The 115,343-nt window shown below is 56.4% G+C and carries 103 protein-coding genes, 5 tRNA genes and 1 riboswitch (2 of these 109 only partly in view); of the genes, 62 read left to right on the plus strand and 46 right to left on the minus strand.

What is annotated here, in order from left to right:
* From mngB to pnuC, 19 genes are all read left to right on the plus strand, one after another.
* Positions 1-464 carry the 3' end of a mannosylglycerate hydrolase gene (gene mngB / locus SK50_RS08885; protein ID WP_048229325.1) on the plus strand. It extends 2,173 nt beyond the left edge of the window, so the window shows 464 of its 2,637 coding nt (coding positions 2,174-2,637); the start codon falls outside the window, past its left edge; its stop codon occupies positions 462-464.
* A gap of 679 nt (positions 465-1,143) precedes the next feature.
* Positions 1,144-2,712 carry a cytochrome ubiquinol oxidase subunit I gene (gene cydA / locus SK50_RS08890; RefSeq protein ID WP_003858601.1) on the plus strand — a complete coding sequence of 523 codons (1,569 nt, stop codon included), beginning with the start codon at positions 1,144-1,146 and terminating at the stop codon, positions 2,710-2,712.
* Positions 2,713-2,727: 15 nt separating this feature from the next.
* Positions 2,728-3,867, plus strand: coding sequence for a cytochrome d ubiquinol oxidase subunit II (gene cydB / locus SK50_RS08895; protein ID WP_023303309.1), 1,140 nt, complete (start codon positions 2,728-2,730; stop codon positions 3,865-3,867).
* Between the two features lie 14 nt (positions 3,868-3,881).
* Positions 3,882-3,995 (plus strand): cytochrome bd-I oxidase subunit CydX, encoded by a 114-nt coding sequence (gene cydX / locus SK50_RS08900; RefSeq protein WP_003858598.1) that lies wholly within the window; start codon positions 3,882-3,884, stop codon positions 3,993-3,995.
* Positions 3,995-4,285 (plus strand): cyd operon protein YbgE, encoded by a 291-nt coding sequence (gene ybgE / locus SK50_RS08905; protein WP_003858596.1) that lies wholly within the window; start codon positions 3,995-3,997, stop codon positions 4,283-4,285. The genes cydX and ybgE overlap by 1 nt, the downstream gene beginning before the upstream one ends.
* 148 nt (positions 4,286-4,433) lie before the next feature.
* Positions 4,434-4,838 carry a tol-pal system-associated acyl-CoA thioesterase gene (ybgC, locus tag SK50_RS08910; protein ID WP_003858593.1) on the plus strand — a complete coding sequence of 135 codons (405 nt, stop codon included), beginning with the start codon at positions 4,434-4,436 and terminating at the stop codon, positions 4,836-4,838.
* The gene (gene tolQ, locus SK50_RS08915) at positions 4,835-5,527 is read left to right on the plus strand and encodes a Tol-Pal system protein TolQ (protein ID WP_003858590.1); all 693 of its coding nucleotides are present in this window, start codon (positions 4,835-4,837) and stop codon (positions 5,525-5,527) included. Before ybgC ends, tolQ begins: the two co-directional genes overlap by 4 nt.
* 3 nt (positions 5,528-5,530) lie before the next feature.
* A complete protein-coding gene (gene tolR, locus SK50_RS08920) occupies positions 5,531-5,959 on the plus strand; it encodes a colicin uptake protein TolR (protein ID WP_003858589.1) in 429 nt (142 codons plus the stop codon).
* Between the two features lie 28 nt (positions 5,960-5,987).
* Positions 5,988-7,190 (plus strand): cell envelope integrity protein TolA, encoded by a 1,203-nt coding sequence (tolA, locus tag SK50_RS08925; protein ID WP_032636430.1) that lies wholly within the window; start codon positions 5,988-5,990, stop codon positions 7,188-7,190.
* 100 nt (positions 7,191-7,290) lie between these two features.
* A complete protein-coding gene (gene tolB / locus SK50_RS08930; RefSeq protein ID WP_017384962.1) occupies positions 7,291-8,583 on the plus strand; it encodes a Tol-Pal system beta propeller repeat protein TolB in 1,293 nt (430 codons plus the stop codon).
* Positions 8,584-8,617: 34 nt separating this feature from the next.
* A complete protein-coding gene (gene pal, locus SK50_RS08935) occupies positions 8,618-9,139 on the plus strand; it encodes a peptidoglycan-associated lipoprotein Pal (RefSeq protein ID WP_003858578.1) in 522 nt (173 codons plus the stop codon).
* A 9-nt stretch (positions 9,140-9,148) separates the two neighbouring features.
* Entirely contained in the window at positions 9,149-9,937 is a 789-nt protein-coding gene (gene cpoB / locus SK50_RS08940) for a cell division protein CpoB (protein WP_017384961.1), read from the plus strand.
* Between the two features lie 161 nt (positions 9,938-10,098).
* Positions 10,099-10,174: transfer RNA gene (locus SK50_RS08945), tRNA-Lys, on the plus strand.
* Positions 10,175-10,201: 27 nt separating this feature from the next.
* Positions 10,202-10,277: transfer RNA gene (locus tag SK50_RS08950), tRNA-Val, on the plus strand.
* 3 nt (positions 10,278-10,280) lie between these two features.
* A tRNA-Lys gene (locus SK50_RS08955) sits at positions 10,281-10,356 on the plus strand.
* Positions 10,357-10,397: 41 nt separating this feature from the next.
* Positions 10,398-10,473 (plus strand) — tRNA-Lys (locus SK50_RS08960).
* Positions 10,474-10,504: 31 nt separating this feature from the next.
* Positions 10,505-10,580: transfer RNA gene (locus SK50_RS08965), tRNA-Lys, on the plus strand.
* 230 nt (positions 10,581-10,810) lie between these two features.
* Positions 10,811-11,854: a quinolinate synthase NadA gene (nadA, locus tag SK50_RS08970; RefSeq protein ID WP_017384960.1), complete on the plus strand. Its 1,044-nt coding sequence runs from the start codon at positions 10,811-10,813 to the stop codon at positions 11,852-11,854.
* A 22-nt stretch (positions 11,855-11,876) separates the two neighbouring features.
* A complete protein-coding gene (pnuC, locus tag SK50_RS08975; RefSeq protein ID WP_017694131.1) occupies positions 11,877-12,596 on the plus strand; it encodes a nicotinamide riboside transporter PnuC in 720 nt (239 codons plus the stop codon).
* Here the strand turns inward: pnuC and zitB are convergent.
* Together zitB and SK50_RS08985 are read right to left on the minus strand one after the other, a co-directional pair.
* The gene (gene zitB, locus SK50_RS08980) at positions 12,593-13,531 is read right to left on the minus strand and encodes a CDF family zinc transporter ZitB (RefSeq protein WP_045343758.1); all 939 of its coding nucleotides are present in this window, start codon (positions 13,529-13,531) and stop codon (positions 12,593-12,595) included. The two genes, pnuC and zitB, sit on opposite strands and share 4 nt — an antisense overlap.
* Positions 13,532-13,630: 99 nt before the next feature.
* Positions 13,631-13,990, minus strand: coding sequence for a protein YbgS (locus SK50_RS08985; protein ID WP_045343756.1), 360 nt, complete (start codon positions 13,988-13,990; stop codon positions 13,631-13,633).
* Between the two features lie 304 nt (positions 13,991-14,294).
* On the opposite strand from SK50_RS08985, the gene aroG reads away from it, so the two are divergent.
* Positions 14,295-15,347 carry a 3-deoxy-7-phosphoheptulonate synthase AroG gene (aroG, locus tag SK50_RS08990; protein ID WP_003858564.1) on the plus strand — a complete coding sequence of 351 codons (1,053 nt, stop codon included), beginning with the start codon at positions 14,295-14,297 and terminating at the stop codon, positions 15,345-15,347.
* A 61-nt stretch (positions 15,348-15,408) separates the two neighbouring features.
* Here aroG and gpmA read toward each other — a convergent pair whose 3' ends face one another.
* The 7 genes from gpmA to modE all read right to left on the minus strand — a co-directional run bounded on the left by gpmA (position 15,409) and on the right by modE (position 23,217).
* A complete protein-coding gene (gene gpmA / locus SK50_RS08995) occupies positions 15,409-16,161 on the minus strand; it encodes a 2,3-diphosphoglycerate-dependent phosphoglycerate mutase (RefSeq protein WP_006809557.1) in 753 nt (250 codons plus the stop codon).
* A 265-nt stretch (positions 16,162-16,426) separates the two neighbouring features.
* Entirely contained in the window at positions 16,427-17,470 is a 1,044-nt protein-coding gene (gene galM / locus SK50_RS09000) for a galactose-1-epimerase (RefSeq protein WP_045343754.1), read from the minus strand.
* Positions 17,464-18,612: a galactokinase gene (gene galK / locus SK50_RS09005; protein WP_017384955.1), complete on the minus strand. Its 1,149-nt coding sequence runs from the start codon at positions 18,610-18,612 to the stop codon at positions 17,464-17,466. The genes galM and galK overlap by 7 nt, the downstream gene beginning before the upstream one ends.
* Positions 18,613-18,614: 2 nt before the next feature.
* The gene (gene galT / locus SK50_RS09010; protein WP_045343752.1) at positions 18,615-19,661 is read right to left on the minus strand and encodes a galactose-1-phosphate uridylyltransferase; all 1,047 of its coding nucleotides are present in this window, start codon (positions 19,659-19,661) and stop codon (positions 18,615-18,617) included.
* A 9-nt stretch (positions 19,662-19,670) separates the two neighbouring features.
* Positions 19,671-20,687, minus strand: coding sequence for a UDP-glucose 4-epimerase GalE (gene galE, locus SK50_RS09015; RefSeq protein WP_003858554.1), 1,017 nt, complete (start codon positions 20,685-20,687; stop codon positions 19,671-19,673).
* Between the two features lie 201 nt (positions 20,688-20,888).
* The gene (gene modF, locus SK50_RS09020; RefSeq protein WP_045343750.1) at positions 20,889-22,361 is read right to left on the minus strand and encodes a molybdate ABC transporter ATP-binding protein ModF; all 1,473 of its coding nucleotides are present in this window, start codon (positions 22,359-22,361) and stop codon (positions 20,889-20,891) included.
* A 67-nt stretch (positions 22,362-22,428) separates the two neighbouring features.
* Complete coding sequence (gene modE / locus SK50_RS09025; RefSeq protein ID WP_045343748.1) at positions 22,429-23,217, minus strand: molybdenum-dependent transcriptional regulator; 789 nt, start codon at positions 23,215-23,217, stop codon at positions 22,429-22,431.
* Between the two features lie 127 nt (positions 23,218-23,344).
* On the opposite strand from modE, the gene SK50_RS09030 reads away from it, so the two are divergent.
* From SK50_RS09030 to modC, 4 genes are all read left to right on the plus strand, one after another.
* On the plus strand, positions 23,345-23,497 hold the full coding sequence (locus SK50_RS09030; protein ID WP_003858549.1) for an AcrZ family multidrug efflux pump-associated protein: 153 nt from the start codon (positions 23,345-23,347) through the stop codon (positions 23,495-23,497).
* Between the two features lie 178 nt (positions 23,498-23,675).
* Entirely contained in the window at positions 23,676-24,452 is a 777-nt protein-coding gene (modA, locus tag SK50_RS09035; RefSeq protein WP_017384951.1) for a molybdate ABC transporter substrate-binding protein, read from the plus strand.
* On the plus strand, positions 24,449-25,141 hold the full coding sequence (modB, locus tag SK50_RS09040) for a molybdate ABC transporter permease subunit (RefSeq protein ID WP_048229328.1): 693 nt from the start codon (positions 24,449-24,451) through the stop codon (positions 25,139-25,141). The genes modA and modB overlap by 4 nt, the downstream gene beginning before the upstream one ends.
* Positions 25,141-26,199 carry a molybdenum ABC transporter ATP-binding protein ModC gene (modC, locus tag SK50_RS09045; protein WP_017694124.1) on the plus strand — a complete coding sequence of 353 codons (1,059 nt, stop codon included), beginning with the start codon at positions 25,141-25,143 and terminating at the stop codon, positions 26,197-26,199. The genes modB and modC overlap by 1 nt, the downstream gene beginning before the upstream one ends.
* Here the strand turns inward: modC and SK50_RS09050 are convergent, their stop codons facing one another.
* Complete coding sequence (locus tag SK50_RS09050; protein WP_017384949.1) at positions 26,200-27,018, minus strand: pyridoxal phosphatase; 819 nt, start codon at positions 27,016-27,018, stop codon at positions 26,200-26,202. It abuts the gene before it with no gap.
* 119 nt (positions 27,019-27,137) lie between these two features.
* On the opposite strand from SK50_RS09050, the gene pgl reads away from it, so the two are divergent.
* Positions 27,138-28,133 (plus strand): 6-phosphogluconolactonase, encoded by a 996-nt coding sequence (gene pgl, locus SK50_RS09055; protein WP_017694123.1) that lies wholly within the window; start codon positions 27,138-27,140, stop codon positions 28,131-28,133.
* A 103-nt stretch (positions 28,134-28,236) separates the two neighbouring features.
* Here the strand turns inward: pgl and SK50_RS09060 are convergent, their stop codons facing one another.
* Complete coding sequence (locus SK50_RS09060; protein ID WP_045343747.1) at positions 28,237-29,520, minus strand: putative acyl-CoA thioester hydrolase; 1,284 nt, start codon at positions 29,518-29,520, stop codon at positions 28,237-28,239.
* A gap of 223 nt (positions 29,521-29,743) precedes the next feature.
* Here SK50_RS09060 and hutI point away from each other — a divergent pair, with 223 nt between their 5' ends.
* The 5 genes from hutI (at position 29,744) to hutH (ending at position 35,989) form a co-directional block, all read left to right on the plus strand.
* Complete coding sequence (gene hutI, locus SK50_RS09065; RefSeq protein ID WP_045343745.1) at positions 29,744-30,967, plus strand: imidazolonepropionase; 1,224 nt, start codon at positions 29,744-29,746, stop codon at positions 30,965-30,967.
* Positions 30,964-31,902, plus strand: a complete 939-nt coding sequence (gene hutG, locus SK50_RS09070) for a formimidoylglutamase (RefSeq protein WP_017384946.1) — start codon at positions 30,964-30,966, stop codon at positions 31,900-31,902. Before hutI ends, hutG begins: the two co-directional genes overlap by 4 nt.
* 19 nt (positions 31,903-31,921) lie before the next feature.
* Positions 31,922-32,656, plus strand: a complete 735-nt coding sequence (locus SK50_RS09075) for a histidine utilization repressor (RefSeq protein WP_017384945.1) — start codon at positions 31,922-31,924, stop codon at positions 32,654-32,656.
* Between the two features lie 127 nt (positions 32,657-32,783).
* A complete protein-coding gene (gene hutU / locus SK50_RS09080; protein WP_032653019.1) occupies positions 32,784-34,472 on the plus strand; it encodes a urocanate hydratase in 1,689 nt (562 codons plus the stop codon).
* Positions 34,469-35,989 (plus strand): histidine ammonia-lyase, encoded by a 1,521-nt coding sequence (hutH, locus tag SK50_RS09085; RefSeq protein WP_048229330.1) that lies wholly within the window; start codon positions 34,469-34,471, stop codon positions 35,987-35,989. The genes hutU and hutH overlap by 4 nt, the downstream gene beginning before the upstream one ends.
* A gap of 84 nt (positions 35,990-36,073) precedes the next feature.
* Here hutH and SK50_RS09090 read toward each other — a convergent pair whose 3' ends face one another.
* A complete protein-coding gene (locus tag SK50_RS09090; protein ID WP_048229331.1) occupies positions 36,074-36,550 on the minus strand; it encodes a kinase inhibitor in 477 nt (158 codons plus the stop codon).
* 47 nt (positions 36,551-36,597) lie between these two features.
* A complete protein-coding gene (gene bioA / locus SK50_RS09095; RefSeq protein ID WP_047057931.1) occupies positions 36,598-37,905 on the minus strand; it encodes an adenosylmethionine--8-amino-7-oxononanoate transaminase in 1,308 nt (435 codons plus the stop codon).
* Between the two features lie 68 nt (positions 37,906-37,973).
* Here bioA and bioB point away from each other — a divergent pair, with 68 nt between their 5' ends.
* The 4 genes from bioB to bioD are packed head-to-tail and all read left to right on the plus strand — an operon-like array spanning position 37,974 to position 41,601.
* Entirely contained in the window at positions 37,974-39,014 is a 1,041-nt protein-coding gene (bioB, locus tag SK50_RS09100; protein WP_017694116.1) for a biotin synthase BioB, read from the plus strand.
* The gene (gene bioF, locus SK50_RS09105; RefSeq protein WP_032653023.1) at positions 39,011-40,168 is read left to right on the plus strand and encodes an 8-amino-7-oxononanoate synthase; all 1,158 of its coding nucleotides are present in this window, start codon (positions 39,011-39,013) and stop codon (positions 40,166-40,168) included. The genes bioB and bioF overlap by 4 nt, the downstream gene beginning before the upstream one ends.
* On the plus strand, positions 40,152-40,907 hold the full coding sequence (gene bioC / locus SK50_RS09110; RefSeq protein ID WP_045343742.1) for a malonyl-ACP O-methyltransferase BioC: 756 nt from the start codon (positions 40,152-40,154) through the stop codon (positions 40,905-40,907). Before bioF ends, bioC begins: the two co-directional genes overlap by 17 nt.
* Positions 40,900-41,601, plus strand: a complete 702-nt coding sequence (bioD, locus tag SK50_RS09115; protein WP_074162668.1) for a dethiobiotin synthase — start codon at positions 40,900-40,902, stop codon at positions 41,599-41,601. Before bioC ends, bioD begins: the two co-directional genes overlap by 8 nt.
* On the opposite strand, the gene SK50_RS09120 is transcribed toward bioD, so the two are convergent.
* Positions 41,564-42,286 (minus strand): ABC transporter ATP-binding protein, encoded by a 723-nt coding sequence (locus tag SK50_RS09120; protein WP_045343737.1) that lies wholly within the window; start codon positions 42,284-42,286, stop codon positions 41,564-41,566. The two genes, bioD and SK50_RS09120, sit on opposite strands and share 38 nt — an antisense overlap.
* A gap of 748 nt (positions 42,287-43,034) precedes the next feature.
* On the opposite strand from SK50_RS09120, the gene uvrB reads away from it, so the two are divergent.
* Positions 43,035-45,050: an excinuclease ABC subunit UvrB gene (uvrB, locus tag SK50_RS09125; RefSeq protein WP_015571085.1), complete on the plus strand. Its 2,016-nt coding sequence runs from the start codon at positions 43,035-43,037 to the stop codon at positions 45,048-45,050.
* Positions 45,051-45,128: 78 nt separating this feature from the next.
* Here the strand turns inward: uvrB and yvcK are convergent, their stop codons facing one another.
* Positions 45,129-46,037 (minus strand): uridine diphosphate-N-acetylglucosamine-binding protein YvcK, encoded by a 909-nt coding sequence (yvcK, locus tag SK50_RS09130; protein ID WP_017384936.1) that lies wholly within the window; start codon positions 46,035-46,037, stop codon positions 45,129-45,131.
* 226 nt (positions 46,038-46,263) lie between these two features.
* A riboswitch (molybdenum cofactor riboswitch) is annotated at positions 46,264-46,397 on the plus strand.
* Between yvcK and moaA the strand changes: the two genes are divergently transcribed.
* The 6 genes from moaA (at position 46,385) to SK50_RS09160 (ending at position 49,858) form a co-directional block, all read left to right on the plus strand.
* Positions 46,385-47,374 (plus strand): GTP 3',8-cyclase MoaA, encoded by a 990-nt coding sequence (gene moaA, locus SK50_RS09135; RefSeq protein ID WP_017384935.1) that lies wholly within the window; start codon positions 46,385-46,387, stop codon positions 47,372-47,374. (Overlaps the previous riboswitch by 13 nt.)
* Before the next feature lie 24 nt (positions 47,375-47,398).
* Positions 47,399-47,911: a molybdenum cofactor biosynthesis protein B gene (gene moaB / locus SK50_RS09140; RefSeq protein WP_015571084.1), complete on the plus strand. Its 513-nt coding sequence runs from the start codon at positions 47,399-47,401 to the stop codon at positions 47,909-47,911.
* A 3-nt stretch (positions 47,912-47,914) separates the two neighbouring features.
* Complete coding sequence (gene moaC, locus SK50_RS09145) at positions 47,915-48,400, plus strand: cyclic pyranopterin monophosphate synthase MoaC (RefSeq protein ID WP_017384934.1); 486 nt, start codon at positions 47,915-47,917, stop codon at positions 48,398-48,400.
* Positions 48,393-48,638 (plus strand): molybdopterin synthase sulfur carrier subunit, encoded by a 246-nt coding sequence (gene moaD / locus SK50_RS09150; protein WP_003858510.1) that lies wholly within the window; start codon positions 48,393-48,395, stop codon positions 48,636-48,638. Before moaC ends, moaD begins: the two co-directional genes overlap by 8 nt.
* A 1-nt stretch (position 48,639) precedes the next feature.
* Positions 48,640-49,092, plus strand: a complete 453-nt coding sequence (gene moaE, locus SK50_RS09155) for a molybdopterin synthase catalytic subunit MoaE (protein ID WP_015571082.1) — start codon at positions 48,640-48,642, stop codon at positions 49,090-49,092.
* A gap of 58 nt (positions 49,093-49,150) precedes the next feature.
* Positions 49,151-49,858 (plus strand): Bax inhibitor-1/YccA family protein, encoded by a 708-nt coding sequence (locus tag SK50_RS09160; protein WP_015571081.1) that lies wholly within the window; start codon positions 49,151-49,153, stop codon positions 49,856-49,858.
* Between the two features lie 126 nt (positions 49,859-49,984).
* Here the strand turns inward: SK50_RS09160 and SK50_RS09165 are convergent, their stop codons facing one another.
* The 3 genes from SK50_RS09165 to SK50_RS09175 are packed head-to-tail and all read right to left on the minus strand — an operon-like array spanning position 49,985 to position 52,943.
* Positions 49,985-50,947 carry a lysylphosphatidylglycerol synthase domain-containing protein gene (locus SK50_RS09165; RefSeq protein WP_048229332.1) on the minus strand — a complete coding sequence of 321 codons (963 nt, stop codon included), beginning with the start codon at positions 50,945-50,947 and terminating at the stop codon, positions 49,985-49,987.
* On the minus strand, positions 50,947-52,185 hold the full coding sequence (gene clsB, locus SK50_RS09170) for a cardiolipin synthase ClsB (protein ID WP_015571079.1): 1,239 nt from the start codon (positions 52,183-52,185) through the stop codon (positions 50,947-50,949). Before clsB ends, SK50_RS09165 begins: the two co-directional genes overlap by 1 nt.
* Positions 52,182-52,943 (minus strand): endonuclease/exonuclease/phosphatase family protein, encoded by a 762-nt coding sequence (locus SK50_RS09175; RefSeq protein ID WP_017384933.1) that lies wholly within the window; start codon positions 52,941-52,943, stop codon positions 52,182-52,184. The genes clsB and SK50_RS09175 overlap by 4 nt, the downstream gene beginning before the upstream one ends.
* A 133-nt stretch (positions 52,944-53,076) precedes the next feature.
* Here SK50_RS09175 and SK50_RS09180 point away from each other — a divergent pair, with 133 nt between their 5' ends.
* Positions 53,077-53,487 carry a YbhQ family protein gene (locus tag SK50_RS09180; RefSeq protein WP_003858499.1) on the plus strand — a complete coding sequence of 137 codons (411 nt, stop codon included), beginning with the start codon at positions 53,077-53,079 and terminating at the stop codon, positions 53,485-53,487.
* On the opposite strand, the gene SK50_RS09185 is transcribed toward SK50_RS09180, so the two are convergent.
* From SK50_RS09185 to cecR, 5 genes are read right to left on the minus strand one after another with little or no spacing between them, the layout of a single operon-like run.
* Positions 53,449-54,555, minus strand: coding sequence for an ABC transporter permease (locus SK50_RS09185; protein WP_017384932.1), 1,107 nt, complete (start codon positions 54,553-54,555; stop codon positions 53,449-53,451). The two genes, SK50_RS09180 and SK50_RS09185, sit on opposite strands and share 39 nt — an antisense overlap.
* Before the next feature lie 57 nt (positions 54,556-54,612).
* On the minus strand, positions 54,613-55,746 hold the full coding sequence (locus SK50_RS09190; protein ID WP_045343735.1) for an ABC transporter permease: 1,134 nt from the start codon (positions 55,744-55,746) through the stop codon (positions 54,613-54,615).
* Positions 55,736-57,475, minus strand: a complete 1,740-nt coding sequence (locus SK50_RS09195; protein ID WP_032102648.1) for an ATP-binding cassette domain-containing protein — start codon at positions 57,473-57,475, stop codon at positions 55,736-55,738. The genes SK50_RS09190 and SK50_RS09195 overlap by 11 nt, the downstream gene beginning before the upstream one ends.
* A complete protein-coding gene (hlyD, locus tag SK50_RS09200; RefSeq protein ID WP_023296152.1) occupies positions 57,468-58,463 on the minus strand; it encodes a secretion protein HlyD in 996 nt (331 codons plus the stop codon). The genes SK50_RS09195 and hlyD overlap by 8 nt, the downstream gene beginning before the upstream one ends.
* The gene (gene cecR, locus SK50_RS09205) at positions 58,460-59,137 is read right to left on the minus strand and encodes a transcriptional regulator CecR (protein WP_048229333.1); all 678 of its coding nucleotides are present in this window, start codon (positions 59,135-59,137) and stop codon (positions 58,460-58,462) included. The genes hlyD and cecR overlap by 4 nt, the downstream gene beginning before the upstream one ends.
* A gap of 204 nt (positions 59,138-59,341) precedes the next feature.
* Here cecR and rhlE point away from each other — a divergent pair, with 204 nt between their 5' ends.
* Both rhlE and dinG read left to right on the plus strand, forming a co-directional pair.
* Positions 59,342-60,724: an ATP-dependent RNA helicase RhlE gene (rhlE, locus tag SK50_RS09210; protein WP_017693771.1), complete on the plus strand. Its 1,383-nt coding sequence runs from the start codon at positions 59,342-59,344 to the stop codon at positions 60,722-60,724.
* A 97-nt stretch (positions 60,725-60,821) separates the two neighbouring features.
* Positions 60,822-62,999: an ATP-dependent DNA helicase DinG gene (gene dinG, locus SK50_RS09215; protein ID WP_045343732.1), complete on the plus strand. Its 2,178-nt coding sequence runs from the start codon at positions 60,822-60,824 to the stop codon at positions 62,997-62,999.
* On the opposite strand, the gene SK50_RS09220 is transcribed toward dinG, so the two are convergent.
* From SK50_RS09220 to SK50_RS09240, 5 genes are all read right to left on the minus strand, one after another.
* On the minus strand, positions 62,986-63,489 hold the full coding sequence (locus tag SK50_RS09220; protein WP_045343731.1) for a fimbrial protein: 504 nt from the start codon (positions 63,487-63,489) through the stop codon (positions 62,986-62,988). The two genes, dinG and SK50_RS09220, sit on opposite strands and share 14 nt — an antisense overlap.
* Before the next feature lie 5 nt (positions 63,490-63,494).
* Positions 63,495-64,484 (minus strand): fimbrial protein, encoded by a 990-nt coding sequence (locus SK50_RS09225; RefSeq protein WP_047733003.1) that lies wholly within the window; start codon positions 64,482-64,484, stop codon positions 63,495-63,497.
* Positions 64,485-64,505: 21 nt separating this feature from the next.
* Positions 64,506-67,049, minus strand: coding sequence for a fimbria/pilus outer membrane usher protein (locus tag SK50_RS09230; protein WP_156171089.1), 2,544 nt, complete (start codon positions 67,047-67,049; stop codon positions 64,506-64,508).
* A 26-nt stretch (positions 67,050-67,075) separates the two neighbouring features.
* Positions 67,076-67,750: a fimbrial biogenesis chaperone gene (locus SK50_RS09235; protein ID WP_032647779.1), complete on the minus strand. Its 675-nt coding sequence runs from the start codon at positions 67,748-67,750 to the stop codon at positions 67,076-67,078.
* Between the two features lie 69 nt (positions 67,751-67,819).
* Positions 67,820-68,356, minus strand: a complete 537-nt coding sequence (locus tag SK50_RS09240; protein WP_015571068.1) for a fimbrial protein — start codon at positions 68,354-68,356, stop codon at positions 67,820-67,822.
* A gap of 255 nt (positions 68,357-68,611) precedes the next feature.
* On the opposite strand from SK50_RS09240, the gene ybiB reads away from it, so the two are divergent.
* Positions 68,612-69,574 carry a DNA-binding protein YbiB gene (ybiB, locus tag SK50_RS09245; RefSeq protein WP_017384921.1) on the plus strand — a complete coding sequence of 321 codons (963 nt, stop codon included), beginning with the start codon at positions 68,612-68,614 and terminating at the stop codon, positions 69,572-69,574.
* Positions 69,575-69,690: 116 nt separating this feature from the next.
* On the opposite strand, the gene ybiJ is transcribed toward ybiB, so the two are convergent.
* The 3 genes from ybiJ to mcbA form a co-directional block, all read right to left on the minus strand.
* The gene (gene ybiJ / locus SK50_RS09250) at positions 69,691-69,951 is read right to left on the minus strand and encodes a DUF1471 family protein YbiJ (protein WP_003858474.1); all 261 of its coding nucleotides are present in this window, start codon (positions 69,949-69,951) and stop codon (positions 69,691-69,693) included.
* Positions 69,952-70,236: 285 nt separating this feature from the next.
* Positions 70,237-70,503 (minus strand): DksA/TraR family C4-type zinc finger protein, encoded by a 267-nt coding sequence (locus SK50_RS09255; RefSeq protein ID WP_017693765.1) that lies wholly within the window; start codon positions 70,501-70,503, stop codon positions 70,237-70,239.
* Between the two features lie 123 nt (positions 70,504-70,626).
* Complete coding sequence (mcbA, locus tag SK50_RS09260; RefSeq protein WP_003858470.1) at positions 70,627-70,890, minus strand: DUF1471 family periplasmic protein McbA; 264 nt, start codon at positions 70,888-70,890, stop codon at positions 70,627-70,629.
* A 242-nt stretch (positions 70,891-71,132) separates the two neighbouring features.
* Here mcbA and rlmF point away from each other — a divergent pair, with 242 nt between their 5' ends.
* Positions 71,133-72,044, plus strand: a complete 912-nt coding sequence (rlmF, locus tag SK50_RS09270; protein ID WP_045343727.1) for a 23S rRNA (adenine(1618)-N(6))-methyltransferase RlmF — start codon at positions 71,133-71,135, stop codon at positions 72,042-72,044.
* 45 nt (positions 72,045-72,089) lie between these two features.
* Here rlmF and ybiO read toward each other — a convergent pair whose 3' ends face one another.
* From ybiO to rhtA, 6 genes are all read right to left on the minus strand, one after another.
* Positions 72,090-74,300 carry a mechanosensitive channel protein gene (gene ybiO, locus SK50_RS09275; RefSeq protein ID WP_032647784.1) on the minus strand — a complete coding sequence of 737 codons (2,211 nt, stop codon included), beginning with the start codon at positions 74,298-74,300 and terminating at the stop codon, positions 72,090-72,092.
* 120 nt (positions 74,301-74,420) lie between these two features.
* Positions 74,421-75,143, minus strand: a complete 723-nt coding sequence (gene glnQ, locus SK50_RS09280; RefSeq protein WP_006809503.1) for a glutamine ABC transporter ATP-binding protein GlnQ — start codon at positions 75,141-75,143, stop codon at positions 74,421-74,423.
* Positions 75,140-75,799 carry a glutamine ABC transporter permease GlnP gene (glnP, locus tag SK50_RS09285; RefSeq protein ID WP_003858462.1) on the minus strand — a complete coding sequence of 220 codons (660 nt, stop codon included), beginning with the start codon at positions 75,797-75,799 and terminating at the stop codon, positions 75,140-75,142. Before glnP ends, glnQ begins: the two co-directional genes overlap by 4 nt.
* 93 nt (positions 75,800-75,892) lie before the next feature.
* Positions 75,893-76,636, minus strand: coding sequence for a glutamine ABC transporter substrate-binding protein GlnH (gene glnH / locus SK50_RS09290; protein ID WP_003858455.1), 744 nt, complete (start codon positions 76,634-76,636; stop codon positions 75,893-75,895).
* Positions 76,637-76,997: 361 nt separating this feature from the next.
* Positions 76,998-77,501, minus strand: coding sequence for a DNA starvation/stationary phase protection protein Dps (dps, locus tag SK50_RS09295; protein ID WP_000100801.1), 504 nt, complete (start codon positions 77,499-77,501; stop codon positions 76,998-77,000).
* Between the two features lie 298 nt (positions 77,502-77,799).
* Positions 77,800-78,687: a threonine/homoserine exporter RhtA gene (gene rhtA / locus SK50_RS09300; RefSeq protein WP_017384917.1), complete on the minus strand. Its 888-nt coding sequence runs from the start codon at positions 78,685-78,687 to the stop codon at positions 77,800-77,802.
* Positions 78,688-79,041: 354 nt separating this feature from the next.
* Between rhtA and ompX the strand changes: the two genes are divergently transcribed.
* Complete coding sequence (gene ompX, locus SK50_RS09305) at positions 79,042-79,560, plus strand: outer membrane protein OmpX (RefSeq protein WP_003858450.1); 519 nt, start codon at positions 79,042-79,044, stop codon at positions 79,558-79,560.
* 114 nt (positions 79,561-79,674) lie between these two features.
* On the opposite strand, the gene SK50_RS09310 is transcribed toward ompX, so the two are convergent.
* Together SK50_RS09310 and mntS are read right to left on the minus strand one after the other, a co-directional pair.
* Positions 79,675-81,258: a phosphoethanolamine transferase gene (locus SK50_RS09310; protein ID WP_017384916.1), complete on the minus strand. Its 1,584-nt coding sequence runs from the start codon at positions 81,256-81,258 to the stop codon at positions 79,675-79,677.
* A gap of 269 nt (positions 81,259-81,527) precedes the next feature.
* Positions 81,528-81,656 (minus strand): manganase accumulation protein MntS, encoded by a 129-nt coding sequence (gene mntS, locus SK50_RS09315; RefSeq protein WP_017384915.1) that lies wholly within the window; start codon positions 81,654-81,656, stop codon positions 81,528-81,530.
* A gap of 183 nt (positions 81,657-81,839) precedes the next feature.
* On the opposite strand from mntS, the gene mntR reads away from it, so the two are divergent.
* The 7 genes from mntR (at position 81,840) to iroN (ending at position 91,370) form a co-directional block, all read left to right on the plus strand.
* Positions 81,840-82,313 (plus strand): manganese-binding transcriptional regulator MntR, encoded by a 474-nt coding sequence (gene mntR, locus SK50_RS09320; RefSeq protein WP_015571059.1) that lies wholly within the window; start codon positions 81,840-81,842, stop codon positions 82,311-82,313.
* Positions 82,310-83,419: an anion transporter gene (locus tag SK50_RS09325; protein WP_015571058.1), complete on the plus strand. Its 1,110-nt coding sequence runs from the start codon at positions 82,310-82,312 to the stop codon at positions 83,417-83,419. Before mntR ends, SK50_RS09325 begins: the two co-directional genes overlap by 4 nt.
* Positions 83,420-83,520: 101 nt before the next feature.
* Positions 83,521-84,615 (plus strand): HlyD family secretion protein, encoded by a 1,095-nt coding sequence (locus SK50_RS09330; RefSeq protein ID WP_015571057.1) that lies wholly within the window; start codon positions 83,521-83,523, stop codon positions 84,613-84,615.
* Positions 84,612-86,183: a DHA2 family efflux MFS transporter permease subunit gene (locus SK50_RS09335; RefSeq protein WP_015571056.1), complete on the plus strand. Its 1,572-nt coding sequence runs from the start codon at positions 84,612-84,614 to the stop codon at positions 86,181-86,183. Before SK50_RS09330 ends, SK50_RS09335 begins: the two co-directional genes overlap by 4 nt.
* A complete protein-coding gene (locus SK50_RS09340; RefSeq protein ID WP_017384913.1) occupies positions 86,183-87,706 on the plus strand; it encodes an efflux transporter outer membrane subunit in 1,524 nt (507 codons plus the stop codon). Before SK50_RS09335 ends, SK50_RS09340 begins: the two co-directional genes overlap by 1 nt.
* A 102-nt stretch (positions 87,707-87,808) precedes the next feature.
* Entirely contained in the window at positions 87,809-88,849 is a 1,041-nt protein-coding gene (locus tag SK50_RS09345; RefSeq protein ID WP_015571054.1) for an aldo/keto reductase, read from the plus strand.
* 346 nt (positions 88,850-89,195) lie between these two features.
* Positions 89,196-91,370, plus strand: coding sequence for a siderophore salmochelin receptor IroN (gene iroN, locus SK50_RS09350; RefSeq protein ID WP_109937666.1), 2,175 nt, complete (start codon positions 89,196-89,198; stop codon positions 91,368-91,370).
* Positions 91,371-91,414: 44 nt separating this feature from the next.
* Here the strand turns inward: iroN and SK50_RS09355 are convergent, their stop codons facing one another.
* The 4 genes from SK50_RS09355 to iroB form a co-directional block, all read right to left on the minus strand.
* Complete coding sequence (locus SK50_RS09355; RefSeq protein ID WP_015571052.1) at positions 91,415-92,359, minus strand: alpha/beta hydrolase; 945 nt, start codon at positions 92,357-92,359, stop codon at positions 91,415-91,417.
* An 83-nt stretch (positions 92,360-92,442) separates the two neighbouring features.
* Positions 92,443-93,672, minus strand: a complete 1,230-nt coding sequence (locus SK50_RS09360; RefSeq protein ID WP_017384910.1) for an esterase family protein — start codon at positions 93,670-93,672, stop codon at positions 92,443-92,445.
* Between the two features lie 101 nt (positions 93,673-93,773).
* Entirely contained in the window at positions 93,774-97,433 is a 3,660-nt protein-coding gene (iroC, locus tag SK50_RS09365) for a salmochelin/enterobactin export ABC transporter IroC (RefSeq protein ID WP_045343723.1), read from the minus strand.
* Between the two features lie 141 nt (positions 97,434-97,574).
* The gene (iroB, locus tag SK50_RS09370; RefSeq protein ID WP_017384908.1) at positions 97,575-98,690 is read right to left on the minus strand and encodes a salmochelin biosynthesis C-glycosyltransferase IroB; all 1,116 of its coding nucleotides are present in this window, start codon (positions 98,688-98,690) and stop codon (positions 97,575-97,577) included.
* A 667-nt stretch (positions 98,691-99,357) separates the two neighbouring features.
* On the opposite strand from iroB, the gene SK50_RS09375 reads away from it, so the two are divergent.
* From SK50_RS09375 to SK50_RS09400, 6 genes are all read left to right on the plus strand, one after another.
* Complete coding sequence (locus tag SK50_RS09375) at positions 99,358-100,545, plus strand: macrolide efflux RND transporter periplasmic adaptor subunit EtsA (protein ID WP_023303343.1); 1,188 nt, start codon at positions 99,358-99,360, stop codon at positions 100,543-100,545.
* Entirely contained in the window at positions 100,542-102,482 is a 1,941-nt protein-coding gene (locus SK50_RS09380; RefSeq protein WP_047642370.1) for a MacB family efflux pump subunit, read from the plus strand. The genes SK50_RS09375 and SK50_RS09380 overlap by 4 nt, the downstream gene beginning before the upstream one ends.
* 3 nt (positions 102,483-102,485) lie before the next feature.
* The gene (locus SK50_RS09385; RefSeq protein WP_032667745.1) at positions 102,486-103,856 is read left to right on the plus strand and encodes a macrolide efflux RND transporter outer membrane subunit EtsC; all 1,371 of its coding nucleotides are present in this window, start codon (positions 102,486-102,488) and stop codon (positions 103,854-103,856) included.
* 184 nt (positions 103,857-104,040) lie between these two features.
* Complete coding sequence (locus tag SK50_RS09390) at positions 104,041-105,417, plus strand: glycoside hydrolase family 1 protein (RefSeq protein WP_045343717.1); 1,377 nt, start codon at positions 104,041-104,043, stop codon at positions 105,415-105,417.
* Positions 105,418-105,468: 51 nt separating this feature from the next.
* On the plus strand, positions 105,469-106,791 hold the full coding sequence (locus SK50_RS09395) for a PTS sugar transporter subunit IIC (protein WP_023296170.1): 1,323 nt from the start codon (positions 105,469-105,471) through the stop codon (positions 106,789-106,791).
* A 14-nt stretch (positions 106,792-106,805) separates the two neighbouring features.
* Entirely contained in the window at positions 106,806-107,522 is a 717-nt protein-coding gene (locus SK50_RS09400; RefSeq protein WP_015571043.1) for a GntR family transcriptional regulator, read from the plus strand.
* A 41-nt stretch (positions 107,523-107,563) separates the two neighbouring features.
* On the opposite strand, the gene ldtB is transcribed toward SK50_RS09400, so the two are convergent.
* On the minus strand, positions 107,564-108,484 hold the full coding sequence (gene ldtB, locus SK50_RS09405; RefSeq protein ID WP_015571042.1) for a L,D-transpeptidase: 921 nt from the start codon (positions 108,482-108,484) through the stop codon (positions 107,564-107,566).
* Between the two features lie 222 nt (positions 108,485-108,706).
* On the opposite strand from ldtB, the gene SK50_RS09410 reads away from it, so the two are divergent.
* Complete coding sequence (locus SK50_RS09410) at positions 108,707-110,302, plus strand: ABC-F family ATPase (protein ID WP_003858434.1); 1,596 nt, start codon at positions 108,707-108,709, stop codon at positions 110,300-110,302.
* A 92-nt stretch (positions 110,303-110,394) separates the two neighbouring features.
* Here SK50_RS09410 and SK50_RS09415 read toward each other — a convergent pair whose 3' ends face one another.
* Together SK50_RS09415 and SK50_RS09420 are read right to left on the minus strand one after the other, a co-directional pair.
* Positions 110,395-112,758, minus strand: coding sequence for a glycoside hydrolase family 31 protein (locus SK50_RS09415; RefSeq protein WP_017693753.1), 2,364 nt, complete (start codon positions 112,756-112,758; stop codon positions 110,395-110,397).
* 17 nt (positions 112,759-112,775) lie between these two features.
* A complete protein-coding gene (locus SK50_RS09420) occupies positions 112,776-114,077 on the minus strand; it encodes an MFS transporter (RefSeq protein WP_017384901.1) in 1,302 nt (433 codons plus the stop codon).
* Positions 114,078-114,363: 286 nt separating this feature from the next.
* Here SK50_RS09420 and SK50_RS09425 point away from each other — a divergent pair, with 286 nt between their 5' ends.
* Positions 114,364-115,343 carry the 5' portion of a LacI family DNA-binding transcriptional regulator gene (locus SK50_RS09425; protein WP_017693751.1) on the plus strand. It continues 94 nt past the right edge of the window, so 980 of the gene's 1,074 nt are visible here — the first part of the coding sequence; its start codon is at positions 114,364-114,366; its stop codon lies beyond the right edge, outside the window.

The raw sequence follows: 115,343 nt of genomic DNA on the forward strand, positions 1-115,343 counted from the left end.
TCAAAATGCCGGTGCCTGATTCGCAGATGCGGGGCCAGTTAACCTGTCGCTTTAGCCTGTTCAGTTTTAATGGTACGCCCGTCAGTGCTGGCGTTGCGCAGCAGGCGAAGTCGTGGTTAACGCCAGTGCACTGTTATAACAAAATCCCGTGGGATGCGATGAAGCTTAACCGCGCCTCTTTCACCACCCTTTGTAGCTATAGCCTGTTAACGCTGGCGCCTAACGGATGCGTACTCAGTGCGCTGAAAAAAGCGGAGGATCGTGACGAGATGATTCTTCGTCTGTACAACCCTTCGGAGACCCGCTCCTGTGACGTGGCTTTGTCTGTGAACCGTGAGGTCCAGGCCTGTTGCGAAACGGACATGAATGAGGTGCGCAAGGCGCAAGGGGAGGAGGGTTCAGCCATTACGGGGTCGTTCCGGCCATGCCAGTCACGCACCTTTAGCATAAAAATTGAAAGGTAATCTTCAGAACAATATAAAGGCCGCATTCCTGCGGCCTTTATTTCATCAAATAGTCACGATAGGGTGTTAATTTTAAGATTATCAAAGGTGAATGAAATGTAATCGTTTCGGCGGGTAGCAAAGCGAAAGAAAAATACTGTGAAGCAGATAACATTATATGTTTATCTTCCGGCAAAATGCGTTTTTTCTTGCGCGTTAATAAAAATCACCACTGTTTATATTATCTTCTGGCTTTTATAACCAATAACGCCTTTAAATATACATATTGTTAACAAGGTTTTTACTATCCGCACTACAAAGAAACATCATTAACAGCTCTGACTGTTTTTGATTTAAATCAATGTTTAATCCTTGGAAAAAGCCTCCGAAAGGCGTTAAATTGTTCCCGATCAAAATGGCCGAAAAGTGGTAATTTTGCTATAAATTGATCGCCGTCGAAAAACGTAAATCTGTTCGAATAAAAACCTGTTTATTGTAAGGGTTTTGCAGCGTATTATATTTACGGGATCAATTTGGTTTTTTCTTAACGTATTTGTAACCTTTCATCATTGCTTTTTCCTCCTGAAGAGAATAAGCAACGAAGAAGGGAAGCAGATAACTTTGTATTGGGGCATGCGTGTGGATCCTTATCTAACGGGGTTCACTCTCGGAGTCTTCATGCGATGAGCAAGGAGTCATAATGTTAGACGTAGTCGAACTGTCGCGCTTACAGTTTGCCTTGACCGCGATGTACCACTTCCTGTTTGTGCCGCTGACGCTCGGTATGGCGTTCCTGCTGGCCATCATGGAAACGGTTTACGTCCTCTCCGGCAAACAGATTTATAAAGATATGACCAAGTTCTGGGGCAAGTTGTTTGGTATCAACTTTGCGCTGGGCGTGGCAACCGGTCTGACCATGGAGTTCCAGTTCGGGACAAACTGGTCTTACTATTCCCACTATGTAGGGGATATTTTCGGTGCGCCGCTGGCCATTGAAGGTCTGATGGCCTTCTTCCTCGAATCCACCTTTGTAGGTCTGTTCTTCTTCGGTTGGGACCGTCTGGGTAAAGTCCAGCATATGGCGGTAACCTGGCTGGTGGCATTAGGCTCCAACTTGTCCGCACTGTGGATCCTGGTGGCGAACGGCTGGATGCAAAACCCAATCGCATCTGATTTCAACTTCGAAACCATGCGTATGGAGATGGTCAGCTTCGCTGAGCTGGTCCTGAACCCGGTTGCTCAGGTTAAATTCGTTCACACCGTGGCGTCTGGCTATGTGTGCGGCGCGATGTTCGTGCTGGGCATCAGCTCCTACTATATGCTGCGCGGCCGCGACTTCGCGTTCGCCAAGCGTTCTTTTGCTATCGCAGCAAGCTTCGGTATGGCCGCGATTCTGTCCGTGATTGTTCTGGGTGATGAATCCGGTTACGAAATGGGCGACGTGCAGAAAACCAAACTCGCCGCAATTGAAGCTGAATGGGAAACCCAGCCGGCACCGGCAGCGTTTACCCTGTTCGGTGTGCCTGACCAGGAAGCGCAGGAAAACCGCTTCGCCATTCAAATTCCTTACGCTCTGGGTATTATCGCCACGCGCTCCGTCGACAAACAGGTGACTGGCCTGAAAGATCTGATGGTGCAGCATGAAGAGCGTATCCGTAACGGGATGAAAGCCTACTCGCTGCTGGAACAGCTGCGCGCCGGCTCTACCGACCAGGCCGTTCGCGATCAATTTAACGACGTGAAGAAAGACCTCGGTTACGGTCTGCTGCTGAAACGCTATACCCCGAACGTCTCCGACGCGACGGAAGCGCAGATTCAGATGGCAACCAAAGACTCTATTCCACGCGTTGCGCCGCTGTACTTCGCGTTCCGCATCATGGTGGGTTGCGGCATTATCATGCTGCTGATCATCGCGGCCTCGTTCTGGTCAGTCATTCGTAACCGTATCGGTGAGAAAAAATGGCTGCTGCGCACCGCGCTGTACGGTATCCCACTGCCATGGATTGCTATCGAGTCCGGCTGGTTTGTTGCGGAATATGGCCGTCAGCCGTGGGCGATCGGTGAGGTGCTGCCAACAGCGGTAGCGAACTCCTCCCTGACCGCAGGCGACCTGATCTTCTCCATGCTGCTCATTTGCGGTCTGTACACCCTGTTCCTGGTGGCTGAACTGTTCCTGATGTTCAAGTTCGCGCGCCTTGGCCCAAGCAGCCTGAAAACCGGTCGCTACCACTACGAGCAGTCTGTTGCGACTACTCAGCCGGCACGCTAAGACAGGAGTCATCAAATGATCGATTATGAAGTATTGCGTTTTATCTGGTGGCTGCTGATCGGTGTTCTGCTGATTGGTTTCGCGGTCACCGATGGTTTCGACATGGGCGTGGGCATGCTCACCCGTTTCCTCGGTCGTAATGACACCGAGCGTCGAATCATGATCAACTCCATCGCCCCGCACTGGGACGGTAACCAGGTGTGGCTGATCACCGCAGGCGGCGCGCTGTTCGCTGCCTGGCCGATGGTCTACGCGGCTGCGTTCTCCGGCTTCTATGTGGCGATGATTCTGGTGCTGGCTTCTTTATTCTTCCGTCCGGTGGGTTTCGACTACCGTTCCAAGATTGAAGACACCCGCTGGCGTAACATGTGGGACTGGGGCATCTTCATCGGTAGCTTCGTTCCACCGCTGGTCATTGGTGTGGCGTTCGGTAACCTGTTGCAGGGCGTACCGTTCCACGTCGACGAATATATGCGTCTGTTCTACACCGGTAACTTCTTCCAGCTGCTGAATCCGTTTGGTCTGCTGGCAGGCGTGGTGAGCGTGGCGATGATCATCACCCAGGGGGCAACCTATCTCCAGATGCGTACCGTAGGTGAACTGCATCTGCGTTCCCGCGCTACCGCTCAGGTGGCAGCGCTGGTGACGCTGGTCTGCTTCGCGCTGGCAGGCGTGTGGGTGGTGTATGGTATTGATGGATACGTGGTGACGTCCGCTATCAACCATGCTGCACCGTCTAACCCGCTGACCAAAGAGGTGGCGCGTCAGGCCGGTGCATGGCTGGTGAACTTCAACAATACCCCTGTGCTGTGGGCTATCCCGGCTCTGGGTGTGTTGCTGCCACTGCTGACCGTGCTGACGTCTCGTCTGGAGAAAGGCGCTCTGGCGTTCGTATTCTCTTCCCTTACGCTGGCGTGCATCATCCTGACGGCCGGTATTGCGATGTTCCCGTTCGTGATGCCATCCAGCACCATGATGAATGCCAGCCTGACCATGTGGGATGCAACGTCCAGCCATATGACGCTGAACTTAATGACCTATGTGGCTTGCGTGTTCGTTCCGATTGTTCTGGCTTACACCATCTGGTGTTACTGGAAAATGTTCGGTCGTATCACTAAAGAACATATCGAAAGCAACACCCACTCTATGTACTAAGTAAGGAGCTGAATATGTGGTATTTCGCATGGATTTTAGGGACGCTTCTTGCCTGTGCGTTTGGTGTCATCACTGCCCTGGCGCTTGAGCATGTAGAAGCGACCAAAGCAGGTGAAGAAAAGCACTAATGAATATTATCGCAACGTTATATGCGGTAATGGATAAGCGCCCCTTGAGGGCGCTTTCCCTCATTATGGCATTACTGCTGGCAGGCTGTATCTTCTGGGACCCGTCGCGCTTCGCGGCGAAAACCAGCGAGCTTGAAATCTGGCACGGCTTCCTGATTATGTGGGCGGTGTGCGCAGGCGTGATTCACGGTGTCGGCTTTCGTCCGAAAGCGCTTCACTGGCAGGGCATCTTCTGCCCACTGATTGCCGATCTGGTTCTCCTCGCCGGTTTGATTTTCTTCTTCTTCTGAATAAGAAATGTCCGTTAACGTTATGGGCTTACCCTGGCCCATAAAAATTTACTCTCCGTTTACTTTCTCCCATTCCAAACCATCATTCCCGCGCGTATAGTAGCGAAGTTTGAAAGCTCCAACTTTTCTTGTATTACTGGGATGTAAAGTGAATACAACGCTGTTTCGATGGCCGGTACGTGTCTATTACGAAGATACCGATGCCGGTGGTGTGGTCTACCACGCCAGCTACGTTGCTTTTTATGAACGGGCACGCACAGAGATGCTGCGCCATCATCACTTTAGTCAACAGGTGCTGTTGGCTGAGCGAGTTGCCTTCGTGGTACGCAAGATGACGCTTGAGTATTTTGCGCCTGCCAGACTCGACGATATGCTCGAAGTCCAAACAGAAATTACATCAATGCGCGGAACTTCACTGGTTTTCACGCAGCGGATAGTCAATGCAGAGAACACGGTACTGAACTCAGCTGAAGTCCTGATTGTCTGTGTTGATCCAACCATAATGAAGCCTCGTGCGCTTCCTAAGTCTATTGTCGCGGAGTTTAAGCAGTGACTGACATGAATATCCTTGATTTGTTCCTGAAGGCAAGCCTTCTGGTTAAACTTATCATGTTGATTTTGATTGGTTTTTCAATCGCATCCTGGGCCATCATCATCCAGAGAACGCGTATCCTCAATGCCGCTGGCCGCGAAGCCGAAGCGTTTGAAGATAAGTTCTGGTCGGGTATTGAGCTTTCTCGTCTGTACCAGGAAAGCCAGGGACGCCGTGATAACCTTTCAGGCTCCGAACAAATTTTCTATAGCGGTTTCAAAGAGTTCGCTCGCTTACATCGCGCTAACAGCCATGCGCCGGAAGCCGTGGTAGAAGGGGCGTCGCGTGCGATGCGCATCTCCATGAACCGCGAACTGGAAAATCTTGAAACGCATATTCCTTTCCTCGGAACCGTTGGCTCCATCAGCCCGTATATCGGCCTGTTTGGTACGGTGTGGGGGATCATGCACGCCTTTATCGCCCTTGGGGCGGTGAAGCAGGCAACGTTGCAGATGGTTGCGCCGGGTATCGCAGAAGCACTGATCGCGACCGCAATCGGTCTGTTCGCCGCAATTCCGGCGGTAATGGCGTACAACCGTCTGAACCAGCGCGTGAACAAACTGGAACTGAACTACGACAACTTTATGGAAGAGTTCACCGCGATTCTGCATCGTCAGGCGTTTACCAGCACCGAGAGCAACAAGGGGTAAACCATGGCCAGATCGCGTGGACGAGGTCGTCGCGAGCTCAAGTCCGAAATCAATATCGTTCCGTTACTGGACGTGCTGCTGGTGCTGCTGCTGATCTTTATGGCGACGGCGCCCATCATCACCCAGAGCGTGGAAGTTGATCTGCCGGATGCGACAGAATCACAGGCGGTAAGCACCAATGACGATCCTCCGGTCATCATTGAGGTTTCCGGCGTAGGGCAGTACAGCGTGGTGGTAGAGAAAGATCGTATGGATCAGCTTCCGCCAGAGCAGGTTATTGCTGAAGCGCAACGACGCCTGGAGTCAAATCCGAAGACGGTCTTCTTAATCGGTGGTGCGAAAGACGTACCATATGATGAAATTATCAAAGCGCTGAACTTGCTACATAGCGCGGGCGTTAAGTCAGTTGGCTTAATGACTCAGCCTATTTGATCATCTGCGTAGTTTTTGGGAACCGATAGTGTCAAAGGCAACCGAACAGAACGACAAGCTTAAGCGAGCGATAATCGTCTCCGCAGTGCTGCACGTAATTCTTTTTGCAGCGCTGATCTGGAGTTCGTTCGATGAGCACCTTGATGCATCAGGCGGCGGTGGGGGGTCCTCCATCGACGCCGTTATGGTGGATCCCGGTGCGATCGTTCAGAACTATAATCGTCAGCAACAGCAGCAGGCGAGCTCTAAACGTGCTGAAGAGCAGCGAGAAAAACAGGCGCAACAGCAGGCGGAAGAGCTGCGTGAAAAGCAGGCCGCTGAGCAGGAACGTCTGAAGCAGCTAGAGAAAGAGCGTTTGCAGGCGCAGGAAGCGGCGAAAGAGCAGGCAGAGCAGCAGAAGCAGGCTGAAGCCGCTGCGAAGAAGGCGCAGGAACAGCAGAAGCAGGCGGAAGAGGCGGCAGCCAAAGCCGCGGCTGATGCAAAAGCGCAGGCTGACGCACAGGCGAAATTAGCGGCTGACGCGGCGAAGAAAGCCGCTGCTGATGCTCAGAAAAAAGCGGAAGCAGAAGCTGCGAAGAAAGCCGCTGCTGATGCCCAGAAGAAAGCGGAAGCAGAAGCCGCGAAGAAAGCCGCTCAGGAAGCAGAGAAGAAAGCTGCTGCCGATGCTGCGAAGAAAGCGGCTGCTGCCGAGAAGGCTGCGGCTGAAAAAGCGGCTGCCGCTGAAAAAGCTGCGGCTGATAAAAAAGCTGCTGCCGAAAAAGCCGCAGCCGACAAGAAAGCTGCCGCTGAAAAAGCCGCTGCCAGGAAGGCCGCTGCTGAAAAAGCTGCCGCTGAAGCAGCCACCGCTGACGATATCATTGGCGACCTGAGTTCTGGTAAGAATGCGCCGAAAACTGGCGGTGGGGCAAAAGGGAGTAATGCAGCCCCGGCGGGAAGCGGTAACACTAAGAACAACGGTGCTTCTGGCGCTGAGATTAACGACTACAAGAACCAGATTGCTGCGGCTATATCCAGCAGGCTTAACGATAAATCATTGTATACAGGGAAAACATGCAGACTGCATATTAAACTGCATACTGATGGTACCGTGCTGAGCGTTGAGTCTGAAGGAGGCGATGACGCATTATGCCAGGCTGCACTTGTGGCAGTGAATCAGGCAAAACTGCCAAAACCTCCGTCACAGGCTGTCTATGAAGTGTTCAAAGACGCTTCGCTGAACTTTAAGCCATAAGCAGAGCTGCGGTTATCGGGTTCTGATAGTTTTGTGTATTTGAGTTTGTTAACCTTCTGCTAAATTATCCAGGACTTATTGTTCGGATAAGGGAGATATGATGAAGCAGGCATTACGATTAGCTTTTGGTTTTTTAGTACTGTTGACGTCAGCAGTGCATGCCACAGTAAGCATCGACATTACCGACTGGAACGACTCAGCGCGTCCAATCGGTGTCGTTCCGTTCCAGTGGGCAGGCCCGGGCGCTGCGCCTGAAGACATTGGCGGCATTGTTGCAGCTGACCTGCGTAACAGCGGTAAATTTAACCCCTTAGATCGTTCTCGTCTGCCGCAGCAGCCGGGTACCGCTCAGGAAGTTCAACCTGCTGCATGGTCTGCACTGGGTATTGATGCCGTGGTTGTCGGACAGGTTACTCCTGCGCCAGACGGCGGCTATAACGTCGCTTATCAGCTGGTGGATACCGGCGGTGCGCCGGGTACCGTTCTGGCTCAAAACACGTATAAGGTGAACAAGCAGTGGCTGCGTTACGCAGGCCATACGGCGAGTGACGAAGTGTTTGAGAAGCTGACCGGTATTAAAGGTGCGTTCCGTACTCGTATCGCGTACGTAGTACAGACCAACGGCGGCCAGTTCCCTTATGAGCTGCGCGTCTCTGATTACGATGGCTACAACCAGTTCACCGTACACCGTTCACCACAGCCGCTGATGTCTCCGGCATGGTCTCCGGACGGCTCTAAGCTGGCGTACGTGACCTTCGAAAGCGGCCGTTCCGCGCTGGTTATCCAGACGCTCTCTAACGGTGCTGTGCGTCAGGTTGCGTCATTCCCGCGTCACAACGGTGCGCCTGCGTTCTCTCCGGACGGTACCAAACTGGCGTTTGCCCTGTCTAAAACCGGTAGCCTGAACCTGTACGTGATGGATATTGGTTCTGGTCAGATCCGTCAGGTCACGGATGGTCGTAGCAACAACACTGAGCCAACCTGGTTCCCGGACAGCCAGAATCTGGCCTTTACGTCTGACCAGGCAGGTCGTCCACAAGTTTATAAAGTGAATATCAACGGCGGAGCAGCGCAGCGTATTACCTGGGAAGGTTCTCAGAACCAGGATGCTGACGTCAGTGCCGATGGTAAAACGATGGTAATGGTCAGTACTGCGGGTGGTCAGCAGCACATTGCCAAACAAGATCTGGTAACGGGGGGCGTACAAGTACTGTCGTCAACGTTCCTGGATGAAACGCCAAGTCTGGCACCTAACGGCACCATGGTAATCTACAGCTCTTCTCAGGGGATGGGATCCGTGCTGAATCTGGTTTCTACAGATGGGCGTTTCAAAGCGCGTCTTCCGGCAACTGATGGACAGGTAAAATCACCTGCCTGGTCGCCGTATCTGTAATAATAATTAATTGATTACTAAAGGAATCTTAGAAATGCAACTGAACAAAGTGCTGAAGGGGCTGATGATCGCTCTGCCTGTTATGGCAATCGCAGCGTGTTCTTCTAACAAGAACGCAAGCAATGACCAGAGCGGCGAAGGCATGATGGGTGCCGGCACCGGTATGGACGCTAACGGCAATGGCAATATGTCTTCTGAAGAGCAAGCGCGTCTTCAGATGCAGCAGTTACAGCAGAACAACATCGTTTACTTCGATCTGGATAAATACGACATCCGTTCTGACTTCGCTGCAATGCTGGATGCGCACGCAAACTTCCTGCGTAGCAACCCGTCTTACAAAGTCACCGTAGAAGGTCATGCGGACGAACGTGGTACTCCGGAGTACAACATCTCCCTGGGTGAACGTCGTGCAAACGCTGTTAAAATGTACCTCCAGGGTAAAGGCGTTTCTGCTGACCAGATCTCCATCGTTTCTTACGGTAAAGAAAAACCAGCAGTACTGGGTCACGACGAAGCGGCTTACTCCAAAAACCGTCGTGCCGTACTCGTTTACTAAGAGAATTGCATGAGCAGTAACTTCAGACATCATCTGATGAGTCTGTCGTTACTGGTTGGAATAGCGGCCCCCTGGGCCGCTTTTGCTCAGGCACCAATCAGTAGTGTCGGCTCAGGCTCGGTAGAAGACCGGGTCACTCAACTCGAGCGTATTTCTAACGCTCACAGCCAGCTTTTAACTCAACTCCAGCAGCAGCTTTCCGATAACCAGAATGATATTGATTCCCTTCGTGGTCAGATCCAGGAGAGTCAGTATCAGCTTAATCAGGTTGTGGAGCGCCAGAAGCAAATTTTGTTGCAGATGGATAGCCTGAACAGCGGCGGAGCAGCAGCACAGCCAGCAGCAGGCGATCAAAGCGGTGCGGCAACGCCTGCACCTGCGGCTGATGCCTCCGCGTCGTCTGGTGCGCCTGTACAGAGCGGTGACGCGAATACGGACTACAACGCGGCCATTGCCCTGGTGCAGGACAAATCGCGGCAGGACGATGCTATCGTTGCGTTTCAGAACTTCATTAAGAAGTACCCTGATTCCACTTACCAGCCAAATGCGAACTACTGGCTGGGTCAGTTGAATTACAACAAGGGTAAAAAGGATGATGCGGCGTTTTATTTTGCCTCTGTGGTGAAAAATTACCCGAAATCACCGAAAGCGCCTGATGCGATGTATAAAGTCGGCGTGATCATGCAGGACAAAGGCGACACTGCAAAAGCCAAAGCGGTTTATCAGCAGGTGGTTGCGAAATTCCCGGGTACAGACGGCGCCAAACAAGCGCAAAAACGTTTGAGTTCGATGGGTTGATTATCGCATGACCAGAAATCGCGTCATTTCTGGTCGTGCAGCATGATTCCTAAGCAGTTAAGTGATCTTCATCGAAATTTTTGTTGCGCAGAATTCTTAAATCAGTAATATATGCCGCCGTTGCCACGGGATATCAAACAACGTGAAAGCAGCGCAAAAGTGGGTCGTTAGCTCAGTTGGTAGAGCAGTTGACTTTTAATCAATTGGTCGCAGGTTCGAATCCTGCACGACCCACCACTTAAAGCAGTTCCGGCAGTACAGAGTGGGTGATTAGCTCAGTTGGTAGAGCATCTCCTTTACACGGAGGGGGTCGGCGGTTCGAGCCCGTCATCACCCACCACTCGGGTCGTTAGCTCAGTTGGTAGAGCAGTTGACTTTTAATCAATTGGTCGCAGGTTCGAATCCTGCACGACCCACCAATTTTATTGGTGCCGAGTGATAATTCAGGCAACACCCGAATGGGTCGTTAGCTCAGTTGGTAGAGCAGTTGACTTTTAATCAATTGGTCGCAGGTTCGAATCCTGCACGACCCACCAGCCTGAATAGATCTGAAGTACATCCCGCAAGGGGTCGTTAGCTCAGTTGGTAGAGCAGTTGACTTTTAATCAATTGGTCGCAGGTTCGAATCCTGCACGACCCACCAATGTAAAAAGGCGCCCTAAAGGCGCCTTTTTGCTGTCTGTCGTTCGCCAGGGCCTTGTAGGTCGGATAAGGCGAAGCTGCCACCCAACAAATGCTACCGGCATCAAATCCCGATGACATTCCCCCTCAAATTCGCTATCTTGTTTAGTATATAAAACACCATTGCCTCATTTTTGTTATCTCATGCAAAACAAAGGCAATATTGTTAAGCCAGTAAAACGAGAAGCCATAATGAGTGTGATGTTTGATCCCGAAACCGCAATCTATCCCTTCCCGCCGAAGCCCGCTCCGCTAAGCCGGGATGAAAAACAGTTCTATCGTGAGAAAATCAAGCGCCTGCTTAAAGAGCGTGATGCGGTGATGGTGGCGCATTACTACACCGACCCGGAAATTCAGCAGCTGGCAGAAGAGACGGGCGGCTGTATCTCAGATTCCCTGGAAATGGCGCGTTTCGGTGCAAAACATCCTGCCTCCACGCTGCTGGTTGCAGGTGTGCGCTTCATGGGCGAAACGGCAAAAATTCTCAGCCCGGAAAAAACCATACTGATGCCGACGCTGAATGCCGAATGCTCCCTTGACCTCGGTTGCCCGATTGATGAGTTCACCGCCTTCTGTGATGCCCACCCTGATCGTACCGTGGTGGTCTATGCCAACACGTCTGCGGCGGTGAAAGCCCGGGCAGACTGGGTAGTGACCTCTAGTATCGCCGTTGAGCTGATTGAGCATCTGGACAGCCTGGGGGAGAAAATCATCTGGGCGCCCGATCGTCACCTGGGAAACTATGTACAAAAACAAACCGGTGCGGATGTGCTGTGCTGGCAGGGCGCCTGTATCGTTCACGACGAGTTTAAGACCCAGGCCCTGACGCGCATGAGAGGATTATACCCGGACGCCGCGATTCTGGTGCACCCGGAATCCCCGCAGTCCATCGTCGACATGGCGGATGCCGTCGGGTCAACCAGCCAGCTCATTCATGCTGCGAAAACCCTGTCACACAAGCAGCTCATTGTGGCGACCGATCGCGGTATCTTCTACAAGATGCAGCAGGCCGTGCCGGAAAAAACGTTGCTCGAAGCGCCGACCGCCGGAGAAGGGGCGACCTGCCGAAGCTGCGCGCATTGCCCGTGGATGGCGATGAATGGGCTCAAAGCGATTGCGGAGGGGCTGGAAAACGGTGGCGCAGCGCATGAGATCCACGTGGATGCCGCTCTGCGTGAAGGCGCGTTAATTCCACTTAACCGTATGCTGGATTTTGCGGCTACACTACGTACTTAACTTATTACGCCCCGGAGAATAAATGGATTTTTTTAGCACACAGAACATCCTGGTTCATATCCCGATTGGTGCGGGCGGCTATGACCTGTCGTGGATTGAAGCGGTGGGTACGCTGGCCGGTTTACTCTGTATCTGGCTGGCCAGCCTTGAGAAGATCAGCAACTATGCGTTCGGGCTGATAAACGTCACGCTGTTTGCGATCATCTTTTTCCAGATCCAGCTCTACGCCAGCCTGCTTCTACAGCTGTTCTTCTTCGCAGCCAATATCTATGGCTGGTACGCCTGGTCTCGGCAAAACAGTCAGCAGGAGGCGGAACTGCAAATCCGCTGGCTGCCGTTGCCAAAAGCCATCACCTGGTTCGCGGCCTGCGTGGTAGCTATCGGCTTTATGACCGTCTTTATTGATCCGGTATTTGCCTTCCTGACGCGCGTGGCGGTCTCGGTCATGTCGGGTCTGGGATTAAACGTGACGATGCCTGAGCTTCAGCCGGATGCCTTCCCGTTCTGGGATTCCTGCATGATGGTGTTGTCGATTGCCGCAATGATCCTGATGACCCGTAAATACGTTGAGAACTGGCTGCTGTGGGTGGTCATCAACGTCATTAGCGTGGTGATTTTTGCCCGCCAGGGTGTTTATGCCATGTCGCTGGAGTACATGCTGCTGACGGTCATTGCCCTGAACGGCAGTCGCATGTGGATTAACAGCGCGCGTGAGCGTGGCTCGCGCGCGCTTTCCCGTTAATGGTGATGGGCGTGTGAGTGGCCGGACTGCGCCTCGTTCAGGTGACAGTCTGGCCCGTTACATGGCTGATACTCCATCTGGATGGTGGCGTGCGCAATTTCGTAGTGATGCTCAAGGAATTGCCGAATACGTTCAAGCAACGCATCGTGATCGTGGGGCGGAATAACCTGAACGTGCAGCGTCATAAGCGGTTTCTCACCCACCAGCCAGACGTGAACGTGGTGAACGTTACGGACTTCAGGAATGGAACGACACAGATTGCGTTTTAGCTCGCCAATATCCAGCGACGTGGGAGCGCCTTCCAGCAGCTCATTGACGCTCTCTTTCAACAGCCGCCAGGCACTGCGTAATACAAGGCACGATACCAGCACGGAAAGAATCGGGTCGATGGGAGTCCAGCCCGTGCCCATAATGATCAGCGCGGCTACGATGGCCCCTACGGAACCCAGCAGATCGCCCAGCACATGAAGCGCCGCGGCCCGTACGTTCAGATTTTTTTCACTGCTGCCGCGGTGCAATATCCAGAACGCCAGAATATTGGCGACCAACCCGGCAATGGCGATAACCATCATTGTCGTCCCGGCTATCGGTTGTGGATGCCGAAAGCGCTGAAAAGCCTCCCAGACGATAAGAAGAGTAATGACCACCAGTGCAATCGCATTCACAAAGGCGGCAAGCGTGGTCAGTCTGAGCCAGCCAAAGGTGTGGCGGGTATTGGGAGGGCGACGGGCAAACTGCACGGCCAGCAGAGCAAACAGGAGCGCGGCAGCGTCGGTCAGCATATGCCCGGCATCGGCCAGCAGCGCCAGCGATCCGGATATCAGCCCGCCTGTGACCTCAATTATCATAAAGGTGGCAGTGACGCCAAAAGCCAGCAGAAGCCGTTTGGCATTTTCATCGCCAGTGGAGTGGGAATGGGAGTGGGAGTGCGCCATGGTATCGTTCCTGATTTATTATTATTTTTAGTGTAGCGTTTTTAAGAGCTTAAATAAAAAAGGAGAGCATTCGCTCTCCCTGTTTTACCTTACGGAAGGTTACTGGGTAGTACCGTCCGTTTTGGTATTGGCATCGCTGCCTACTTTGTCATTCGGGTCCGGGCATTTCCCGTCTTTACACACTGAGTTTTTATGAACCTCGTCGGTAGTCATACCCTCATGGTTCATCGTGCCTGTGTTCGTCCCGCCGGTGTTGGTATTGCCCGTGTTGATATTACTGTTATCAACATTGTTTGGCGCAATATTCTGTTTTGCATCCGGCGCAACCTGGCCTGCTTCGGCAGCGGCATTCGCGTCGCCGTTGCTGCCGGATGAGCCTGCGTCAGCAGCCAGTACGCTACCGCTTGCCAGAGTAAGGGTTGCCGTCAGTAAAAGCGTAGTCAGTTTCGTCATTTTCATCATGGTGCTCCTGTTCTTATCGTTACGCTGGATAACATTCTCCAACAGTGCATCTTGTTCAGTGGCGAAAGATCCCAGTTTCCTGATTTATGTCAGGATGGAATCGCGTATAAATATTTAAAAACAGTCGTTACAAGTAAAAAGCTTAGGCCAGATCTCATTTTTCGCTATTTTGTTGTGTATTTTAGGCGAATTCCAGGAATTATCTGCGCGAAGTGTAAAAGCCCGTTTACACTTCGTGGCCGACAAGTTAGATTGAAAGGATTGCTTTCATTACTAAAGATATGGCAGAGCCGGAAAGAAGATGAATTATCAGAACGACGATTTACGCATTAAAGAGATCAATGAGTTATTACCTCCCGTAGCGCTCCTTGAAAAATTCCCCGCCACCGAAAATGCCGCCAACACGGTGTCTCATGCCCGCAAGGCGATCCACAAGATCCTGAAAGGTAGCGACGATCGTCTTCTGGTGGTCATTGGGCCGTGCTCCATTCACGATCCTGCTGCGGCCAAAGAGTATGCGTCCCGTCTGCTCGCCCTGCGTGAAGAGCTGAAAGGCGAACTGGAAATCGTGATGCGCGTTTATTTCGAAAAACCGCGTACCACCGTGGGCTGGAAAGGGTTGATCAACGATCCGCATATGGACAACAGTTTCCAGATCAACGACGGCCTGCGCATTGCGCGTAAGCTGCTGCTGGAGATCAACGACAGCGGGCTGCCTGCTGCCGGAGAATTCCTCGATATGATCACCCCGCAGTATCTGGCTGACCTGATGAGCTGGGGCGCTATTGGCGCGCGTACGACGGAATCTCAGGTTCACCGTGAGCTGGCGTCTGGCCTGTCATGCCCGGTGGGGTTCAAAAATGGCACTGATGGCACCATTAAAGTCGCTATTGACGCCATTAATGCGGCTGGCGCGCCGCACTGCTTCCTGTCGGTGACCAAGTGGGGCCACTCCGCTATCGTGAATACCAGCGGTAATGGCGATTGCCATATCATACTGCGCGGCGGTAAAGAGCCTAACTACAGTGCTAAACACGTAGCGGAGGTAAAAGCAGGGCTGGAGAAAGCGGGTCTGGCACCGCAGGTGATGATCGATTTCAGCCATGCCAACTCCAGCAAACAGTTTAAAAAGCAGATGGAAGTCGGCGCAGATGTGTGTCAGCAAATCGCCAGCGGTGAACGCGCAGTGATTGGGGTGATGATTGAGAGCCATCTGGTGGAAGGCAACCAGAACCTGGAGGGCAGCGAGCCGCTGGTCTACGGTAAGAGCGTGACGGATGCCTGCATTGGCTGGGACGATACCGATGCGATCCTGCGTCAGTTGGCGGATGCGGTTAAAGCGCGTCGCGGCTAAGTTTGTCCCGGGCAATAAAAAAGCGTGGATTGCTCCACGCTTTTTTTATGTCCGGCGAATATTACTTCGCTTTACCCTGGTTCGCCACGGCCGCCGCTTTTGCAGCGATTTCGTCGGCGTTACCCAGGTAGTAATGTTTAACTGGCTTGAAGTTTTCGTCGAACTCGTACACCAGCGGCACGCCGGTAGGGATATTCAGCTCGAGGATTTCATCTTCACCCATGTTGTCCAGGTATTTCACCAGCGCACGCAGGGAGTTACCGTGAGCAGCGATAATGACGCGCTCGCCGCTTTTCAGGCGTGGCAGAATGGTTTCGTTCCAGTAAGGCACAACGCGGTCGATGGTCAGCGCCAGGCTTTCGGTCTGCGGCAGTTCAGCCTCAGTCAGCTTCGCGTAACGCGGATCGTGGCCCGGGTAGCGCTCGTCATCTTTGCTCAGCTCTGGAGGCGTGACCGCAAAACCACGACGCCACTGCTTAACCTGCTCGTCACCGTATTTTTCTGCGGTTTCCGCTTTGTTCAGACCTTGCAGCGCACCGTAGTGACGCTCGTTCAGTTTCCAGGATTTCTCAACCGGCAGCCAGGCCTGATCCAGCTCGTCCAGAACGTTCCACAGGGTATGGATGGCACGTTTCAGCACAGAGGTGTAAGCAAAGTCAAAGGTGAAGCCTTCTTCTTTCAGCAGTTTACCTGCCGCTTTTGCTTCGCTCACGCCTTTCTCGGACAGATCAACGTCATACCAACCGGTGAAGCGGTTTTCGTTGTTCCACTGGCTTTCGCCGTGGCGCACCAGGACAAGCTTAGTATTAGCCATTTCTTACTCCTCAAGCATTTTGAATGATAACAATTCTCATTATATTGCCGTGACTGTGCCAGCAGCAACGCTTAACCCTAACCATAGCGAAAATAGTTCGAGAGTGTAAGATGCATGTGAATCCAGGGTTAGGATTTTGTCTGCGATCGCCGCTATTTTCAGCAAGGCGGAGATAAAAAAGCCCTCGCGATGAGGGCCAGTCTTTTTTGCCTGATGGCGCTTCGCTTATCCGGCCTACATTCGCAGGCCCGTGCGCCGCCGGACATTAAGCGCGCGGAATGAAATGATACTCGGTGACGCTTACGTACTCTTCACCCGGACGTAGCACGCAGTCCGGCTGCGGCCATTCAGGATGGTTAGGCGTGTCCGGCAGGAACTCGCTCTCCAGCGCCAGTCCTTGCCAGGCGCCGTAGGCGCCATGTTCACGCGCCGTGGTACCCTCCAGATAGTTACCGGAGTAAAACTGTAGGGCGGGGGCGGTGGTGTAGACCGTCATCTGTAACTTCTCATCAGCAGACCAGACCTGTGCGGCAGGTTGAGAAAGATCGCCTTTCGCCTGCAACAGGAACGCGTGGTCGTAGCCTTTCACCTTGCGCTGATCGTCATCACTCAGGAAATCCTGGACGATGGTTTTCGGCTGACGGAAATCAAAGCTATTACCGCTTACCGGTTTCAGCCCCTGATAAGGGATACCCATCTCATCGACCGGCAGATACTCATCCGCCAGGATCTGGAGTTTGTGGCTGCGGACATCGGTCTGATTACCGTCAAGGTTGAAATAGGCGTGGTTAGTCAGATTGACCGGGCACGGCTTATCGACGGTCGCGCGGTACTCAATGGCGATGCGATTATCTTCGGTCAGGGTGAAGCGCGCGGTTGCGGTGAGATTGCCCGGGAAGCCCTGGTCTCCATCGAGGGAGTCCAGAGAGAACCAGACCTCACCGTCATTTTGCTGCACAATCTTCCAGCGACGTTTATCAAACCCTTCCGGGCCGCCGTGCAGCTGATTTTCGCCCTGGCTGGCAAGCAGGGAATACGTTACGCCGTCCAGCGTAAACCGGCTTCTGGCGATGCGGTTAGCGTAGCGGCCTATGGATGCGCCCAGAAAAGCAGTCTGCTCGATATACTGCTCCGGCGATGCGCAGCCAAGCAGGGTTTCGCGCACGCTGCCGTCAGGCATCGGTACGCGGGCAGAAAGTAACGTTGCGCCCCAGTCCATCAGCGTAACCACCATCCCGGCGCTGTTGCGCAGGGTTAACAGGCGATACGGCAGACCATCCGGTGCGAGTGTCGGTGTTTCGTTTAGCACTGTCCGGCTCCTTGTGATGCTTTACAGACATAGAAAGTTTCTTTGATGCCCGTTTTGGCTTCGTACTGTTTAGCCACCGCGTCCTGAATGGCAGGGACCAGCTCTTCCGGCACCAGGGCGACGACGCACCCGCCGAATCCGCCGCCGGTCATACGCACGCCGCCTTTGTCGCCAATCGTGGCTTTCACGATTTCAACCAGGGTGTCGATTTGCGGCACGGTGATTTCGAAATCGTCACGCATGGAGGCATGCGATTCGGCCATCAGCTCGCCCATCCGCTTCAGGTCACCTTTTGCCAGCGCGGAGGCGGCTTCTACGGTACGGGCATTTTCCGTCAGTATATGACGCACGCGCTTCGTGACAACCGGGTCCAGCTCGTGGGCAACCTTGTTAAATTCATCAAGTGAGACATCACGCAGGGCTGGCTGCTGGAAGAAGCGCGCGCCGGTTTCGCACTGTTCGCGACGGGTGTTGTACTCGCTGCCCACCAGGGTGCGTTTGAAGTTGCTGTTGATGATCACCACAGCCGCCCCTTTAGGCAGCGGAACCGCTTTGGTCCCGAGGGAGCGGCAGTCAATCAGCAAAGCATGTTCTTTCTTGCCCAGCGCGGAAATCAGCTGATCCATAATGCCGCAGTTGCAGCCTACGAACTGGTTTTCCGCTTCCTGACCGTTGAGGGCGATTTGCGCCCCGTCCAGCGGCAGATGATAAAGCTGCTGGAACACGGTGCCGACCGCCACTTCCAGCGATGCGGAAGAGCTTAATCCCGCCCCCTGCGGCACGTTGCCGCTGATCACCAGATCGGCCCCGCCGAAATTCTTGTTACGCTTTTGCAGGTGCTTCACCACGCCGCGAACATAGTTCGACCACTGCTGGCTGTCGTGGGTCACGATCGGCGCATCGAGGGAAAATTCGTCAATTTCGTTGCCGTAATCCGCGGCCATCACTCGCACCTGACGATCGTCGCGTTTCGCGCAGCTGATCACCGTCTGGTAGTCGATGGCACACGGCAGGACAAAACCGTCGTTATAGTCGGTGTGCTCGCCGATCAGATTAACGCGGCCAGGCGCCTGGATAACATGGGTGGCAGGGTAGCCAAATTTTTCAGCAAACAGGGATTGTGTTTTATCTTTCAGACTCATTTTTAGACTCCTGATTCGCGGTAATGGACGTCGCTAACGGCACGCAGACGTTCTGCCGCCTGTTCCGCCGTCAGGTCGCGCTGGGTTTCCGCCAGCATTTCATAGCCCACCATGAATTTACGTACCGTCGCAGAACGCAGCAGCGGCGGGTAGAAGTGTGCATGTAACTGCCAGTGTTGATTCTCTTCGCCGTTAAACGGCGCGCCGTGCCAGCCCATGGAGTAGGGGAAGGAGCACTGGAAGAGGTTGTCGTAGCGGCTGGTCAGTTTTTTCAGCGTCAGCGCTAGGTCGTCACGCTGGGCGTCGCTGAGTTCGGTAATGCGCTGTACATGGGCTTTCGGCAGCAGTAGCGTCTCAAACGGCCACGCCGCCCAGTAAGGGACCACCGCAAGCCAGTGCTCGGTTTCCACCACGGTACGGCTGCCATCCGCCAGCTCACGCTGGGTGTAATCCACCAGCATCGGCGAACCGTTCTGGGCGAAATACGCTTTTTGCAGTCGGTCCTCACGCTCGGCTTCATTCGGCAGGAAGCTGTTCGCCCAGATCTGACCGTGCGGATGCGGGTTGGAGCAGCCCATCGCCGCGCCTTTGTTTTCGAACACCTGCACCCAGGGATAGCTCTGCCCCAGCTCCGCGGTTTGCGCCTGCCAGGTGCTGACCACCTCTTTCAGGGCCTCCACGCTCAGCTCCGGCAGCGTTTTGCTGTGATCGGGCGAGAAGCAGATCACGCGGCTGGTGCCGCGGGCGCTTTCGCAGCGCATCAGCGGGTCATGGCTTTCCGGCGCGTCTGGCGTATCGGTCATCAGCGCGGCAAAGTCGTTAGTAAACACGAAGGTGCCTTGGTAGTCCGGGTTTTTATCGCCCGTCACGCGCGTATTGCCCGGGCAGAGGAAACAGTCCGGATCATGCTGCGGCAGCGTCTGTTTGGCAGGCGTCTCTTGCGCCCCCTGCCAGGGGCGCTTGGCGCGATGCGGTGAAACTAAAATCCATTGCCCGCTGAGCGGGTTAAAACGACGATGCGGGTGATCGACGGGATTGAATTGCGTCATGACAAATCCTTAATCCGGATAACCCTGCGGATGGCGTGACTGCCAGTGCCAGGTATCCTGTGCCATTTCATCAAGCGTGCGGGTGACACGCCAGTTAAGCTCTTTATCCGCTTTGGTGGCATCGGCCCAGTAAGCCGGGAGGTCGCCATCACGGCGGGGAGCGAAGTGATACTTCACCGGCTTGCCGCAGGCTTTACTGAAGGCATTCACCACGTCCAGCACGCTGCTGCCGATCCCGGCGCCGAGGTTGTAAATATGCACGCCCGGTTTATCCGCCAGCTGCTGCATCGCCGCCACGTGGCCGTCGGCCAGATCCATGACGTGAATGTAATCGCGCACGCCGGTGCCATCTTCGGTGGGATAATCGTTACCAAAAATCGCCAGGGAATCGCGGCGCCCTACGGCAACCTGCGCGATATACGGCATCAGGTTATTAGGAATGCCCTGCGGATCTTCGCCCATATCCCCTGACGGATGCGCGCCAACCGGGTTGAAGTAGCGCAGCAATGCGATGCTCCACTCAGGCTGGGCTTTTTGCAGGTCGGTCAGGATCTGCTCTACCATCAGCTTGCTTTTGCCATACGGGCTTTGCGGCGTACCGGTCGGGAAGCTTTCAACGTAAGGAATTTTTGGCTGATCGCCGTAGACGGTCGCGGAGGAGCTGAAGATAAAATTTTTAACGTTGGCCGCTCGCATGGCGGAGATCAGACGCAGGGTACCGTTAACGTTGTTGTCATAGTACTCAAGCGGTTTTGCCACCGATTCGCCAACCGCTTTCAGGCCCGCGAAGTGGATAACGGTTTCAATCGCGTGATCGTGAAGGATTTCAGTCATCAACGCTTCATTGCGGATGTCGCCTTCCACGAAAGTCGGCTGTTTACCCGAAAGGCGTTCAATGACCGGCAGCACGCTGCGCTTACTGTTGCACAGGTTATCAAGAATGACGACATCGTGGCCGCTTTGCAGCAGTTGCACACAGGTATGACTTCCTATGTAACCGCTACCACCTGTTACCAGAACTCGCATATTTCGCTCCATTAGGCTTATGGTATGAATTAACCATAGCATATCAGAGACGCGAAAAGTGTGACATGGGATAAAATAGTGGTATCGTTTACACTGGTTTTCACACGCGCTTTTTCACAGACTGAGTGCATTGTAGATCAAAGAGATAGAGATGTATTGTTGCAGGTTGTCTGAAAAGCGGAGGGCAGCGCCCTCCACGCGTTAATCGATTTTGCTCAGCAGGTAGCGGTATTGCTCGCCGTCAGGGACAAATTCCAGCCGATGGGTGATGCAGGACGGGGCATCTTCAGCATGGTGGGACACAAACAGCAGCTGGGTTTCACCTTCGCTAATCAGGACATCCACAAAGCGGCGGATCAGCTGACGGTTGAGCGGATCCAGCCCCTGCAACGGTTCGTCAAGAATCAGCAGCGTAGGGTGCTTGACCAGCGCGCGGACGATCAATGCCAGCCGCTGCTGCCCCCACGACAGGCTGTGGAATGGCGCATCGGCGACCCGGTTATCCATACCCAGAATATCCAGCCACTGCTGCGCCAGCTTGTGCTGCTTGTCGGATACCGCCTGATAAATACCAATGGAGTCGAAGAAGCCAGAGAGGATCACATTTCGCACCGTGGTGCTCACCCGGTAGTCCAGGTGCAGGCTGCTGCTGACATAGCCGATGTGCTTTTTGATATCCCAGATGGTTTCCCCGCTGCCGCGGCGACGGCCGAACAGGGTGAGATCGTTGCTGTATCCCTGCGGGTGATCCCCGGTGATCAGGCTCAGCAGCGTGGATTTACCCGCCCCGTTGGGGCCGACGATCTGCCAGTGCTCACCAGGATTAACCGTCCAGCTGAGGTGATTAAGAATAGGGCGATCGTCGTAAGCAACCACCCCATCGCGCAGCACAATGCGCGGCTGGTCAGGCTCCAGCCCGTGGCGTGCTGAAGGCGCATCCGGCTCCGGCAGGGCAATACCGTCCAGTTTCTCGCTGTGCGCCAGCTGCGCAATCAGCGCCTGCCGGAGCAGTACGGCTTTCTCGCCGGTTTCGGTCAGGCTACAGTCCGCCAGCACGCCCGCATAATGTACGAAATCCGGGATCTCATCAAAGCGGTTAAGAACCAGCACAAGCGTGTATCCCTGCTGGTTAAGCGACGCCAGCAACGCTGCCAGCTGCGCGCGGGACTGCACATCCAGTCCGTCAAACGGTTCATCCAGGATCAGGAGTTCCGGCTCGCTCATCAGCGCCTGACACAGCAGCGTTTTGCGCGTTTCACCGGTTGAAAGGTATTTAAAGCGGCGATTAAGCAGGGCGGTAATGCCAAATTGCTCCGCCAGCTGCTGACAGCGGGCAGGATTTTTTATCTCATCCTGGATAATTTCCGCCGTCGTGCGGCCGGTATCTTCTTCGCCGGGGCTGAGCAAATCGGTATTGTTACGCTGCCACTCATCGCTGACCAGCTTTTGCAGCTGTTCGAAGGAAAGGCGCGTCAGCCGGGTAAAGGTGCACCGACGTTCACCCTTAAGTTGGGTTAATTCGCCTGCCAGAGCGCGTGCCAGCGCGGATTTTCCGCTGCCATTCGTGCCCACAAACGCCCAGCTTTCTCCGGCGCGAAGGGTTAACTCTGGCAGCGATAAGGTACGGGTATCGCTAAGACGAAACGTGCCTTGCGAAATATGCAATGATGACATGTGTTATCCCATTTTTTGCAGCAAGAGATGTCAGGGATACTCAGTGTTAGCGGGGTTGTCAATGCGATTAGCACAATGTGGCGATAATTACCCGGTCTGCATTGAAATATGCGGTCACCACAGCACCTTCGTCTAATTCGGTCGCGTCGTTCACCGGAACGGTGGCGCAGAGCGACTGTCCATCCGGCAGAGTCATCAGCACTTCACACTGTTCTGCGCCGCGCTCGATGTGGCTGATACGCCCGCGTAGCTGGTTGTCGGCCTCTGCGGCCTGCTCAGGGTTGAGTGCGATGCTGATCCAGGGCGCTTTGAGTAATACCAGCACCTCCTGACCTTCGTTCAGCCCAAGGCGTTGACCACTTTGCGCGGTGATGGCGGCTTTCAGACGCGTCGTACCGTCCGCGAGCAGGATCTCTATATGCTCCTGCACCTGCGAATGATCGCGCCCCGTCACCGTACCAAACCACTGGTTGCGGGCGCTGGTCTGCAAAGAGAAACGGGAGATGGCGCCCAGCAGGCTGTCCAGCGGCAGGTTGTCTTCATCGCTCAGCACATCAAATGCTTTTTGCTGGATCTGCGCCAGTAAATCGTAGAGCTGGATCAGACGTTGCCCGTAACGCGTCAACACGGCGCCGCCACCGCCTTTCCCGCCGGTGGCGCGCTCAACCAGCGTGTGTTCGCTCAGGGTGTTCATGTCGTTAATCGCATCCCAGGCGCTTTTATAGCTGATGCCGGCGTTTTTGGCTCCCTGGCTAATCGAGCCAGTTTGTTCTATTTGTTTTAACAGGGCGATGCGTCGCGGATCGGCGAAAAGCTTCTGCTGAAGTCGTAGTGTGAGGAGAATTTCGGCCTGCATAACAGTGTCCCGGCAAAAAGGCTATTGTGACCCAAATGCCCGGGGGCGGAAAGCGCACCGCACAAAAGGGGATGTTTTTCTTACTTTTCAGGGTAGAATAAGCCGTTCACAAGATCTGGAGAAAACCATGTTAGAGTTGTTGAAAAGTCTGGTATTCGCGGTAATCATGGTGCCAGTAGTGATGGCTATCATCCTCGGTGCCATCTACGGCCTGGGTGAAGTGTTCAACGTCTTTTCGAACATTGGTCATCGTCGTGACCAGCCTAAAAAGCAGCAATGATTTCCTCCAAAACGCCCGGCCAGCCCGGGCGTTTTGCTCTCAAGTTTATTCCTTTCCCGCCGATATCTTTTACAACGTTCCTTGAGTTTACGCATTAATGGGTACGATTTAGCGCTAGGAACGCCTGCGATATATCGTTATATTTATTTGTATATAACGACACGCACAGGAGCTTCAAATGGCACGTTCATGGGTACGCCTTTTCGCAGGGGCAACGCTGACTCTCTCACTCACCGCCCACGCACTGGCGGATGAAGGAAAAATCACGGTCTTTGCGGCGGCGTCGCTGACTAACGCGATGCAGGATATTGCTGCGGTATACAAAAAAGAGAAAAACGTCGAGGTGGTCTCGTCGTTTGCCTCCTCGTCCACGCTGGCCCGCCAGATTGAAGCGGGGGCACCCGCGGATCTGTTCATCTCTGCCGATCAGAAATGGATGGATTACGCGGTGGAGAAAAAATCTGTTGATACGGCTACCCGCGAAACGCTGCTGGGAAATAGCCTGGTGGTGGTCGCGCCCACAAACAGCAAGCAGGACGACATCGCCATCAACAAACAGACGGACTGGACCCGTCTGCTCAACGGTGGCCGTCTGGCGGTAGGCGATCCGGAGCATGTTCCTGCCGGGATTTATGCGAAAGAAGCGCTACAAAAACTGGGTGCATGGGAGACCTTATCGCCGAAGCTGGCTCCCGCAGAAGATGTGCGTGGCGCGCTGGCGCTGGTGGAGCGTAACGAAGCGCCACTCGGGATCGTTTACGGCTCCGATGCCGTCGCCAGTAAAGGTGTGAAGGTGGTGGGCACCTTCCCGGAAGACTCGCATAAGAAAGTAGAATATCCTGTTGCGATAGTTGATGGACATAAAAATGCGACCGTGACGGCCTTTGTTGACTACCTGAAGGGGCCGGAAGCGTCCGCGATCTTTAAACGTTACGGATTTACGACTCACGAATGATATTGACCGAACCTGAATGGCAGGCCTTGCTGCTGAGCCTGAAAGTCTCTTCCCTGGCGGTTGCGCTGAGTTTGCCCTTTGGGGTGTTCTTTGCCTGGTTACTGGTTCGCGTGAAGTTTCCAGGCAAAGCCCTGCTCGACAGTGTTCTCCATCTTCCGCTTGTCTTACCGCCTGTGGTGGTCGGATATCTGCTGCTGATCTCCATGGGGCGGCGCGGTTTTATCGGCGAATGGCTGTACGACTGGTTCGGACTGACCTTTGCTTTCAGCTGGCGCGGCGCGGTTCTGGCCGCGGCAGTAATGTCCTTCCCGCTGATGGTGCGCGCTATCCGCCTGGCGCTGGAAGGGGTAGATATCCGGTTAGAACAGGCCGCCCGCACGCTGGGCGCAGGCCGCTGGCGGGTATTCCTGACCATTACGCTTCCGCTCACGTTACCGGGCATTATCGTCGGTACGGTGTTAGCCTTCGCCCGCTCGTTGGGTGAGTTTGGCGCGACCATCACCTTTGTGTCGAACATTCCCGGCGAGACGCGGACCATCCCGTCGGCCATGTATACCCTGATTCAGACCCCGGGCGGCGAAGGTGCGGCGGCCCGGCTGTGTATTATTTCGATTGTGCTCGCTCTGGTCTCGCTGCTGGTATCTGAGTGGCTGGCGCGCCTCAGCCGTGAACGGATGGGGAAATCGTGATGCTGGAACTCAACTTTACGCAAACCCTGGGCAGCCACACCCTGACGCTGAACGAAACGCTGCCTGCCAGCGGTATCACCGCCATTTTTGGCGTGTCCGGGGCGGGGAAAACGTCGCTGATTAATGCGATTAGCGGCCTGACGCGTCCCCAGTCTGGCCGTATTGTGCTAAATAACCGCGTCTTAAATGACGCGGAGAAGAAGGTCTGCCTGTCACCGGACAAACGCCGTATCGGCTATGTGTTTCAGGATGCGCGCCTGTTTCCGCACTACAGCGTTCGCGGGAACCTGCGTTACGGCATGGCAAAAAACATGGCCGGACAGTTCGATAAGCTGGTGGCGCTGCTGGGCATCGAACCGCTGCTGGATCGTCTGCCGTCGTCGCTGTCGGGTGGTGAAAAACAGCGCGTGGCGATTGGCCGCGCCCTGTTAACCGCGCCGGAACTGTTGCTGCTGGATGAGCCGCTGGCCTCGCTGGATATTCCGCGCAAGCGCGAGCTGCTGCCGTATCTGCAACGTCTGGCGCGGGAAATCAATGTGCCAATGCTCTACGTCAGCCATTCGCTGGATGAGATCTTACATCTGGCCGACAAAGTGCTGGTGCTGGAAGCGGGCAGGGTGAAGGCATTCGGCAATCTGGAGGAGGTGTGGGGTAGCAGCGTTATGCATCCATGGCTGCCAAAGGAGCAGCAGAGCAGCATTCTGAAGGTGAGCGTGCTGGAGCACCATCCGCACTACGCGATGACCGCGCTGGCGCTGGGCGATCAGCATTTGTGGGTGAATAAAATCGATACGCCGATTCAGTCCACGTTACGGATCCGCATTCAGGCGTCGGATGTCTCCCTGGTCCTGCAACCGCCGCTGCAAACCAGTATCCGCAATATTTTGCGCGCAAAAGTGGCGCAGTGTTTTGATGATAACGGCCAGGTGGAAGTGCAGCTGGAAGTAGGCAACAGAACGCTGTGGGCGCGCATCAGCCCGTGGGCCAGGGATGAGCTGGGCATCAAGCCTGGCCTGTGGCTTTACGCGCAAATCAAGAGCGTTTCCATAACCGCCTGATTACAGCAGGTGGGTATAAATATACTGCGCGATGCTGTCGGTGGTGTTATCGCCAATCACCACGTCAGCGCGCGCTTTCACCGCGTCATCGGCATTACCCATCGCCACGCCCGTTCCGGACGCTTCCAGCATGCTGATGTCGTTATAGTTATCGCCGAAGGCAATTACGTCCTGCATTGATCCGCCCTGCGATTCAACGAACTGGGTCAGACGCTTTCCTTTGCTGTTGCCTTTGCGGGCGATATCCACCTGATCGTGCCAGGACCATTCACATTCCAGACCCAGCGTATGCTCGACATGTTTTGCGAAAGTATTCAGTTTGGCGGTGTCTTCATCGGTCAGGGCAAATTTCCAGATTGCGTCGACGTCTTCCGCCGCCTGGCGCAGGGAGGAAACCTGAGTGAACACCGGACGCTGCGCTTCCGGCAGAGACAGAGCCCAGTTGCTGGTGCGGATCACATGGCCGGTAGGGCGTTCATACACCATGGCGTTGTCCACATACATCAGGCCGTGAATGGCATGCTCATCCAGTAAATCAATCAATTGCAGCGCCTGCGTAACGGGAAGCGGATCGGAGGCTAAAACCTTTTTTGCCTGATAATCATACAAATAGGTGCCATTACAACAAATTGCAGGTGTATCTAAGCCCAGTGCCTGATAAAAAGGATGAATGGCTACGTGATGTCGACCCGTTACGATGAGAAGTTGATACCCCGCTTCCTGGGCTCGTTTGAGGGCCTCAAGAGAAGAGGGGAGCAGGGTTTTCTGAGGGGTAAGCAGTGTTCCGTCTAAATCCAGGGCAATCACTCGCGAGGTCATTTTTTCTTCCGGGTTAATGTTGAATTTAAGGTCTGTCGGGATGGTACACCGAGAGCGGAACCCTGCAAAATCCCGGACTACAATTCAGCATTCACCGTTAAAAATAATCAGGAGTATTCATGAAACAAACCGTTTATACCGCCAGTCCTGAAAGTCAGCAGATCCATGTCTGGCGTTTGAATACAGAAGGTTCGCTTACGCTGGTTCAGGTTGTTGATGTGCCAGGCCAGGTGCAGCCGATGGTCGTCAGCCCGGATAAACGTTTTCTTTATGTCGGCGTACGCCCGGAATTCCGCGTGCTGGCATACCGCATCTCCCCGGACGACGGCGCGCTGACCTATACCGCAGAAGCCCCGCTGCCGGGCAGCCCGACCCATATTTCCACTGACCATAAAGGCAACTTTATCTTCAGCGGCTCCTACAATGCAGGCTGCGTGAGCGTCACCCGCCTGGAAGACGGTATTCCCGTTGAAACCGTCGACGTGGTAGAAGGGCTAGAAGGTTGCCACTCCGCCAACATTTCGCCGGATAACCGCACGCTGTGGGTGCCAGCGCTTAAGCAGGACCGCATCTGCCTGTTCACCCTGAGCGATGACGGCCATCTGGTCGCGCAGAGCCCGGCGGAAGTCACCACCGTGGAAGGCGCAGGCCCGCGCCACATGGTCTTCCATCCGAATCAGCAGTATGCCTATGTCGTTAACGAGCTGAACAGCTCGGTAGACGTGTGGGAGCTGAACGATCCTAACGGGCAGATCGAGTGCGTACAGACGCTGGACATGATGCCATCTGATTTCTCCGACACACGCTGGGCGGCAGACATTCACATTACGCCGGATGGCCGTCACCTGTATGCCTGTGACCGTACCTCCAGTCTGATCACCGTCTTCAGCGTCTCCGAAGACGGCAGCGTTCTGGCAGTTGAGGGCTTCCAGCCGACAGAAACCCAGCCGCGCGGCTTTAATGTCGATCACAGCGGCAAATACCTGATTGCGGCGGGGCAGAAATCCCACCACATTGCGCTCTATGAAATCCAGGGCGTGCAGGGTCTACTGGAAGAGAAAGGACGCTATGCGGTCGGACAAGGGCCGATGTGGGTTGTGATTAACGCTCATTGATCCGTAGACGAAAAAAACCTCGCAAATGCGAGGTTTTTTTTATGCGCGGTTAATGCATGAGGTAGGCCGGGTAAGGCGCAGCCGCCACCCGGCAGCAGGCATTTTACTGCTTCGGCTCAGCAACCACTTTGCTCCCCAGACCGCGGTTGTTGTATTCCCACATGCGGTTAAAGTTAGCGTCGTTCAGGTTACGCTGCACGTTGTCTTTATCATCCATCGTGCCGGTGTTGCCGGAGAAAGGACGTTTTGAGATCGCTGCATCCGCCCACGGTTTCGCCATGTTAAAGCCTTCGTTAATCACGCTGTCGCGGATCACGACCTGGCCGTTAGTGGCGGAGTCCACGTCCAGAGAGCGACCAAGCTGCGCCACGCCATCGCCAGCAGCAGTAAAGCGGCTATTCACGGCCAGGAAGCCGTAGAACAGGTTAGACTGCGTGGCCGGGGCAAAGACGTAACCTTCCTGCTGCGTACGTGAATTCACCACGCGGAAGTCGGTATTATCAAATACCACCGCGCCGCGGCCGGAGACCATATCCACGTCGCCTTCTATGTAGCTGTTGGTGACCAGAGTACGCGTCAGACGGTTGTTCTGAAGGGTATTCTGCACGCCGCTGTTGGTCACGAAGAAGGTGTTCTGGCGGCCCAGGATATTGACGTTGTTAATCTGTACCTTGTCGCCATCGCTACGCAGCGCCACGGCCTGATGATTACCTGCGTCAACGCTGTCGCCCAGGGTGTTCTGAATGGTCAGGTTCTGCAATTGCAGGCCATTGTTCTGTGACCAGAATACCGCTGAACACATCACGCCAATGGTGGCGGCACGCTTGCGCTGGCAGTTATCAAACATATACCACGCCGGTTTACCTGGCATGTATTTACCGGCCGGGTTCACCAGATGGCGCCAGGTGGTGCTGTCGATCTCTGAATCAATCGCCAGGCCAATTTTTACGTCGACCGCTTTTTCGCCCAGGCCGTAAAGCGTAATGCTTCCCGGTGCCGCCGGAACATAAACGGTTCCTTCGTATTCACCCGGCAGGATGGCAATGTACTGACGAGATGCGCTGTGTTTGGTAATTGCGGCATCAACGGCTGCCTGAATAGAGGTGTGTGTAACGCCCTCTGCCCCGGCCGGGCCGACAACGAAGTCTGGCTGTTTCGGCAGGTTAATAGAAGAAGGCGTCCACGGGGCTGCATTGGGATCCATCGCCGAGAAATAGTGCGCACGGGTGAAGTTCTTCGCTTCAGCCGCTGACAGGATCGGACGGGAAGCGGTGCCCGGAGCAACCTGCTCAGAAGGTTGCTGATCCGGTGGTGTTGAACTGCAAGCGGATAAAGTCACGCCAAAGGCGAGTGCCAACGCCAGACGGGAAATCCTGGAAATATTCAAGGTAATGCTCCTGGGTATGCAAGTCTTATCTGGATAGACGAAATAGCCTGCTTTTTTATACTAAGTTGAGCGAAACGGGAAGATAAAAACCGGAAAAGTTGCATTTTTGCCCGCAGGCGACGGGAAAGTCATCACAAATAAATAACATTTTCCCCCAATGCGGTTGACAGCAGGCGGCAGATGAAAATAAATGTCTATACAACCCATGACAAGTGGAAGGCACATGCAGCAGCTTCATCCCGATGATGTGATATGGCGAAATGCGCGACTGGCAACCCTGGCGACAGGGGAGGCGGAGCCCTACGGCCTGAGAGAACAACATGCCCTCGTTGTGCGCGGCCAGACGATTCTGGCCATTATTCCTGAATCCGAGATCCCCTCCGGGCATCGTCAGTGTGTCGATCTCGACGGGCGTCTGGTTACCCCCGGCCTGATCGATTGCCACACCCATCTGGTGTTCGGCGGCGATCGCGCAGCGGAATGGGAGCAACGGCTTAACGGCGTGTCATATCAGACCATTAGCGCGCAGGGCGGCGGAATTAACGCCACGGTCACGGCCACCCGCAACAGTTCGCCGGAAACGCTCCTGAGGGTGGCGCAGCAGCGACTCCAGCGGCTGATGAATGAAGGCGTAACGACCGTTGAAATCAAATCGGGATACGGACTGAATGCCGAAGCCGAAGAGAAAATGCTGCTGGTTGCCCGCCAGCTCAGCCTGAATAATCTGGTCGATATCAGCCCGACGCTGCTGGCCGCGCACGCCGTTCCTGCCGAGTACCGACAGGATCCGGATGCCTATCTGGCGCTGGTCTGTGAGCAGATCATGCCCACGCTGTGGCAAAAAGAGTTATTTGAAGCGGTGGACGTGTTTTGTGAAAACGTCGGCTTTACCCCGGCGCAAACCGAGCGCCTGTTCCAGGCCGCCGCCGCGCTCGGGATCCCGGTAAAAGGGCATGTAGAGCAACTGTCGAATCTCGGCGGCGCGGCGCTGGTCAGCCAGTATAAAGGGCTGTCGGCCGATCATATTGAGTATCTCGATGATGCAGGTATTCAGGCGATGGCGCAAAGCGGCACGGTGGCGGTATTGCTCCCCGGCGCGTTCTATTTTCTTCAGGAGCGCCAGCGTCCACCGGTGGCGCAGCTCAGAGAGCAGGGCGTGCCGATGGCGGTGGCTACCGACTACAATCCGGGCACCAGCCCGTTTGCCAGCCTGCATCTGGCAATGAACATGGCCTGCGTCCAGTTTGGCCTCACGCCGGAAGAGGCCTGGGCTGGCGTGACGCGGCATGCGGCGCAGGCGCTAGGACGTGGTGCGACGCACGGGCAGTTAAAGCCAGGTTATGTGGCTGATTTCGTCGTCTGGGAGGCGAATCATCCGGTTGAGATGGTTTACGAGCCGGGGCGGAATCCTATGTATCAACGCGTGTTTCGGGGGCAGGTAGCATGAAACTGTGGCATCCCGTCTCTCCGCAGGTCTGGCAGGGTCGTGACGACAGCGCCGAGTCCAGCACCGCGAAACGTCTCTTCCAGACCATACAGCAGCGCGAACACTTTTCTCCCGCGCCGTCAGGCATCGCCCTGCTGGGCTTTGAATGTGATGAAGGGGTTAAGCGTAACCAGGGCAGGCCCGGTGCTGCACAGGCGCCCGATGTGTTGCGTGGCGCGCTGGCGAATATGGCGAGCCATCAGGGTCATGCGCGCCTCGTGGATATGGGCGCTATTTATGTTGAAGGCCACGCGCTGGAGGCGGCACAGCAGGCGCTGAGCGAGGCCATAACCGCGTGCCAGCAATCCGGGATGCGTACTCTGGTTTTCGGCGGTGGACATGAAACCGCCTGGGCGCACGGGCGCGGCGTGCTGGACGCCTTTCCGAACGATCGCCTTGCGGTGATCAACCTGGATGCGCACCTCGATTTACGCAAGGCCGAACGGGCAACGTCCGGCACGCCGTTCCGCCAGCTGGCGCACTACTGCGCGTCTCAGTCGCGGGTGTTTCACTACGCCTGCCTGGGGGTAAGCTGTGCGGCGAATACTCAGGCGCTGTGGGAGGAAGCTGAGCGGTTGAACGTGACGCTGGTTGAAGATCTCGATTTTCGCCGGGATGCGCTATCCGTGCTGGATAGCGTGCTTGCGCAGGCAGACCGGGTTTATCTCACCGTTGACCTTGATGTGCTGCCTGCCGCAGAAATGCCCGCCGTGTCCGCCCCTGCGGCGTTGGGGATCCCGGCGCTGGATCTGTTCCCGGTGATTGAGCGTATCTGCCGAAGCGGTAAACTACAGGCGGCGGATCTGGTGGAATTTAATCCGCACTACGATCGGGACGGACAGGGCGCTAAGCTCGCCGCCCGACTGGCCTGGCAAATTGCTCACTGGTGGGCATAACAACATTCAAGGAGTCATGATGTTTTCACGCTCGCCCCTGCCGCAGCCGAGCCCTCCCGCGCCTTTTTACGAAAAGGTGAAGCAGGCGATCAGCGAAAAAATCGCCGCCGGCGTCTGGCGCCCGCACGACCGCATTCCGTCCGAGGCCGAGCTGGTGGCGCAGTTTGGCTTTAGCCGAATGACCATCAACCGCGCACTGCGTGAACTGACCGATGAAGGGTTGCTGGTGCGTTTGCAGGGTGTCGGAACCTTTGTCGCCGAGCCAAAAGGACAGTCGGCGCTGTTTGAAATCCGCAGCATTGCCGATGAAATTGCTGCCCGCAACCATCAGCACCACTGCGAGGTGCTGGTGCTTGAGGAGACGCAGGCCAGCGCCGAACAGGCCATCGAGCTGAACGTTACCGAGGGCACCCGGATTTTCCATTCGGTGATGGTGCATTATGAGAACGACATTCCGGTCCAGATTGAAGATCGCTGCGTCAACGCGGAGCGGATACCGGACTACCTGAGCCAGGATTACACCCAAACCACACCGCATGCGTATCTCTCGCTCGTCGCCCCGCTGACGGAAGGGGAGCATATCGTGGAAGCCGTGCGCGCCACGCCGCAGGAGTGCGAGCTGTTGCGTATTAAAGAGCACGATCCCTGTCTGCTGATCCGCCGTCGTACCTGGTCGTCCTCGCAAATTGTGTCGCATGCGAAGCTGCTATTCCCGGGGAATCGCTACCGGTTGCAGGGCCACTTTATGTCATAAGTTTTATAAGCGTGATCGCTAACGCAATATAGCAAAATTGTATCTTTTTTGTTAAACCCGACCTTGTGTGTGCTTGTCTATACAAGTATATCTAAATGCATCACCTGTCCCTTATGAGGAACACACAATGTCGTCAGATAAATACCGCAAGCAGGATGTCCGCGCCGCGCGCGGCACCACGCTCACCGCAAAAAGCTGGCTCACCGAAGCACCGCTGCGCATGTTGATGAACAACCTTGATCCTGAGGTAGCAGAAAATCCCCACGAGCTGGTGGTCTACGGCGGCATTGGCCGCGCCGCGCGCAACTGGGCGTGCTATGACGCGATTGTCGAGTCTTTGACGAATCTCGAAAACGACGAAACGCTGCTGGTGCAATCCGGCAAACCGGTTGGCGTATTCAAAACCCATAAAAATGCGCCCCGCGTGCTGATTGCCAACTCCAACCTGGTGCCGCACTGGGCGACGTGGGAACACTTCAACGAACTGGACGCAAAAGGGCTGGCCATGTACGGCCAGATGACCGCGGGTAGCTGGATCTACATCGGCAGCCAGGGGATTGTGCAGGGCACGTATGAAACCTTCGTGGAAGCGGGCCGTCAGCACTATAACGGATCACTGAAAGGCCGCTGGGTGCTCACCGCCGGACTGGGCGGCATGGGCGGCGCGCAGCCGCTGGCCGCGACGCTGGCGGGCGCGTGCTCCCTGAACATTGAGTGCCAGCAGAGCCGCATCGATTTCCGTCTGCGTACCCGCTATGTTGATGAGCAGGCCGACAACCTCGATGACGCGCTGGCGCGCATCAAAAAGTACACCGCTGAAGGCAAAGCCGTGTCGGTTGCCCTGTGCGGCAACGCGGCGGATATTCTGCCGGAACTGGTGGCGCGCGGCGTGCGTCCGGATCTGGTCACCGACCAGACCAGCGCTCACGATCCGCTCCACGGCTATCTGCCAAAAGGCTGGACGTGGGAAGACTACCAGCAAAAAGCGGAAACCGATCCTGAGGGCACGGTACTGGCGGCCAAACGCGCCATGGCGGAACACGTCTCCGCGATGCTGGCCTTCAGTAAGATGGGTATTCCGACCTTTGATTACGGGAATAACATCCGCCAGATGGCGAAAGAGATGGGGGTGAATAACGCCTTTGACTTCCCCGGCTTCGTGCCCGCCTATATTCGTCCTCTGTTCTGCCGCGGCATTGGGCCGTTCCGCTGGGTTGCCCTGTCCGGCGACCCGGAGGATATCTACAAAACCGACGCCAGAGTGAAAGAGATTGTCGCCGATGACGAACACCTGCATCGCTGGCTGGATATGGCGCGCGAGCGCATTAACTTCCAGGGCCTGCCGGCGCGTATCTGCTGGGTCGGGCTGGAGTGGCGGCAAAAACTCGGCCTCGCCTTTAACGAAATGGTGCGCAGCGGCGAAGTCTCCGCGCCGATCGTCATTGGCCGCGACCACCTGGACTCCGGCTCTGTCGCCAGTCCGAACCGTGAAACTGAAGCCATGCGCGACGGCTCGGATGCGGTCTCCGACTGGCCGCTGCTGAATGCCCTGCTGAACACCGCCAGCGGCGCGACCTGGGTGTCGCTGCACCACGGCGGCGGCGTCGGGATGGGCTTCTCCCAGCACTCCGGGATGGTCATCGTCTGTGACGGAACTGATGAAGCGGCCGCGCGTATCGCTCGCGTGCTGCACAACGACCCGGCAACCGGCGTGATGCGTCACGCGGATGCGGGTTACGAGATTGCCATTGATTGTGCCAAAGAGCAGGGCCTGAACCTGCCGATGATCTCCGCCACACAAGGAAAGCCTGCATGAACGCGTTAACACTTACTCCCGGCTCGCTGACGCTCAAACAGCTGCGTCACGTCTGGCGTCATCCGGTGACACTCTCCCTTGATGAAAGCGCCCACCGTGCCATTAACGACAGCGTGGCCTGCGTGGAGGCGATTGTGGCGGAGGGGCGCACCGCCTACGGCATCAACACCGGGTTTGGCCTGCTGGCGCAGACCCGCATCGCCACGCACGATCTGGAGAATTTACAGCGTTCGCTGGTGCTGTCGCACGCGGCGGGGGTTGGCCAGCCGCTGGACGATGAGATCGTCCGCCTGATGATGGTGTTGAAAATCAACAGCCTGGCGCGTGGGTTTTCCGGCATTCGTCTGAACGTGATCCAGGCGCTGATGACGCTGGTCAATGCGGAAGTTTATCCGTGGATCCCGGCGAAGGGCTCCGTCGGCGCCTCCGGCGATCTGGCGCCGCTGGCGCATATGTCGCTGCTCCTGCTGGGTGAAGGCCAGGCGCGCTGGCAAGGGGAGTGGCTGCCTGCGAAAGAGGCGCTGAAAAAAGCTGGCTTAACGCCGATCACCCTCGCGGCAAAAGAGGGGCTGGCGCTGCTCAACGGCACGCAGGCGTCGACCGCTTTCGCGCTGCGCGGTCTGTTTGAAGCGGAAGATCTGTTCGCCTCGGCGGTGGTGTGCGGTGCACTGACCACTGAGGCGGTGCTCGGCTCGCGTCGTCCGTTCGATGCCCGCATCCACGAGGTGCGCGGCCAGCGCGGGCAGATTGATGCCGCTGCCATGTACCGCCACGTACTTACCGATACCAGCGACATTGCCGATTCGCATCACAACTGTGAGAAGGTGCAGGATCCGTATTCCCTGCGCTGCCAGCCGCAGGTGATGGGCGCATGCCTGACGCAGCTGCGCCAGGCGGCAGAAGTGCTGCTGGTGGAGGCCAATGCGGTGTCCGATAACCCACTGGTATTTGCTCAGGAAAACGAGGTGGTTTCTGGCGGTAACTTCCACGCCGAGCCGGTGGCGATGGCCGCAGATAATATCGCCCTGGCGATTGCCGAAATCGGGGCGTTGTCTGAGCGTCGAATCGCGCTGATGATGGATAAGCACATGTCCCAGCTACCGCCATTTCTGGTGCGCAACGGCGGCGTGAACTCGGGCTTCATGATAGCCCAGGTCACCGCCGCGGCACTGGCAAGCGAGAACAAAGCCCTGTCGCATCCGCACAGCGTGGACAGCCTGCCAACCTCAGCCAACCAGGAAGATCACGTTTCGATGGCCCCGGCTGCCGGGCGTCGCCTCTGGGAGATGGCCTCTAACACCCGCGGCGTGCTGGCGGTGGAGTGGCTGGCGGCGTGTCAGGGTATTGATTTGCGCGAAGGGCTAAAATCCAGCCCGCTGCTGGAGCAGGCGCGCCAGGAACTGCGCGAGCACGTTACGCACTACGATGACGACCGCTTCTTTGCGCCGGATATTGATAAGGCGATGCAGCTTCTGGAGGAAGGACGGCTGGTGGGGCTGTTACCTTCGGTGCTGTGATTTTATGCCCGGTGGCGCTGCGCTTACCGGGCCTACGAGTACGAAATGTAGGCCGGGTAAGGCGTAGCCGCTACCCGGCTTTTTTTACGAATACATCGCCGTAATCGATGCGCTACCCAGCGAATGGAAATGCACGTTAAAGCCTACCATCGCGCCGCTCGCCCCTTCGTCGACCTCAATCTTGTCCACATCCAGCGCGTGCACGGTGAAGATATAGCGGTGCGTTTCCCCTTTTGGCGGCGCCGCGCCGCCGTAGCCCGCTTTGCCAAAGTCAGTGCGCGTCTGAATCGCACCGTCAGGCAGAGCGACCAGATCGGAACCGGAGCCCTGCGACAGCACGCGCGTGTCGGCGGGCAGGTTTGCCACGATCCAGTGCCACCAGCCCGACCCGGTTGGCGCATCCGGATCGTAGCAGGTCACGACAAAACTTTTGGTTCCCGCTGGCACATCGTCCCACGCCAGATGGGGAGAGATATTATCCCCCTGATAACCCATCCCGTTAAACACGTGACGTTCCGGCAGCTTTTCGCCGTCGCGCAAATCTTTACTGATGATTTTCATCCGATTTCCCTCGTTACTCACTCATTCAGAAAGTGTAACGCATGGGGTTAAATCGCGAAATGCGCTGAAGTGTTAACGGCTTCAACCACTGCCCCGGTCAGCTTGCGGAGCTGATCCGCAGAAATGCTGTACGGCGGCATGAGGTAAATCAGCTTACCGAAAGGTCGCACCCACACGCCCTGGTCAACGAAGAAGCGCTGCAACGCGGCCATGTTCACCGGATGCGTTGTCTCGATTACCCCGATGGCGCCCAGTACGCGGACGTCCGCGACGTATTCCGCCTCCGCCGCCGCGCTTAACTGCTGCTTCAGCTGCGCCTCAATCGCCGCCACCTGCGTCTGCCATGCGCCGCTTTCCAGAATGGCGAGGCTTTCGCTTGCCACGGCGCAGGCCAGCGGGTTGCCCATAAACGTCGGGCCGTGCATAAAGCAGCCCGCGTCGCCGTCGCTGATGGTATCGGCAACCTGGCGGGTGGTAAGCGTGGCGGAGAGCGTCATGGTGCCGCCGGTGAGCGCTTTCCCCAGGCACAGAATATCCGGCGCGATCCCCGCATGCTCGCAGGCGAACAATTTCCCGGTGCGGCCAAAGCCGGTGGCGATCTCATCGGCAATCAGCAGGATCCCTTCGCGGTCGCACATCTTCCGAATGCGCTTCAGCCACTCGGGATGGTACATCCGCATTCCGCCCGCGCCCTGCACAATCGGTTCGAGAATAACGGCGGCAATCTCGTGGCGATGGGCCGCCATCAGCCGCGCAAAGCCCACCATGTCCATCTCGTCCCATTCGCCGTCGAAGCGGCTCTGCGGGGCTGGCGCAAACAGGTTTTCCGGCAGATAGCCTTTCCACAGGCTGTGCATGGAGTTGTCCGGATCACATACCGACATCGCGCCGAAAGTGTCGCCGTGATAGCCGTTGCGGAAGGTAAGGAACCGCTGGCGCGTTTCGCCCTTCGCATGCCAGTACTGCAACGCCATTTTCATCGCCACTTCCACGGCCACCGAGCCGGAGTCGGCCAGGAAAACGCACTCCAGCGATTCAGGCGTCATCGCTACCAGGCGACGGCATAAATCCACCGCGGGCTGATGCGTGATCCCGCCAAACATCACGTGTGACATCTGGTCAATCTGCGCTTTCATCGCCGCGTTCAGTCGCGGGTGGTTGTAGCCATGGATCGCCGCCCACCAGGAGGACATCCCGTCAACAAGCCGCTCGCCGCTGGCAAGATGCAGCTCGCAGCCGTGGGCCGAGGCTACCGGATAGACGGGAAGGGGGCGGGTCGTGGAGGTGTAAGGGTGCCAGATATGCTGCTTGTCGAAGGCGAGATCGTCCTGGGTCATAATCGACTTGTAAACCATTTTGAAAAGTTTTAGGTTTACAAGTATAAACCGAACCGACAATTAACAAAACCCTTTGGAGAAGCCCGATGGCTCACCACGCACGCTGGACGATGTCGCAAGTCACTGAATTATTCAACAAACCTTTCCTGGAGCTGATGTTTGAGGCGCAACAGGTGCACCGCCAGCACTTCGATCCGCGTCATGTTCAGGTCAGCACGCTGCTGTCGATCAAAACCGGGGCTTGCCCGGAAGACTGCAAATATTGCCCGCAAAGCGCGCGCTATAAAACCGGTCTCGAATCCGAGCGCCTGATGGAAGTCGAGCAAGTGCTCGACTCCGCGCGCAAGGCCAAAAACGCTGGCTCGACCCGCTTCTGCATGGGCGCGGCGTGGAAAAATCCGCATGACCGCGACATGCCCTATCTGGAGCAGATGGTGAAGGGGGTGAAGGCGATGGGGCTTGAAGCCTGCATGACCCTGGGTACGCTGAACGAAGAGCAGGCGCAGCGTCTCTCGGCGGCGGGGCTGGATTACTATAACCACAACCTCGATACCTCGCCGGAATTCTACGGCAACATCATCACCACGCGCACCTATCAGGAGCGTCTGGACACGCTGGATAAAGTGCGTGATGCGGGGATCAAGGTCTGTTCCGGCGGGATCGTGGGACTGGGCGAGACGGTAAAAGATCGTGCCGGCCTGCTGTTACAGCTGGCAAACCTGCCGACCCCGCCGGAAAGCGTGCCCATCAACATGCTGGTGAAGGTAAAAGGCACGCCGCTGGCGGATAACGAGGACGTGGATGCCTTCGATTTCATCCGCACCATCGCGGTGGCGCGCATCATGATGCCGACCTCTTATGTTCGCCTCTCTGCCGGTCGCGAGCAGATGAGCGAGCAGACCCAGGCGATGTGCTTCATGGCCGGGGCCAACTCTATCTTCTACGGCTGCAAACTGCTGACCACGCCAAACCCGGAAGAGGACAAAGATGTCCAGCTGTTCCGCAAGCTGGGGCTGAACCCACACCAGACCGAGGTACAGGCGGGGGATAACGAGCAACAGCAGCAGCTGGAGCAGCAGATTTTTAACGCCGACACCGACCAGTTCTACAACGCGGCAGCCGTATGACCTGGCAGGCACGTATCAGGACCGCGCTCGACGAGCGGCGGGCGGCGGATGCGTTTCGGGTGCGCAGGGTAGTGGAAAACGGTGCAGGCCGTTTTCTCTCCCGGGAAGGAGAGCGGTTCTGTAATTTCTCCAGCAACGATTATCTGGGCCTGAGCCAGCACCCGCAGATCGTTCGCGCCTGGCAGCAGGGCGCGGATCGTTACGGCGTGGGCAGCGGTGGCTCCGGGCACGTCAGCGGCTACACCACGGCGCATCAGGCGCTGGAGGAAGAGCTGGCCGACTGGCTGGGCTACCCGCGGGCGCTGCTGTTTATCTCCGGTTTTGCCGCGAATCAGGCGGTGATTGCCGCCCTGATGGGCAAAGACGACCGCATCACCGCGGACCGCCTGAGCCACGCGTCCCTGCTTGAAGCGGCCAGTCTCAGCCCGGCGCAGCTGCGGCGTTTTGCCCATAACGATGCCTCTCAGCTGAACGTCCTGCTGGGTAAACCCTGTTCAGGGCTTCAGCTGGCGGTGACGGAAGGGGTATTCAGCATGGACGGCGACAGCGCGCCGCTTGCCACCTTGCATGACGTCGCAAAACAGCAGAACGCCTGGCTGCTGGTCGACGATGCCCACGGCATTGGCGTCACCGGCGAGGAGGGGCGCGGAAGCGCGCACCAGCAACGCGTCAGGCCGGAACTGCTGGTAGTCACTTTCGGCAAAGGCTTTGGCGTCAGCGGCGCCGCGGTGTTGTGCAGCGAGCCGGTGGCCGATTACCTGGTGCAGTTCGCCCGGCACCTGATCTACAGCACCAGCATGCCCCCGGCGCAGGCCGTGGCGCTCTCTGCGTCGCTTGCGGTGATCCGCGGCGAAGACGGCGCTGAACGCCGGGCGCGCCTGGCCGACCATATTCAGCGTTTTCGCCGGGGGGTAAGCGCACTGCCTTACCGGCTTACCGACTCGCACAGCGCCATTCAGCCCGTGATTGTGGGTGAAAACCATCGGGCGCTGATGCTGGCACAGGCGCTACGAGAACGCGGGCAGTGGGTCACGGCGATCCGCCCACCCACCGTGCCGCCAGGCACCGCGCGCTTGCGTCTGACGCTCACGGCAGCGCACGAGCCGCAGGATATCGATACGCTTCTGGAGGCACTGTATGTCTCCTGTCAATAAACAGGCCGTTGCCGCCGCGTTTGGCCGGGCAGCGCAAAGCTATTCACAGCACGATGAGCTGCAACGCCTGAGCGCCCGCGGGCTGCTGGCCGCGCTCGGTGAGGGGCGTTTTGCGCAGGTGCTCGACGCTGGCTGCGGGCCTGGCGGCAATAGCCGCTACTGGCGCGCAACGGGTAGCCACGTCACGGCGCTGGATTTATCCGCGCAGATGCTGGATGAGGCCCGCCAGCAGCAGTCAGCAGACCGTTATCTGGTGGCCGATATCGAGGCCATCCCGCTGGAGGATGCGCTGTTTGACCTCGTCTGGAGCCATCTGGCGGTGCAGTGGTGCGCCAGCCTGCCGCAGGCCCTACGCGAGCTATACCGCGTGGCGCGGCCCGGCGGAGCGGTGGCCTTTACCACCCTGCTGGAAAGTTCGTTGCCAGAGCTGAATCAGGCGTGGAGGGCAGTGGATGCACAGCCGCACGTCAACCGGTTTCTCTCGCACGAACAGGTCACTCAGGCGCTGGCAGGCTGGCGCTATCGCAGCGTGGTCCAGACCGTCACCCTCGAATTTAGCGATGCGTTAAGCGCCATGCGATCGCTTAAGGGCATAGGCGCGACGCACCTGCACGCCGGACGGGAGAAGAAACCCCTTACCCGCGGCCAACTCCAGCGTCTCGAGCTGGCCTGGCCGCAGGAGCGGGGCCGGTTCCCGCTCTCTTATCATCTTTTTCATGGGATTATTGAACGTGACTGAACGTTATTTTGTTACCGGTACGGACACTGAAGTCGGTAAAACGGTTGCCAGCGCCGCGCTGTTGCAGGCGGCGCGTCTGCTGGGGAAAACAACGGCCGGGTATAAGCCCGTAGCCTCCGGCAGCGAGATGACGCCGGAAGGCTTACGTAATACCGATGCGCTGGCGCTACAGCGTAACAGCAGCCTTACGCTGGCCTATTCTGCGGTGAACCCCTATACCTTTGCTGAACCCACCTCGCCGCACATCGTCAGCGTCGATGAAGATCGTCCGATTGATTTTTCGGTGCTCTCTTCCGGGTTACGCGACCTGGAAACACAGGCCGACTGGGTGCTGGTGGAGGGGGCTGGCGGCTGGTTTACCCCGCTGTCCGACGAGCAGACATTTGCTGACTGGGTGCAGGCCGAGCAGCTTCCGGTCATTCTGGTGGTTGGCGTGAAGCTTGGCTGTATCAATCACGCCATGCTGACCGCCCAGGCCGTGCAGCAGGCCGGGTTGCGTCTGGCAGGGTGGATTGCCAATGACGTGGTAGCGCCGGGTAAACGTCATGCTGAGTATCTGGCGACGCTGAAGCGGGTGCTGCCTGCGCCGTTTCTCGGCGAGATCCCGTGGCTTGCCGACGGCGCAGAGCAGGCGGAAACCGGACGCTATCTCGACCTCAGCGCCTTATGTCCCGCGCCATCCAGTGCGCAATAAGGTCGTCATCCAGCTCGTTAACGTGGCCCTGTGCCACGTTACGCCCGCGATAGAGCATGCAGAAACGATCCGCTACCCGGCGGATAAACGACAGCTGTTGCTCCGCTAACAGCACCGTCATTCCCAGCTCCCGATTCAACCGCACCAGCAACTGCCCCAGCCTGCGCGCGAAACCGTGCCCTGCGCCATGCATGGGCTCATCCAGAATCAACACGCGCGGACGATTAACCAGCGCACTGGCGAGGGCCAGCTGATACTGGTCGTCAGGGGACAGCGCAGAGGCACGGCTCTGTCGCAGCGGATAGAGCTCCGGAAACAGGGCATACACGTCACTTTTTGATGCCGGATCGGGTTTCCCCGTCGCCCGCATAGCGATATGCAGATTTTCATCGACGGTGAGCTGGGAAAATATTCGCCGATCCTGCGGGACGTAGCCTATCGTCGGCGGCGACGGGAATGCTGACGCAGGGTTGAGCAAGTTATGCGGCGGCGCGCCAGCCTCATGCCAGATGATGGTGCCGCTCTCGACGGGCACCTTTCCGGTAATGCAGTTCATAAGCGTGGATTTGCCCATGCCAGGCAGGCCAACAATGCCCGTACAGATGCCTTGCGGGAAATCGATATTCACGTTCCATAGCGTATGTTGGCTTCCGTAAAACTGATTTACAGCACGCAGACTCAACATCTTTCTCTCCTTAAAAATGTGTGGGGTGATGCACAGAGTGATGTCTGCAAAACGCCTGCCAGGAACTTCATAATGATTAAAAAAAGGCCATTTTTAGGAATAACTCACTATCAAAAGCTGAACGTTTATACGAATTGCACACTCCCGGTGCTGCGTATGTCGAATTGTGGTGCAGGAGAAATGACAGAATTGTGATTAAGATCTCGCCAGTCGCTTATGAAAAAATGAACGTTTTCCAGGCAAAAAAGAGTGATAAAAATTTTTTACTGCCGCTTCGTGGGAAAAACCGGGAATTTGCTGGAGTGCATACTGTACGGGCTGGAGGCAGTTATCCACTATTCCTGTGGATAACCTTGTGCATTAGAGTTAGAAAACCCGCGATAAGCGAGAGAATACGCGGGTTACAACCAAATTGATGCGAAACGCGGCTTAATAAATTAGTCTTTATTTTTTAACGAATTAGATAAAAGCAATTCCCTCAACGCCAGCGAGACCTGTTGCCATAAAACTTTCATAACCGCCCTTGACAAATGTTAAAAAAGTAATAGTTCTGGGGATAACCCCCTGAGGCTGGTGTTTTATTTTGTCACAGTCGAAATTTGGCTCGCGAACGCACTAATCCTCTCTGCGCTACGCTAAATATCCTGACACGCTACTGGTTTTTCATCCAGTGTTTTTTACTGGCAATCCTGGCCACAACGAGTAAAATTACTCACCTGCCGCTTATTCTGTCATCAGGTCGTCGCCCATGAGTAAACCGTTTAAACTGAATTCTGCTTTCCGTCCTTCCGGGGATCAGCCCGAGGCTATTCGTCGCCTGGAAGAGGGGCTGGAGGACGGGCTGGCGCACCAGACCCTGCTGGGGGTTACCGGTTCGGGCAAAACCTTCACCATTGCCAACGTCATTGCCGATCTCCAGCGTCCGACGATGGTTCTCGCGCCGAACAAAACGCTGGCGGCGCAGCTGTATGGTGAGATGAAAGAGTTCTTCCCGGAAAACGCGGTGGAGTATTTCGTCTCCTACTACGACTACTACCAGCCGGAAGCCTACGTTCCCAGCTCCGACACGTTTATCGAGAAAGATGCCTCGGTGAACGAACATATCGAGCAGATGCGTTTGTCGGCGACCAAGGCGCTGCTGGAGCGTCGTGATGTGGTGGTGGTGGCCTCGGTGTCGGCGATCTACGGCCTGGGCGATCCGGATCTCTATCTCAAGATGATGCTGCACCTGACGCAGGGGATGATCATCGATCAGCGTGCGATTTTGCGCCGTCTGGCGGAGTTGCAGTACACCCGTAACGATCAGGCGTTCCAGCGCGGGACCTTCCGCGTGCGCGGCGAGGTGATTGATATCTTCCCGGCGGAGTCGGACGATATGGCGCTGCGCGTGGAGCTGTTCGACGAAGAGGTTGAACGCCTGTCGCTGTTCGATCCGTTGACCGGTCACGTCGAGTCGGTGATCCAGCGCTTCACCATCTACCCGAAAACGCACTATGTAACGCCGCGCGAGCGTATTGTGCAGGCGATGGAAGAGATCAAAACCGAGCTGGCGGACCGCCGCAAGGTGCTGCTGGCGAACAATAAGCTGCTGGAAGAGCAGCGCCTGAGCCAGCGTACCCAGTTCGATCTGGAGATGATGAACGAGTTGGGCTACTGCTCCGGCATCGAAAACTACTCGCGCTACCTCTCCGGGCGCGGGCCGGGCGAAGCGCCGCCGACGCTGTTTGACTACCTTCCGGCGGACGGCCTGCTGGTGATCGACGAATCCCACGTTACGATCCCCCAGATCGGCGGGATGTACCGCGGTGACCGCGCGCGTAAAGAGACGCTGGTGGAGTACGGGTTCCGACTGCCGTCAGCGCTGGACAACCGTCCGATGAAGTTTGAAGAATTTGAGGCGCTTGCTCCGCAGACCATCTACGTATCGGCCACGCCGGGCAACTACGAGCTGGAAAAATCCGGTGATGACGTGGTGGACCAGGTGGTGCGTCCGACCGGGCTGCTGGATCCGATTATCGAGGTGCGTCCGGTGGCGACGCAGGTGGACGATCTGCTCTCGGAAATACGTGCCCGCTCCGCCATCAACGAGCGCGTGCTGGTTACCACGCTCACCAAACGTATGGCGGAAGATTTGACGGAGTATCTGGAAGAACACGGCGAGAAGGTGCGGTATCTGCACTCGGATATCGATACCGTGGAGCGTATGGAGATCATCCGCGATCTGCGTCTGGGCGAGTTCGACGTGCTGGTCGGCATTAACCTTCTGCGAGAAGGGCTGGATATGCCTGAGGTGTCGCTGGTGGCGATTCTGGACGCGGACAAAGAGGGCTTCCTGCGTTCCGAGCGCTCGCTGATCCAGACCATTGGCCGCGCCGCGCGTAACGTCAACGGGAAGGCGATCCTGTACGGGGATAAAATCACCCCGTCGATGGCCAAAGCGATTGGCGAAACGGAACGTCGTCGCGAGAAGCAGCAGCGCTACAACGAAGAGCACGGCATCACGCCGCAGGGGTTGAACAAGAAGGTGGTGGATATCCTGGCGCTGGGTCAGAACATTGCGAAGACCAAAGCGAAAGGCCGCGGCAAGGCCCGTTCAGTGGTGGAAGAGGATACCGTCGCGCTGACGCCGAAAGCGTTGCAGCAGAAGATCCACGAGCTGGAAGGGCAGATGATGCAGCACGCGCAGAACCTGGAGTTCGAAGAGGCCGCGCAAATCCGCGATCAGCTGCATCAGCTGCGGGATCTGTTTATTGCGGCATCGTAGTTTTTTGCCCGGTGGCGTTTTCTCCCTCTCCCTGTGGGAGAGGGCCGGGGTGAGGGCATCAGGCCGCACAAAACGAACCTAACCTAATGCCTGAATCGCCTTCTCCAGCGCCTCGCGCAGCAGATGGCGGTCGTGGCGATATTTAATATCGCTGGCTTCCAGCGGCTCCTGCACCACCACGCGATCGCCAATCCCCGATACATCCACTTTCGGCCCGACCACGACACCATCGATAATTTTCTTACCAACGTACTGTTCCATCAGGTCCAGCTTATCCGCCAGCGACAGGCTTGCCGCCGCCGGGCTGAGTTCGCGGCCTAAATTACCTATATAGACCATGGGCGCAGGCGTTCTGCGCAGCGCCTGCGCCAGCTCTTTCACCAGCAGGATCGGCATCAGGCTGGTATAAAAACTTCCCGGCCCAATCAGGATCAGATCGGCCTCGGCAATCGCTTCTACCGCTTCACGCGTTGCGGGTACGCTGGGGTAGGTCATTAGCTCTTTTGGCGGAAGAAGAAGCTGGTCGATATTCACTTCACCATACACTTCGTGATCGTCGGCATCGATCGCCATTAAATCCACCGGCTGTTCGGACATCGGGATCAGGAATGCATCCACCTTTAACAGGTTACGAATTAAATTGATCGCTTCCAGAGGGCGCACGCTCAGGTGATCCAACGCCTTTAACATCAGATTTCCAAGGTTATGGCCTGAAAGTTCACCATTTCCGCCAAAACGGTACTCAAACATTGCCGAGGCCACGCTTGGCTCCGTGATGAGCTGGTTGAGGCAATTGCGCATGTCACCCCAGGCTATCCCGCCTTCAGCACGTCGGATCCGCCCGGTTGAGCCGCCGTTGTCCGTTGTTGTCACGATGCCCGTCAGGCGCGAGCCCAGTGACGATAACGACGACATCACTCGTCCCAGACCGTGACCTCCGCCAAGAGCGACCACACGGTCCAGATCCGCAAAAGTGCGATTGCGCATACCTATTCCTTATCCTGTTAAGCTTGCGTCACAGTAACGCAACTACTCCTAAAAGACGATGCCTCTCACAAACCATAATGACGTATATCAATGCGAAAGCGCTGTTTTTGCGTATTCTGTAGTGAAAATGCACGATAACATCGTTATATATAAATTTATATAGCGAAAAGCGACAATGGCGAAGTGGCGATTTCCACGCTACTATCGCCATAACCCCGTTTTCAAAACTGAAAACATACACTCTAGCCCTGGCGCCTGTGTCGAGAGATATGGCGCCCTGGCCGTGGCGGATTTGCCACCAGGGTACAGAAAGAAATGACTGTGCCTCCCGATCTGGAAAGGTGTACATGGCTTCACAACTTACTGATGCTTTCGCGCGTAAGTTTTTCTACTTACGTTTGTCGATTACCGACGTGTGTAACTTCCGTTGCACCTACTGCCTGCCCGATGGCTACAAGCCGGGCAGCGTCACCAATAATGGCTTTCTCTCCGTGGATGAAGTACGCCGCGTCACGCGCGCGTTCTCTGAACTTGGCACGGAAAAAGTGCGTCTTACCGGGGGAGAGCCCTCCCTGCGCCGTGATTTCCCTGACATCATTGCCGCCGTGCGTGAAAACGAACGTATCCGCCAGATCGCGGTGACCACCAACGGTTACCGCATGGCGCGTGACGTGGCGAACTGGCGCGATGCGGGGCTGACGGCGATCAACGTCAGCGTCGATAGCCTGGACGCCCGTCAGTTCCACGCCATTACCGGCCAGGATAAGTTCCAGCAGGTGATGGACGGCATCGATGCCGCGTTCACCGCCGGTTTCGACAAGGTCAAAGTCAATACCGTGTTGATGCGTGATGTGAACCACCATCAGCTGGACACTTTCCTGGCGTGGATCAAACCGCGCCGCATTCAACTGCGTTTTATTGAGCTGATGGAGACCGGGGAGGGTAGCGAGCTGTTCCGTCGCCATCATATCTCCGGCATGGTTCTGCGCGACGAACTGCTGAAACGCGGCTGGATCCACCAGATCCGCCAGCGCAGCGATGGCCCGGCGCAGGTCTTTTGTCATCCGGATTATGAAGGCGAAATCGGCCTGATCATGCCCTATGAAAAAGACTTCTGTGCCAGCTGCAACCGCCTGCGCGTCTCCTCCGTCGGCAAGCTCCATCTTTGCCTGTTCGGGGATGGCGGCGTCGATCTACGCGATTTGCTGGAAGATGACGCCCAGCAGGACGCGCTTGAAGCACGTATTTCCGAGGCGCTGACGCACAAAAAGCAGACCCATTTCCTGCATCAGGGCAACACCGGCATTACTCAGAACCTGTCCTATATCGGCGGGTAATCAGGCTTTAGAAGGAACCAGAAGATGAGTCAGGTAAGCGCGGAATTTATCCCGACACGCATTGCTATTCTTACCGTTTCCGAACGTCGTGGTGAAGAGGATGATACCTCTGGCCACTGGCTGCGCGAGGCGGCACACGAAGCCGGACACCAGATTGTTGATAAAGCGATCGTCAAAGAAAACCGTTACGCCATTCGCGCTCAGGTCTCACAGTGGATTGCGGGTGATGACGTCCAGGTGGTGCTGATCACTGGCGGCACCGGCTTTACCGCAGGCGACCAGGCACCGGAAGCGCTGCTCCCGCTGTTCGATCGCGAAGTGGAAGGCTTCGGCGAAGTGTTCCGCATGCTCTCCTTTGAAGAGATTGGCACCTCTACGCTTCAGTCCCGTGCCGTCGCGGGGGTGGCGAATAAGACGCTGATCTTCGCCATGCCGGGGTCGACCAAAGCCTGCCGCACCGCGTGGGAAAACATTATTGCCCCGCAGCTGGATGCCCGTACCCGTCCGTGTAATTTTCATCCCCATTTAAAGAAATAAGCTATGTCACAACTGACCCACATAAACGCCGCTGGCGAAGCGCATATGGTGGATGTCTCCGCCAAAGCCGAAACGGTGCGCGAGGCGCGTGCTGAAGCGTTCGTCACCATGCTGCCGGAGACGCTGGCGATGATTATCGACGGCAGCCATCACAAGGGTGACGTGTTTGCCACCGCCCGCATCGCCGGTATTCAGGCCGCTAAACGTACCTGGGACCTCATCCCGCTCTGCCATCCGCTGATGCTCAGCAAAGTGGAGGTAAATTTGCAGGCGCAGCCGGCGCATAACCGTGTGCGTATCGAGTCCCTGTGCCGCTTAACCGGGAAAACCGGCGTGGAGATGGAGGCGTTGACGGCGGCCTCCGTGGCGGCGCTGACCATCTACGACATGTGTAAAGCGGTACAGAAAGATATGGTGATTGGCCCGGTGCGTCTGCTGGCAAAAAGCGGCGGCAAATCCGGTGATTTTAAGGTGGAAAGCCATGATTAAGGTGCTCTTTTTTGCTCAGGTCCGTGAGCTGGTCAATACCGACAGCCTGACGCTGGACGGCTCTTTCGAAAATGTCGCCGCCCTGCGTGCGCATCTGGCGGCGCAAGGCGACCGCTGGGCGCTGGCGCTGGACGAAGGCAAACTGCTGGCCGCCGTGAACCAGACGCTGGTGGAGTTGACCCACCCGCTGGCCGATGGGGACGAAGTGGCCTTCTTCCCGCCGGTCACAGGGGGTTAAGATGACGGAAACCCGAATTCTGGTCGGCCATGAGCGTTTTAACGTGGGCACGGAATATGACTGGCTGGCCGGGCGCGACGAAGACGGCGCGGTCGTGACGTTTACCGGGAAAGTGCGTAATCATAATCTCGGCGACAGCGTAAAAGCGCTGACGCTGGAGCACTATCCGGGAATGACCGAAAAATCGCTGGCGGCCATTGTGGAAGAGGCGCGAGGCCGCTGGCCACTAGGGCGCGTTACGGTTATCCATCGCATCGGCGAAATGTGGCCCGGCGAAGAGATTGTGTTTGTCGGCGTCACCAGCGCCCATCGCGGGAGTGCTTTTGCGGCGGGGGAGTTCATCATGGATTACCTTAAAACCAAAGCGCCGTTCTGGAAGCGTGAAGCGACGCCGGAAGGTGAGCGCTGGGTGGAATCACGCGACAGCGATAAACATGCCGCCAGCCGTTGGTAGTTGGTTTACGCGGATGTGTTACTCTTAACGTGTGTGTTTACTTAATCAGGAGTGAATCATGGACCGATTTCCGCGTTCCGATTCGATAGTTCAGCAGACCCGTAGCGGGCTGCAAACCTACATGGCTCAGGTGTATGGCTGGATGACGGTTGGCCTGCTGCTTACCGCGTTTATCGCGTGGTATGCGGCAAATACGCCTGAACTGATGATGTTTATCTTCTCAAGCAAAATCACCTTCTTTGGGCTGATTATTGCGCAACTGGCGCTGGTGTTCGTGCTCTCCGGGCTGGTGCACAAGCTCAGCGCGGGTATGGCGACCACGCTGTTTATGCTCTATTCGGCGCTGACCGGGCTGACGCTTTCCAGTATTTTCATCGTTTACACCTACTCTTCCATCGCCAGCACGTTTGTGGTGACCGGCGGGATGTTCGGTGTGATGAGCCTGTACGGTTACACCACCAAACGTGACCTGAGCGGCTTCGGCAACATGCTGTTTATGGGGCTGATTGGGATTGTGCTGGCGTCGCTGGTGAACCTGTGGCTGAAGAGTGACGCGCTGATGTGGGCGGTGACCTATATCGGGGTGGTGATCTTCGTGGGCTTAACCGCTTACGATACCCAGAAGCTGAAAAACATCGGTGAACAAATTGATGTTCGCGACAGTTCAAATCTGCGCAAATACTCGATTCTGGGCGCGCTGACGCTTTATCTGGACTTCATCAACCTGTTCCTGATGCTGCTGCGTATCTTCGGCAACCGTCGCTAGTTATTTCCCCCTCACCCTAACCCTCTCCCTCAGGGAGAGGGGATTGCACGGTGCGGGCTTTTCTCCCTCTCCCCGTGGGAGAGGGCCGGGGTGAGGGCATCAGACCGCAGCGCTACCCGACACAACTCACTTCGCCAACATCCTCTCGTTCTTCGCGCGCAGCTTCTTCGCCCGACTCTCCAGCACCAGATAACAGACCGTTGCCAGCGCCAGCGGCAGGAAGTAGTAGATCATGCGGTACGCGAGCAGGGCGGCGATAATCGTCCCGTGAGACACATGCTCCCCCGCAAGCAGCGCGATAAACACCGCCTCCAGTACGCCAATACCCGCCGGAATATGCACAATCACCCCGGCAATACTGCTTACCAGCAGCACGCCCAGCACGAAGAAGTAGTTCACATCTTCGCCAATCAACAGCCAGATAATGGCCCCCATCGCCATCCAGTTAGCGCTGGAAACCACCATTTGCAGGACGGCAAACTTCCATGACGGCAGCACCAGCTTCTGGCCTTTAATGGTCATGTGACGACGTTTGGCAAAGGCGCAGGCCCACAGGTAGGCGGCGATGATCAGCAGCAGTACGATGCCCAGGATGCGCAGGGTAGCCTCATCGATGTACCAGTGCGCAGGCAGCTGCACCACGCCGATGGTGAAAATCACCCCGCCCAGCAGGATATACCCCAGCCAGTTGGTGGTGATGCTTAAGGAGAAAATACGCGTGATGGTGCCGCCCGGTAAGCCAAGGCGGGAGTACAGGCGATAGCGCATACCAATCCCGCCCACCCAGGTGCTCAGCGTCAGGTTAAAGGCATAGCAGATGAATGACACCAGCATAACCTGCCGTTTGGCAAGCTTATGCCCGCAGTAGGCACGTCCCAGCAGGTCATAGCAGCCGTATATCAGGTAGCTCACAATCACCAGCCCAACGGCCCCCAGCAGGACTGTCCGGTTGTAGTTGCGAATAACTTTCCACACCTCTTCCCAGTCCACCTTTTGGGCATACACCACCAGCAGGACCGCGACGGCAATGAAGAACAGCCAGGTCAGGATTTTTTTCGCCAGCCGCCAGCGAGGATGAGATTTCGACATCAGGTTTTCCCTCCATCTTCCGCCTCTACGCGGTCCTGGGTTTCCATTTCGGGTTGCACAGGCGGATCCACCAGCGCCAGTTTCGGCGTATGCGCGGGCAGCCAGCCCACCATGGCCGGGAAGTGGCGCAGGAAGTGGAACACCACCACGCCGATGCCCACGTTCCACCAGCTCCGTTTTGGCACCATAGACTCATCCACACGCACGCAGTCTTTATTGATAAGTCCCTGAAGGTTATCGCGCAGGGTCTGATTAAACTGGCGATCGTGGATGATCAGGTTCGCTTCCAGATTGAGCGATAAGCTCAGCGGATCGAGGTTGCTGGAGCCAACGGTCGCCCAGTGGTCATCCATCACGGCGACTTTGCCGTGCAGCGGGCGGCGGCGATATTCATAGATCTGCACGCCGCTTTTGACCAGATAGCGATAGAGCAGACGCGCGCCGACCTTCACAATCGGCATATCGGGCTCACCCTGCACGATAAGCTTCACGCTCACGCCGCGTCGGGCCGCGTTGCGCATGGCGTGCAAAATCCGGTAACCGGGGAAGAAATAGGCGTTGGCGATAATCACCTCGCGCTTCGCGTTCGCCAGCATCTTCAGGTAATGACGCTCGATATCGTCCCGGTGCTCCTCGTTATCCCGCCAGACGAACAGCGCCTGCGCCTCGCCGGGCTTGCGGTTCTCTTCCGGGCGATGACGGCGTCGCCACCAGCGGCGAGCGGCCTCTTTGCCGGGTAAGTTTTCCAGCACGAACAGCTGGATGTCCTGAACCACCGGTCCTTCGATACGGATCGCGTAGTCCTGTTTAGCTTCGGGACCGTAATCCGACATATGCTCGGCGGAGTAGTTAATGCCGCCAACGAAGGCCACCGTTTCATCCACCACCACAATTTTGCGGTGCATTCGACGGAACAGGTTGGTGCGCATGCCGAACAGACGCGGGCCGGGATCGTAATAGCGGAACACCACCCCTGCGGCGGTGAGCTCGTTAACAAATTCGTCGCTGAGATCCGGCGAACCATATCCGTCGAGCAGAACCTCGATTTTTACACCGCGACGGGCGGCATGCAGCAGTGCGCTGTGCAACTGCCTGCCCACGTCGTCTTCAAACCAGATAAACGTTTCGAGAAAGACTTTCTGCTGTGCGTGGCTAATCGCCTCAAAAACCGCCGGATAAAAGTTATCGCCATTTTCCAGCAGCGTAATACGGTTACCTTCCTGCCATGTGCATTTCATAAGTGGATCTCCGCGCTGAGTGGGGCATGGTCGGAGAGATGTCGCCAGTTGAGTAAAGCCAGCGCCGTCGGGCTGCTGGCGTGGGCATTTTTTACGTAAATGCGGTCAAGGCGCAGCAGGGGGAAGCGCACCGGAAACGTCCGCGCGGGACGACCGCGTGAGCGGGTAAAGATCTCCTCCAGCCCCGCCTTCACCTTCAGCGGATGGTTGGCCCGCTGTCGCCAGTCGTTGAAATCACCGGCCACCACTACGGGCTCGCCCTCCGGCAGCGCATTGGTCCAGTCTGCCAGCATCTGTAGCTGGGCCTGACGGTGGGCTTCACGCAGGCCAAGATGAACACAGCCCACATGAATGGGAAAATCGAGCGCCGGGGGGGTGATACGACAGTATAACAGCCCGCGTTTTTCGCTCTCGCCAACGGAGACGTCGCGGTTCTCATAATGCTCGATAGGAAAACGCGACAGCACCGCGTTACCGTGATGCCCCTCCGGGTAGACCGCATTGCGCCCGTAGGCGTAATCGCTCCACATGGTATCCGCCAGAAACTCGTAGTGGGGCGTGTCGGGCCAGTTTTCGAAATGCATCGGGTGCACTTCGTGCGCGCCCATGACCTCCTGGAGGCAGACAATATCCGCGCTGACGGTGCGTACCGCGTCGCGCAGCTCCGGTAAAATGAAGCGGCGGTTAAATGCTGTGAAGCCCTTATGAATGTTTATCGTCAGCACCTTAAGCGAGAAATGCTGCGTTTTTTTGCTCATAAACACCTTCCTGGGTGACTATCCCGATGAAAATAAAGTGTAGTAGGCGTCACAAAAAGATGCGGCGTTACGGAATTTTCCGTAAAGTGCGGTAGTCTGAATTAGCAGAGAAAAATCCTTCAGGAGAGAAGCCATGAAGTGGCAACAACGCGTTCGTGTCGCAACCGGTTTGAGTTGCTGGCAGATAATGTTGCATTTACTGGTCGTGGCCGTACTGGTGATGGGCTGGATGAGCGGCACGCTGGTGCGTGTCGGCTTAGGGTTATGCGTGGTTTACGGCGTGACCGTGCTGTCGATGCTGTTTTTACAGCGTCACCACGACGCGCGCTGGCGTGAAGTGGGTGATGTGCTCGAAGAGCTCACCACCACCTGGTATTTTGGTGCGGCAATGATCGTCCTGTGGCTGTTGTCACGCGTGCTGCAAAACAACCTGCTGCTGGCCCTGGCGGGTCTGGCTATCCTCGCAGGGCCTGCGGTGGTGTCATTGCTCACCAAAGAGAAAAAACTACGCGATGTTTCGTCTAAACATCGCATAGGCCACTGAGCCCGTTGTGGCCGCGATGACCAGTAGCGGCCACAAACTTCCCCATACAATATCCAGACTCGCATCCTTCAGATAGATTTGCTTGGTGATATCCGTGAAGTGACGAATCGGGTTTATCCACGTCAAATCCTGTAACCACACCGGCATGTTCTCCACTGGAGAAACGTACCCTGAAAGCAAGATCGCCGGCATCATAAAGACAAACACCCCGATAAACGCCTGCTGCTGCGTTGAGCAGAGCGCGGAAATCAGCAGCCCAAACCCCACCAGCGACAGGCCGTAAATCACCATCGTGAAGTAAAACAGCGCCAGCGATCCGGCAAACGGGATCTGGTACGCCCATATTCCCACCCCCAGCACGATGGTGGCCTGGAACGTCGCGACAATCAGTGCCGGCACCGCCTTGCCGACAAATATCTGCCAGGTGGCGAGCGGTGAGACCAGCAGCTGATCCAGCGTACCTTGCTCACGTTCGCGCGCCACGGACAGCGAGGTGACAATCATCACGCCAATGGTGGTGATCATGGCGATCAGCGACGGCACCACAAACCATTTGTAGTCCAGGTTCGGGTTGTACCAGTTGCGCACCACCAGCTCGCTGTTGTTGGGTTTGGGTTTGCCCGCCATCAGCTCCTGCTGGTAATCCTTCACCACCTGTTGCAAATAGTTCGCCGCAATCTGGGCGCTGTTGGAGTTACGTCCGTCGAGGATCAGCTGCATCGGCGCGGTCTGGAATGTGTCCAGGTTGCGGGAGAAGTCCGCCGGGAAGCGTACCAGCAATAATGCTTTTTGCGTGTCGATGGTGGGCTGGATCGCCTGCGGGCTTTCCAGAAGCAGGACATGGGTAAAGGCTTTGGCGCGGGCGAAACGCTGCGTCAACTCGACGGAATGCTTGCCGTTGTCTTCGTTGTAAATGGCGATGGTGGCGTTGGTGACCTCCAGCGTGGCGGCAAACGGAAACAGTACAACCTGAAGCAGCACCGGCAGCACCAGAATGGCGCGGGTCTGCGGCTCGCGCAGCAAGGATTGCAGCTCTTTGCGGATCAATGTCCATAAACGGTGAAACATCGCGTCGTCCTCCTGTCGGGTGGCGCTTGCGCTTACCCGACCTACAAAATCCGATGGCTAATCTAATCTTCTTTTCGTTTTCATCCACGTCAGCCCGATAAACATCACCGCCGACGCCAGCAAAAACAGGGTGTTGATAATCAGCACCACCGGAATATTTCCCGCCAGGAACAGGCTTTGCAGGGTACTCACAAAGTAGCGCGCCGGAATGATGTACGTCACGGCGCGGATCACCGCCGGCATACTGTCTATCTGGAAGATAAAGCCGGAGAGCATAATCGACGGCAGGAAGGCGGCATTAAGCGCCACCTGCGCGGCGTTAAACTGGTTGCGGGTGATGGTGGAAATTAACAGTCCCATCCCCAGCGTGCTGAGCAAAAACAGGCTGGTAATAAAGAACAGCAGCACCAGCGAGCCGCGGTACGGCACGCCAAGAATAAATACCGAGACCAGCATACACAGCAGCATCGCCAGCATGCCGAGGAAGTAGTAGGGGATCAGCTTGCAGAGCAGCAGCTCGACGCGCGTCACTTCGGTCGAGAGCAGCGCCTCCATGGTGCCGCGCTCCCATTCGCGGGCGATCACCAGCGAGGTGAGGATCGCGCCAATCACCGTCATGATGATGGTGACCGCCCCCGGAATAATAAAATGCTGGCTGATGGCGGCGGGGTTAAACCAGTAGCGCGTCTGCACGTCAATCAGCGGTTCAAACTCCTCCCCCCGGTCTTCGGCGCGCTGCATCTGCCAGAGCTGCCAGATCCCCTCCGCATAGCCCTGCACGAAGTTGGCGGTGTTAGGCTCGCTGCCGTCGGTGATCACCTGAATTGGCGCATCGGCGCCCGGGCGTGCCATATTGGCGGCAAAATCGACCGGAATGACGATCAGACCGCGAATTTTTCCGGCCTGCATTTTCTGGATCAGTTCCTGCCGGTTGTCGCTGATGGTGGCATCGATGTAGGGCGAGCCGGTCATGGCGTGGGTGAAGTCCAGCGCCTCTTCGCTCTGCTGCTCCAGCAAAATCCCGACCCGCAGCTTGCTGGAGTCGAGGTTAATCCCGTAGCCGAAAATAAACAGCAGCAGCAGGGGGATCACCACCGCAATCAGCCAACTGCTGGGGTCACGCACAATCTGCCGCGTCTCTTTGACGCACAGGGCGCGCACCCGGCGCCAGGAAAGGGCGTTACTGCGCATGAGTATTCTCCTTATCCCAGTCGTGGATGAGGGTGATAAACGCCTGCTCCATGGTCGGGTCTGGCTGCGCGTCGTCGGCGGCCTGCGCTTTCAGGTCATCCGGGGTGCCGTGGGCAATCAGCTTGCCGCGATAGACCAGCCCGATGCGGTCGCAATACTCTGCCTCGTCCATAAAGTGGGTGGTGACCATCACGGTCACGCCTTTTTCCACCATGCTATTGATATGCAACCAGAATTCTCGGCGGGTGAGGGGGTCCACGCCTGAAGTCGGTTCATCAAGAAACAGGATATCCGGCTCGTGCATCAGTGAGCAGGCCAGCGCCAGCCGCTGTTTGAAGCCAAGCGGCAGAGCGTCGGTAGCGTGTGAGGCGATATCGGTCAGGCCGAAGGCGTCGCACATGCGGCCGATCTTCTCATTCTGTGCCCGTCCCCGCAGGCCGTAGACGCCGGAGAAAAATCGCAGATTTTGCTCCACCGTCAGGTTGCCGTAGAGCGAAAACTTCTGCGCCATATAGCCCAGGTGCTGGCGCGCCTTGCCGGAGCTGACTTTGAGATCCATGTTCAGCACCAGCGCTTTGCCGGAGGTTGGTACCAGCAGGCCGCACATCATTTTAAAGGTGGTGGATTTCCCCGCGCCGTTCGGCCCGAGCAGGCCAAATATCTCGCCGCGCTTCACCGCAAAATTGACGTTATCGGTGGCGGCGAAATCGCCGAATTTTTTGGTGAGCGATTTTGCTTCAATGACCGTTTCGCCCGGCGTGCCTTCCACCGTGTGCAGGATGGCGCCAAGCGGTGATTCTGAGGTTCCCGCCCCGCCCAGCAGATCGATAAACGCATCTTCAAAGCGCGGCGCGGTCTCTGTCATGTCGATCTCAGGCATACCCTGCGCACGGCGGATATCGTCGGCGGTAGTCTCTTTTTTGAGGATCACGCGCACCGAACGGCCCTGAATCATCCCGTCGCTCACCTGCGGCAGCTTCAGTACCCGTTGCAGCAGCTTGCGGTTGGACTCCTGCGCGCTGTGCAGCAGAAAACTGCGCCCGGCCATGGTTTGCGTCAGCTCGGTGGGTTCGCCCTGATAGAGCAGTTCGCCTTCATTCATCAGCAGCACGTCGCGGCACTGCTCTGCTTCATCAAGGTAAGAGGTACTCCAGAGGATCAGCATGCCGTCACCCGCCAGCTCGTGCACCATCTGCCACAGCTCGCGGCGGGAAATCGGGTCCACGCCCACGCCGGGTTCATCCAGCAAGAGCACCTTCGGTTCGCCCACCAGCGTGCAGGCCAGCCCCAGCTTCTGCTTCATCCCGCCGGAAAGTTTGCCCGCCAGCCGGTCGGTGAATGGGCCGAGGGAGGTAAACGCAAGCAGACGCTGGAAGGTTTTCTGCCGGGTTTCGCCGGTAACGCTGCGCAGATCGGCATACAGGTTGAGGTTTTCCATTACCGTCAGATCTTCGTACAGACCAAACTTCTGCGGCATATAGCCGAGCATGCCGTGGAGCGCCGCGTCGTCTTTGATCGGATCGAGGCCAAGCACGCTGGCACTGCCTTCATCCGGCTTCAGCAATCCCGCCAGCATCCGCATCAGCGTGGTTTTACCCGCGCCGTCCGGCCCCACCAGCCCGGTCACATAGCCTTTCTGAATCGTACAATTCAGCGGTGCGACCGCCGGTTTGGCCATTCCCGGGAAGCGTTTGACCAGATTGTTGAGCTGGATAACCGCATCATTCATGTCGTTCCCCGTCGTTTAAGGTCACGGTAACAGGCATGCCCTGACGCAGCGCGTCGTCCGCATCGGTGACGATGATGCGCAGGCGGTACACCAGGTCGGTACGTAGGTCCGGGGTTTCAACGGTTTTTGGCGTGAACTCGGCGGTAGGGGAGACGAAGCCCACTTTGCCGTGATACGGCTTGTCCGGGCGACCGTCGGTATAGAGCAGCAGTTCGCGGCCCGGCTGCATCTGGCCAAGATTTGGCTCATCAATGTAAGCGCGCACCCACACCGGACGGGTTAAGGAGAGCGTTAACACGGTGCTGCCCGCGCTGAGCATGCTGCCCGGCTCCACGGCGCGGGTCATCAGCGTGCCGTCAGACGGGGCGACTAACGTGGTGTCGTGCAGATCCAGCTCCGCCTGGGCTAACTGCGCCTGCGCCTGCTCAAGGCTGGCCTTCGCCTGGGCAATGTCCTGCGCACGGTTACCGGTGCGGTACTGGCTTAGCTTATCCTGGGCAGATTTCAGCGTCGCCTGTGCCTGGTCGCGGGATGAGCGCGCGTTTTCCAGGTCGTTGGCGGAAATAGTACGGCTTTTCCATAAGCCTTGCTGACGGTTATAGAAATTCTGCGCATAGTCATAGGCTGCTTTTGCCTGCTTAACGGCAGCGGCCGCCTGGGAGATCTCTTCGTCACGGTAGCCCGCCAGCATCAGGTCGTATTGCGCCTGTGCGACGGAGACGCCTGCTTTTGCCTGCATCAGCGCGTTCTCAAACGGGGCTTTGTCCAGCATTCCCAGCGTCTGCCCGGCTTTGATGGCATCGCCTTCGTCAACGTTCAGCGAGGCCAGCCGTCCGCCGACGCGGAAGCTCATGTTCACGGTGCGGATATCCACGTTGCCGTACAGCGTCAGGCCACGATCCTGCTGGCTCTGATACCACAGCCAGCCACCGATTCCCGCAGCAAGTAACACAACAACCACCAGAATGATGGCGACAGGTTTTTTCATGACTTCTGGCTCCTTTGCGTTAAGCCTTGCAGGATCAGATCAACGTGACAGGTAATGACCTGGCTAATTTGCGCGGCTTTATCCTCATCGAATTGTGTCCAGCCCGTACGTAACAGGATGGTCTCACGCCCCAGACGGAAGGCGAGCACTTCGCCCAGCAGGGCGTGGGTATGCAAAATGGTGTCGGTATCGCTGGCGTCCCGTCCGGTATAGGCGGCGATCAGCCGGGTCAGATGGCTGTGCATCGGGGCGATCACCTGATCGTGCACCAGCTGGTACGCGGTAGTGGGGGAGAGCTGCTCGCGGGAGATAAATTTGCTCAGGTTCAGCGTATCGTCGTGCGTCAGCAGGCGGATCATGTTGTGACAGGCTTTAAGGATCAGCTGGCGGATGGCAGCCCGGTCAGGCTCTGGCTGGCTGAACAGCGCGGTGGCTTCTTCCACGTGCGGGCGAAAGCTGGTGCCGATAAAATCCGCGATCCACTGGGCGCAGGCGAGGTATAAATCCTCTTTTGAGCCAAAATAGTAGGTGATGGCCGCAATATTCTGCCCGGCCTGAGCGGCGATATCCCGCGTGGTGACATGCAGACCATACTCGCCAAACTGCGCTAGCGCGGCGGCGATAAGCTGACTTTTCGCCTGTTCGCCTTTGGTTGTCGTTGGGGTTGTATTCATAGCAGCATTAAAAATTAATCAATCGATTGATTAAGATTATGCCTGATTTGCGCAAACGTCGAGTCATCGCCGGGGATATTTTATGCGCCACGTCACAAAAGCTGCTACACTCCGCTCCTTCGCGACATTGTGGTTTTTGTCCTTCTATTCGTTATATCTCCCTGAAAACTACACCTGTGATGGTCGGGGCGGTTCGGAGTTTTTATGTCTTTTGATTCCCTTGGTCTGAACCCGGAAATTCTGCGCGCCATCGCAGAGCAGGGCTACGTTGAGCCAACCCCTATCCAGCAGCAGGCCATTCCGGCCGTTTTGCAGGGCCGTGACCTGATGGCAAGCGCGCAGACCGGTACCGGTAAGACCGCAGGCTTTACCCTGCCGCTGCTGGAGCTGTTGGTAAAAAACCAGCCGCACGCCAAAGGCCGTCGTCCGGTGCGTGCGCTGATCCTCACCCCAACCCGCGAACTGGCGGCCCAGATTGGCGAGAACGTGCGTGAATACAGCCGCTACCTCAACATTCGTTCGCTGGTGGTTTTCGGCGGGGTAAGCATTAACCCACAGATGATGAAGCTGCGCGGCGGCGTGGACGTGCTGGTGGCAACGCCGGGGCGTCTGCTGGATCTGGAACACCAGAACGCGGTGAAGCTCGATAACATCGAAATTCTGGTTCTGGACGAAGCCGACCGTATGCTGGATATGGGCTTCATCCACGACATTCGCCGCGTGCTGGCGAAGCTGCCGACGCGTCGTCAGAACCTGCTCTTCTCCGCGACTTTCTCCGACGAGATCAAGGCACTGGCGGAAAAGCTGCTGCATAACCCGCTGGAAGTGGAAGTCGCGCGCCGCAATACCGCCTCCGAGCAGGTGACGCAGCACGTGCACTTTGTGGATAAGAAGCGCAAGCGGGAACTGCTCTCCCAGATGATCGGCCAGGGCAACTGGCAGCAGGTACTGGTCTTTACCCGCACCAAGCACGGCGCTAACCACCTGGCGGAACAGCTCAATAAAGACGGTATTCGCAGCGCGGCGATCCACGGCAACAAGAGTCAGGGTGCGCGTACCCGCGCGCTGGCTGATTTTAAATCCGGCGACATACGTGTGCTGGTGGCAACCGACATCGCCGCCCGTGGCCTGGACATTGAAGAGCTGCCGCACGTGGTGAACTACGAGCTGCCAAACGTGCCGGAAGACTACGTGCACCGTATCGGCCGTACCGGCCGTGCGGCGGCAACCGGGGAAGCGCTCTCTCTGGTCTGCGTGGATGAACACAAGCTGCTGCGCGACATCGAACGCCTGCTGAAGAAAGAGATCCCGCGCATTGAAACCCCGGGTTATGAAGTGGACCCGTCGATCAAAGCTGAGCCAATTCAGAACGGTCGTCAGGGCGGCGGTCGCGGTCAGGGCGGCGGCGGTCGCGGTCAGCAGCCGCGTCGTGCCGAAGGTGGCGCGCCGAAATCTTCGGGCAAACCGCCGCGTCGTAATAACGACAGCAAACCAGCCGGTGAAAACCCGTGGCGTAGCGGCGAAGGGAAACCGGCAGGCGAGGGGCAGCGCCGACGCCGCCCGCGTAAACCTGCTAACCCGCAGTAATCTGGAAGCCCGGTCGTAAAGCCGGGCTTTTCTTTTTGCGGCAGCGAAGAGAAAGTGCCACAATAGTGGCTGTTTATACAGTATTTCAGGTTTTCCAATGGCTTTAACCGCTGCGCTCAAGGCGCAAATTGGCGCATGGTATAAGGCGCTACAACAGCAGATCCCCGACTTTATCCCCCGAGCGCCGCAGCGGCAGATGATTGCTGACGTGGCCAAAACGCTCGCCGGGGACGACGGGCGACATCTGGCGATTGAAGCCCCGACCGGCGTCGGGAAAACCCTGTCGTATCTCATTCCCGGCATTGCCATCGCGCGGGAAGACGACAAAACGCTGGTGGTCAGTACCGCTAACGTGGCCTTGCAGGATCAGATCTTCAGCAAAGATTTGCCGCTGCTGCGCAAAATTATCCCGGATTTACGCTTCACCGCCGCCTTTGGTCGCGGGCGTTACGTCTGCCCGCGCAATCTGGCGGCGCTGGCCAGCAGTGAACCCTCCCAGCAGGATCTGCTCGCGTTTCTTGATGACGAGCTGACGCCAAACAACAAGGCGGAGCAGGAGCAGTGCGCAAAGCTAAAGGCCGATCTCGACGGCTACAGGTGGGACGGCCTGCGGGATCACACCAGCCAGGCGATCGGCGACGACCTGTGGCGCAGGCTCAGCACCGATAAAGCGAGCTGCCTGAACCGCAACTGTCATTACTATCGCGAGTGCCCGTTCTTTGTCGCCCGGCGTGAGATTCAGGAAGCGGAGGTGGTTGTCGCCAACCATGCGCTGGTGATGGCTGCCCTGGAGAGTGAAGCGGTCCTGCCGGAGCCCAAAAACCTGCTGCTGGTGCTGGATGAAGGTCATCATCTGCCCGACGTGGCGCGGGATGCGCTGGAGATGAGTGCGGAAATTACCGCCCCGTGGTTTCGCCTGCAACTCGATCTGTTCTGCAAGCTGGTGGCAACCTGCATGGAGCAGTTCCGCCCGAAAACCACGCCGCCGCTGGCGGTCCCGGAGCGGTTGAGCGAGCACTGTGAAGAGGTGTACGGCCTCATCGCCTCGCTGAATAACATCCTTGACCTGTATCTTCCCGCCACCCAGGAAGCGGAACACCGCTTTGCGATGGGGGAGTTGCCACAGGAAGTGATGGAGATTTGCCAGCAGCTGGCGAAGCACCTTGAAAAGCTGCGCGGGCTGGCGGAGATGTTCTTAAACGATCTCAGCGAGAAAACCGGTACCCATGACGTGGTGCGCTTGCACCGCATTCTGCTGCAAATGAACCGCGCGCTGGGCATGTTTGAGGCGCAGAGCAAACTCTGGCGGCTGGCCTCGATGGCGCAGGCGTCCGGGGCGCCAGTGACAAAGTGGGCCACCCGCGAAGTGCGAGACGGACAGGTACATCTGTTCTTCCACTGCGTGGGCATCCGCGTGGCCGATCAGCTGGAAAAGCTGATCTGGCGCAGCGTGCCGCACGTGGTAGTGACGTCGGCAACCCTGCGTTCACTGAACAGCTTCTCAAGGTTACAGGAAATGAGCGGCCTGAAAGAGAAAGCGGGGGACCGTTTTGTGGCCCTGGACTCGCCGTTCAACCACTGTGAGCAGGGCAAGCTGGTGATCCCGCGCATGAACTATGAGCCGCTTATCGATAACGAAGAGCAGCATATTGCGGAAATGGCGGCCTACTTCCGCGAGCAGGTTGAGAGTAAAAAATACCCCGGTATGCTGGTGCTGTTTGCCAGCGGCCGCGCGATGCAACGCTTCCTGGAGCACGTCACCGATCTGCGCTTACTCCTGCTGGTGCAGGGCGATCAGCCGCGCTATCGGCTGGTGGAAACGCACCGTAAACGCATTGATAACGGCGAGCGTAGCGTGCTGGTGGGGCTACAGTCCTTTGCGGAAGGGCTGGATTTAAAAGGCGACTACCTGACGCAGGTGCATATCCATAAAATTGCCTTCCCGCCCATCGACAGCCCGGTGGTGATCACCGAAGGCGAATGGCTGAAAAGCCTTAACCGTTATCCGTTTGAAGTGCAAAGCCTGCCTGCGGCGTCGTTTAACCTGATCCAGCAGGTCGGGCGCTTGATCCGTAGCCACGGCTGCTGGGGCGAGGTGGTGATTTATGACAAACGCCTGCTTACCAAAAACTATGGCCAGCGGCTGCTGAATGCGCTGCCGATCTTCCCGATTGAGCAGCCAGAAGTGCCGGAGGTAAAAAAACGCCCGGCAAAACCCTCTGCCGGGCGTACAAAAAGCATCCGTGCAAAGAGGCGCGGTCCTACTGGTAAGTGAATGTCACCTGAATTACGCTGTTGAACGTCCCGGCAGTGACGGGCATTGAGGTGGCGTAGTAGCGTGCGGACAGAGGAAAGGTTGCCGTGTGGTCGCTCGGATTGATGGCGGCGTTAAAGGCGGCCTGCGGGGCAATCAGTATTTTGTCCTGTCGGTCTGCCAGCTCCAGCGCCAGTCCCTTTGCGCTACCGATATTGGCAAATTTGGTCGGATGCACGCTGTCTGCCTGGCCATAGAAAAAGGCCGTGGCAAGCGCCAGCGTGGCTGGGCAGTGCGATACTGACAGGGAAAAGTCTTTCCACTCGCCGGTATCCCCCACGTCTTTAAAACTGCCCGACACCGCCTGGCCTAAGTCCACCGTCAGGTTGCGGCTGGCGCTGTCAATAACGCAGGTATTGGCGTAAATATTTCCCGTCATCTGGATCTGAATGTCGTCTGCGTGAGCCTGGGCCAGTAAGCCCACCGCCAGAAACGCGATTGTCTTTTTCATGTTTGTCACTTATAGGCGAGAGTGATGGTTGCTACGGTGTTGGCGGGGCCGGGCGTCACCACATCGCTGGTCTGCTCGTAGCGAACCTGAAAGGGGATATCCAGCGTTTCATTGGCAACGGCCTGGCTTTGGGTGTTGACGTAGGAGTCAAAGGTCGCGATATGGTCATCAAACAGCATTCTTACCCCGACGCCCCTTGCCATGCCCGTCTGCTTCGTCAGTTTGATCACTCCCTCAAATGCCGTTTCGTACCCGTTAGCACTGGTGATTTTTAGCTCAGGCTGAACGGTTGTGTCACAGTTAACGGTGATATTAAACGTCTGAGCGGGGCTGGATAAAAACCCCACGCTCATAAAATCACTGACGGGAAAATCGCCCAAATTAACGGTGAGATTTTTTGGCGAAACAGAGCAGGTGACCTGATGCAAAATGACGTTACCTGAATACGCAATATGGTTAGGGCTGCCGATCCCTTCATGGCCAAAAACGCCAATGCCGAATTCGGTCTGAGACTGCACCAGCGTGCCGGATGTCACGGCGTCGCTTGTTTTCACCAGTTCAAGCGTGACGTCAAAGTTAAACGACTGTGTGCCATCGGTAGAAACATAGGCAACAGGCGTTCCGCGTGAATCGCACTGTACTCCGCCTGCTCCGCTGATTCGCTGACCCTGATCGTTCATTAGTGCGACCCCAATCCCCGGTACGCCGGAATCATAAACGCCCCTGAGCCCGGGAATTTCCGCGCCGGTGCCGTAGTAGCAGGAAACAATTTCCAGACCGCTGTCAATACTCTGATCGCAGTGCCCGGCAACATGAACGCTTTGCTCTGTACCCGGGATAGTTGCGCCAACGGCCAGCGTCGTCGGTACAGAGATGGAGGCCACGTTAATCATTTTGGGCAGATCCGGCGTGGTGCAGGTCGCCTTCGCATGCGGCATAAATAACGCGGCGGTTCCCAGAACCAGTAAGAAAAAGCACTGTTTAATCATTTGCATAATCGTTAGCCTGAACGGTAATCAATGACACTGCGCGGCAGCGTTAATGATGCTGGTTTTCTCTTTCTCATCCGTTAGCGCATAGTCAGCGACGCAGTGCTCGCTCGCCTCCTGTCCCCAGGAAACGTTGAGATGCCCTTCCTGTGGCAGACCCGAGAGGTAAGTCTGGCCGTCATTTCCGACAATAAATTCGCTGTCCTTATCCCCGGTGGTGACCGTTGCGCCGAAGGGCAGCGGTTTACCATTTTGTGTAAGCGTCATCAGGACGCGATTACCCACGCGGGTAGTAAAGCTGGCGCGCACCACGGCCCCTCGGGTCGGCGTCACAATTTGCGCCGCGTGGGTGACGTCGGCATCCTCCGGCAGCGTTTCGGTATCCAGTGCGATGGTGTTATGGCGATACGCGGTCACGAACGGCACGACGGTATAGCCGCGGAAGTCAGTCTCCACGCCTGTCTGGTTGGTGATATGAGTGCCGTGCGTACCTGGCGCTTTCACCAGCGCGATGGTTTCACCGAGCGGCTGGCTCAGGGTTATCCCGTTAGCGTGGGCCACCAAGCCGCCCTGCAAACCGACGTTCAGGGTCTGCTGATACTTATCCTGACTGACGCCTGCGCTCACTTCGCCGTAGGTCGCTTTGTAATCGGTGTTGATGCTGGTGGAGTTACCGCTGCCGGTGCTGCTCAGCCCTTCCTGGATATTCCAGTTCAGGTTGTCTTCTTTCAGGGCCGTACCGTTAAGACCGATGTTCTGCGTGGTGCCATCTTTGGTGTTGTTCAGGTTGTACGTGGCCCAGGTATTATGCATCCAGCGATCCAGCGGAACCGAAACGCTCAGCGAGAACTGGTTGTCGTTTGTTACCTCATTACCGTCTTCATCGCTGTCGTGGGTGTTTTTGTTCATGCTGTAGCTGAGGCTGTAGCTCACGCCGTGCCAGCTGTTGTTGTAGCTGACGCTCAGGGAGGTCATGTTCTGGCTCTGGCTCCAGTAAGTTTCCTTCACCATGCTCAGCGTCACCGACCCCCAACCTTCTGGCAGCGTCTGGTCAATGGTGGCTTCTGTACGGGCGCGGCGCTGCTGGGGAGCAGACCAGTCGTCGGCGCGGGTATACGACTCCATAGTGTCGTCCAGGGTGTAAAACCCCTTGCTGTTATAGCGATAGCCCGCAAGCGAAAAGTTGGTGCCTGAACCGGCGAAATCTTTGCTGTAGCGTACGCGCCACGACTGGCCCTTGCTGGACTGCTGTTTTTTCAGCAGGGCTCTGGCGCGGGTCACGTCAATGGAGAACGCCCCGAGATCGCCCATGTTTTTCCCGGCGCCGAGCGCCTGGGACTGATAGTGGCTGCTCTGCTGCACGCCGCCGTAGGCCGTGAAGCCGTGAGGTAAACCGTAGATGGCGCTTCCCTGGGCAAACGGGGTCTTTTCAACGTCTTTGTCATAAGAGCGATAACGCCCGGCGGTTACGCTGTAGCGCAGGTTTTTTTCACGCTGCAATACCGGCACGGAGGCAAACGGCACCACGAAATGACTTTCGCTGCCGTCAGTTTCTTTCACCGTGACCTGGAGGTCGCCGCTGCTGCCGGTGGGGTAGAGGTCGTTAATTTCGAATGCGCCCGGCGCGACCGTGTTCTGATAAATCACGTACCCGTTCTGGCGGACCATCACCAGCGCGTTACTGTGGGCGGTGCCGCGAATAATAGGGGCATAGCCTTTTTCGCTGTCCGGCAGCATGTCGTTGTCGGATTTCAGCTCCACGCCGGTGTAGGGGACGCTGTCAAAAACGTCGGAAGGTGAGGTGCTTTGGCCCACCGTCACGTCACTTTTCATCGCCACCATATCGCGTTGCGCATAGGTATAAACGGAGGTGAATTTCTGTTTCTCCTCGTGGCCCGTGGTGCTGCGATTCCAGGTGGAGTAGTTACGAACGCGCCATGCCCCGAGGTTGAAGCCGGGACGCAGGTTAACGTACTGGCTGCTGCTATCCTCTTCACCCTGCTGGCGCGCATGGCTCTGGCTGGCGTTGACGCTGTAATTAAGCAGGCCCGCGTTGATCCCTTCGTCAAACTCTTTCGGGTCGATGTAACCGCGTGGCACCTGTCCGAGCGCCTTTTGCGGAATGCTCAGCAGCAGCTGCTGATTGCGCACGCGAAAGGTCGCGGATGCCGAAGGGATGGCGTGTAGATCGGCGCATTGACCTTCTGCCCTCAGCTGCGGATATTTTTGCGTTTTGATCCCGAGGCTCTTTAATTCGTCCAGTGTAAAACAAGGCTGAAGCGTGCTGGTGCCCTGCGGATCTTTAACTACGTTAAAGGTCACGTCACGGGTATCAATTTTATTGTTATTGATAAATACCGCGACCTGATATTTACCTGGCGCCTGACCGGGACCTTTTTCATAGACAGACAGATCGGTCTTTTCCTGCTGCGGGTTATCAATGTCCAGCAGGGCAGGGTTAAAATAATCATCAGCCAAAACCTGCTGCGCAAAGATCGCCATTGCCAGGCAACAAAAAGTCATCAGCAATGACGAAAATCGGCAGGTGAACGGCTTTTTATGGCTGTACATGATGATTTTATTACCGGGCAATATTATTAATGAACGGGTTTAGACCATGTCTGGCTGATGCTGCCGTAATCCGTAATAATGGAATACACGACGGTCGAGCCTCCGACATTGCCAGGTAAAGCAAAATGCGTTTCAGTTTTCGGCACAGCCCAGGTGGCTTTCGTGATTTTCTGACCATTCAGGGTGACGGCCTGAAAATTCATATAGAAAGGCGTGGGATTATTCACCACTAAATCATTCCCTTCGCGATGCCATTCAAGTTTATCGGCCATATCTTCTGGTTTGCCTTTTACCGCTGACGGGCGATAGAGCAATTTAATTCGGGTGTTAATGGCAATTTGCAGCGTATTTACGCCTTCAACATGCTTTGAGGACGGGATCGCTTTAATATTCAGCCAGTACAGAGATTCCCTGTCTTCCGGTAAATTTCCTCCCGTACGCACCACGCGTAGTACGTTATCTTCTTTCGCATCCAGTCGGAAAAGCGGCGGGGTGATCAGGAACGGTGCTTTGGCCAGGTTTTTACCACCGGAATCGACCCAGGACTGCACCAGATAATCCGTGGTATCTGGGTTTGAAAGACCAAGAGATGATTCCTTTTTATCTCCCTGATAGACCAGACGGGTGCCATTGATCACGACACCCGCCTGTGCCGAGGCTGCTACCAGTAAAAGAGTGCTCAGTAAATAACCGTGGCGCATAAAGATTTCTCAATAAAAAGATGAGATATTAATGCCCGCAAGAGCATTAATATCTCAGGATTGATAAGATCAGTTATAAATAACGGTGAAGGTCGATACAGAGTTAGCAGGGCCCGCAGTAACTGCCGCCTGAGTTTGAATATAACGCGCACCGAACTCCAGGTCGTTAACCTCCGTTCCGGAGGCTAAAGGATATTGCTTCGAAGGGGTATACAGAGTGACAGGCTGCCCGGAAGCATCCATTAGCTGAATAGCTACACCAGTAGCCGCATCGGTATCGGGCGTTAATGCCAGCGTGGCATTATTATCCGCATCCGGGGTACCACCGAAGTTAATCGCAGCCGAGGTTACGGTTTCCGGACAATTGGTTAATTTAATATCAAACTTCGTGAGTGTGCTGGTAGAGCCTGCGCCGGTAAATACCGTTTTAGATACTTTTCCTAACTGAACATCTAATGGATTACTTAATCCATTCACGACCTGGCAAGCAGAATCGATAATTTCTCCGGTGAAATTAATCTGCCCTTCACCGTTGGTTTCCGCAAATGCGGATGCAGAACACCCCACCGTTGTGGCGATAAACAACCCTAATGCAACCTTGTTCATAGTGAATCCCAATGTGTTTCTGGCAAAAACGTTGCCTGGACGTTTTTACCGTTGACCCTTAATAACTTTCCGATGTTTATTTAATCAAAAAAAGGGCAGGTACGAATCTTTAGTTCCAATCACAAATAATGCAAATAGTGCTTGAGTTTATTTTTTTACCTGAAAACAGCAGGTTGATAATGATCACAAAACACTATCGGGTGCGTGTTCATCGGGCTATATTGTTAACAAGATGATGCTGTCAGGAGAAATGTCGTGGATTACCGCAAAATTATCAAAGAGGTAGGGCGTGGGAAAAACCATGCTCGCGATCTGGACCAGGAAACGGCCCGTGCGTTGTACACGCATATGCTGAATGGCGACGTGCCGGATCTGGAAATGGGCGGCATTCTGATTGCGCTGCGCATCAAAGGGGAAGGTGAGGCGGAGATGCGCGGTTTTTATGAGGCCATGCAGTCGCAGACGATGCGTTTAACCCCGCCCGTCACGAAGCCGATGCCGATTGTGATCCCGACCTACAATGGCGCGCGTAAGCAGGCAAACCTCACGCCGCTGCTGGCTATTCTGTTGCAGAAACTCGGTTTCCCGGTGGTGGTGCATGGCGTGAGCGAAGATCCGACGCGCGTGCTGACAGAAACCATTCTGGAATTATTAGGCATCGAACCCACTCTCCATGCTGGCCAGGCGCAGGCAAAGCTGGAGGGGAACCAGCCGGTCTATATTCCCGTGCGCGCGCTCTGCCCGCCGCTGGAAAAGCAGCTGGACATGCGCTGGCGCATGGGGGTGCGTAACAGCGCCCACACCCTGGCGAAGCTGGCGACGCCGTTTGCCGAAGACGCCGCGCTGCGTCTTTCCAGCGTCTCCCATCCGGAGTACGTGACGCGGGTCGGTCAATTCTTTGCCGAAATCGGCGGGCGAGCGCTGCTGATGCACGGGACTGAAGGGGAGGTTTACGCCAACCCGCAGCGTTGTCCACAGCTGATGCTGATTGAGCCTGCCGGGACGCGGGTCGTGCTCGAACGTGGGGAAGAGAACAGCGATGTGATCCTGCCTGAGTCGAAAGATCCGCAAGTCACCGCGCACTGGATCGTACAGTGTCTGGCCGGAAAGGTGCCGGTTCCGCAGTCTATCAAGCTGCAAATGGCCTGCTGTCTGCTGGCGGCAGGGGAAGTGGCGTCTGTGGACGCCGGGTTGCAGCGCGTGGCGCAGTCTTTTTAAGCAAAAAAAAGCCCGTCCAGTGGCGGACGGGCAAACAAGGGTAACAACAACAGGGTCAATGAGGGTTGGAGCATCTCACCAGAGGGTAGGGTGAGGGTGGAGCATAATTCGTTCGATTACTTGTAGATAACCGCAGTACCGCTCAGTTTGTTATTACCGTTAGTGGAGGTGATGGTGTATCCACTTGCGCCGGCAGCGGCAGCTTTTTCCGCCAGTTTGGCTTCCAGACCGTCCAGCGTGGTCGCGCCTTCAGCACTCACCACCCCGATTTTGTTCAGATCCTGTGCCTGAGTAGAGGAGACTGGCTCTACGGCGAAAGCGCCGAAAGACAGAGCGGACAGGGCAACAGCGGCAACAGCATATTTGATGGTTTTCATAGGTCAATTCTCGCAGGTTATTCTGTTAAGGGGACGATGTTCCGTCGATGTGATTAGTATCACGGTTTTTAGTGGAAGATAAAATCGAAGAGAATTGACGTGGTTGCTCAAAAAAATTGAATGACAAATAACTTATTGATTATTAATAAATTCAGAAGCGCAATTTACATTTCTTGGGGATGCGCTTTACAGAAGCCATCGGAAGGGCACGTTTTGCTACGCGTTTCGCTAAAAGTCGTGAGCGTAAAGTAAACGGCTGGCGCGGTTAACTTCGGTAAAGGAAAGTCAACGTAACTGGCTGTCTTTCGATCCTCTACGATTATATCCTGAATGTGCCGCATTTTTTGAATCTTTCTCCTGCTGACAGGCAATGCATAGCCGTACGCCAGGAATGGCTTTACGCCGTGCTTCAGGAATCGGATCCCCGCATTCTTCGCATTCCGTCAAACTTTCGCCGCGCGGAATTTCACCGCGAGCACGCGCGACCGCATCTTCAATGGTACTGTTGATCTGTTCGTTAACGGCGTCGTCATTCGCCCAGCCGGAAGCCATCATGTTCTCCTGATCTGTTTAAGCCATTCATCTTAATATGGGGTTAAAAAACGCACAGTCAAGGCGAAGGAAGGAAATGAGAACTGCATCTGCCTGGCAGATGCAGTGTGGGAAAAGAGGGCGTTATTTATAGATGGTCGCGGTGCCGTACATATGGTTATCGCCACCGGCGGCATTCACCACGAAGCCTTTAGCCCCTTCCTGACGCGCTTTTTCGGCCAGCTTGTCCTGAAGGTCATCAAGGTTGCTTGCCCGGCTGACAGAGACCGTCCCGGCCGCACGTAGCTGGCTGGTGTCGTTGCTGTCGGTCAGAGGTTGAACGGACCAGGCTGAGAACGATGCGCCTGCCAGCGCACCCGCAATAATAAAGGTCAGATACTTTTTCATAATCACATCCTCAGGGGAAACAACAGGTGATTCCTCTTAAGTTTAGAAGCCTGACGCGCGTGATTTAGCGCAAAAATTTGATGATGATCTGCTTATTTTTTGAACGATAAATTCTGACAATTTGCTGACAGATCATAGACATACAGGTTGCTGATTTTCGTCGGTTTTTTGTGCAGCGCAGACAGATATTTACCCCCGCGCCGTCACAGGGTATCTTACGCGGCTGTCTAAAGGAGAATGCCATGACTTCCCTAAAGCCGGGATTGCACCCGCGTAACCGCCACCGTAGCCGCTACGACATGAAAGCCCTGTGCCTGAGCTGCCCGGAATTGCAGGATTTTATCGTTCAGACACCAGCCGGTGAACCGTCGGTAAACTTTGCCGATCCGCTGGCGGTTAAGACGCTGAACAAAGCGCTGCTGGCCCATTTTTATGGCGTTACGCACTGGGACATCCCGGATGGCTTTCTCTGCCCACCGGTGCCAGGACGTGCGGATTATGTCCATCATCTTGCCGATCTGCTGGCGGATGACAATGGCGGCGTGGTGCCGAAACAGGCCACCGTGCTTGATATCGGTACGGGCGCGAACCTGATCTACCCCCTGATAGGCGCACATGAGTACCAGTGGCGGTTTACCGGCAGCGAGATCGGCGCCGAAGCCTTCGCCAGCGCGCAGGCCATTATCAACGCTAACCCGGGGTTAAGCCGGGCCGTTCGTTTGCGTCGTCAAAAGGATGCCGCTGCTATTTTCAACGGCATTATTCACAAGAACGAACAATATGATGCCACCCTGTGCAACCCGCCCTTCCACGACTCCGCCGCCTCCGCACGTGCGGGAAGTGAACGCAAGCGGCGTAACCTGGGCCAGGCTGAAGACGGCGCGCTGAACTTTGGCGGCCAGCAGCAGGAGCTGTGGTGCGAGGGAGGGGAAGTGGCATTTATTTTGCGCATGATTGCCGAGAGTAAGGGCTTCGGTCGTCAGGTGAAATGGTTTACCACGCTGGTCTCCCGCGGCGATAACCTGCCGCCGCTTTACCGCGCGCTGACCGACGTCGGCGCGGTGAAGGTAATCAAAAAAGAGATGGCGCAGGGCCAGAAGCAGAGCCGCTTTATCGCCTGGACCTTTATGGACGATAACAAACGCCGCAAATAGCCCCCCATCGCAGGCCGGGTAAGGCGAAGCCGCCACCCGGCTCGGTTACAGCGTCGGCTCCTGCGGAGGCAGCGGCGAAGCGGGCGGCGATAATACCTGATACGTCTGCACCGGCGCTCTCACGTTCGCCAGATCGAAGTGTTTTTTCACCATGCTGTCGAGGGCGAAGCGCACCGTCCACTGCTTCAGCGGCTGGGTGGTGAACGACACGCGCAGGGTAAAGGCAGTGTTCGTTAGCCCGACGATGCCCGCGAACGACGGTTCACCAATCACCAGCCCGCGAATATCCTCCATCTCCATCAGTTCGCTCACCGCATCCCGCAGCGCCTGCTTCGCCTTATCTGCATCCTCATGACGATCGACATCATAATTCGCCACCACCGAACCAATGCCGCGCACAAAGTTGGCAAAGGTGGTGATCGATGACCACGGAATAATGTGGTACGCGCCGGTATCCTGACGTACGCCGACGGAGCGAATGGACATCCTCTCCACCGTGCCGGTGAGCGGTCCGATGGTCACCAGATCCCCGGTGTTCATCCCGTTCTCAAACTGGATAAAAATGCCGGTGATAATATCCTTCACCAGCGTCTGCGAACCAAAGGAGATCGCCAGCCCCAGGGCACCGGCACCCGCCAGCAGCGGGGCGATATTCACGCCGATTTCCGACAGTACAATCATGATGGTGATGGTGCTGATGATCACCGCCAGCGCGTTGCGGCACAGGGTCAGCAGCGTGCGGGCGCGGGCGCTCGGCAGCGGCCTGCCGTGGACATCCGACACCAGACGGTTTTCGATAAGGCTTGCCAGCAGCGTCCAGCCGACGGCGGAGAAGAACAGGATCAGCGCGATACGAATAAGAATATCAACGGTCTTTTCCCCCGCGCCGTTATGCAGCCAGTTCCAGAAATCAAACAGCCCCCACGCGTTCAGCAGCAGCATAATTGCCACGCAGACCGTCAGAATACGCGCCACCTTCAGGGATACCGTCATCCAGCCATTTACCCGCTTTTGCAGTTCCGGGTAGTTACGCTGAACCTGCGGCGACAGGGTGATCGTTTTCGACAGCCAGCGGGAAAGCAGGCCAGAGACAAAGGCCGCGATGCCGATAATCGCCAGGCTTTTGAACGTCGCCCCCATCATAAATTTCAGGCTATTGCCCGGATCGAACAGGGAGAAGAAACAGAGCACAATAAAATAGGCGCTGGCCAGCCAGTGCCACACCAGCGCAAAGGCGCGAATAAAGAGGCTGAAAAAGGAGAGGGAGCGATCGGCCAGGTGCAGCAGGCTGTCGGTGATCGCTTTTTTATTGTGGAAGATGAGGTACAGCGCCCAGACGGTAATGCACAGCATGATCAGCACGTTCGCCAGCGCCCCGAACTGCACGTTAACCTGGTTGGAAATAATCGGCACGGCAACCAGCAGGCCATAACCGATCAACCCGCTCAGCACGCTGAGCCGCACCGCCCAGTATTTGGCGCTCTGATCCGAAATGGCGAAGGGGCGAAGGTCCGGCACGCGCGGGCAGAAGATCAACCGCAGGAGGGCTTTAAAGAACTCAATCAGGGCAAAGGCATTGAGGAACAGTCCCTGCTGAAACGCGATGGTTTTGTTTCCGGTATTAAGTCGGTCGGCCAGCATCTGGCCGACAAACAGCGTCAGGGCCAGCAGCAGCAAATCGATGACAAACGCCCCGGTAATCATTGCCGGAAGATGCAGCCAGCTGCTTTTATGCTGATTCTTTTTGCGCCCCCACTGGCCCATTTTCCGGTAAAGCGGCCAGACAGACAGGCGCAACAGCCAGTAAAAAATGAAGACGGCGCCGGCCAGAATGGCAAACTGGGTGGCGGCTGCGGAAAAGGTGTGAGGATTAAAAGGCTTATGTGAGGTGCCAACCAGGTTGCGATAGAGCTGGGCAAAACGCGACGACAGGGCTTCCCCGTAGCGGCGACTGATGTCGGTGACGTTTTCCAGCACCGTTTTTTCTTCTTCGGCTTCCGGCGGCGCAATAGCAGGAACCGGATCCTGAGGCGGCGTGGCGGCCACCTTCCTCAGCTGATCGATCAGCTCCTGTCGGGACGTGTCGTTCTCAAGCACGTCGGCCAGCGCGCCGTAGGCGGCTTTTTTCTTTTCAGCGTCTGGCTCTGGCGGCGCATTTTGCTGGGTGGCGGTGGCTCCGGTGGTAACGCCGGGAAGGGTTACAGCAAGTGATGGCGCGCTAAACAGGCTAAACAGTAGCAACAGGATCCACGGCACGGCGTCCTCCGACAAAAATATCGTGCAAAATGATAAGTATAGAGCGCGGGGAGCGGAGGGGAGTTTTTGGGAACAATCCGGCGTAAAAAAGCCGGGCATGCCCGGCTCTGGGTGTGGCTATCAGGAGACGTGTTGCAGGAACTCCTGGAGGCGCTGGCTTGGTGGGTTCGCAATCAGCGCCTGCGGATTCCCGTCCTCCGCGATACGGCCCTTATCAATGAAGATCAGACGGGACGCCACCTTTTCGGCAAAGCCGATTTCGTGGGTAACGATCACCATCGTCATGCCTTCTTCCGCCAGATCCTGCATAACTTTCAGCACTTCGTGACGCAGCTCCGGGTCGAGAGCCGACGTTGGCTCATCGAACAGCATCATCTTTGGCTTCACCGCCAGCGCACGGGCAATGGCCACGCGCTGCTGCTGGCCGCCGGAAAGCTCGGAAGGATAGTGGTGGGCACGCTCCGCCAGACCAACCTTCGCCAGCAGATCTTTTGCCAGCGCTTCCGCTGCCGCTTTGCTGGCCCCGCGCACGCGCAGAGGACCAAACATCACGTTTTCCAGCGCCGTGAGGTGCGGGAACAGGTAGAACTGCTGGAACACCATGCCCGCTTCCTGGCGGATCAGGCGCTCGTCCACTTTCGGATCGTTAACCTTCAGACCATCGACGATCAAATCGCCGCTGGTGATCTCCTCAAGCTTGTTAATGCAGCGCAGCAGGGTGGATTTACCGGAACCGGACGGCCCGATGATCACCACCACTTCGCCCTGCCTGATGTTCAAATCGATATTGTGCAGCACCTGGGTTGGGCCAAAGTGCTTGGAAACGTTTTTAAATTCAATCACAGGATTTTCATCCTTCTTTCAAGACGACGCAGAACAAAGCTCAGGACAAGCGTGATAATCAGATAGACAACGGCGACCGCACTCCAGATTTCCAGAGCGCGGAAGTTACCCGCGATGATCTCCTGGCCCTGACGGGTCAGTTCGGCCACGCCGATAACAATAAACAGCGAGGTGTCTTTAATGCTGATGATCCACTGGTTACCCAGCGGCGGCAGCATGCGGCGCAGCGCCAACGGCAGGATCACGTGACGAATGGTTTCGCGACGGGAAAGACCTAACGCCAGGCCGGCTTCGCTGAAGCCTTTATGAATCGACAGCACCGCACCGCGGGTAATTTCCGCAATGTAGGCGCCGGAGTTGATCATGATGGTGACAACGGCGGCGCTGAACGGGTCGATGCGCAGGTCGGTGAAGGCCATCGGCAGGGCGAAGTAGATGAACATGACCTGCACCACAATGGGGGTGCCGCGGATCACTTCGATGAAAACCAGTGCGATGTGGTTTGCAATCCAGCCGCCGTAGGTGCGGGCGAAACCGGCCACCAGACCGATAATCAACCCGCCAACCAGACCGAGGACCGAAATCCACAGGGTCATTTTAGCGCCTTCAAGCAAGAGAGGAATGGCAGGCCAGATGGCGCTCCAGTCAAACTGCATGATGTATTCCTGTATACCGTGGTGAAAAACAAAAAACGTAGGCCCGGTAAGCGGAAGCGCCACCGGGCGTTACAAACCTGAAGTCAGGTGAAATTATTTAGGCTCGGTACCGAACCATTTTTTGTAGATTTCGTTATAGGTGCCGTTCTCTTTCAGGGTTTTCAGCGCGCCGTTAACTTTGTTACGCAGGTCGTCGCTGCCTTTCGGGAACGCAATACCGTACTGCTGAGCTTCCAGGGAATCACCTACCGCTTTGAACTTGCCATTACCGGCGGTTTTGATGAAGTAAAGGATGTTAGGCGTGTCGTGCAGCACCGCGTCAGCGCGGTTGGTGCCCAGTTCCATGTAAGCGTTGTCGATGTTCGGGAACTGACGCAGGTCTTTGGTTTTGATGTTGGCTTTCGCGTAATCAACGGAGCCGGTGCCGCTCTTCACGGCGACCACTTTACCGTCGAGATCTTTCACGCTTTTCACGTCGTTGTTATCCGCTTTCACCATCACCAGCAGGCCGCTTTTGTAGTAGCCGTCAGAGAAGTCGATGGCTTTTTTACGCTCTTCGGTAATGGTGATGCCTGCCAGCGCCAGGTCAACGTTTTTGGTTTGCAGTGCCGGGATAATGCCGCTGAAATCCATTGGCTTCAGGGTGTAATCCAGTTTGAGTTCTTTTGCGACAGCGGCCCACAGATCCACGTCAAAACCAACGTATTTATCACCCTGTTTGAATTCAAACGGTACGAACGCCGTGTCAGTCGCCACAACCAGTTTGTCGGCAGCCTGCGAGGACACCGCAAACGCCAGGGTAAGTGCAGCCAGTGAAACTTTTAATACAGACTTCATAGCATTTCCTTTTATATCCACGGGGCGATCCCCTGCGAGAACCTCAGGCACAATGAAAAAATCGTGCCAATTTTACAAGCTGTTGTTTTGCAAAGGGGATGATGTCACGCATTGCACAAAAAGCGTGGCAATTTTGCCAGGTTGCACCAGAATGGAGCACCGTTTTGGTGCGCTTCGTTAAGGTCTTTTGACAGGGGGATATTTAGCGCAGAATCTGACGAAAAAACAATCTTCCGTTAACGGTTGTGTGAGGTGATAATTACATTTTATTCACTTTTGCGGCCATTGCGGGCAAAAGTGCGCACCATAAATGTGCAAAACCCCCGCCAGGGGCGAGGGTTATTCGGACAATCCGCAGGGATTATTCGATGTTGGACTCGATGAACCACAGGAACTGATCCAGGTCGCGTGATGCGGCAGTGAAGATATCAGCGGTATCTTCATCTTTGGCTTCGCCAATCGCTTTACGAACATCGTTCGCCACAATCGCATAACGATCCGCCAGCTCTTTCAGGTGATCCTGAACGGTATGGATATCCAGCGGATAGCTTTTCAGTGGCGTTTTGCTGTTGATCACCTGTGTGGTACCCAGTGCCACGCCACCGAGCTGTACGGCGCGTTCGGCCATGGTATCCAGGTGAGTCACCAGTGCTGTGCGGAAGCCATCCAGCATTTCATGAACGGCAATAAAGTTTGCACCGCGCATATTCCAGTGGGCCTGTTTGGTGATCAGCGAAAGATCGATGAACTGGACCACCTGGCGATTCAGCAACTCGATGGTCGCTTTTTTATCGCTATCCGATACATCGTTACGGGTATAAAGCAGATTAGACGCTTTCGTTTTCACCAGTTTAGCGGTACTCATAATCTCATATCCTCTTGATGTTTGTGTCCCAGGTAATTACGGGACTAAGTATAGCACCGGATTTTTTCTCTGCGGTTTGGCTCTGCCTATCGGTTTAATAGTGAAAGGAAGGTTGTATTCTCAATCCTTTGAAAAATAAGTGTTTTATTTAAATTGATGCAGATCAATCTTAATTCGCTTTCCCGGAAGGCGAGCAGGTGAAATATTTTGGCAATATGAGAGAGTTTGTAAGAAATTATTTGAGCTACTGACGTGGCGTATATTCTGCATGGCGGGTTAGCCATGCAGAATTTAAGGCTTAGTTGAGGTCTATTTTTTCCACTTTAGGTTCCGGACGCATGGTCAGGGTGGAGCCCATAGACGCCGCGATAATGGAACAGAGCGCCAGCGTTTGTACCAGGGTCAGGGTTTCACCGAGGAAAATCATTCCTGAGATGGCGGCCAGCGCGGGCTCCATGCTCATGAGCGTACCAAAAATGCGTGTGGGCAGGCGCGTCAGGGCGATCATCTCCAGAGAGTAGGGCAGCGCCGTGGAGAGAATGGCAACCGCCAGCCCAACCGGCAGGATTGACCATTGCCATATTGAGTCTGTCGCTTGTGCCATTCCAATCGGGACAAAGATAACGGCGGCAATTAGCGAGCCTAAGGCGACCGTCGCGGGGCCGTGCTCTTCCCCCGCACGCTGGCCAGTGAGAATATACACCGCCCAGCATGCCCCCGCGCCCAGCGCCAGAGCTGCCCCTGTCAGATCGATTTGTGAAACGCTTTGCCCGAGCGGCAGCAGGAACCATAGCCCCAGCACGGCCAGTACGACCCAGATAAAGTCTACCGGACGACGAGAAGAGAAGAGGGCAACCGCCAGCGGGCCGGTAAATTCAAGCGCGACCGCGATCCCCAGCGGGATCGTCTGAATAGAGAGATAGAACATGTAGTTCATCCCTCCCAGCGCCAGCCCATAAAAAAGCAGTGGCAGTCGCTGCTCCTTTTTAAACCGTAGCCGCCAGGGTTTAAAAACAACCACGAGGATCAGGGTGCCTAATGCGATACGCAGCGCCGTGACGCCGGGCGCACCAACCAGCGGAAACAGCGATTTTGCCAGCGACGCGCCGCTTTGTATGGACATCATCGCGATAAGTATGACTGCCACCGGCATCCAGACCGACGATTTACGAGGTAAACCTGGCATCCTTTCTCCTGTCAATTTATGTCAAATGAGGTAAAAGTCGCAGTGTAATGGAAATTAGCTGCAACGGTTGAGCTACTGTTGAAAAAAATCCAGGGAAAATCCGTAAAATGAGAAAACGTTGATGATTTTATCGCCCGAAAGATTAGGAATAATCTGGATGAACTAAATGGCGATGACGCGCACTATTAGCATTTACAGGTGAAAATCTGGAGTTATTTGAACGAGATAGCTGGTGCTGGAAATGTTCTGTTACAGGAAAGGTCGCATTAGACATCGTGAATGACAAAGAGTTTCACAGAATTTTTTGATATATTTAAAACTTACGGACTTACTTGAAGCACATTTGAGGTGGTTATGAAAAAAATTGCATGTCTTTCAGCACTGGCAGCTGTTCTGGCTGTTTCCGCAGGTACCGCTGTAGCGGCAACTTCTACTGTAACCGGTGGTTACGCTCAGAGCGATATGCAGGGCGTGATGAACAAAACCAACGGTTTCAACCTGAAGTACCGTTACGAGCAAGACAACAACCCGCTGGGTGTGATCGGTTCTTTCACTTACACCGAGAAAGATCGTACTGAAAATGGCTCTTACAATAAAGGTCAGTACTACGGCATCACCGCGGGTCCTGCTTACCGCCTGAATGACTGGGCAAGCATCTACGGTGTTGTAGGTGTTGGCTACGGTAAATTCCAGCAGACCGAAAACCAGGGTCTGAACCGTACTGCAAGCAACAGCGACTATGGTTTCTCCTATGGCGCAGGTATGCAGTTCAACCCAATCGAAAACGTTGCTCTGGACTTCTCCTATGAGCAGAGCCGTATCCGCAACGTTGACGTTGGCACCTGGATCGCGGGCGTAGGTTACCGCTTCTAATCACTTCGGTGAGCCAGTAAAAAATCCGCCCAATGTGGCGGATTTTTTTTGTTTGTACCCTCTCCCCGTGGGAGAGGGCCGGTGAGGGCATCAGCCCGCACGAAACGGCAGAAATTACTTACTCTTAATATCGAAAATATCCGTCCCAAGATGGTTATAGTCGACTTTCTGTAACTTAAAGTTGGTAATGTAAACTGGCGGGCCCTTCTTCCCGGAGATAAACGGGTAATCATTTTTTATCTCTTTCGCCTTAATCCCCGTCCATTGTGAGAAGAATTTCAGGAAATCGTTCGCGGAACGGCGCGCTTTGATGATGCGATGCGTTTTGTCATCACTCGACAGCACCATAAACGGTACCTGGAAGTTTTGCTGGAACTTGTCATCGTGTGCCAGATACTGCACCTGTTTACCGCGCTCCTTAAATGCCAGACCGTGGTCAGAGAAATAGACCATCGAGAAGCTGTCGCCGCTGTTGCGCAGCTGTGCGTACAGCTTGCTGAGCAGATCGTCGGTTTGCGTCATGGTGTAGAGATAACACGAGGTCTCTTTGGATTGCACAAACTCCGCATATTTTCCCCCGGTACGATCGCATGCCTGCGGGTGTGACCCCATCAGGTGCAGGACAATCAGCTGCGGCTGGGTGCGCTGAGTAGCAAAGACCTGCGCCGTCATTTTTAGCAACGCTTCATCTTTTGTGTTTTTATCGGCTTCGAAATCACCGCTTTTCAGGAACTGTACCTCGTCGGCACGCTTCGCGATGCTGGCGATGGCGGTATCATACTCGCCGATCTGTCCCTGGTTAGAGAACCACCATGTCTGAAAACCTGCCCGGTTGGCCAGGGTGACAAAATTATCCTGAAACTGCGGTTTTCCATCCACCACGCGGTTGAGCGTCAGACCGAGTGATTTCTGCGTCGAGCCGCTGGCCGCCACGTAGTCGGTAAACAGCGTACCGTTAACGGCGCTGGCAAACGGCGTGTTATCCCAGTGACCGCCAAACGCGCCGAGCGCATCGCGACGCGCGCTTTCACCGATCACCACCACGTAGGTGTGATACTTCGGTTTCACCGCCAGCACATTCCAGGTGTCTTTCATGGTGGAAAGCTCGGCCATACGCGCCTGCTCGTCGAGCACTTCCTCGTTATTCACCACCACGTCTTTGACGAAGCGAAACACCGGATACCCGGTATCTTTAAGCTTAAACACGCCGCCCCAGGCCAGATTTTGTACCGGTGCAACAAAAAACGTCACCACGCTAAAGGCCAGGCACAGGCTTTCAATTTTACCCCATGCCTTTTTCCCGACGGGCTTACGACGAACCGCAATCACGCCGAGGGCAAAAATGAAAAGGCCAACCACGTAGTTGTACCACGGAAAGATCGTCAGGATCTCTGTGGACTCTTCCATATTGGTGGAGTGGAGCGCCAGCAGAGTATTAAAGTTCGGCGCGCCATAGGCCTGGCCAAACGGGAAATAGGCGGCAGCAATCAGAGAACAGATCCCGATAAGCACTTTCTGCACGCGCGGTGCGCTTCGCCAGAGCAGGTGAAGAATACAGGTGAATCCGACGGCATAAAGCAGGCTAAAGGGGTAGCCAAGAGCAAAGTTAATCAACAGCGATTGCAAAAAATAGAATCCCGTCCACGGGCTTAAGGCCCGGCTGCGGGTAACAAGTGTATCAATCAGGGTTACGTTCATAGATCACTATCACGAAAACGCCATGTGCTCACCCTGGCGTCAAGGGTCAAAGCCTGCCGGACAGTGCGTGGAAAGGGAATGAGAGGTCCGCTTCAGCGAGCCGCAAATTGTGCAGGGCTGCAAGAAGATAGTGCGAGCGTGAATTAAGGTCAACAGTTGCTAAACAGATGTTTTGCGAAGGGGGCTGCAAATCCGCAAAAATAATCGGGAACAGGCCAGTTTACAACGTAAGTGTGACGGGAAAATGAAGCGGCGTACCGCGACGCCGCTTAGTGGGAAGAATTGTCGTCCTGCTGCGGTTTGGCGTTAAACATATCGCACAGCATGTTCAACAGCATCAGGCGCACTTTAAAAGGAGAGTGGGTAAACACGTTCATACACCTCTTGAATTCATTCATAAGACCTCCTGATTCATGATCCCTTCGATCCGTGAAGGGTGACTGCATTACATACAGATATAGCACAGGCTATATTGTATAGCTATGGCTAATTCGTTAATTTTTTGTGCTTGTAGAGCTATGGTTTACAATGTGCGCTCCGTTACAGGGCGCTGGAAGCGTCAACCCCATTGAGGAAGCACAATGAACCGTCGCGCAGGTAAGCCAACAACAAAAAAAACGACGCAACTGGTGAACGTTGAAGAGCATGTGGAAGGCTTCCGCCAGGTGCGTGAGGCGCACCGCCGGGAGCTGATTGATGATTATGTCGAACTGATCTCTGATCTGATCCGTGAGGTTGGAGAAGCGCGCCAGGTGGATATGGCCGCACGCCTGGGGGTGTCGCAGCCAACCGTTGCCAAAATGTTAAAACGTCTGGCGTCGGTCGGGCTGATCGAAATGATCCCCTGGCGCGGGGTGTTTCTCACCGCTGAGGGCGAGAAGCTGGCGCAGGAGAGCCGCGAGCGACACCAGATCGTCGAGAATTTTTTACTGGTGCTGGGCGTCAGCCCGGAAATTGCCCGTCGGGATGCCGAAGGTATGGAACACCACGTCAGTGAAGAGACGCTGTTGAAGTTCCGCGAGTTTACGCTCAAATACGGTCCCTCCGCTGAATGAACATCCCCGGCTTGCAGGCCCTGAAACGCGATCGCTTTTTCCATCTTTTACTGATCACTGGCGTTGGGCTCAGCGTCTTTGTGCCCTTCACGCCGCACACCTGGCCGGCGGCCATAGACTGGCGCACCATTATTACTCTGAGCGGTTTGATGATGCTCACCAAAGGCGTGGAGCTGAGCGGCTATTTTGACGTGCTGGGGCGCAAAATGGTGCGCCGCTTCGCCACCGAGCGCAAACTGGCCCTGTTCATGGTCTTTTCGGCGGCGCTGTTGTCGACGTTTCTCACTAATGACGTGGCGCTTTTTATCGTGGTGCCGCTTACGCTCACGCTGCGTAAGCTGTGCGAAATACCGGTTACCCGTCTGATTATCTTTGAAGCGCTGGCCGTCAATGCGGGCTCGCTGCTCACGCCGATCGGTAACCCGCAGAACATTCTGCTGTGGGGACGCTCCGGCCTGTCGTTTACCGCGTTTACCGGGCAGATGGCGCCGCTGGCGCTGGCGATCGTGGCGTCGCTGCTGGCGGTGGGCTGGTTTGCTTTCCCGAATAAATCGTTGCAGTACCACAGCGGTACAACCGGCCCCCATTGGCAGCCGCGTCTCGTCTGGAGCTGCCTGGGGCTGTATATCGTTTTCCTTATCGCGCTGGAGTTAAACCAGGCGCTGGCGGGCGCGCTGCTGGTGGCGTGCGGCTTCCTGTTCCTCGCCCGGCGGGTGCTGGTGAGCGTTGACTGGACGCTGCTGCTGGTGTTTATGGCGATGTTTATTGACGTCCATCTGCTGATCCAGCTTCCGGTATTGCAGAACGTTCTCCATAGCGTCAGCGGTCTGTCGCAGCCGGGATTATGGCTGACGGCGATTGGTCTCTCGCAGGTGATCAGTAACGTGCCGTCCACCATTTTGCTGCTTAACTATGTTCCCCCAACGGTACTGCTGGCGTGGGCGGTCAACGTCGGCGGCTTTGGGCTGCTGCCTGGCTCGCTGGCTAACCTCATCGCCCTGCGGATGGCCAACGATCGCCGCATCTGGTGGCGCTTCCATTTATGGTCAATCCCGATGCTGCTCTGGTCAACGGCGGTCGGTTTCGGACTATTCCTTCTCATATAGTGCGCAATTTGTCAGTTTTTCCTGGCAAATGTATAGCAACGTCCTAGCTTTAGTGAACGGCATAGTGTGATGCCGCTCACTGACAGGACCGTTGCTGAACTATGGCAGAAGATCAAAACCCACCTGCTGACGAGCAGGATCAAAACAATAACGAGCGCAAGCGCCCGGGGAAAAAACCGTTAATTATCCTTGGCATCGTGGTCATCGTGATGGTGATTGTGGCGCTGGTCTGGTGGTTTTTAACCCGTAACGAAGAGACCACCGACGACGCCTTCACCGACGGCGACGTAGTGACCATTGCCCCAAAAACGGCAGGCTACGTCACCGAACTTCGCGTGCGGGATAACCAGCGCGTGAAGAAAGGGGATGTGCTGGTGGTGATCGATCCGCGTGATACCACCGCCCAGCGCGATCAGGCCCAGGCTCAGCTTGGGCTGGCGGTTGCGCAGTTGCATCAGGCGCAGGCGCAGCTGGCGCTCTCGAAGGTGCAATATCCCGCTCAGCGCGATGAAGCCAAAGCCCAGGTACTGAAAGCCCAGGCGGATATGGCCAACGCGCAGGCGGAGTACCGCCGTCAGCGCGGCGTTGACCCGCGCGCGACCACGCAACAAAGTATCGATGCCGCGAACGCTCAACTGAGGAGTGCCCAGGCGGGTCTGGCCAGCGCGCAGGCGCAGCTGGAAGTGGCGGAGCAGGTTCAGCTGCAAATCCGCCAGCAGGAGACCAACGTCGAAGCCCGCGAACGGCAGGTCGATCAGGCCAGAGCGCAGCTGGAAACCGCCAACCTGAACCTCTCTTATACCGAAGTCCGCGCCCCGTTCGACGGTTTTGTCACCAAACGCAACGTCCAGCCCGGTACGCTGGTGCAGGCAGGTACGGCGCTGTTCTCGCTGGTTTCCCCGAACGTGTGGGTGGTGGCGAACTTCAAGGAGTCGCAGCTTGAGCGCATGAAGCCGGGCGACAAAGTGACCGTGTCCGTCGATGCCTGGCCGGATATGGAGCTGGAAGGCCATATCGACAGCATCCAGCAGGGCAGCGGCTCGCGCTTCTCCGCTTTCCCGTCGGAAAACGCCACCGGTAACTTTGTGAAGATCGTTCAGCGCGTGCCGGTGAAAATCGTCATTGATAAAGGGCTGGATCCGAACAAGCCGCTGCCGCTGGGGCTGTCGGTTGAACCGAAGGTCACCGTGGAATGACGGATCACAGCCACGATAACTGGAAGCCCGCCAGTAACCCGTGGGCGGTGGCGATTGTGGTCACCCTGGCGGTGTTTATGGAAATTCTGGACACCACCATCGTCAACGTGGCGTTGCCCCACGTCGCGGGGTCGCTCTCGGCCAGCTATGACGAATCCACCTGGGTGCTCACCAGCTACCTGGTGGCGAACGGCATCGTGCTGCCGATTTCGGCCTTTCTGAGCCGCCTGTTTGGTCGCAAGCAGTTCTTCCTGATCTGCATTGTGATGTTCACCATCTGCTCGTTCCTGTGCGGCATCGCCACCGAGCTATGGCAAATCATCCTGTTCCGCGTGATGCAGGGGTTCTTTGGCGGCGGATTGCAGCCTACCCAGCAGTCGGTGCTACTCGACTACTTCAAGCCGGAGGACAGGGGCAAAGCCTTTGGCCTTTCATCCATTGCCATTATCGTCGCGCCGGTACTCGGTCCCACGCTGGGGGGCTGGATCACCGATAACTACTCCTGGCGCTGGGTGTTCTTTATCAATATCCCGGTAGGGATTGTGACGGTGCTGGCCATCTATCAGCTGCTGGAAGATCCGCCGTGGGAGAAAAAGTCGGAAGAGAAGCTCACCGTCGACTGGACGGGGATCGGCCTGATCGCCCTCGGTCTTGGCTGTTTGCAGGTGATGCTCGACCGGGGCGAAGATGATGACTGGTTCTATTCGAACTTTATCCGCACCTTCGCAGTACTGACGCTGGTCGGCATTATCGGCGCGATCTACTGGCTGATGTATGCCAGAAAGCCGGTGGTGGATCTGCACTGTATGAAGGACCGCAACTTTGCGATCTCCAGCCTGCTGATGGCGGGGATGGCGATGATCCTGTACGGCAGTTCGGTGGTTATTCCGCAGCTGGCGCAGCAGGATTTGGGCTATACCGCCACCTGGTCCGGGCTGGTGCTCTCGCCCGGCGCGGTGCTGATTGTGCTGACCATTCCGCTGGTGCTGAAGCTGATGCCGGTGGTGCAGACGCGCTGGATCATCGCCTTCGGCTTTACCTGCCTGGCGGTGTCGTTCTTCTGGTCCCGCACGCTGACGCCGGATATCGACTTCGAAACGTTGGTGCTGTTCCGCAGCGCCCAGTCGATTGGACTGGGGTTCCTGTTTGTGCCCCTCACCACCATCGCCTTTATCTCGATCCCGAGGCGGCTCAATGCCGACGCAGCGGCGCTGTTTACCATGTTCCGCAACGTGGCCGGCTCGATTGGGATTTCGCTCTCGACGGCGGCGATCACCGAGCGCTCGCAGGCGCACAGCGCGCATCTGGCTTACCACGCTTCGCCGTTTAACGAGCAGTTCCAGCTGGCGATTCGCGAAAGCGCCCAGGCGATCCAGAACTTCACCACTCAGGTGGGCGATCCGACCGGCATTGCCACCGGGCGGATGTACCAGACGATGATCGAGCAGTCGCGCTTTCTGGCCTACATCGACGTCTTCACCATTCTGAGCGCGGTGGCCCTATTACTGATTCCGTTTTGTTTGTTGCTCTCGCCGGTTAAGAGCGAGGGGAGTGCAGGAGCACACTGATGATACACAGACGTTTACACCCCCTGATGATAATGATGCTGCTGGTGGGCTGCGCCGTCGGGCCGGACTACCAACAGCCTGCACCGCCCGCCACCACGCACTGGAACGATAAGGGCGACAGCGCGGTGAAATCGCAAACTTCCTCCGCGGCCACTAACCCGCGCTGGTGGAAAACCTTCGGCTCGCCGCAGCTCGACAGCCTGATTGAACGCGCCATCGCCGGGAATCTGACGCTACAGCAAACGGTATTACGCATTGCCGGCGCGCGCGAACAGATTAACCAGGCCGGCGGGGCGTTTTTCCCGTCGGTGAATGGCAATGTGCAGGCGACGCGCCAGCAGCTTGGGCTGGAAGGTGAGCTGAAATCCCACGGCGTGTATGACCAGTTGAATAATGTCGATCCTGAACTGCGGGGCGCGTTAGGCCCGCTGACGCAGCCGATAAACCTCTATCAGGGCAGCTTCGACGCCCAGTGGGAAATCGACCTGTGGGGCAAGGTGCGCCGTCAGGTAGAAGCGGCTGAGGCGCAGCAGCGGGCGGCGATCGAGCAGCGTAACGATGCGCTGGTCTCGCTGGAAGCCGAAGTGGCGCGGGCGTGGCTACAGCTGCGTGGGGCGCAGAGCATCATTGCCACGCTTAATACGCAAATTGAAAGCGCACAGCAGACGCTGGATCTGACCGAAAGCCGCCAGCGGGGCGGGCTGTCGCCGCAGATGGACGTGGAGAACGCCCGGGCGCAGCTGGGCAATCTTGAAGCGCAGCTGCCGCAGTATCAGGCGCAGGAACGCCAGGCGATGAACGGGCTGGCGATCCTGCTCGGCAAACCTCCGGGCGCGCTGGATGCCGAACTGCAATCCGTGCAGCCGATGCCTGCCCTGCCAGATATTGTGCAGACCGGTATTCCGTCGACGCTGGCCCGCCGTCGCCCGGACGTGCGCGAAGCCGAGGCGAATCTCCATGCCGCCACGGCGCAGATTGGCGTCTCGGTGGCAGAACTGTTCCCGAGCTTTACCCTCTCCGGACAGTTTGGCCTGCGCAACAGTGAATCTAACTGGCTGACCGACTGGAGCAGCCACTTCTACAGCTTTGGCCCGCAGGTTTCCATACCGATTTTCCAGGGCGGTCGGCTGGTCTCCAGCGTCAAGGTGGCGCGCGCGCAGCAGGGGGCGGCAGTGCTGGACTATCGCCAGACGGTACTGACGGCGCTCGGCGACGTTGAAAACGCGCTGGTGAGCTATCGCACCGACCAGCAGCGTGAAGCGGGCCTGGCGAAAACCATCGACGCGCTGCAAAACGCCTTTGATCTCGCCAGCGACAGCTATCGGCAGGGGATCGCCAGCTTTATTGACGTGCTGGACGCCCAGCGTCAGCTCGCTCAGGCCGAACAGCAGCGGGCGCAGGCGCAGGTGCAGAGCGCGCTTGATCTGGTGGCGCTCTACAAAGCCCTCGGCGGCGGCTGGGAGCCGTATCAGCAGGTGCGGCTGCCAGACTACAGCGTCTTTGGCGACGCCCCACGCGGATAGATCCAGAGGATTGGGCAAGAAACGGACAGGAACGCCACATTCGCGATGGCTGGGGGGCGGGTATAACTAACAGACACCCAATCGACATGCGAGGAAAGCGTTATGCGTTATCAAAAACTGGGCAATACCGGACTGTTTGTTTCTGAACTCTGCCTCGGCACCATGACCTTCGGCGGTGAAGGCGGCATGTGGGGCAAAATTGGTCAGCTTCAGCAAAGCGACGCCGAGCAGCTGGTGGGCCGCGCGCTGGACGCCGGGATCAATTTTATCGACACGGCAGATGTCTACTCGGAAGGGCGTTCAGAGGAGATCACCGGGCAGGCGCTGAAGAACCTGAAAATTCCGCGCGAAAACGTGGTCGTTGCCACCAAGGTGTTCGGTGAAACCGGCACAGCGGGGGTGAACTCGCGCGGTAGCTCGCGCTATCACATCATCAGCGGCGTGAAGGAGAGCCTGCGTCGCTTGCAGCTGGATCATATCGATCTCTATCAGCTGCACGGTTTCGACCCCGCGACCCCCATCGAGGAGACGCTTTACGCGCTGGATAATCTTGTGCAGCACGGTCACGTACGCTATATCGGCGTCTCGAACTGGGCGGCATGGCAGATTGCCAAAGCGCTCGGCATCTCTGAGCGTCTGGGGCTGGCGCGTTTTGCCTCATTGCAGGCGTACTACACCATCGCCGGGCGCGACCTTGAGCGCGAACTGGTGCCGATGATGCAGAGCGAAGGCGTCGGGTTGATGGTATGGAGCCCGCTGGCGGGTGGTCTGCTGAGCGGAAAATACGATCGCGACGGGCAGAGCGCGGCCGGTAGTCGTCGCCTGGCGTTCGACTTCCCGCCAGTGAATAAAGATCGCGCCTTCGACTGCGTGGACGTGATGCGTACCATCGCTGAAAGTAAAGGCGTTTCCGTGGCGCAAATCGCGCTGGCGTGGCTGCTGCACCAGAAGGCGGTGACCAGCGTCATCATCGGGGCGAAACGGGTCGATCAGTTGGATGACAACATTGCCGCAACCGGCATTCAGCTGAGCGATGATGAGCTGAAACAGCTGGATGCGGTCAGCGCGCTGCCGCGCGAGTATCCTGGCTGGATGCTGGAGCGCCAGGGCGAGTACCGTCGCAATCAGTTAGCGCAACAATAACCTTTCTTTCCCCGGTGGCGCTTGCGCTTACCGGGGCTGCGTTCCCTTGTAATGACATATTAACGTTATGTCACTACACGAATTACCAATGGGCTGTTCTCTTCTTCCGCTGTTTCAGTATGCCAGCTTTACGAACGCACAGGGCGGTACCCGGGAAGAATCACTCCGGGCCAATGCGTGCGTTTCATTAATGCGCGCATCCGTGTATTAAGGATTGCCTTAATCCTCTACAAATGATATTAATTATCATTCTTATTATAAAAATAATGGCAGTTTAAAATATCTGGCAAGGATGTGAGCTTAACGATCGATCATTTTTACGTTAGGCATGTATTAGGGAATGGGTATGAGAATTATCAAGATCTTCTGGCCGCTCACTGCGCTCCTGGCAGGGTTGAACAGTCAGGTATCACTGGCAAAATCCTCCGATGATAACGACGAGACCCTGGTGGTGGAAGCCACCGCTGAGCAGGTACTCAAACAGCAGCCGGGCGTGTCGATTATTACCAGCGAAGATATTAAAAAGAACCCTCCGGTCAACGATCTCTCCGATATTATTCGCAAAATGCCCGGTGTCAATCTGACCGGCAACAGCGCCTCGGGTACACGTGGTAATAACCGCCAGATCGACATTCGCGGCATGGGGCCGGAGAACACCTTAATTTTAATTGATGGTGTGCCGGTGACGTCGCGCAACGCCGTGCGTTATAGCTGGCGTGGAGAGCGTGATACCCGCGGCGACACCAACTGGGTGCCACCGGAACAGGTTGAGCGTATTGAAGTGATCCGCGGCCCTGCGGCGGCACGCTACGGTTCGGGCGCAGCGGGCGGGGTGGTGAACATCATTACCAAACGCCCTACCAACGACTGGCACGGTTCGCTGTCGTTATACACCAACCAGCCGGAAAGCAGCGACGAAGGCGCTACGCGTCGCGCCAACTTCAGCCTTAGCGGGCCGCTGGCTGGCGATGCGCTGACCATGCGCCTGTACGGAAACCTGAATAAAACCGATGCCGACAGCTGGGATATTAACTCCTCGGCCGGTACGAAAAACGCGGCCGGGCATGAAGGGGTGCGCAACAAAGATATTAACGGCGTTGTCTCGTGGAAATTAAATCCGCAGCAAATTATCGATTTCGAAGCCGGATATAGCCGCCAGGGGAATATCTATGCAGGCGATACGCAAAACAGTTCTTCCAGTGCCGTCACTGAAAGCCTGGCGAAATCCGGCGAAGAGACGAACCGCCTGTACCGGCAGAATTATGGCATTACACATAATGGTATCTGGGACTGGGGTCAAAGCCGTTTTGGTATCTATTACGAGAAAACCAATAACACCCGCATGAATGAAGGATTATCCGGCGGCGGTGAAGGGCGTATTTCGGCGGATGAAAAGTTCACGACCAATCGCCTGAGCTCCTGGCGAACCAGCGGCGAGCTTAATATTCCGCTGAATGCGCTGGTCGATCAAACGCTGACCGTGGGTGCGGAGTGGAGCCGCGATGAGCTCGACGATCCTTCCTCTACCAGCCTGACCGTGGATGACAGTGATATCGGCGGCATTTCTGGCTCGGCTGCGGATCGCAGCAGTAAAAACCATTCCCAAATCAGTGCGCTGTATATTGAAGATAATATTGAGCCGGTTCCCGGCACGAATATCATTCCCGGCCTGCGCTTTGATTATCTCAACGATTCCGGCGGTAACTTCAGCCCCAGCCTGAACCTCTCGCAGGAATTGGGGGATTACTTCAAAGTCAAAGCGGGGATTGCCCGAACCTTTAAAGCACCAAACCTGTATCAATCCAGCGAAGGTTATCTGCTCTACTCGAAAGGCAACGGTTGTCCAAAAGATATTACATCGGGCGGCTGCTACCTGATCGGTAATAAAGATCTCGATCCGGAAATTAGCATCAATAAAGAAATTGGGCTGGAGTTCGCCTGGGAAGATTACCATGCCAGCGTGACCTACTTCCGCAATGACTACCAGAATAAGATCGTGGCCGGGGATAATGTTATCGGGCAAACCGCTTCCGGCGCATATATTCTCCAGTGGCAGAACGGCGGGAAAGCGCTGGTGGACGGTATCGAAGCCAGCATGGCGTTCCCGCTGGTGAAAGATCGTCTGAACTGGAATACCAATGCCACCTGGATGATCACCTCGGAGCAAAAAGACACCGGTAATCCGCTGTCGATCATCCCGAAATACACCATTAATAACTCGCTTGACTGGACCATCACCCAGGCGTTCTCTGCCAGCGTCAACTGGACGTTATACGGCAGACAAAAACCGCGTACTCATTCGGAAACTCGTAGTGAAGATACTGGCGGTCTGTCAGGTAAAGAGCTGGGCGCTTATTCGCTGGTGGGGACGAACTTCAATTACGATATTAATAAAAATCTGCGTCTTAACGTTGGTGTCAGCAATATCTTAGATAAACAGATTTACCGATCTTCCGAAGGGGCGAATACCTATAACGAGCCTGGCCGGGCTTATTATGCCGGTGTTACCGCGTCATTTTGATCGTAGTGTTACAGGTGTACTGCCCGCGTCAAGGCGGGCAGTGTTTAGCGGCTTAATGAATGACAGCCTGCTGTGTTACCTGCGTTTTCACCACTGATATCTAACAGCGCTCCGCGGAAGGAGGCGTTGAACATCGGCCCGTGTCCCAGGTTTGGGAAATCCCAAAAGGCGGCATTGACGCCTTTATCTTCCAGCGTGGCGAGGGTGGCATGAATTTTCGTCAGCACTCCGGCAGCATGCGTTTCCCGGTTATCGCCCGGTGTCGCCGAACCTTCCATTATCATCAGGCGCCTGGCGCAGTATTGCGACGGCTCAACCGCCGTGATGCGGCTCAGTAGCGCATCATGGCCTCTGCCCAACGACGGGCTGGCGCTGTAATACGTCCGGAAATAAGGGGAAGACAGCCATGCATCCAGCACGAACAGGCCGCCGTAGGAGTGCCCCCACAGGCCGCGACGCTGCCGATCGATATTCAATCCCTGTTCCACCTTTGGCGCTATACGCGTTTCCAGTAACTGGCGGAAGTCGTTGCTACCCCCACTCTTACGGCTGCGGGTATCCGTTTTGCCGCTTTCTGCTGCTGGCGTATAGTCGTAGGCCCTGCCGTTGAGATCGAAGGGGAGGTTGGTCTGATACCCGACAGCCACAATCACCGGCGGTGATTTTTCTGCCAGCTGTTTGAGCAGGTCGTCGTTCAGGCGGTCCATAACTGCGTTGCCGTCGAGCATATATAAAATCGGGTAGCCCGACGCCGGTGCGGCTTTATTTGGCACGGCCGTCCATACCCGATAATGGCGGCTGCCATCGGCGGAGTCGAACGAGTTGACGCTGAAATGGTAAAACGCAGAGCCTTTATCGGCGATATTCGGCCCCAGTGGCTGCATATCCGGCTTTGCGAAAGCGTGCGCATTCCAGATAAGGGTGAGACCAGAAAGAAGAGTGACAAGCGCCTTGCGTGAGCGTGTTGGGCGATACTCGCGGGCATACATCTGATGTTTATTCCTTTTCCGCAGGTGACATTTTCTTTATTCAGGAAGCCTGTACAGTTGCCTGAAAGTGTTCGCGGGTCAAGTCAACCCTGGAGTAAACCAAGCCCGTCAATCAGTGCGCCGCGCCACCATGCGTAATCGTGACCCCCGGTATACATTGCGCAATGGCTGTCGACGCCAGCGGTAAGCAACTGCTGATGCAGCCGCTGAACGTGGGGTACCGTCGAACCTTCCAGCGATCCCACGCACAGGCGGATGCGCACGCCCTGCGGCGGGGCAGAAAGCAGATGTTCGCTCACCCATGACGTATCGGTTTCGCTGAACACGTTTGGCCGGCTGGCACCCTCTGGCGTCCACCACATCGAAGGGGAGTGGCTGAGCGCCAGCCCGAACGTTTCCGGTGCGTAACGAGCGGCCATGAGCGCGCTGACCCCGCCGAGGCTCTGTCCGGCCAGCACGGTGCGCGAACGGTCTGCCCACCGCCGCTGCGGGTGTTCGGCGCGGATCGTCGGCAACAACTGGTCGGCGATATCCTTTATCAGCTCGCTGCGCCCGCCGAGTATCGCAGTTCGCTCGTGTTCATCGATATTGTCGATGCCAAGTACAGCCACAGGCACGATGCGTCCGTTGTTTATGGCGGCGTCAATTGCCGCGCATACGCCAAGGTGATCGAACCAGGTTTCACCATCGGGCAGTACCACCAGGCCGAGGGGCTGCGAAACATCAACGTCCGGCAGATAGAGCCGAACCCGGCGCGATTCCCCGGCGAGAGTGCGCGCCGAGGTAAGCAATTGCCCGCTGGGTGACCCGCCGCGCCATTCGGACTGGGCGGGGGCTTTATCAAGCGCCAGCACCGACTCCTGTGTGCTTCCCCGAACGTTGATCCCCGGCGTTTTGTTTAGCGGATCGGCGTGCCCGACGAGGGTAGCAAAGCGGCCTCCGGACTGTGCAATCGTCTCGGCCGGGGTGCCGGGGGGGATTTCCACCAGCGAATAGGAGCCGCAGTAGCTTGCGGGTAAACGCAGTGTCAGAGTCCAGATATCCGTCGCGGGAAGGGCGGTCATCATCCCTTTCGCCACGTGCTCTTTATCCGTCACCCGATTCAGACGCAGATAAACGCCCTGTAGAGGGTGCCTGGCGCGCCACAGAAATGTCACATCACGCTCGTCTTTCGCTCCGTCGACTGGCGTCACCAGCGGTACATTTAGCGACTCAGCGTCTCGCCAGAAGTCAGAAAGGTTAGCAATGTGGCCTGCTGCCAGCTGGCTGCGCAGCCTGGCGATAGCAGAGGGATGTTGTTGCATGTTCAGCATTCACTCTCTTTGAATATGAAGGGTGTCAGTATAAATAGCTAAAGCGGCTATTCCGGGAACAGCCGCTTTAGCGCGTGTTTTGTAATGTCTTACGTGCGCAATTACTCTTCCACGATTTCCCCCGTGATGTCGTGCTGGCGATGGGGAACAGAGCTGCCGACGCTGTCATGCCACAAGCGGGTGTAGAGGCCGCCGGCCGCTAACAGCTGTTCGTGGGTGCCGTATTCCGCAAGCTGCCCCTTATCGATAACGGCAATCAGATCGCAGCGCTGCGCGGTGGTCAGACGGTGCGCCACAATCAGCGCCAGGTGCTTCCCGGTGTGCGCGACGTCTGTTAACGATGACATCAATCGCTCTTCGGATGTGCGATCCAGGCGTGACGTGGCTTCATCGAGCAGCAGGATGTGAGCATTCGCCAGTTGTGCGCGGGCCAGCGCAATCAGCTGGCGCTGACCTGCGGACAGATCGGCACCGCCGTTATTCACCGGTGTGCGGAATCCCTGCGGCAGATTGCGCACCGTCTCATACAGCCCTGCCTGTTGAGAGGCAATCTCAACGTCGTCATTGGTACTGGATGGCCGTGAATAACGAATGTTTTCCGCGATATCACCACTAAACAACGCCACATCCTGATCGACCAGCCCAATCTGGCGACGGTAATCGGCAAGCGAGGCATCATCAATTATCCGATCGCCAATGCTGATCCTGCCGTGGGTGGGGGAATACAATCCGGCGATCAGCTTAATCAGCGTTGACTTACCCGCACCGCTGCGACCAACGACCGCGACGACCCTTCCCTCAGGGATTGTCAGGGTAAGTTTGTTCAGCGCGGGTTGAGGACTGTCGGGATAACTGAACGTGACCTCATCAAGATGCAGCGCGCCGGTGGCGGGCGGTGCGGAAGAGGGCTCGATGTTCTCTGTGCCTTCGGTCGCCAGCAGTTCATTGATATGTTTGCCGCTGGCCGTCGCCTGCTGCCAGGCGTCGACAATTCCTGATAACTGCTGCACTGGCCCATAGAATTGCCCCAGCAGCAGGAAGAAAGCCGCCAGCACCCCGGCGGTCATTTCGCCTTCGGCGACTCGCGATGCACCCACCAGAAGAACGGCGGCATAGGAGGCCTCGGTGCAGAAGGTCAGGAACGGGAAATAGACGGCAAGGTATTTTTGCGCACGTACGCGGGTCGCACGGAACCGATCCGATAACGCGCGCAGCCGGGCGGCTTCCTGTTCCTGCTGGCCATGCGATTGCACAACGCGCAAGCCGGAGACTTTCTCCTGCAGGGTGCTGTTGACTTTGCCTATTTCCAGCCGCGCCTGCGCATAAGCAGGGGAGCTGAGGCGGCGATAAATCCAGGTTGCCAGTGCGACCACTGGCACCGCGCTTAATGCCGTCAGCGCCAGGAGCGGGTCGAGCCAGAACATGGCGGCGGCGATGGCGAACATTGTCACCAGGCTGGTGGCTGCACCGGCAAGGCCGTTTTGCAGAAAGCGGGCGAGAGAGTCCACATCTACGGTCATGCGGGTCAGACGCGAATCGACATGCTTTTCATGCCAGGGGAGACCAAGACGCAGCATATGGCCGAAGCTGCGCAAGCGCACCGTATGCTGGACTGACTCTGCCGCTCTGGCGGCGAAGACAGTCTGTAGTGAATAACAGCACCAGCTCACGGCCACCAGGCACAGGGCGAATAGGGCACAGAGGCCGATAGTCGACATATCGCCTGTGGCAACGCCGGAGTCAATGCCGCGCTGCAGCAGTATCAGTACCCCGACGCCTGCCGCCGAATCGAGGGCGATCAGCAGGGCGGCGATGACGAACATCCACGCCACGGGCTTCAGCAGCGACGTGACTTTGCGGCCTTTACCGGCCAGCGCCTGCTGTACTGCATTTTCCGGCACGCGCGTCATACGGGCGATAAAGCTTTTATCCCCCGTCTGCGCCGCATCGTCTTGTGCCGCTGGTACGGTCGGCCACAATCCGTTAGGCCCACTGTGGGAAGGCGCGAGGAAATCGCCGTCGCCGGTCATCAGCGCGCGGAACGCCGGACAGCGCGCTTCAAGTTCTGCCTGGGTTCCGGTGTCCACCACCCGGCCCTTATCCAGCACCACAATCCGGCTGGCTAACTGAAGCGTCGAACGGCGTCGGGCAATCACCAGCAGCATATGCTTTTCGTCAGCATAGCGACTCAGCGCGGTGTTGATCTCCGCTTCAGTACCGGCATCGACCGCCGAGGTGGTGTCATCGAGGATCAACACTTCCGGCGCGGTAATGAGCGCCCGTGCCAGCGCGATTCGCTGCCTCTGTCCGCCGGAAAGATTCGTACCGCGTTCGGTTAATTGGGTATCGAAACCTTTCGGCAGGGCGTTGATAAAATCGCTGGCTCCTGCTGCCCTCGCCGCGAGGCGAATGTCGTCCGCCGTTGCCTGAGGGTGCCCGTAGGCGATATTTTCCGCCACCGTACCGGCAAACAGAAAAGCATCCTCAAACACAACGCCTACCCGACGACGAAGCGCCTCCAGCCTGAGATCGCGGAGGTTCTGTCGGCCTGCGCTGGTGTTGAGCCATATCTCTCCGGCGCTGGGATCGTAAAAACGCGCCAGCAGCATCAGCAGCGTGGATTTCCCGGAACCCGATGCGCCCACTACCGCCACCGTTTCACCGGCGTGCAGGGAAAAGGAGACATCGCTGAGGATGCGTCTGCCGCCACGGTACTCGAAGCTCATATTCTCCAGTTGCAGCCCGATAACCTGACCGTTAACCGCCTCCGTCCCGTCTTCCATCTGCGAACGGGTGTCGATCAGAGCAAACACGCGCTCCACGGACGCCTGGGTGCGCTGGGCGATAACCAGAAACGATGCCAGTACACGGGTTGGCCCGGTCAGCATCGCGAGGAAGCTGGCAAACGCCACGAAGGTGCCGAGATCGATGCGACCGTGCATAACCGACCAGCCGCCGTAGCACAGCAGGACGATTTGCCCGAGCACCGGTAGCGCCAGCATGGTGGCACCTGGCATCGCCTGCGAGATGGCCGCGCCGATGCGTACCCGCACCATCTGCCGCGACTGGCGATCCAGCCAGCGCGTTTCACGCAGCTCCGCCACGCAGGATTTTACCACTGAGATCTGCGCCAGCACCTCGCGCATATGTTCGGTGAGATTTGCCAGTCGGTCCGAGGCCAGCCCGGTTTGCGCAAAGACCCGGCGACGCGCGCGCAGCGCAGTGATAGCCAGGCATGCCAGTACGCACACGACGATGAGCGTCATGGCGGGTGACATCCACAGCATCACGGCAATGCCGGCAATGTAATAAGTGAACACCGCCAGCGGCACCGGGCACATCTGTAGCAGGGTATGCACCTGCTGCAGATCGCTGTTGGTCCGTGAAATCACCTGCCCGGTGCGCAGTGCGTCCTGGCCTGCGCCGTCAAGTTTTTGAATACTGTCGAATGCCCGTCCTCGCAGGGTGTGCTGCACCCAGAGCGAGAGCTCCCCGGCATAACCGCGGCGCACGTAGTTACCGATGAAATCAAAAAAGGCAATCAGCAATAGCCCGCAGGCCAGCCACGGCAGACGAGTCGGATTGCCCGCCAGCGCGTCGTTCACCGCTTGCCTTGTCAGCAACGGCGTCAGCGCGGCCAGCAGAATGGTCGAGACCGACGCTACCACTACGATGATGCTAAGTTTCTTACGTTCCCAGCACACGCGTGCCAGGCGAACTATCCAGGACCGCGCAGGAGTGGGAGAGTGAGTCGCAGGCATTAAGCCTCCTCCGTCTGTAAACAATAGGATCCAAGTCGGATCGCTGTGCAAAAAAAAGCGCCAGCCCGATCCGGTCCCGCATTGTTACGGGCGTATCTCCTGGATGCGTGCTGGCGTATGATCGTCATGACGGCGTAGTGGCTACCCTTTCTGTACCCTCGCGATCAGGCTTTTCGCCACCTCGCTCGGACAGGGTTGCGCTGCCATTTCCGCCGCTACCTCTTCAGAGGCGTCGCGAAGCGCGCGATTGTCGAGGAAAGCATTGATCATGCTGCTCGACAGGCCGTCGTCGCCGGGGATGATCCCGCAGCCGCGTTCGACAACAGCGCGGGCATTTACCGGGCGATCGGCACCCTGGCCGAAGACGATCTGTGGAATACCGGCGTGCAGCGCCGTCAGGGTATTGCCCGCGCCACCATGATGAATGAAGCCATCTGCGCCGTTCAGGAAGGCTCCCATGGGTATCCAGTCGACCAGGCGAACATTTGAGGGCAGTGAGCGCAGATCCGACCGCGCATTGGCCGAAAGATGCAGGATGATCTCGGCATCGACTTCACTGGCGGAATCCATCACCCAGGCGATCAGGTCAAGGCCGTCGACCATCGGTTTGACGGTACCGAGACTCACCAGCAGACGTTTACGGTCGGGCGTCCTCTCCCACCACGGTTCCCACACCGCGCCGCCGTTGTACGGGACGTACTGCATGGGAATAATGGGTTCTCCGTCGTTTTCAAGAATGCTCATGCTCGGTGGTGTTACGTCGATCCAGGCCATATCGCGCGGTGCGGCCCCAACGCCGTGGCGATGATAGGCGTCCGCGAGCGAACGCGTTACGCCTTTGATATGCCAGGGCGTATGGCCGAAGCCGACGGTTTGCATTACGACCGGTATATCGTATTTGGCGGCAATCAGAGGCCCGATGACGCCGAGCGGCGGGTAGATGATGAGATCGGGCCGCCAGTGTCCGGCAAACTCCACCAGGTGGTCGGCCATCTCTTCGCTGAAGAATGAGAAGTTGCCCATTTTTGTGCCGATGTTGCTTTCTTTTCGCTGTGCCTCGCGGCGGCGATAGTCAGCTTCAGAATCAAAACCGGGTGCGGCGTCAAATACCACCAGCCCTGCTTCTGCCGCTTTTTGGGCGAATTTTCCTCCGCTGGCGATCAGCACTTCATGGCCGTTAACGCGAAACGCCTGTGCCAGAGACAGCACAGGATACAGCAGCCCATAGAGAGGCGGGCCTACAAACAAAATACGCATGAGAAAATCCCTCTCCGCTTGACGAACTAAATCAGGAAGTCGACGCAGTCATATGCCAGCAGCAGGACGTTAATTTTCGTTAAGCCTGCTTTGACAGACGCTGCGTCCTTTTTGAGTTTCATCAGCCTTACGAACGGTCCTGTCGCTGACTGTTCCGTGACGTAGGCTGGTGAATCGGGAATTCCTTGTCCCGGCTTCCATTAACGCTTACGCGCCGTTGTCCTTTTGAACAGCCCAGGCGTCGTGCTGCCACGCCGCGGTGTTCAGATGCATTTGTTGAGTGTGAGACCGTTCAACAAACCTGGAGAGGCTTGTTTCCTGATACCTCTGTATACCTTGCCAGATAAACCATCAGTGCAAATGCTAATGATAATAATTACTATTATCATATGTGAGTTGCAACTATAATTAAGCACTTAATGCACAATGAATCGATTATGGGAAAAATCGCAGGTGGGGCTCAGCAAAAGGGGACTCTGTGGATTTAGGCACAAAATCCCACGCTTGCGGCGGTTTACAGGCGGACCTGGTGATTCTGTGTAATTGATGGCGGGGGTCTACGATGACGCTACTTCACCAAATAGCGCGGGTTTACCTCCCGTAAATACTGGCGATGTTACTATGATGCCTGATTCACTGCTGTTTATCGTTATGGAAAACCTGCGTAATGTTAACAAAATTCCCTCCCCGACGCGTAATGACCTGTGCTGCGGCTCTGCTAATTATTTTTAGCATCGCCTTGTTCTTCTTCCTGAGAAGCCCCGAGGTTCCCGAGTATGTTACCGCTCCAGTACGCATCGGCGATATTGAAAACGCCGTACTTGCTACCGGTCGAATTGATGCGATTGAGCGGGTCAACGTTGGGGCACAGGTTTCTGGCCAGGTTAAGTCGCTGAAGGTGAAGTTAGGCGATCGTGTCACTAAAGGGCAGCTCATCGCTGAAATTGATGACGTGCCGCAGCGGAATGATTTACGCAACGCAGAAGCTGCTCTCAACGTGGTAAAAGCGGACCTTCAGGCTAAGCAGGCGCAGTTGAAGCAAGCCTCATTGCGTTTTAAGCGCCAGCGCCAGATGTTAAATGAGGATGCCAGCTCGAGAGAAGATTTCGAAACGGCTGAAACCACGCTGGCCAGTACCCGCGCTGAGCTATCGGCACTGAATGCCAAACTCGTCCAGGCGCAAATTGATGTCGACAAGAAAAAGGTCGATTTGGGTTATACAAAAGTTGTTGCTCCCATGGACGGCATTGTTATTGCCGTTGTCACCCAACAGGGCCAAACGGTTAACTCCAGCCAAAGTGCGCCGACCATTATCAAACTCGCACGTCTGGACGTGATGACAATTAAAGCCCAGATCTCTGAGGCGGATATCACGCGAATTTCACCGGGACAGAAAGCCAGATTCACCATTTTCTCTGAGCCGGATAAGCATTATGACGCCACGTTACGTACCGTTGAACTGGCACCTGAGTCGGTTATGAAAGATGATAGCCTTGCCAGCAGTAGCTCAGCCTCAGGGTCAGGCACGTCAAATGCTTCGGTGTACTACAACGCGCTGCTGGATGTCCCCAATCCAGAAAATCGGCTGCGAATTGCCATGACAGCACAGGTGACCTTGCTGGCTGGAGAAGCTAAAAATACGTTACTGGTGCCGATTCAGGCTGTGCACAAGGTGAGTGGCAACAAACAGCAGGTGCAGATATTGACCAGTGATAACCGGCTGGAAACCCGTGAGGTCAAAACCGGCATTACTAACAGTGTGGATATCCAGATCCTGGACGGTGTAAAAGTCGGGGAACATGTTGTGTTATCGCAGCCGGGTGAAAAAGCGCCCGGGGAAGGGTTTGTATCTTGAGTAATATCATAGAACTCAAGGGCATCAGCCGCACCTACAGGAACGGTGGACAGGATCTCACCGTGCTTAAAGGGATTGATTTGACTATCGCTGCTGGGGAGATGGTCGCGATCATCGGCGCCTCCGGTTCCGGTAAGTCAACCCTGATGAATATTATGGGCTGTCTCGATGTCCCTGATTGTGGCGATTACTTTATCAGCGGTCAAAATGGCGCCCAGCTTTCACCTGACGATCTGGCAAGGATCCGCCGTGAGCACATCGGTTTTATCTTCCAGCGTTATCATTTAATGCCCGACCTGAGCGCGTTAAGTAACGTTGAAATTCCGGCGATTTATGCCAATAGTGAGCGCGAAAAGCGCCGTCTGCGCGCGGCGACATTGCTTGGAAGACTCGGGCTGGAAGGTCGTGAACATCATAAACCGGGAGAGCTTTCAGGCGGCCAGCAGCAGCGTGTGAGTATTGCCCGCTCGCTGATTAACGGCGGTGAAATCATTCTGGCGGATGAACCCACCGGCGCGCTGGATACGCAGTCCGGTCAGGAGGTACTGTCAATACTCAGTGAACTGAATCAGCGTGGCCATACCGTGGTTATGGTGACACATGATATGAAGGTAGCGCAGCATGCTAACCGTATTATTGAGCTGCGTGACGGTGAAATTATTTCTGATACCGGCAGTCGTGTTACCTCCGGGGTTGCCCTTAAACGACCTGACAGCGTTCAGCAAAGCTGGTGGCAAAGTATTGTTGACCGTACCCGTGAATCCCTGCACATGGCGTTAAAAGCGATGAATGCGCATCGCCTGCGCACGACGTTAACCATGACGGGCATTATTTTTGGTATCGCCGCGGTTGTTACGGTGGTGGCACTGGGAGAAGGCGCGAAACAGCGAACCCTTGATAATATCAAGGAGCTTGGAACCAACGTGGTGAGCATCTACCCGGGAAGGGATTTCTTTGACGACAGCACTGAAGCCATTCGTACACTGGTCCCGGCAGACGCCGAAGCATTAGCAAAGCAGGGGTTTGTTGACAGCGTCAGCCCCGAAGTTAACGCTTCCGACAACATTCGCTTTCTGGGTAAATCCGCTACCGCCACGATCAATGGCGTTGGGCGCGATCATTTTCGCGTAAACGGTATTGAACTGTTGCAGGGATCAACTTTCCAGGACGATCGAAATGCCTCGCAGGAAGTCATCATTGATGAAAACGCCCGCAAGGCGTTATTTGACGATGCGGGACTCAAGGCACTTGGGCAAATCGTTTTTCTGGGTTCCGTGCCTGCACGGGTTGTCGGCATCGCCAAAGGGAACAGCCGAAGCTATGCGCCTAATCGCATTAACGTCTGGATGCCTTACAGCACGGTGATGTATCGAATGACAGGAAAACCGGTGTTGACCAGCATCAGCGTAAGGCTTAAGGATGATGTTGCCAACGAGGCAGCGGTCAGCGCTATTTCTCAGCTTCTCACTCAACGCCACGGCGTGAAAGACTTCCAGCTTTATAATTTCGAGCAGATTCGACAATCAATCGAACGGACCTCAATGACCTTTAGCATCCTGATTCTGATGGTGGCCTGCATCTCGCTGATGATCGGCAGCATTGGGGTGATGAATATCATGCTGGTGTCGGTCACGGAACGGACCCATGAGATTGGCGTACGAATGGCGGTCGGTGCGCGTCAGGGCGATATCATGCAGCAGTTTATGATTGAGGCTGTGCTGGTATGTCTAATAGGCGGAGTGTTAGGTATTGCACTGTCGTATGCCGCCGGAGCGCTGTTCACCGCGCTGGCAGGGGGCATTTTCACCGCCATTTATTCGTGGCAGGCCGCTGCTGCCGCATTCTTCTGCTCAACTTTAATCGGCATGATCTTTGGTTATCTCCCTGCCCGCAAGGCAGCAAGGATGGATCCGGTCGTTTCACTGGCCAGCGAGTAACCCATGAAAATATTATCCCCTTTAACGGTATGCCTTGCTGTCCTGCTTAGTGCTGGCTGCGCCGACTCTCTGAAAAGCGACTATCAGCCTCCTGAGGTGAAATATCCTGCCAACTGGTATCAGGCGGATGCTGCGGAGGAGAGGATGCCGTTCGACTGGCAGGCCTTTAACGATCCAGACCTCGACGGCTGGCTGCGGCAGGTGATGGTGCGCAATAACGATGTCGCTGGAGCAATATTGCGTGTTTATGGCGCCCGCCTGGAAGAAGAGCGGATTGGCATCACAAACGATCCGGGACTAAAAGGTTCGCTCGCGCTTGACGGTAAAAAACAGCTGAACAGCTCAGCCCACTGGAGCAGGGGCAGCGTTGCCAGTATTAATACCAGCTATGAGCTGGATCTGTGGGGCAAAATAGCGCGGCAGCGCGATGCGAAGGCGTGGGCACGTTTTGCCTCGGAAGAAGATCTGCGTTCTGCACGCCTGACGCTGCTTTCAAATGCCAGTAATAATTACTGGCGCTTAGGCTTTATTAACCAGCAGCTGTCTGTCCTGCAACAAAGCATCGACTATGCAAAAGAGACGCTGCGCCTGGCTAACGCGCGCTATGCCGCGGGCGGTGCCTCCTCTCTGGATGTTGTGGATGCTCAGCAGGGCGTGCTTTCGCAGGAAAACAGGCTGGCGGCGTTGAAGAATGAACGTTTACAGGCGCTCAATCAGCAAGCCGTTTTGCTTGGAACCGCGCCGGGCAGCGCGATAGTCGAACCGAAAGCGTTACCAATGGGACCACTGCCGCAGGTCAGTGGAAAGATCCCGGTCAACGTGCTGCGGCATCGACCCGATATCAGCGCTAAAGAGTGGCGGGTACGGGAAGCATTGGCCACCGTTGATGTCCAGCGTACTGCATTTTATCCAGCGTTTAGTCTGACCGGCTCGCTTGGCACCAGCAGCAGCAGCCTTATGGCCTTCCTGGAAAATCCTGTAGGCTCTGTTGGAGCAAACCTGACCCTGCCGTTCCTGGAATGGAGAGAAAGGGGCATGGACGTGAAGATTGCCCGCAACGACTACGAGCAACGGGTTCTGGAGTTTAAACAGGAACTTTACAAGGCGATGAGTAGCATAGAAGATGCGCTTGCTTTGCGTCATCAACTCCTGGAACAGGAGACGCTTCTACGTGAAGGCCTGGAACTGGCGAAAAAATCAGAGAGGCTAAACGAAGTTCGCTATCGCCAGGGCGCGATGCGAATTTCTTTCTGGCTTGATGCTCAGGAGAAACGCCGTCAGGCCGAACTGGCACTGTATGAAAATCGCTTTAACCAGTTAAATAATCTGGCAAAAATCTATATGGAGTTCGGCGGTTCGGCATCTTTCCCCTGAATTGCGCAGACTCATTTACGTCTGGCAGCAATAGGACTTGCTGCCAGGGCGCAGTTCGCAAGACATCCTTCGTCATTATTCAAACCCATCTCACAAAAATCGTTCCTCCCCTTTGATCGAAATTTCATCTCCGGCTATATGACTAGTCATATCATTTAAATGACTAGTCATATAGGAGACAACCATGAATCAATCACTGCCAGCCAACTTCTTATGGGGCAACTCGGTGTCGAGCATGCAGACGGAAGGGGCTTGGAATGAGGGCGGAAAGGGGATGTCGGTGTACGACATTCGCGAAGCCGGTGAAAATATCTCTGACTGGAAAGTGGCCACCGACTCCTACCACCGTTATCGGGAAGACTTTGATTTGATGCAGGATCTGGGCATGAACTGCTACCGCTTCCAGATCTCCTGGAGCCGCGTCTGCCCGCAGGGTGACGGCGATTTTAACGACGAGGGTATCGCCTTTTACGACCGCTTTATCGACGATCTGATCGCCCGCGGTATCGAGCCGATGGTCTGCCTCTACCACTTCGATATGCCGCTGGCGCTGGCACAGGAGTACAACGGATTTAACGATCGTCGCGTCGTGGAGGCGTTTATCCGCTACGGCAAAAAGATGATCGACTGCTTTGGTGACCGGGTGAAGTACTGGCTGACCTTTAACGAGCAGAATATTTTCCACATGCCGATAGCCTTTCGCATCTCCGGCTATATGAAGGGGGAGGAAACCCTGCGCGAGCTGTACGAAGTGCAGCATCACACCATGGTGGCGCACATGGCGCTGACCGAGTACCTGCACCAGACTAAGCCGGGCAAGCTGATGGGCGGCATGCTGGCGCACCAGCTGATTTATCCGGCCACCTGCAAACCGCGTGACATCTTCTGCGCCCAGCAGTACGACGAATTCCTCAACCAGAACCTGCTGCGCGTCTTCGCGGGCCAGGGCTACAGCCCGGCGGTGATGGCGGTGGTGGAGCAGGAAGGCTTCGGCGATATCTACCGCGCAGACGATCTCGCGCTGTTTGCGCGCACGAAGAACGACTTTATGGCCTTCAGCTACTACGCCAGCAAAACGCTGGACAGCGATGCCATCCCGGAAGGCACGCCGGTGAACTCTTACCTGCTGCACGGCGAGAAAAACAATCCGTACCTGAAGGCCACCGAGTGGAACTGGCAGATCGATCCGCTGGGCTTTCGCACCATCATCACCCGCTATGCCAACGACTGGCGGATGCCAGTATTCCCGATTGAGAACGGCATTGGGGTGATTGAGTCCTGGGATGGCGTAAACCCCATAGAGGATACCTACCGCATCGACTACCACCGGGCGCATATCGAGGCCATGAAAGAGGCGATGTTCGAGGACGGGGCAGAGGTATTGGGCTATCTCGGCTGGGGGTTGATTGACATTCTCAGCTCCCAGGGTGACATGCGCAAGCGCTACGGCGTGGTCTACGTCAACCGTGAAAATCACGACCTGAAAGACCTGAAGCGCGTGCCGAAGAAGAGCTATGCGTGGTTAAAACAGGTTATCCATACCAACGGACGCGAGATGTAAGCCGTACGCTGCCGGGCCGTTTTTGTGACTGATTGATGGGAACTATCCGCTATGTCTGAAACAAAAATAACACCGCACATGCAGTCTTTTGTCGATAAATTTGTTGAGTTCTCGGCGCGCCTGGCAAACCAGGTGCATCTTCGCTCCCTGCGCGATGCCTTCGCCACGGTAATGCCGATTTTCATCCTCGCCGGTCTGGCTGTGCTGGTGAATAACGTGGTGTTCCCCTGGATCTTAGAGGGCGACACGCTCACGCAGTTTAAGGTGTGGGGCGAGGCGATCATCAACGGCACGCTGAACATCGCCGCGCTGCTGCTGGCGCCGATGATCGCCTGGTCGCTGGCGCGCAACAAAGATTTCGACAATCCGGTCTCGGCAGTGGTTATCGCCGTCAGCAGTTTCATCATCATGATGCCGATGCGCTTACAGATTACCCCCGTCGGCAGCGACGCCACGGTAAACGTTACCCAGGTGCTGACGTTCGCCAATATCGGCTCCACCGGGATTTTCGCCGGGGTGCTGATTGGGCTGCTCTCAACCGAGCTGTTTATCGCCATTTCACGGCTGAAGGCGCTGCACATTTCGCTGGGGGAGAACGTACCGCCAGCGGTGAGCAAATCCTTTACCGCGCTGATCCCGACGATCCTCACGCTCTCCCTGTTTGCGGTGCTGGCGGCTATACTGGCGAACGTGCTGCACACGGATCTGATCCATCTCATTACGACATTTATTCAGCAGCCGCTGCGGCTGATCAACACCAGCCTGCCCGGGACGATCTTCATTTACAGCTTCGGTAACTTCCTGTTCACGCTCGGTATTCATCAGTCGGTGGTCAACAGCGTGGTGCTGGAGCCATTCCTGCTGATCAATACCAATGAGAATATGCTGGCCTTTGCCAACGGCCAGCCGATCCCGCACATCATCAACAACATCTTTGTGCCGACCTTTGGCATGGTGGGCGGGACGGGCAGCACAATCTCATTGCTGATTGCTATCTTCATCTTCTCAAGACAGAAATCAGCGAAGCAGGTGGCGCGTCTGTCGCTGGCGCCGGGTCTGTTTAACATCAACGAGCCGGTGATTTTCGGCCTGCCGATAGTCTTTAACCTGCCGCTAATGATCCCGTTTGTGCTGCTGCCCGCTATCGGGATTTACTTTGCGTGGCTCTGTACCACGCTGGGGCTCATGTCGCGCTGCGTGGTGATGATCCCGTGGACGACCCCGCCGATCCTCAGCGCCTGGCTGGCGACGGCGGGGGACTGGCGGGCGGTGGTGGTGCAGTTGGCAATCATCGTATTTGGTGTATTCTTCTACCTGCCTTTCCTCAAAGTTGCCGAGCGAGTGGCGTTGAAAAACAGCGGGACAGAACACTAATTTAAGGAAGGACGATGGCGGCGAAGTACATCACCATAGCGCGGGAAATTAAGAAACGCATTATCACCCAGCAGTACGCCGCCAATGAACCTCTGCCGGACCAGTTTGCGCTGGCGGCGGAGTTCAGCACCAGCCGGATGACCATTCAGCAGGCGATGCGTCAGCTGATCGTAGAAGGGCTGGTTTATACCCGACAGGGGCAGGGCACGTTCATCCGCAAAAATTTCCTCCAGCTTTCCCAGTGGGATCTCTCCGGCAGCGACTACTTCGGGGCGACCAAAACCTGGGAACATTTAGGCACGGTGACGAGTCAGGTGGTGCACTTCGAACTGCGCTTCCCGAACGAGAAAGAGCAGGCATCGCTGATGATAAATCCGGATACGCCGATCTATGACTTTATCCGTCTGCGTTTACTGAACGGTGAGCCGATGTCTCTGGACGCTACGGTAATGCCGCTCAATCTGGTGCCCGGTCTGAACAAAACCCATCTTGAAAGTTCGGTATTCCGGTATGTACAGGAGACGCTGGGGCTGAAGATCATGGGATCGTATCGGGTGGTGCGGGCGCTGAAGCCCAGTGCGCTGGATATGCAACACCTTGTCTGCGAGCCAACCGACCCGGTGCTGGAGGTAGAGCAGGTGATCTATCTTGAAGATGGTACGCCGCTGGAGTACGCCCATTGTCACTATCGCTATGACCATGGCGGCATCGTTATCGTGAATAACGGATAAAAAAAAGCGGGCCCCGCGGCCCGCTTTTTTAATTCTCACGATTAGTTCAGACGCACCGGCATACCGGAACGGTTCTGAATCGCCTGGTCAACGATGGTCGTGTCAACATCCGCCTGAGAGGTGACGGACTGCACCGCGCTGGTCAGCTTAATCGGTACGATTTCGTTGTTGTTGATCTGATCTTCGCTGGTGGACAGCGGGTTATGCACTTCAATGTAACGGCTGCCGTCCGGCTCTGACGTCGCTTTCACCGGTTCGTTAATGAACTGCACGCGCGTACCGACCGGCACGTTATCGAACAGGAATTTGATGTCTTCATTACGCAGACGCACGCAGCCGTGGCTTACGCGCAGGCCGATACCGAAGTTGGCGTTAGTACCGTGAATGGCATACAGACGTCCAATGTACAGCGCGTACAGACCCATCGGGTTATCCGGGCCGGCAGGCACAACGGCTGGCAGCGGTTCGCCGGCAGCAATGTACTCAGCGTGCATTTTGGCGGTCGGCGTCCAGGTTGGGCCCGCTTTCTTACGCTCCACTTTGGTGGTCCAGTTCAGCGGAGTGTCTTTACCCAGCTGACCGATACCGATAGGCAGCACGATCACGGTGTTGGTGCCTTTCGGGTAGTAATACAGACGCATTTCGGCGCTGTTAATCACGATACCTTCGTGCACGGTATCCGGCAGGATCAGCTGCTGTGGAATGTTGAGTACGGTACCCGCTTTCGGCAGATACGGGTCAACGCCCGGGTTCGCCTCCAGCATGTTCGACAGACCGAGCTGATACTGCGCCGCGAAGTATTCCAGCGGCTGAGAGTTCCCTTCCGGCACCGTCACCACCTGGTTTTCACCCACCAGACGGCTTCCGTCTGTCGGCAGGGGATACGTCACCGCAGACGCGGTCTTACAAAAACCTACTACGGCTAACGCCGCCGCAAAAAGCGTTGTTAATTTCATGTTCATGTTATGCGAGGTATCTAAGCCATTCTGGCGATGAGTTGATAAGTCTGAATCGGTAATGGGAGCGCATTATATGTGCATTCCCGTTAACTGGGAATTCAGATGTGTACGAAATCACATTTTTTTCGATTTTGTTAAAGTTTAGTGGATTACCGCAACACGGGATCTCAATTCGGAATTGTGGCATAATGCCGCGTTTATCACACTTTTCGCAGGAATCTCTCCGTGTTAGTTACCAGCAACGTCACTATGCAGTTTGGCAGTAAGCCGCTGTTCGAAAACATTTCCGTCAAATTTGGCGGCGGCAACCGTTACGGCCTGATTGGTGCCAACGGTAGCGGAAAATCCACCTTTATGAAGATCCTCGGCGGTGACCTGGAGCCAACGCTCGGTAACGTGTCGCTCGACCCTAACGAGCGCATCGGTAAGCTGCGTCAGGATCAGTTCGCCTTCGAAGAGTTCACCGTGCTCGACACCGTGATCATGGGGCACGCGGAGCTGTGGGAAGTGAAGCAGGAGCGCGATCGTATCTACGGTCTCGCTGAGATGAGCGAAGAAGATGGTTACAAAGTGGCCGACCTGGAAACGCAATACGGCGAAATGGACGGCTACTCTGCGGAAGCGCGTGCGGGCGAACTGCTGCTGGGCGTCGGTATTCCGGTTGAACAGCACTACGGCCCGATGAGCGAAGTCGCGCCAGGCTGGAAGCTGCGTGTGCTGCTGGCGCAGGCGCTGTTCTCTAATCCGGACATCCTGCTGCTCGACGAACCGACGAACAACCTGGACATCGACACCATCCGCTGGCTGGAGCAGACGCTGAACGATCGCGACAGCACCATGATCATCATCTCGCACGACCGTCACTTCCTGAACATGGTGTGTACTCACATGGCGGATCTGGACTACGGCGAGCTGCGCGTTTATCCGGGCAACTACGATGAGTACATGACGGCGGCAACCCAGGCGCGCGAGCGTCTGCTGGCCGACAACGCCAAGAAGAAAGCGCAGATTGCTGACCTGCAATCCTTCGTCAGCCGCTTCAGCGCCAACGCCTCTAAATCGCGCCAGGCAACGTCGCGTGCCCGTCAGATCGACAAAATCAAGCTGGAAGAGGTTAAAGCCTCCAGCCGTCAGAACCCGTTCATCCGCTTCGAGCAGGACAAGAAGCTGTTCCGTAACGCGCTGGAAGTGGAAGCCCTCACCAAAGGCTTCGATGAAGGCCCGCTGTTCAAAAACTTCAACCTGCTGCTGGAAGTGGGCGAGAAGATTGCCATCCTCGGCGCCAACGGCGTGGGTAAATCCACGATGCTGAAAACCCTGGTCGGTGAACTGCAACCGGATAACGGTACCGTGAAATGGTCTGAAAACGCGCAGATTGGTTACTACGCGCAGGACCATGAATATGAGTTTGAAAACGATCTGACCGTCTTCGACTGGATGAGCCAGTGGAAGCAGGAAGGCGACGACGAACAAGCGGTACGCAGCATTCTGGGGCGTCTGCTGTTCAGCCAGGACGACATCAAAAAGCCCGCCAAAGTGCTCTCCGGTGGTGAAAAGGGCCGTATGCTGTTCGGCAAGCTGATGATGGAAAAACCGAATATTCTGGTGATGGACGAACCGACTAACCACCTGGATATGGAATCTATTGAGTCGCTGAACATGGCGCTGGAGATGTATCAGGGCACCCTGATCTTCGTCTCTCACGACCGGGAGTTCGTCAGCTCACTGGCGACCCGCGTGATCGAAATTACGCCAGAGCGCGTGGTGGACTTCACCGGTAACTACGAAGATTACCTGCGCAGTAAAGGTATCGAGAGTTAAAAAAATAGCCGGGTGGCGGCTTCGCCTTACCCGGCCTACGTTCTATCCCCTCTCCCTGTGGGAGAGGGTTAGGGTGAGGGCAACAGGCCGCGCTACACCACCCACTCGCCCCCTTCAACTCCGTTCACCCGCAGCGTACGTTTTTCCCCCGCCGGTAATGACACCTTCAGCGCCTTCCATGCCGGACGATAGTCGCCGCGCGCATTCACCTTCAGGTTGATACTTGCGCCGTCGCACTCCATCTCCCATTCCACCCACAGCGCGTTGCCGTTCTGGTAGCCCCAGCTTTCGCCGTCATCCTCAAACAGCAGCCCGGAGGTGGTGCCGACGCCTTTCACCGGGAACAGTTTCAGCTCACGGGTATCGTCTTTATCGGCGCTCACGTGACGGATGCGTTCGCTGAGCGGCAAACCGGCACCGGCGCGCACCAGCAGCGGCAGTTTTTCCAGCGGCGCATCAAGGACGATCGATTGCCCGCCCGCATACCACGCGTGAGTGTAAAAATCGTACCAGCCGGTTTCGTTATCCGGCAGCCAGACGCGGCGCTCGCGCTGCCCGGCTTCGACGACGCTGGCCACCAGCAGGTCACGGCCCAGCAGGAAGTCGTCGCACTCTTCAAACGTCTGCGCATCGTGCTCATGATCGAGGAAGGTCGGGCGCAGCATCGGCTCGTCGTCGGCGTGCGCCTGCCAGAGCAGGGTGTAGAGATACGGCAGCAGGCGGTAGCGCAGTTCAATGGCGCTGCGAATCGCAGGCGTGACGCCCGGGTACATCCACGGCTCGTTCACCGTGTGATCATCGTTCCACGAGTGAATGGTAAAGCGCGGGTGCATCACGCCGTTCTGTACCCAGCGCACGAACAGCTCGGCATCCGGCTTGTCGCCGGAGAAACCGCCGACGTCGTGACCGACGTTGAACAGTCCGGACAGGCTCATGCCCAGCCCCATGCGGATGTTATAACGCAGGGTGTCCCAGTTGGTGCGGTTGTCGCCGCTCCAGGTCTGAACGTAGCGCTGCATCCCGGCGCAGCCGGAGCGGGAGATCAGATACGGACGTTTCTCCGGAGCAAAGCGCTGCTGCGCTTCCAGCGAGGCGCGCATCATCAGCAGCGGCATCACCGGGCGAATGTGCTTGATGGCGATTTCCTGACCGAAGCCATAGCAGCGCGCTTCCCCGTCCCACACTTCATACTCGTTGTTGTCGTTCCAGGTGGAGTCGATGCCCATCTCCAGCAGCTGCGTGGTCACGCCGTGCTGCCACCACTGCACCGTCTGCGGGTTGGTGAAGTCGAGATGCGATCCTTCGTCATCCCAGAAGCTGGAACGTTCAGGCGCATCGGTTTCTGAATCACGAATGAACAGGCCGCGTTCCGCCACTTCGCTGTAGCGGGGATGATCCTGCAACAGACACGGCTTGATGTTGGCCGCAAGCCGCAGCCCCGCGTCGTGGAACGCCTGGCTCATCACCTTCGGCTGCGGCACTTTGTCGTAGTTCCAGTTAAAGACGTAGCGCTTGCCGTTAATCGAGGTATAGCCGGAGGAGAGCTGGAACGAGTCGCACGGAATGGCATGCTCATCGCACAGGCGGATGAAGTTCATCAGCTGGTTTTGCGCGTCCGGCGCGTCGGTGTAGTGCATGGTCGAGCCGCTGTAGCCCAGGCTCCACTTCGGTCCGAACAGCGTTTTCCCCGTCAGGCGCACGAAGGCTTTGGTCACGTCCAGCACGCGCTTGCCGGTGAAGAGGTAGTAGTCAATATCGCCCGCTTCCGCCTGCCAGCGGCGGTAGGCAGTGTGATAGTTGTCGATCTCGTTACCCAGATCCAGCCAGCAGCTGCTCAGGTTATCGTAGAACAGACCGTAGCTCACGTCATCGCGACGGGTGAGGGTGAACGGGATGTGCTTGTAAAGCGGATCGGTGCTGGCCGCGTTATAGCCCATCGCGTCCAGGTTACGCATCTCATAGCGTTTGCCGTTGCGCTGTAAATCACCCGCTTTCTCACCCAGACCGTAAAAACGTTCATCCTTACGACGGCTAAGATAGTGCGCCACGCCGTCACCGTGGGCGTTCAGCAGGTAGGCGCTGGTCGGGCGGTCATTGACCAGCGGCTGCCACTCGCCCGTCTCATTGCGGTAGTGCCACTCCAGCCACAGCGGCTGGTGGACGGTGACGCGCAGCTGTTCAGTCGCTACGGTTAACGTGTCGTCCTGCTGCGTCAGCGTCCAGGCAGGGCAGGTGAAGCCGCTGACATCGTCACGACGGCGGCCTTCCCACGGCACATCTTGTTCCGGCGCGATGCTCCAGGTGCGGTTCAGCGCCAGCTCGCCTTTACGTTTGATCAGCACACGGAACAGATTCTCTTCCAGCACATACAGACACAGGCGGTGCTGGTTATCGATTAGCAGTTCCAGATGATTCGCCGACTGCGTATCGACGGTCCAGTTTTTCAGGTTTTTCATATGCAATACATCCACTATCAGGCGCGCTTGGCGCGACGTTCAGCAATAAATGCCACCAGGAAGACAGCGCCAAGCAGGTCAAAGAAGCCCATGGCGATAAAGAGCGGGTTGAAGCCGATTTTGTCGGCGGTCACCCCAATCAAAAGGGAGAACAGGAAGCTGGCGATCCACGCCGCCGAGCCGCGCATGCCGTTGACCGTCGCCATCTGGCCTTTGTCGAACGACTCCACGACCAGCGCGCTAAGCATGCAGGAGATGATCTGGTGCCCGAAGCCGCCGATGGAGATCAGCACGATGGTGATATACGGGTCGCGGGTCACGGCCACGACGGCCAGAGAAATCATCAGAAACGCGCCGGTGACGGAGCTGGCTACCACCGAGTTGACGCGGGTGCAGCCAAACCAGCGGGTGTAGAGCCGGGTGAGGTAGCCGCTCGCCACGCTGCCGAGGTCGGCGGCCAGGAACGGCAGCCAGGCGAACATCGCGATCTGTTTCAAATCCATACCGTGCTCTTTGGCGAGGTACAGCGGCACCCAGAAGCTCAGCACGGCCCAGGCCGGTTCCGCCATAAAGGCCGGGATGGCGATACCGTAGAACCGTTTGTTCTTCGAGACGGTTTTCAGCGCGGTCAGGAAGGGCAGTTTGACCGGCGCAGGTTCGTTATCCTGCTTGATAAACGCCAGCTCATCGCGGCTCAGGTTTGGGTGCTGTTCCGGGTTGTGATAAAACGCCCACCACAGGATCACCCACAGCAGCGCCAGCACGCCGGTAAACATAAACGCACCCTGCCAGCCGAACGACGCGTGAGCAAAGTAGATGATAGGCGGGGCCAGCATGGCCCCAATGGAGAAGCCTACCCCCGCCCAGCCTGCGGCAACAGGGCGCTCTGATTTCGGGAACCATTCACCGATGGTTTTGGCGTTCGCTGGCGTGGCGGCGGCTTCGGACGCACCCATAAAGAAGCGCAGAATCGCCAGGTGCAGCCAGCTTCCGGCGCCCGCGTGGAAGATACACATCAGCGCCCAGATCCCGGCGCAGACCATAAAGCCGATTTTCAGGCCGATAACGTCAATCAGCCAGCCGCACAGGGGCTGGAAAATGGTGTAGGCGATCTGGAACGCGCCGACGATCCAGGAGTACTGCTCGGTGGTGATCCCGAGGCTCTCTTTCAGTTCAGGGGCGAGAATACCTAACGAGTTACGGGTGATGTAGTTAACGGTCACGCCGAGAAGAAACAGCACCAGTACGTACCAGCGCAGGTTCCTGATGACGCGACGTGTTTTGCTTGTCGCTACGGTGTTATTGATGTCCTGACTCATTTTCTTCTCCACAAGACGGACGGTAAGGGGACAAAGGTTCAGGTGTCACACAGCGTCAGGCGTTTGAAAGTTATCTGTTTTAGAGCGCTAAGCTGCTATACAACTAGTATGGAAGTTGTGTGACAGGTTCACCTTAAGAAAGAAATTGGGCAGGGAATAGTGGATTTTGTGCAAACTTTCTCATAACCGAGGTTTAATTTTCGGCATTATGGCCTTCTCGCAAGTTATTACCTGATAAACATGTTGTGAAAATTTTTTCATTTCACATCCGGAGCCAGATCACAAAATGGACAAAAGGCTTAAAATCACCGAAATCGCCGCCCGGACGCAGCTCTCCATCAGCACCGTTTCTCGCGTGCTGGCGGGGAAGGCAAACACCAGCGAAAAAGCACGGGCAAAGGTGCTGGCGTGCGCGCGGGAGCTGGGGGTAATGGACGGCATGGCGGCGGGGCGTCTGCTGCTTAACAGCCTGGTGGTGTTTGCCCCGCAGCGGGCGTTTGACGAGCGGTCCGACATCTTTTACTACCGCGTCATCCAGAGCGTGAGCAAAGGGCTGGCCTCGCACGAGGTGCGTCTGCGTTACTGTGCGCTGGAGGAGAACGACAGCGATGCCCAGCTGTTTCTGGCCCGCATGAACGAAACGGACACTCAGGCGGCGATCCTCCTTGGTATCGACGATCCGCATATCCACGATCTGGCGGTAGACATGGGCAAACCCTGTATGCTGATTAACTGCCGGGACCGCCACATGCGCCTGCCCGCCGTCGCGCCGGATCATCGCGCGATTGGCGAGCGGGCGGCAGAGTACCTGTTCGAGATGGGGCACCGGGAGGTGATGAACGTGCTGTGCCTGCGTCGCTACACCATGGAGCTGCGCCTGTCCGGGATCCGCGACGCGTGGCACGGTCATAACCTCAGGTTCAGCGACAGGCGCGACCTGCTGATGGTGTCCAGCTTCAGCGCCAGAGAGACGGAGCAGCTGGTGAGCGAGTGGCTTCACCAGCAGAAAGGGAAGGACCTGCCGACGGCGTTCCTGGTTGGTGGCGATTTTATGGCGGCGGGGACCATCAGCGCGCTGCAAAACCACGGTCTGCGCGTGCCGCATGATGTCTCGGTGATGAGCATCGACGGCTTTAATCTCGCGGCGATTCAGGATGTGCCCTTAACCGCGGTACATGTTCCGCGTGATGAGCTGGGAACGGAAGCGGTGCATATGCTCCAGCAGCGGCTGATGCGCCCGGACGCGCCGGTGGGAACATTGCTGCT

The sequence above is a fragment of the Enterobacter sp. BWH64 genome, from assembly GCF_001037645.1.
Taxonomy (GTDB): Bacteria; Pseudomonadota; Gammaproteobacteria; order Enterobacterales; family Enterobacteriaceae; genus Enterobacter; species Enterobacter hormaechei_C.

Excerpts from the sequence above, each read along its gene's own strand:
- cydA (WP_003858601.1), top strand. The coding sequence starts at position 1,144 with ATGTTAGACGTAGTCGAACTGTCGCGCTTACAGTTTGCCTTGACCGCG.
- cydB (WP_023303309.1), top strand. The coding sequence starts at position 2,728 with ATGATCGATTATGAAGTATTGCGTTTTATCTGGTGGCTGCTGATCGGT.
- cydX (WP_003858598.1), top strand. The coding sequence starts at position 3,882 with ATGTGGTATTTCGCATGGATTTTAGGGACGCTTCTTGCCTGTGCGTTT.
- ybgE (WP_003858596.1), top strand. The coding sequence starts at position 3,995 with ATGAATATTATCGCAACGTTATATGCGGTAATGGATAAGCGCCCCTTG.
- tolR (WP_003858589.1), top strand. The coding sequence starts at position 5,531 with ATGGCCAGATCGCGTGGACGAGGTCGTCGCGAGCTCAAGTCCGAAATC.
- tolB (WP_017384962.1), top strand. The coding sequence starts at position 7,291 with ATGAAGCAGGCATTACGATTAGCTTTTGGTTTTTTAGTACTGTTGACG.
- pal (WP_003858578.1), top strand. The coding sequence starts at position 8,618 with ATGCAACTGAACAAAGTGCTGAAGGGGCTGATGATCGCTCTGCCTGTT.
- cpoB (WP_017384961.1), top strand. The coding sequence starts at position 9,149 with ATGAGCAGTAACTTCAGACATCATCTGATGAGTCTGTCGTTACTGGTT.
- nadA (WP_017384960.1), top strand. The coding sequence starts at position 10,811 with ATGAGTGTGATGTTTGATCCCGAAACCGCAATCTATCCCTTCCCGCCG.
- pnuC (WP_017694131.1), top strand. The coding sequence starts at position 11,877 with ATGGATTTTTTTAGCACACAGAACATCCTGGTTCATATCCCGATTGGT.
- zitB (WP_045343758.1), bottom strand. The coding sequence starts at position 13,531 with ATGGCGCACTCCCACTCCCATTCCCACTCCACTGGCGATGAAAATGCC.
- SK50_RS08985 (WP_045343756.1), bottom strand. The coding sequence starts at position 13,990 with ATGAAAATGACGAAACTGACTACGCTTTTACTGACGGCAACCCTTACT.
- aroG (WP_003858564.1), top strand. The coding sequence starts at position 14,295 with ATGAATTATCAGAACGACGATTTACGCATTAAAGAGATCAATGAGTTA.
- gpmA (WP_006809557.1), bottom strand. The coding sequence starts at position 16,161 with ATGGCTAATACTAAGCTTGTCCTGGTGCGCCACGGCGAAAGCCAGTGG.
- galK (WP_017384955.1), bottom strand. The coding sequence starts at position 18,612 with ATGAGTCTGAAAGATAAAACACAATCCCTGTTTGCTGAAAAATTTGGC.
- galT (WP_045343752.1), bottom strand. The coding sequence starts at position 19,661 with ATGACGCAATTCAATCCCGTCGATCACCCGCATCGTCGTTTTAACCCG.
- galE (WP_003858554.1), bottom strand. The coding sequence starts at position 20,687 with ATGCGAGTTCTGGTAACAGGTGGTAGCGGTTACATAGGAAGTCATACC.
- modF (WP_045343750.1), bottom strand. The coding sequence starts at position 22,361 with ATGTCATCATTGCATATTTCGCAAGGCACGTTTCGTCTTAGCGATACC.
- modE (WP_045343748.1), bottom strand. The coding sequence starts at position 23,217 with ATGCAGGCCGAAATTCTCCTCACACTACGACTTCAGCAGAAGCTTTTC.
- SK50_RS09030 (WP_003858549.1), top strand. The coding sequence starts at position 23,345 with ATGTTAGAGTTGTTGAAAAGTCTGGTATTCGCGGTAATCATGGTGCCA.
- modA (WP_017384951.1), top strand. The coding sequence starts at position 23,676 with ATGGCACGTTCATGGGTACGCCTTTTCGCAGGGGCAACGCTGACTCTC.
- modB (WP_048229328.1), top strand. The coding sequence starts at position 24,449 with ATGATATTGACCGAACCTGAATGGCAGGCCTTGCTGCTGAGCCTGAAA.
- modC (WP_017694124.1), top strand. The coding sequence starts at position 25,141 with ATGCTGGAACTCAACTTTACGCAAACCCTGGGCAGCCACACCCTGACG.
- SK50_RS09050 (WP_017384949.1), bottom strand. The coding sequence starts at position 27,018 with ATGACCTCGCGAGTGATTGCCCTGGATTTAGACGGAACACTGCTTACC.
- pgl (WP_017694123.1), top strand. The coding sequence starts at position 27,138 with ATGAAACAAACCGTTTATACCGCCAGTCCTGAAAGTCAGCAGATCCAT.
- hutI (WP_045343745.1), top strand. The coding sequence starts at position 29,744 with ATGCAGCAGCTTCATCCCGATGATGTGATATGGCGAAATGCGCGACTG.
- hutG (WP_017384946.1), top strand. The coding sequence starts at position 30,964 with ATGAAACTGTGGCATCCCGTCTCTCCGCAGGTCTGGCAGGGTCGTGAC.
- SK50_RS09075 (WP_017384945.1), top strand. The coding sequence starts at position 31,922 with ATGTTTTCACGCTCGCCCCTGCCGCAGCCGAGCCCTCCCGCGCCTTTT.
- hutU (WP_032653019.1), top strand. The coding sequence starts at position 32,784 with ATGTCGTCAGATAAATACCGCAAGCAGGATGTCCGCGCCGCGCGCGGC.
- hutH (WP_048229330.1), top strand. The coding sequence starts at position 34,469 with ATGAACGCGTTAACACTTACTCCCGGCTCGCTGACGCTCAAACAGCTG.
- SK50_RS09090 (WP_048229331.1), bottom strand. The coding sequence starts at position 36,550 with ATGAAAATCATCAGTAAAGATTTGCGCGACGGCGAAAAGCTGCCGGAA.
- bioA (WP_047057931.1), bottom strand. The coding sequence starts at position 37,905 with ATGGTTTACAAGTCGATTATGACCCAGGACGATCTCGCCTTCGACAAG.
- bioB (WP_017694116.1), top strand. The coding sequence starts at position 37,974 with ATGGCTCACCACGCACGCTGGACGATGTCGCAAGTCACTGAATTATTC.
- bioF (WP_032653023.1), top strand. The coding sequence starts at position 39,011 with ATGACCTGGCAGGCACGTATCAGGACCGCGCTCGACGAGCGGCGGGCG.
- bioC (WP_045343742.1), top strand. The coding sequence starts at position 40,152 with ATGTCTCCTGTCAATAAACAGGCCGTTGCCGCCGCGTTTGGCCGGGCA.
- SK50_RS09120 (WP_045343737.1), bottom strand. The coding sequence starts at position 42,286 with ATGTTGAGTCTGCGTGCTGTAAATCAGTTTTACGGAAGCCAACATACG.
- uvrB (WP_015571085.1), top strand. The coding sequence starts at position 43,035 with ATGAGTAAACCGTTTAAACTGAATTCTGCTTTCCGTCCTTCCGGGGAT.
- yvcK (WP_017384936.1), bottom strand. The coding sequence starts at position 46,037 with ATGCGCAATCGCACTTTTGCGGATCTGGACCGTGTGGTCGCTCTTGGC.
- moaA (WP_017384935.1), top strand. The coding sequence starts at position 46,385 with ATGGCTTCACAACTTACTGATGCTTTCGCGCGTAAGTTTTTCTACTTA.
- moaB (WP_015571084.1), top strand. The coding sequence starts at position 47,399 with ATGAGTCAGGTAAGCGCGGAATTTATCCCGACACGCATTGCTATTCTT.
- moaC (WP_017384934.1), top strand. The coding sequence starts at position 47,915 with ATGTCACAACTGACCCACATAAACGCCGCTGGCGAAGCGCATATGGTG.
- moaD (WP_003858510.1), top strand. The coding sequence starts at position 48,393 with ATGATTAAGGTGCTCTTTTTTGCTCAGGTCCGTGAGCTGGTCAATACC.
- moaE (WP_015571082.1), top strand. The coding sequence starts at position 48,640 with ATGACGGAAACCCGAATTCTGGTCGGCCATGAGCGTTTTAACGTGGGC.
- SK50_RS09160 (WP_015571081.1), top strand. The coding sequence starts at position 49,151 with ATGGACCGATTTCCGCGTTCCGATTCGATAGTTCAGCAGACCCGTAGC.
- SK50_RS09165 (WP_048229332.1), bottom strand. The coding sequence starts at position 50,947 with ATGTCGAAATCTCATCCTCGCTGGCGGCTGGCGAAAAAAATCCTGACC.
- clsB (WP_015571079.1), bottom strand. The coding sequence starts at position 52,185 with ATGAAATGCACATGGCAGGAAGGTAACCGTATTACGCTGCTGGAAAAT.
- SK50_RS09175 (WP_017384933.1), bottom strand. The coding sequence starts at position 52,943 with ATGAGCAAAAAAACGCAGCATTTCTCGCTTAAGGTGCTGACGATAAAC.
- SK50_RS09180 (WP_003858499.1), top strand. The coding sequence starts at position 53,077 with ATGAAGTGGCAACAACGCGTTCGTGTCGCAACCGGTTTGAGTTGCTGG.
- SK50_RS09185 (WP_017384932.1), bottom strand. The coding sequence starts at position 54,555 with ATGTTTCACCGTTTATGGACATTGATCCGCAAAGAGCTGCAATCCTTG.
- SK50_RS09190 (WP_045343735.1), bottom strand. The coding sequence starts at position 55,746 with ATGCGCAGTAACGCCCTTTCCTGGCGCCGGGTGCGCGCCCTGTGCGTC.
- SK50_RS09195 (WP_032102648.1), bottom strand. The coding sequence starts at position 57,475 with ATGAATGATGCGGTTATCCAGCTCAACAATCTGGTCAAACGCTTCCCG.
- hlyD (WP_023296152.1), bottom strand. The coding sequence starts at position 58,463 with ATGAAAAAACCTGTCGCCATCATTCTGGTGGTTGTTGTGTTACTTGCT.
- cecR (WP_048229333.1), bottom strand. The coding sequence starts at position 59,137 with ATGAATACAACCCCAACGACAACCAAAGGCGAACAGGCGAAAAGTCAG.
- rhlE (WP_017693771.1), top strand. The coding sequence starts at position 59,342 with ATGTCTTTTGATTCCCTTGGTCTGAACCCGGAAATTCTGCGCGCCATC.
- dinG (WP_045343732.1), top strand. The coding sequence starts at position 60,822 with ATGGCTTTAACCGCTGCGCTCAAGGCGCAAATTGGCGCATGGTATAAG.
- SK50_RS09220 (WP_045343731.1), bottom strand. The coding sequence starts at position 63,489 with ATGAAAAAGACAATCGCGTTTCTGGCGGTGGGCTTACTGGCCCAGGCT.
- SK50_RS09225 (WP_047733003.1), bottom strand. The coding sequence starts at position 64,484 with ATGCAAATGATTAAACAGTGCTTTTTCTTACTGGTTCTGGGAACCGCC.
- SK50_RS09230 (WP_156171089.1), bottom strand. The coding sequence starts at position 67,049 with ATGTACAGCCATAAAAAGCCGTTCACCTGCCGATTTTCGTCATTGCTG.
- SK50_RS09235 (WP_032647779.1), bottom strand. The coding sequence starts at position 67,750 with ATGCGCCACGGTTATTTACTGAGCACTCTTTTACTGGTAGCAGCCTCG.
- SK50_RS09240 (WP_015571068.1), bottom strand. The coding sequence starts at position 68,356 with ATGAACAAGGTTGCATTAGGGTTGTTTATCGCCACAACGGTGGGGTGT.
- ybiJ (WP_003858474.1), bottom strand. The coding sequence starts at position 69,951 with ATGAAAACCATCAAATATGCTGTTGCCGCTGTTGCCCTGTCCGCTCTG.
- SK50_RS09255 (WP_017693765.1), bottom strand. The coding sequence starts at position 70,503 with ATGGCTTCCGGCTGGGCGAATGACGACGCCGTTAACGAACAGATCAAC.
- mcbA (WP_003858470.1), bottom strand. The coding sequence starts at position 70,890 with ATGAAAAAGTATCTGACCTTTATTATTGCGGGTGCGCTGGCAGGCGCA.
- rlmF (WP_045343727.1), top strand. The coding sequence starts at position 71,133 with ATGACTTCCCTAAAGCCGGGATTGCACCCGCGTAACCGCCACCGTAGC.
- glnP (WP_003858462.1), bottom strand. The coding sequence starts at position 75,799 with ATGCAGTTTGACTGGAGCGCCATCTGGCCTGCCATTCCTCTCTTGCTT.
- glnH (WP_003858455.1), bottom strand. The coding sequence starts at position 76,636 with ATGAAGTCTGTATTAAAAGTTTCACTGGCTGCACTTACCCTGGCGTTT.
- dps (WP_000100801.1), bottom strand. The coding sequence starts at position 77,501 with ATGAGTACCGCTAAACTGGTGAAAACGAAAGCGTCTAATCTGCTTTAT.
- rhtA (WP_017384917.1), bottom strand. The coding sequence starts at position 78,687 with ATGCCAGGTTTACCTCGTAAATCGTCGGTCTGGATGCCGGTGGCAGTC.
- ompX (WP_003858450.1), top strand. The coding sequence starts at position 79,042 with ATGAAAAAAATTGCATGTCTTTCAGCACTGGCAGCTGTTCTGGCTGTT.
- SK50_RS09310 (WP_017384916.1), bottom strand. The coding sequence starts at position 81,258 with ATGAACGTAACCCTGATTGATACACTTGTTACCCGCAGCCGGGCCTTA.
- mntS (WP_017384915.1), bottom strand. The coding sequence starts at position 81,656 with ATGAATGAATTCAAGAGGTGTATGAACGTGTTTACCCACTCTCCTTTT.
- mntR (WP_015571059.1), top strand. The coding sequence starts at position 81,840 with ATGAACCGTCGCGCAGGTAAGCCAACAACAAAAAAAACGACGCAACTG.
- SK50_RS09325 (WP_015571058.1), top strand. The coding sequence starts at position 82,310 with ATGAACATCCCCGGCTTGCAGGCCCTGAAACGCGATCGCTTTTTCCAT.
- SK50_RS09330 (WP_015571057.1), top strand. The coding sequence starts at position 83,521 with ATGGCAGAAGATCAAAACCCACCTGCTGACGAGCAGGATCAAAACAAT.
- SK50_RS09335 (WP_015571056.1), top strand. The coding sequence starts at position 84,612 with ATGACGGATCACAGCCACGATAACTGGAAGCCCGCCAGTAACCCGTGG.
- SK50_RS09340 (WP_017384913.1), top strand. The coding sequence starts at position 86,183 with ATGATACACAGACGTTTACACCCCCTGATGATAATGATGCTGCTGGTG.
- SK50_RS09345 (WP_015571054.1), top strand. The coding sequence starts at position 87,809 with ATGCGTTATCAAAAACTGGGCAATACCGGACTGTTTGTTTCTGAACTC.
- iroN (WP_109937666.1), top strand. The coding sequence starts at position 89,196 with ATGAGAATTATCAAGATCTTCTGGCCGCTCACTGCGCTCCTGGCAGGG.
- SK50_RS09355 (WP_015571052.1), bottom strand. The coding sequence starts at position 92,359 with ATGTATGCCCGCGAGTATCGCCCAACACGCTCACGCAAGGCGCTTGTC.
- SK50_RS09360 (WP_017384910.1), bottom strand. The coding sequence starts at position 93,672 with ATGCTGAACATGCAACAACATCCCTCTGCTATCGCCAGGCTGCGCAGC.
- iroC (WP_045343723.1), bottom strand. The coding sequence starts at position 97,433 with ATGCCTGCGACTCACTCTCCCACTCCTGCGCGGTCCTGGATAGTTCGC.
- iroB (WP_017384908.1), bottom strand. The coding sequence starts at position 98,690 with ATGCGTATTTTGTTTGTAGGCCCGCCTCTCTATGGGCTGCTGTATCCT.
- SK50_RS09375 (WP_023303343.1), top strand. The coding sequence starts at position 99,358 with ATGTTAACAAAATTCCCTCCCCGACGCGTAATGACCTGTGCTGCGGCT.
- SK50_RS09385 (WP_032667745.1), top strand. The coding sequence starts at position 102,486 with ATGAAAATATTATCCCCTTTAACGGTATGCCTTGCTGTCCTGCTTAGT.
- SK50_RS09390 (WP_045343717.1), top strand. The coding sequence starts at position 104,041 with ATGAATCAATCACTGCCAGCCAACTTCTTATGGGGCAACTCGGTGTCG.
- SK50_RS09395 (WP_023296170.1), top strand. The coding sequence starts at position 105,469 with ATGTCTGAAACAAAAATAACACCGCACATGCAGTCTTTTGTCGATAAA.
- SK50_RS09400 (WP_015571043.1), top strand. The coding sequence starts at position 106,806 with ATGGCGGCGAAGTACATCACCATAGCGCGGGAAATTAAGAAACGCATT.
- ldtB (WP_015571042.1), bottom strand. The coding sequence starts at position 108,484 with ATGAACATGAAATTAACAACGCTTTTTGCGGCGGCGTTAGCCGTAGTA.
- SK50_RS09415 (WP_017693753.1), bottom strand. The coding sequence starts at position 112,758 with ATGAAAAACCTGAAAAACTGGACCGTCGATACGCAGTCGGCGAATCAT.
- SK50_RS09420 (WP_017384901.1), bottom strand. The coding sequence starts at position 114,077 with ATGAGTCAGGACATCAATAACACCGTAGCGACAAGCAAAACACGTCGC.